Source organism: Kineosporia rhizophila (genome assembly GCF_021277265.1).
Classification (GTDB): domain Bacteria; phylum Actinomycetota; class Actinomycetes; order Actinomycetales; family Kineosporiaceae; genus Kineosporia; species Kineosporia rhizophila.
Window position 1 is genome coordinate 1 of sequence record NZ_JAJSOH010000008.1, and the last position, 113924, is coordinate 113924.

General features: G+C 68.7%; 115 protein-coding genes, 4 tRNA genes and 2 pseudogenes (1 of these 121 running past the window's edge). 101 read left to right on the forward strand and 20 right to left on the reverse strand.

Annotation, left to right across the window (positions count from 1 at the left end; translation table 11 throughout):
- The 4 genes from LWF15_RS13755 to LWF15_RS13770 form a co-directional block, all read right to left on the reverse strand.
- Positions 1–749, reverse strand: a 749-nt coding sequence (locus LWF15_RS13755) for an NADH-quinone oxidoreductase subunit C (RefSeq protein ID WP_232811094.1), incomplete at its 3' end; no start/stop codon positions are given.
- Positions 746–1390 (reverse strand): NADH-quinone oxidoreductase subunit B, encoded by a 645-nt coding sequence (locus LWF15_RS13760; protein WP_285616359.1) that lies wholly within the window; start codon positions 1388–1390, stop codon positions 746–748. The genes LWF15_RS13760 and LWF15_RS13755, both read right to left, overlap by 4 nt.
- Positions 1381–1743: an NADH-quinone oxidoreductase subunit A gene (locus tag LWF15_RS13765; RefSeq protein WP_232811095.1), complete on the reverse strand. Its 363-nt coding sequence runs from the start codon at positions 1741–1743 to the stop codon at positions 1381–1383. Before LWF15_RS13765 ends, LWF15_RS13760 begins: the two co-directional genes overlap by 10 nt.
- A 40-nt stretch (positions 1744–1783) precedes the next feature.
- A complete protein-coding gene (locus LWF15_RS13770; protein ID WP_232811104.1) occupies positions 1784–2104 on the reverse strand; it encodes a GNAT family N-acetyltransferase in 321 nt (106 codons plus the stop codon).
- A gap of 30 nt (positions 2105–2134) precedes the next feature.
- Between LWF15_RS13770 and LWF15_RS13775 the strand changes: the two genes are divergently transcribed.
- The 4 genes from LWF15_RS13775 to LWF15_RS13790 all read left to right on the forward strand — a co-directional run bounded on the left by LWF15_RS13775 (position 2135) and on the right by LWF15_RS13790 (position 5521).
- On the forward strand, positions 2135–2908 hold the full coding sequence (locus tag LWF15_RS13775) for an APH(3') family aminoglycoside O-phosphotransferase (RefSeq protein ID WP_232811106.1): 774 nt from the start codon (positions 2135–2137) through the stop codon (positions 2906–2908).
- A 125-nt stretch (positions 2909–3033) separates the two neighbouring features.
- The gene (locus tag LWF15_RS13780) at positions 3034–3912 is read left to right on the forward strand and encodes an ABC transporter substrate-binding protein (RefSeq protein WP_232811107.1); all 879 of its coding nucleotides are present in this window, start codon (positions 3034–3036) and stop codon (positions 3910–3912) included.
- The gene (locus LWF15_RS13785) at positions 3909–4778 is read left to right on the forward strand and encodes an amino acid ABC transporter permease (protein ID WP_232811109.1); all 870 of its coding nucleotides are present in this window, start codon (positions 3909–3911) and stop codon (positions 4776–4778) included. Before LWF15_RS13780 ends, LWF15_RS13785 begins: the two co-directional genes overlap by 4 nt.
- The gene (locus LWF15_RS13790) at positions 4775–5521 is read left to right on the forward strand and encodes an amino acid ABC transporter ATP-binding protein (RefSeq protein WP_232811111.1); all 747 of its coding nucleotides are present in this window, start codon (positions 4775–4777) and stop codon (positions 5519–5521) included. Before LWF15_RS13785 ends, LWF15_RS13790 begins: the two co-directional genes overlap by 4 nt.
- Before the next feature lie 27 nt (positions 5522–5548).
- Here LWF15_RS13790 and LWF15_RS13795 read toward each other — a convergent pair whose 3' ends face one another.
- Both LWF15_RS13795 and LWF15_RS13800 read right to left on the reverse strand, forming a co-directional pair.
- Positions 5549–6034 (reverse strand): GNAT family N-acetyltransferase, encoded by a 486-nt coding sequence (locus tag LWF15_RS13795; protein WP_232811113.1) that lies wholly within the window; start codon positions 6032–6034, stop codon positions 5549–5551.
- The gene (locus LWF15_RS13800; RefSeq protein ID WP_232811115.1) at positions 6031–6390 is read right to left on the reverse strand and encodes a VOC family protein; all 360 of its coding nucleotides are present in this window, start codon (positions 6388–6390) and stop codon (positions 6031–6033) included. The genes LWF15_RS13795 and LWF15_RS13800 overlap by 4 nt, the downstream gene beginning before the upstream one ends.
- Before the next feature lie 833 nt (positions 6391–7223).
- Between LWF15_RS13800 and LWF15_RS13805 the strand changes: the two genes are divergently transcribed.
- From LWF15_RS13805 to htpX, 8 genes are all read left to right on the forward strand, one after another.
- Positions 7224–7847 carry a TetR/AcrR family transcriptional regulator gene (locus LWF15_RS13805; RefSeq protein WP_232811117.1) on the forward strand — a complete coding sequence of 208 codons (624 nt, stop codon included), beginning with the start codon at positions 7224–7226 and terminating at the stop codon, positions 7845–7847.
- A 58-nt stretch (positions 7848–7905) separates the two neighbouring features.
- Positions 7906–9738, forward strand: a complete 1833-nt coding sequence (locus LWF15_RS13810; protein WP_232811119.1) for a NuoI/complex I 23 kDa subunit family protein — start codon at positions 7906–7908, stop codon at positions 9736–9738.
- On the forward strand, positions 9735–10280 hold the full coding sequence (locus tag LWF15_RS13815) for an NADH-quinone oxidoreductase subunit J family protein (RefSeq protein WP_232811121.1): 546 nt from the start codon (positions 9735–9737) through the stop codon (positions 10278–10280). The genes LWF15_RS13810 and LWF15_RS13815 overlap by 4 nt, the downstream gene beginning before the upstream one ends.
- Positions 10280–10699 (forward strand): NADH-quinone oxidoreductase subunit NuoK, encoded by a 420-nt coding sequence (locus LWF15_RS13820; protein WP_408623286.1) that lies wholly within the window; start codon positions 10280–10282, stop codon positions 10697–10699. Before LWF15_RS13815 ends, LWF15_RS13820 begins: the two co-directional genes overlap by 1 nt.
- Positions 10696–12603, forward strand: a complete 1908-nt coding sequence (locus LWF15_RS13825; protein ID WP_232811125.1) for an NADH-quinone oxidoreductase subunit 5 family protein — start codon at positions 10696–10698, stop codon at positions 12601–12603. The genes LWF15_RS13820 and LWF15_RS13825 overlap by 4 nt, the downstream gene beginning before the upstream one ends.
- Complete coding sequence (locus LWF15_RS13830; protein WP_232811127.1) at positions 12600–14141, forward strand: complex I subunit 4 family protein; 1542 nt, start codon at positions 12600–12602, stop codon at positions 14139–14141. The genes LWF15_RS13825 and LWF15_RS13830 overlap by 4 nt, the downstream gene beginning before the upstream one ends.
- Positions 14141–15712 (forward strand): NADH-quinone oxidoreductase subunit N, encoded by a 1572-nt coding sequence (locus LWF15_RS13835; RefSeq protein ID WP_232811129.1) that lies wholly within the window; start codon positions 14141–14143, stop codon positions 15710–15712. The genes LWF15_RS13830 and LWF15_RS13835 overlap by 1 nt, the downstream gene beginning before the upstream one ends.
- 132 nt (positions 15713–15844) lie before the next feature.
- Positions 15845–16702: a zinc metalloprotease HtpX gene (gene htpX, locus LWF15_RS13840; RefSeq protein ID WP_232811131.1), complete on the forward strand. Its 858-nt coding sequence runs from the start codon at positions 15845–15847 to the stop codon at positions 16700–16702.
- A gap of 140 nt (positions 16703–16842) precedes the next feature.
- Here htpX and LWF15_RS13845 read toward each other — a convergent pair whose 3' ends face one another.
- Both LWF15_RS13845 and LWF15_RS13850 read right to left on the reverse strand, forming a co-directional pair.
- Positions 16843–17262, reverse strand: coding sequence for an ANTAR domain-containing protein (locus LWF15_RS13845; protein WP_232811133.1), 420 nt, complete (start codon positions 17260–17262; stop codon positions 16843–16845).
- 138 nt (positions 17263–17400) lie between these two features.
- Positions 17401–18642, reverse strand: coding sequence for a glycosyl hydrolase (locus tag LWF15_RS13850; RefSeq protein ID WP_232811135.1), 1242 nt, complete (start codon positions 18640–18642; stop codon positions 17401–17403).
- Between the two features lie 293 nt (positions 18643–18935).
- Between LWF15_RS13850 and LWF15_RS13855 the strand changes: the two genes are divergently transcribed.
- On the forward strand, positions 18936–19814 hold the full coding sequence (locus LWF15_RS13855; RefSeq protein ID WP_232811137.1) for a dioxygenase family protein: 879 nt from the start codon (positions 18936–18938) through the stop codon (positions 19812–19814).
- A 53-nt stretch (positions 19815–19867) separates the two neighbouring features.
- Here LWF15_RS13855 and LWF15_RS13860 read toward each other — a convergent pair whose 3' ends face one another.
- Complete coding sequence (locus LWF15_RS13860; RefSeq protein ID WP_232811138.1) at positions 19868–20404, reverse strand: NUDIX domain-containing protein; 537 nt, start codon at positions 20402–20404, stop codon at positions 19868–19870.
- 155 nt (positions 20405–20559) lie between these two features.
- Between LWF15_RS13860 and LWF15_RS38135 the strand changes: the two are divergent.
- Positions 20560–21212, forward strand: a pseudogene (locus tag LWF15_RS38135) (FMN-binding negative transcriptional regulator).
- A 19-nt stretch (positions 21213–21231) separates the two neighbouring features.
- Here LWF15_RS38135 and LWF15_RS13870 read toward each other — a convergent pair.
- On the reverse strand, positions 21232–22971 hold the full coding sequence (locus LWF15_RS13870) for a hypothetical protein (RefSeq protein WP_232811139.1): 1740 nt from the start codon (positions 22969–22971) through the stop codon (positions 21232–21234).
- An 891-nt stretch (positions 22972–23862) separates the two neighbouring features.
- On the opposite strand from LWF15_RS13870, the gene LWF15_RS13875 reads away from it, so the two are divergent.
- The 3 genes from LWF15_RS13875 (at position 23863) to LWF15_RS13885 (ending at position 28404) form a co-directional block, all read left to right on the forward strand.
- Positions 23863–24969, forward strand: coding sequence for a helix-turn-helix domain-containing protein (locus LWF15_RS13875; RefSeq protein WP_269810148.1), 1107 nt, complete (start codon positions 23863–23865; stop codon positions 24967–24969).
- A gap of 69 nt (positions 24970–25038) precedes the next feature.
- A complete protein-coding gene (locus LWF15_RS13880) occupies positions 25039–26067 on the forward strand; it encodes a hypothetical protein (RefSeq protein ID WP_232811143.1) in 1029 nt (342 codons plus the stop codon).
- A gap of 1431 nt (positions 26068–27498) precedes the next feature.
- Positions 27499–28404: a phosphotransferase enzyme family protein gene (locus tag LWF15_RS13885; RefSeq protein ID WP_232811145.1), complete on the forward strand. Its 906-nt coding sequence runs from the start codon at positions 27499–27501 to the stop codon at positions 28402–28404.
- A gap of 3 nt (positions 28405–28407) precedes the next feature.
- Here the strand turns inward: LWF15_RS13885 and LWF15_RS13890 are convergent, their stop codons facing one another.
- Positions 28408–29781, reverse strand: coding sequence for a hypothetical protein (locus LWF15_RS13890; protein ID WP_232811147.1), 1374 nt, complete (start codon positions 29779–29781; stop codon positions 28408–28410).
- A 971-nt stretch (positions 29782–30752) separates the two neighbouring features.
- Here LWF15_RS13890 and LWF15_RS13895 point away from each other — a divergent pair.
- The 11 genes from LWF15_RS13895 to mobF all read left to right on the forward strand — a co-directional run bounded on the left by LWF15_RS13895 (position 30753) and on the right by mobF (position 44937).
- Positions 30753–31172 carry a hypothetical protein gene (locus tag LWF15_RS13895; protein WP_232811149.1) on the forward strand — a complete coding sequence of 140 codons (420 nt, stop codon included), beginning with the start codon at positions 30753–30755 and terminating at the stop codon, positions 31170–31172.
- Entirely contained in the window at positions 31169–31396 is a 228-nt protein-coding gene (locus LWF15_RS13900; protein ID WP_232811151.1) for a hypothetical protein, read from the forward strand. The genes LWF15_RS13895 and LWF15_RS13900 overlap by 4 nt, the downstream gene beginning before the upstream one ends.
- A gap of 110 nt (positions 31397–31506) precedes the next feature.
- On the forward strand, positions 31507–32439 hold the full coding sequence (locus tag LWF15_RS13905) for an RRQRL motif-containing zinc-binding protein (RefSeq protein ID WP_232811153.1): 933 nt from the start codon (positions 31507–31509) through the stop codon (positions 32437–32439).
- Entirely contained in the window at positions 32436–33320 is an 885-nt protein-coding gene (locus LWF15_RS13910) for a hypothetical protein (protein WP_232811155.1), read from the forward strand. Before LWF15_RS13905 ends, LWF15_RS13910 begins: the two co-directional genes overlap by 4 nt.
- Complete coding sequence (locus LWF15_RS13915) at positions 33317–33787, forward strand: hypothetical protein (RefSeq protein ID WP_232811157.1); 471 nt, start codon at positions 33317–33319, stop codon at positions 33785–33787. Before LWF15_RS13910 ends, LWF15_RS13915 begins: the two co-directional genes overlap by 4 nt.
- A gap of 172 nt (positions 33788–33959) precedes the next feature.
- Positions 33960–36020: a type IV secretory system conjugative DNA transfer family protein gene (locus LWF15_RS13920; protein WP_232811158.1), complete on the forward strand. Its 2061-nt coding sequence runs from the start codon at positions 33960–33962 to the stop codon at positions 36018–36020.
- On the forward strand, positions 36017–37006 hold the full coding sequence (locus LWF15_RS13925; RefSeq protein ID WP_232811160.1) for a DUF2493 domain-containing protein: 990 nt from the start codon (positions 36017–36019) through the stop codon (positions 37004–37006). The genes LWF15_RS13920 and LWF15_RS13925 overlap by 4 nt, the downstream gene beginning before the upstream one ends.
- Entirely contained in the window at positions 37003–37629 is a 627-nt protein-coding gene (locus tag LWF15_RS13930) for a hypothetical protein (protein WP_232811161.1), read from the forward strand. Before LWF15_RS13925 ends, LWF15_RS13930 begins: the two co-directional genes overlap by 4 nt.
- 14 nt (positions 37630–37643) lie before the next feature.
- On the forward strand, positions 37644–38366 hold the full coding sequence (locus tag LWF15_RS13935) for a hypothetical protein (protein WP_232811163.1): 723 nt from the start codon (positions 37644–37646) through the stop codon (positions 38364–38366).
- Complete coding sequence (locus LWF15_RS13940; protein WP_232811165.1) at positions 38363–39961, forward strand: hypothetical protein; 1599 nt, start codon at positions 38363–38365, stop codon at positions 39959–39961. The genes LWF15_RS13935 and LWF15_RS13940 overlap by 4 nt, the downstream gene beginning before the upstream one ends.
- A gap of 308 nt (positions 39962–40269) precedes the next feature.
- Positions 40270–44937, forward strand: a complete 4668-nt coding sequence (gene mobF, locus LWF15_RS13945; protein ID WP_232811166.1) for a MobF family relaxase — start codon at positions 40270–40272, stop codon at positions 44935–44937.
- A 40-nt stretch (positions 44938–44977) separates the two neighbouring features.
- Here the strand turns inward: mobF and LWF15_RS13950 are convergent, their stop codons facing one another.
- Positions 44978–45421: a hypothetical protein gene (locus LWF15_RS13950; protein WP_232811168.1), complete on the reverse strand. Its 444-nt coding sequence runs from the start codon at positions 45419–45421 to the stop codon at positions 44978–44980.
- Between the two features lie 561 nt (positions 45422–45982).
- Between LWF15_RS13950 and LWF15_RS13955 the strand changes: the two genes are divergently transcribed.
- The 8 genes from LWF15_RS13955 (at position 45983) to LWF15_RS13990 (ending at position 51991) form a co-directional block, all read left to right on the forward strand.
- The gene (locus LWF15_RS13955; protein WP_232811170.1) at positions 45983–46915 is read left to right on the forward strand and encodes an NUDIX domain-containing protein; all 933 of its coding nucleotides are present in this window, start codon (positions 45983–45985) and stop codon (positions 46913–46915) included.
- Positions 46908–47318, forward strand: a complete 411-nt coding sequence (locus LWF15_RS13960) for a hypothetical protein (RefSeq protein WP_232811172.1) — start codon at positions 46908–46910, stop codon at positions 47316–47318. The genes LWF15_RS13955 and LWF15_RS13960 overlap by 8 nt, the downstream gene beginning before the upstream one ends.
- A complete protein-coding gene (locus LWF15_RS13965) occupies positions 47311–48066 on the forward strand; it encodes a DUF5131 family protein (RefSeq protein ID WP_232811174.1) in 756 nt (251 codons plus the stop codon). The genes LWF15_RS13960 and LWF15_RS13965 overlap by 8 nt, the downstream gene beginning before the upstream one ends.
- Positions 48067–48134: 68 nt before the next feature.
- Entirely contained in the window at positions 48135–49139 is a 1005-nt protein-coding gene (locus LWF15_RS13970) for a DNA cytosine methyltransferase (protein WP_232811175.1), read from the forward strand.
- A complete protein-coding gene (locus tag LWF15_RS13975) occupies positions 49136–49942 on the forward strand; it encodes a hypothetical protein (protein WP_232811176.1) in 807 nt (268 codons plus the stop codon). Before LWF15_RS13970 ends, LWF15_RS13975 begins: the two co-directional genes overlap by 4 nt.
- Positions 49943–49990: 48 nt before the next feature.
- Positions 49991–50353: a single-stranded DNA-binding protein gene (locus LWF15_RS13980; protein WP_232811179.1), complete on the forward strand. Its 363-nt coding sequence runs from the start codon at positions 49991–49993 to the stop codon at positions 50351–50353.
- A gap of 67 nt (positions 50354–50420) precedes the next feature.
- Positions 50421–50612 (forward strand): helix-turn-helix transcriptional regulator, encoded by a 192-nt coding sequence (locus LWF15_RS13985; protein WP_232811180.1) that lies wholly within the window; start codon positions 50421–50423, stop codon positions 50610–50612.
- A gap of 155 nt (positions 50613–50767) precedes the next feature.
- Entirely contained in the window at positions 50768–51991 is a 1224-nt protein-coding gene (locus LWF15_RS13990) for a tyrosine-type recombinase/integrase (protein WP_232811182.1), read from the forward strand.
- A gap of 131 nt (positions 51992–52122) precedes the next feature.
- Here the strand turns inward: LWF15_RS13990 and LWF15_RS13995 are convergent.
- A tRNA-Tyr gene (locus tag LWF15_RS13995) sits at positions 52123–52204 on the reverse strand.
- A 152-nt stretch (positions 52205–52356) separates the two neighbouring features.
- Here LWF15_RS13995 and LWF15_RS14000 point away from each other — a divergent pair.
- On the forward strand, positions 52357–52851 hold the full coding sequence (locus LWF15_RS14000) for a YajQ family cyclic di-GMP-binding protein (protein WP_232811183.1): 495 nt from the start codon (positions 52357–52359) through the stop codon (positions 52849–52851).
- A 78-nt stretch (positions 52852–52929) separates the two neighbouring features.
- Here the strand turns inward: LWF15_RS14000 and LWF15_RS14005 are convergent, their stop codons facing one another.
- The gene (locus LWF15_RS14005; protein ID WP_232811185.1) at positions 52930–54483 is read right to left on the reverse strand and encodes a DHA2 family efflux MFS transporter permease subunit; all 1554 of its coding nucleotides are present in this window, start codon (positions 54481–54483) and stop codon (positions 52930–52932) included.
- Positions 54484–54810: 327 nt separating this feature from the next.
- Here LWF15_RS14005 and LWF15_RS14010 point away from each other — a divergent pair, with 327 nt between their 5' ends.
- The 8 genes from LWF15_RS14010 (at position 54811) to LWF15_RS14045 (ending at position 59183) form a co-directional block, all read left to right on the forward strand.
- Positions 54811–55464, forward strand: a complete 654-nt coding sequence (locus tag LWF15_RS14010) for a TetR/AcrR family transcriptional regulator (RefSeq protein ID WP_232811187.1) — start codon at positions 54811–54813, stop codon at positions 55462–55464.
- A 102-nt stretch (positions 55465–55566) separates the two neighbouring features.
- A tRNA-Thr gene (locus tag LWF15_RS14015) sits at positions 55567–55639 on the forward strand.
- A gap of 33 nt (positions 55640–55672) precedes the next feature.
- Positions 55673–55745: transfer RNA gene (locus LWF15_RS14020), tRNA-Met, on the forward strand.
- A gap of 69 nt (positions 55746–55814) precedes the next feature.
- Complete coding sequence (rpmG, locus tag LWF15_RS14025; RefSeq protein ID WP_285616343.1) at positions 55815–55985, forward strand: 50S ribosomal protein L33; 171 nt, start codon at positions 55815–55817, stop codon at positions 55983–55985.
- Between the two features lie 104 nt (positions 55986–56089).
- Positions 56090–56566 (forward strand): MaoC family dehydratase N-terminal domain-containing protein, encoded by a 477-nt coding sequence (locus LWF15_RS14030; RefSeq protein ID WP_232811188.1) that lies wholly within the window; start codon positions 56090–56092, stop codon positions 56564–56566.
- The gene (locus LWF15_RS14035; protein WP_232811190.1) at positions 56563–56988 is read left to right on the forward strand and encodes a MaoC/PaaZ C-terminal domain-containing protein; all 426 of its coding nucleotides are present in this window, start codon (positions 56563–56565) and stop codon (positions 56986–56988) included. Before LWF15_RS14030 ends, LWF15_RS14035 begins: the two co-directional genes overlap by 4 nt.
- 41 nt (positions 56989–57029) lie before the next feature.
- Positions 57030–58085 (forward strand): UDP-N-acetylmuramate dehydrogenase, encoded by a 1056-nt coding sequence (locus tag LWF15_RS14040; protein ID WP_332879903.1) that lies wholly within the window; start codon positions 57030–57032, stop codon positions 58083–58085.
- 57 nt (positions 58086–58142) lie between these two features.
- On the forward strand, positions 58143–59183 hold the full coding sequence (locus tag LWF15_RS14045) for an adenosine deaminase (RefSeq protein ID WP_232811193.1): 1041 nt from the start codon (positions 58143–58145) through the stop codon (positions 59181–59183).
- A gap of 226 nt (positions 59184–59409) precedes the next feature.
- Here the strand turns inward: LWF15_RS14045 and LWF15_RS14050 are convergent, their stop codons facing one another.
- Entirely contained in the window at positions 59410–59691 is a 282-nt protein-coding gene (locus LWF15_RS14050) for a hypothetical protein (RefSeq protein WP_232811194.1), read from the reverse strand.
- 524 nt (positions 59692–60215) lie between these two features.
- Here LWF15_RS14050 and LWF15_RS14055 point away from each other — a divergent pair.
- From LWF15_RS14055 to LWF15_RS14065, 3 genes are all read left to right on the forward strand, one after another.
- Positions 60216–61409, forward strand: coding sequence for a helix-turn-helix domain-containing protein (locus LWF15_RS14055; RefSeq protein WP_232811196.1), 1194 nt, complete (start codon positions 60216–60218; stop codon positions 61407–61409).
- 133 nt (positions 61410–61542) lie between these two features.
- On the forward strand, positions 61543–62901 hold the full coding sequence (locus LWF15_RS14060) for a hypothetical protein (RefSeq protein ID WP_232811197.1): 1359 nt from the start codon (positions 61543–61545) through the stop codon (positions 62899–62901).
- Positions 62902–63006: 105 nt separating this feature from the next.
- Positions 63007–64266 carry a hypothetical protein gene (locus tag LWF15_RS14065; protein WP_232811199.1) on the forward strand — a complete coding sequence of 420 codons (1260 nt, stop codon included), beginning with the start codon at positions 63007–63009 and terminating at the stop codon, positions 64264–64266.
- A gap of 3 nt (positions 64267–64269) precedes the next feature.
- Here the strand turns inward: LWF15_RS14065 and LWF15_RS14070 are convergent, their stop codons facing one another.
- From LWF15_RS14070 to LWF15_RS14085, 4 genes are read right to left on the reverse strand one after another with little or no spacing between them, the layout of a single operon-like run.
- Positions 64270–64920, reverse strand: a complete 651-nt coding sequence (locus LWF15_RS14070; protein WP_232811201.1) for a response regulator — start codon at positions 64918–64920, stop codon at positions 64270–64272.
- The gene (locus LWF15_RS37505) at positions 64917–66149 is read right to left on the reverse strand and encodes a sensor histidine kinase (RefSeq protein ID WP_232811203.1); all 1233 of its coding nucleotides are present in this window, start codon (positions 66147–66149) and stop codon (positions 64917–64919) included. The genes LWF15_RS14070 and LWF15_RS37505 overlap by 4 nt, the downstream gene beginning before the upstream one ends.
- Entirely contained in the window at positions 66146–66964 is an 819-nt protein-coding gene (locus LWF15_RS14080; protein ID WP_232811205.1) for an ABC transporter permease, read from the reverse strand. The genes LWF15_RS37505 and LWF15_RS14080 overlap by 4 nt, the downstream gene beginning before the upstream one ends.
- Positions 66961–67848: an ABC transporter ATP-binding protein gene (locus LWF15_RS14085; protein ID WP_232811208.1), complete on the reverse strand. Its 888-nt coding sequence runs from the start codon at positions 67846–67848 to the stop codon at positions 66961–66963. The genes LWF15_RS14080 and LWF15_RS14085 overlap by 4 nt, the downstream gene beginning before the upstream one ends.
- Before the next feature lie 247 nt (positions 67849–68095).
- Between LWF15_RS14085 and LWF15_RS14090 the strand changes: the two genes are divergently transcribed.
- The 52 genes and pseudogenes from LWF15_RS14090 (at position 68096) to LWF15_RS14345 (ending at position 111850) form a co-directional block, all read left to right on the forward strand.
- Positions 68096–68168, forward strand: a tRNA-Trp gene (locus tag LWF15_RS14090).
- A gap of 154 nt (positions 68169–68322) precedes the next feature.
- Positions 68323–68544 carry a preprotein translocase subunit SecE gene (secE, locus tag LWF15_RS14095; RefSeq protein ID WP_232811210.1) on the forward strand — a complete coding sequence of 74 codons (222 nt, stop codon included), beginning with the start codon at positions 68323–68325 and terminating at the stop codon, positions 68542–68544.
- A gap of 108 nt (positions 68545–68652) precedes the next feature.
- Positions 68653–69459: a transcription termination/antitermination protein NusG gene (nusG, locus tag LWF15_RS14100; RefSeq protein WP_285616339.1), complete on the forward strand. Its 807-nt coding sequence runs from the start codon at positions 68653–68655 to the stop codon at positions 69457–69459.
- A 32-nt stretch (positions 69460–69491) separates the two neighbouring features.
- On the forward strand, positions 69492–69923 hold the full coding sequence (gene rplK, locus LWF15_RS14105) for a 50S ribosomal protein L11 (RefSeq protein WP_232811212.1): 432 nt from the start codon (positions 69492–69494) through the stop codon (positions 69921–69923).
- 89 nt (positions 69924–70012) lie between these two features.
- On the forward strand, positions 70013–70723 hold the full coding sequence (gene rplA / locus LWF15_RS14110; RefSeq protein WP_232811213.1) for a 50S ribosomal protein L1: 711 nt from the start codon (positions 70013–70015) through the stop codon (positions 70721–70723).
- Positions 70724–70994: 271 nt separating this feature from the next.
- Positions 70995–72191 (forward strand): PP2C family protein-serine/threonine phosphatase, encoded by a 1197-nt coding sequence (locus LWF15_RS14115; RefSeq protein WP_232811215.1) that lies wholly within the window; start codon positions 70995–70997, stop codon positions 72189–72191.
- Positions 72188–73900: an ATP-binding protein gene (locus LWF15_RS14120; protein ID WP_232811217.1), complete on the forward strand. Its 1713-nt coding sequence runs from the start codon at positions 72188–72190 to the stop codon at positions 73898–73900. Before LWF15_RS14115 ends, LWF15_RS14120 begins: the two co-directional genes overlap by 4 nt.
- Entirely contained in the window at positions 73897–74319 is a 423-nt protein-coding gene (locus LWF15_RS14125) for a response regulator (protein ID WP_232811218.1), read from the forward strand. The genes LWF15_RS14120 and LWF15_RS14125 overlap by 4 nt, the downstream gene beginning before the upstream one ends.
- Positions 74320–74577: 258 nt before the next feature.
- Positions 74578–75156, forward strand: a complete 579-nt coding sequence (gene rplJ, locus LWF15_RS14130) for a 50S ribosomal protein L10 (protein WP_232811220.1) — start codon at positions 74578–74580, stop codon at positions 75154–75156.
- Between the two features lie 108 nt (positions 75157–75264).
- Complete coding sequence (gene rplL / locus LWF15_RS14135; protein WP_232811222.1) at positions 75265–75648, forward strand: 50S ribosomal protein L7/L12; 384 nt, start codon at positions 75265–75267, stop codon at positions 75646–75648.
- A 563-nt stretch (positions 75649–76211) separates the two neighbouring features.
- Positions 76212–79688 (forward strand): DNA-directed RNA polymerase subunit beta, encoded by a 3477-nt coding sequence (gene rpoB / locus LWF15_RS14140; RefSeq protein WP_269810150.1) that lies wholly within the window; start codon positions 76212–76214, stop codon positions 79686–79688.
- 115 nt (positions 79689–79803) lie between these two features.
- Complete coding sequence (locus LWF15_RS14145; RefSeq protein ID WP_232811226.1) at positions 79804–83679, forward strand: DNA-directed RNA polymerase subunit beta'; 3876 nt, start codon at positions 79804–79806, stop codon at positions 83677–83679.
- A gap of 451 nt (positions 83680–84130) precedes the next feature.
- Positions 84131–84505 carry a 30S ribosomal protein S12 gene (rpsL, locus tag LWF15_RS14150; RefSeq protein WP_052530777.1) on the forward strand — a complete coding sequence of 125 codons (375 nt, stop codon included), beginning with the start codon at positions 84131–84133 and terminating at the stop codon, positions 84503–84505.
- Positions 84505–84975 (forward strand): 30S ribosomal protein S7, encoded by a 471-nt coding sequence (rpsG, locus tag LWF15_RS14155; protein ID WP_052530778.1) that lies wholly within the window; start codon positions 84505–84507, stop codon positions 84973–84975. Before rpsL ends, rpsG begins: the two co-directional genes overlap by 1 nt.
- A 135-nt stretch (positions 84976–85110) precedes the next feature.
- Complete coding sequence (gene fusA, locus LWF15_RS14160; protein ID WP_232811443.1) at positions 85111–87213, forward strand: elongation factor G; 2103 nt, start codon at positions 85111–85113, stop codon at positions 87211–87213.
- Positions 87214–87275: 62 nt separating this feature from the next.
- A complete protein-coding gene (gene tuf, locus LWF15_RS14165; protein ID WP_232811228.1) occupies positions 87276–88472 on the forward strand; it encodes an elongation factor Tu in 1197 nt (398 codons plus the stop codon).
- 687 nt (positions 88473–89159) lie between these two features.
- Complete coding sequence (rpsJ, locus tag LWF15_RS14170; protein WP_052530780.1) at positions 89160–89468, forward strand: 30S ribosomal protein S10; 309 nt, start codon at positions 89160–89162, stop codon at positions 89466–89468.
- 15 nt (positions 89469–89483) lie between these two features.
- Positions 89484–90155 (forward strand): 50S ribosomal protein L3, encoded by a 672-nt coding sequence (rplC, locus tag LWF15_RS14175; RefSeq protein ID WP_232811229.1) that lies wholly within the window; start codon positions 89484–89486, stop codon positions 90153–90155.
- 4 nt (positions 90156–90159) lie between these two features.
- Positions 90160–90840, forward strand: a complete 681-nt coding sequence (gene rplD, locus LWF15_RS14180; protein WP_232811231.1) for a 50S ribosomal protein L4 — start codon at positions 90160–90162, stop codon at positions 90838–90840.
- A 5-nt stretch (positions 90841–90845) separates the two neighbouring features.
- Positions 90846–91148, forward strand: a complete 303-nt coding sequence (rplW, locus tag LWF15_RS14185) for a 50S ribosomal protein L23 (RefSeq protein ID WP_232811444.1) — start codon at positions 90846–90848, stop codon at positions 91146–91148.
- Between the two features lie 92 nt (positions 91149–91240).
- A complete protein-coding gene (rplB, locus tag LWF15_RS14190) occupies positions 91241–92077 on the forward strand; it encodes a 50S ribosomal protein L2 (protein WP_232811233.1) in 837 nt (278 codons plus the stop codon).
- Between the two features lie 16 nt (positions 92078–92093).
- Positions 92094–92375, forward strand: a complete 282-nt coding sequence (rpsS, locus tag LWF15_RS14195; protein ID WP_231443884.1) for a 30S ribosomal protein S19 — start codon at positions 92094–92096, stop codon at positions 92373–92375.
- Positions 92376–92422: 47 nt separating this feature from the next.
- The gene (rplV, locus tag LWF15_RS14200; protein WP_232811235.1) at positions 92423–92818 is read left to right on the forward strand and encodes a 50S ribosomal protein L22; all 396 of its coding nucleotides are present in this window, start codon (positions 92423–92425) and stop codon (positions 92816–92818) included.
- On the forward strand, positions 92818–93663 hold the full coding sequence (gene rpsC, locus LWF15_RS14205; RefSeq protein WP_232811237.1) for a 30S ribosomal protein S3: 846 nt from the start codon (positions 92818–92820) through the stop codon (positions 93661–93663). The genes rplV and rpsC overlap by 1 nt, the downstream gene beginning before the upstream one ends.
- A 5-nt stretch (positions 93664–93668) precedes the next feature.
- Positions 93669–94088, forward strand: a complete 420-nt coding sequence (rplP, locus tag LWF15_RS14210; RefSeq protein WP_231443879.1) for a 50S ribosomal protein L16 — start codon at positions 93669–93671, stop codon at positions 94086–94088.
- Positions 94088–94306, forward strand: a pseudogene (rpmC, locus tag LWF15_RS14215) (50S ribosomal protein L29); the annotation flags it as partial. The gene rplP and the pseudogene rpmC, both read left to right, overlap by 1 nt.
- Before the next feature lie 16 nt (positions 94307–94322).
- Positions 94323–94604 carry a 30S ribosomal protein S17 gene (gene rpsQ / locus LWF15_RS14220; RefSeq protein ID WP_269810152.1) on the forward strand — a complete coding sequence of 94 codons (282 nt, stop codon included), beginning with the start codon at positions 94323–94325 and terminating at the stop codon, positions 94602–94604.
- Positions 94601–94969 carry a 50S ribosomal protein L14 gene (rplN, locus tag LWF15_RS14225; RefSeq protein WP_214154112.1) on the forward strand — a complete coding sequence of 123 codons (369 nt, stop codon included), beginning with the start codon at positions 94601–94603 and terminating at the stop codon, positions 94967–94969. The genes rpsQ and rplN overlap by 4 nt, the downstream gene beginning before the upstream one ends.
- A gap of 1 nt (position 94970) precedes the next feature.
- Positions 94971–95336 carry a 50S ribosomal protein L24 gene (gene rplX, locus LWF15_RS14230; RefSeq protein ID WP_232811240.1) on the forward strand — a complete coding sequence of 122 codons (366 nt, stop codon included), beginning with the start codon at positions 94971–94973 and terminating at the stop codon, positions 95334–95336.
- A 2-nt stretch (positions 95337–95338) separates the two neighbouring features.
- Complete coding sequence (rplE, locus tag LWF15_RS14235; protein ID WP_232811242.1) at positions 95339–95911, forward strand: 50S ribosomal protein L5; 573 nt, start codon at positions 95339–95341, stop codon at positions 95909–95911.
- Position 95912: 1 nt separating this feature from the next.
- Positions 95913–96098, forward strand: coding sequence for a type Z 30S ribosomal protein S14 (locus LWF15_RS14240; protein WP_231443866.1), 186 nt, complete (start codon positions 95913–95915; stop codon positions 96096–96098).
- 7 nt (positions 96099–96105) lie between these two features.
- Positions 96106–96354 (forward strand): hypothetical protein, encoded by a 249-nt coding sequence (locus LWF15_RS14245; protein ID WP_232811244.1) that lies wholly within the window; start codon positions 96106–96108, stop codon positions 96352–96354.
- Positions 96348–96746, forward strand: a complete 399-nt coding sequence (gene rpsH, locus LWF15_RS14250; protein WP_232811246.1) for a 30S ribosomal protein S8 — start codon at positions 96348–96350, stop codon at positions 96744–96746. The genes LWF15_RS14245 and rpsH overlap by 7 nt, the downstream gene beginning before the upstream one ends.
- A gap of 18 nt (positions 96747–96764) precedes the next feature.
- Positions 96765–97307, forward strand: a complete 543-nt coding sequence (gene rplF / locus LWF15_RS14255; protein WP_232811248.1) for a 50S ribosomal protein L6 — start codon at positions 96765–96767, stop codon at positions 97305–97307.
- Positions 97307–97696, forward strand: coding sequence for a 50S ribosomal protein L18 (gene rplR / locus LWF15_RS14260; RefSeq protein WP_232811250.1), 390 nt, complete (start codon positions 97307–97309; stop codon positions 97694–97696). The genes rplF and rplR overlap by 1 nt, the downstream gene beginning before the upstream one ends.
- 47 nt (positions 97697–97743) lie before the next feature.
- Positions 97744–98403 (forward strand): 30S ribosomal protein S5, encoded by a 660-nt coding sequence (rpsE, locus tag LWF15_RS14265; RefSeq protein WP_332879905.1) that lies wholly within the window; start codon positions 97744–97746, stop codon positions 98401–98403.
- Positions 98403–98585 carry a 50S ribosomal protein L30 gene (gene rpmD, locus LWF15_RS14270; protein WP_232811252.1) on the forward strand — a complete coding sequence of 61 codons (183 nt, stop codon included), beginning with the start codon at positions 98403–98405 and terminating at the stop codon, positions 98583–98585. Before rpsE ends, rpmD begins: the two co-directional genes overlap by 1 nt.
- A 1-nt stretch (position 98586) precedes the next feature.
- The gene (gene rplO, locus LWF15_RS14275) at positions 98587–99051 is read left to right on the forward strand and encodes a 50S ribosomal protein L15 (RefSeq protein WP_352396428.1); all 465 of its coding nucleotides are present in this window, start codon (positions 98587–98589) and stop codon (positions 99049–99051) included.
- A gap of 189 nt (positions 99052–99240) precedes the next feature.
- Positions 99241–100548, forward strand: a complete 1308-nt coding sequence (gene secY / locus LWF15_RS14280; RefSeq protein ID WP_232811254.1) for a preprotein translocase subunit SecY — start codon at positions 99241–99243, stop codon at positions 100546–100548.
- Positions 100549–100561: 13 nt separating this feature from the next.
- Positions 100562–101134, forward strand: a complete 573-nt coding sequence (locus tag LWF15_RS14285) for an adenylate kinase (RefSeq protein WP_232811256.1) — start codon at positions 100562–100564, stop codon at positions 101132–101134.
- A 27-nt stretch (positions 101135–101161) separates the two neighbouring features.
- Positions 101162–102016: a type I methionyl aminopeptidase gene (gene map / locus LWF15_RS14290; protein WP_232811258.1), complete on the forward strand. Its 855-nt coding sequence runs from the start codon at positions 101162–101164 to the stop codon at positions 102014–102016.
- Positions 102017–102246: 230 nt separating this feature from the next.
- Positions 102247–102468: a translation initiation factor IF-1 gene (gene infA / locus LWF15_RS14295; protein WP_166605559.1), complete on the forward strand. Its 222-nt coding sequence runs from the start codon at positions 102247–102249 to the stop codon at positions 102466–102468.
- Between the two features lie 51 nt (positions 102469–102519).
- Positions 102520–102633 carry a 50S ribosomal protein L36 gene (gene rpmJ / locus LWF15_RS14300; protein ID WP_214154137.1) on the forward strand — a complete coding sequence of 38 codons (114 nt, stop codon included), beginning with the start codon at positions 102520–102522 and terminating at the stop codon, positions 102631–102633.
- A gap of 186 nt (positions 102634–102819) precedes the next feature.
- Positions 102820–103200 (forward strand): 30S ribosomal protein S13, encoded by a 381-nt coding sequence (gene rpsM, locus LWF15_RS14305; RefSeq protein ID WP_232811260.1) that lies wholly within the window; start codon positions 102820–102822, stop codon positions 103198–103200.
- Between the two features lie 69 nt (positions 103201–103269).
- On the forward strand, positions 103270–103677 hold the full coding sequence (gene rpsK / locus LWF15_RS14310) for a 30S ribosomal protein S11 (RefSeq protein WP_231443843.1): 408 nt from the start codon (positions 103270–103272) through the stop codon (positions 103675–103677).
- Positions 103678–103771: 94 nt separating this feature from the next.
- A complete protein-coding gene (locus LWF15_RS14315; RefSeq protein WP_232811262.1) occupies positions 103772–104788 on the forward strand; it encodes a DNA-directed RNA polymerase subunit alpha in 1017 nt (338 codons plus the stop codon).
- 60 nt (positions 104789–104848) lie between these two features.
- A complete protein-coding gene (gene rplQ, locus LWF15_RS37510) occupies positions 104849–105493 on the forward strand; it encodes a 50S ribosomal protein L17 (RefSeq protein ID WP_285616310.1) in 645 nt (214 codons plus the stop codon).
- A gap of 81 nt (positions 105494–105574) precedes the next feature.
- Positions 105575–106438 carry a tRNA pseudouridine(38-40) synthase TruA gene (gene truA, locus LWF15_RS14325; RefSeq protein ID WP_232811264.1) on the forward strand — a complete coding sequence of 288 codons (864 nt, stop codon included), beginning with the start codon at positions 105575–105577 and terminating at the stop codon, positions 106436–106438.
- 70 nt (positions 106439–106508) lie between these two features.
- Positions 106509–108437: an ExeM/NucH family extracellular endonuclease gene (locus LWF15_RS14330; RefSeq protein ID WP_232811266.1), complete on the forward strand. Its 1929-nt coding sequence runs from the start codon at positions 106509–106511 to the stop codon at positions 108435–108437.
- A 172-nt stretch (positions 108438–108609) separates the two neighbouring features.
- Entirely contained in the window at positions 108610–109095 is a 486-nt protein-coding gene (locus LWF15_RS14335; RefSeq protein WP_232811268.1) for a DUF5709 domain-containing protein, read from the forward strand.
- 64 nt (positions 109096–109159) lie between these two features.
- Positions 109160–110851: an ABC-F family ATP-binding cassette domain-containing protein gene (locus LWF15_RS14340; protein ID WP_232811270.1), complete on the forward strand. Its 1692-nt coding sequence runs from the start codon at positions 109160–109162 to the stop codon at positions 110849–110851.
- Between the two features lie 54 nt (positions 110852–110905).
- Complete coding sequence (locus tag LWF15_RS14345; protein WP_232811272.1) at positions 110906–111850, forward strand: lipid kinase; 945 nt, start codon at positions 110906–110908, stop codon at positions 111848–111850.
- A gap of 18 nt (positions 111851–111868) precedes the next feature.
- Here LWF15_RS14345 and sthA read toward each other — a convergent pair whose 3' ends face one another.
- Positions 111869–113335 carry a Si-specific NAD(P)(+) transhydrogenase gene (gene sthA, locus LWF15_RS14350; RefSeq protein ID WP_232811274.1) on the reverse strand — a complete coding sequence of 489 codons (1467 nt, stop codon included), beginning with the start codon at positions 113333–113335 and terminating at the stop codon, positions 111869–111871.
- Positions 113336–113633: 298 nt separating this feature from the next.
- Here sthA and rplM point away from each other — a divergent pair, with 298 nt between their 5' ends.
- Positions 113634–113924, forward strand: the 5' portion of a protein-coding gene (rplM, locus tag LWF15_RS14355; RefSeq protein WP_232811276.1) for a 50S ribosomal protein L13. The gene runs 153 nt beyond the window's last position; the window shows 291 of its 444 coding nt (coding positions 1–291); the start codon lies at positions 113634–113636; its stop codon lies off the right edge, out of view.

Consider the following 113924-nt stretch of genomic DNA (forward strand, 5'->3'; position numbering starts at 1 on the left):
GGGCCCCACGAAGGATCGGGGACGCCGGGCGGCCGGGTCTTGCGGCGGGGGGCCTTGCCGGCGGCCGAGTCGCCCGGGTCTTTGGCGCCAGGCCACGCCTTGGCCGCCCGGGCGGCCAGGACGAACGACTTGCGCAGGGGAGTGCCCTCGAACCCGTCGGGCAGCAGGAGCGGTCTGAGGCCTGCGCCGCTGCCGTCTTCGAAGCCGGTGAAGGTGAGCCCGAACATCTCGAAGGTCTCGCGCTCGTGCCAGGCGACCCCCGGCCAGAGCGCGGTGAGACTGGGCAGACTGAGGGTGGTTTCGGGCACCCGGGTGCGCAGCAGGAGGCGGCGGACGACGCGGTCGGGCGAGCCGAACGAGTCGGTGGCGGCGAGGTGGAGGAGCACGTCGAGACCGGCCGGGTCGGCGTCGGGTTCGTCGACGGCCGAGAGCCAGTCGAGGAAGTCGAGCCCCAACTGGTCACGGGCGCAGGTGGCGGCGGCCACCCAGCCGGCGGCGGGTACGTCGACCACCGGGGTGCCCGCGCCGTCGGCGGTGACCGTGACCAGGGCGGAGGACCTGGAGGTGGGCGGGGCTGACTCCGGAGCGTCGGACTGCCCGGGCTCACCGTCTGCAGCGGCCCGGTCGGTGGGCCCGCCCTGGTCGGCCCCCGCAGGTGTGCCGACCCCAGCCTTACTGAGCGCCGCCGTGAACCACGCGGTGAGCTGGTTGGCGTCGGGCGAAATGCGGCTTGGCAGTGCTGAGCTCATGCCGGGCTGCCCTCGACCAGGCCCCGGTTGAGCGAGGCAGCGCCCCGACGGCGGGAGCCGTAGCGCCGGGCCAGGTTCTCGTCGGCGATCTTCTCCTGCAGCTTCACGATGCCCTGCAGCAACGCCTCGGGGCGCGGCGGGCAGCCGGGCACGTAGACGTCGACCGGGATGATCTGGTCGACCCCCTTGGTGACGCAGTACGAGTCCCAGTAGGGGCCGCCCGAGTTGGAGCAGGCGCCGAACGAGATGGCGTATTTCGGCTCGGGCATCTGTTCCCACAGCCGGCGCACGGCCGGGGCCATCTTGTCGGTGACGGTGCCCGACACCACCATCAGGTCGGCCTGCCGGGGGCCGTTGGCGAACGGGATCACGCCGAGGCGGATGAAGTCGTGACGGGCCATGCTGGCGGCGATGAACTCGATGGCACAGCAGGCCAGACCGAAGTTGAACACCCAGAGCGAGTAGCGCCGGCCCCAGTTGAGCACCAGCCGAAGTGGATGCGGCGCAACCGCAGCCAGGGCACCCAGGCCTGCTGACCCGTCTTCAATTTCGTGCTCGTGCGGTTGCCGCAGAACCGGCATCGGCAGCGCGGTCTTCGGCGAGACCGGCCGGCTGCCGCTGCCCGGCCGGGTCAGATCCATCGCAGGACCCCACGGCGCACGGCGTGGATCAGGCCGATCGCGATCACGCCGAGGAACACGCCCATCTCGGCCAGGGTGGCCCAGCCCAGGTCTTTCACCACGGTGACCCAGGGGAACAGGTACACCGCGTCGACCGCGAAGATCAGGTACAGAAAGGCGTAGAGGTAGTAGCGGATCTGGCTCTGCGCCCAGCCGTGGCCGACCGGATCGACGCCGCTCTCGTAGGTGAGGGTCTTCTCGGGCGAGGGCACGCGCGGGCGCAGCGCCCGGGCCGCCCCGATGCCTCCGACGAACAGCAGCGCGCCGGCGGCGATCACGGCGGCGACGACCAGGTAAGTCTCCAGGCCCTCCATGGGAAAGGACTCTACCCAGGGGGCCCGACAGAATCGGGTCTCAAGTGCGGGGGGCGGAGGGGAGACCGAAGACGGCGCGGCGACCGGCGGGGACGAGGTCGAGGTAGTCGGGGTGCTTGTCGATGAAGGCCTTGACGAAGGGGCAGATCGGGAGCACCTGGGAATCGCGCTCGCGCAGGTCGTCCAGGGTCTGGCGGATCAGCTGCGTGGCCAGGCCCTGCCCGCCGAAGCGCTCACCGATCTCGGTGTGCACCAGGCTCACCACCGGCCCCAGGCCGCGGTGCTCGGTGAAGCCGGCCAGCTCGTCGTCCACCCAGATCTCGAAACGGTTCTTTTCCTGGTTCTCTCTCACTTCGGCCATGCGCCCCATCGAATCATCTAGCGTGCCCGGATGAGCACGCCCCTCCCGCCCGCGACCATCGCCGACGAGATCCACGGCTACGAGTGGGTCCGCGACACGGTCGGGCAGTCCGGCAACGCCGTTCACCGGCTGCGCGGTCCGGGACGCGATCTCTTCCTCAAACACGGACGGGGCGAGGCGGCCGAGGAGGTCACCGACGAGATGGTGCGGCTGGCCTGGTTACGCGGGCGGATCCCGGCGCCGGAAGTCGTCCGCTTCGTGCGCAGCCCCGAAGACGCCTGGCTGCTCACCACCGCCCTGCCCGGCCGCAGCGCCCTGCTGGAGATCGAGGCCGACGCCGAGCGGGTGGTCGACGCGCTGGCCGACTTCACCCGCCGGCTGCACGCCCTCGATGCCGACACCTGCCCGTTCGTCGCCGGTCACGCCTTCCGGCTGCGCCACGCCCGGGCCAACATCGACGCCGGCCGGGTCGACGCGGACGACTTCGACGAAGAGCGCCAGGGCTGGACCCCCGAGCAGGTCTGGCAGGAGCTCACCGCCCTGCTGCCGCTGGAAGCCGGCCGGGTGGTGACCCACGGCGACCTCTCCCTGGACAACGTGCTGCTCAGCAACGGCGAGGTCACCGGCCTGCTCGACGTCGGCCGGCTCGGGCTGGCCGACCGCTACCAGGACCTCGGCATCCTCTCGAACGCGCTGGGCGGGTTCGGCGCCGATCTGCGCGCCCGGTTCCTCCAGCGTTACGGCGAGACCGAGCCGGATCTGCGCCGGTTGTCCTTTCATGTACTTCTGGACGAGTTGTTCTGACCTTGCGGAGAAACTTCCGGTCGGGTCGGGGTCATCCGCGACCGAACACGTGAACACCCTCGGAGGGCCGAACCGGGCAGGGCTAGACTCAGCCGCCGAAACCATGCGCTGACCTTGGAGTATTCATGTCCCGCCGACTGCCTGCCGCAGGATCTGCCCTCATCGCCCTGCTGGCCGTCGCCGCCTGTGCCCCGGCCGACTCCGAAGACGAGGCGGGCACCGGCTCCTCGGCGTCGGCCAGCACCTCGGCCTCCTGCGCCCCGGCCGATCTGGACACCCTGGCCGCCGGCACGCTGACCGTCGGCACCGACACCCCGGCTTACACGCCGTGGTTCCAGGACAACGACCCGACCAACGGCAAGGGCTTCGAGTCCGCCGTGGCGTACGCCGTGGCCGAGCAGCTCGGCTACACGAACGACCAGGTCAAGTGGGAGACGGTGGGCTTCAACGCGGCGGTGCAGCCGGGCGCCAAGACCTTCGACTTCGACATCAACCAGTTCTCGATCACCGACGAGCGCAAAGAGGCCGTGGACTTCTCCTCCGGCTACTACGACGTCGCCCAGGCGGTCGTGACGATCAAGGGCAGCAAGGCCGCCGGGGCCACCTCGCTGGCCGACCTCAAGGACGTCAAGCTCGGTGCGCAGGTGGGCACCACCAGCTACAAGGCGATCGAGGAGCAGATCCAGCCGTCCTCGAAGCCGGCCGTGTACGACGACAACGACAAGGCCAAGCTGGCGCTGAACAACGGCCAGATCGACGCCCTGGTGGTGGACCTGCCCACCGCGCTGTACCTGGCCGCCGCCGAGCTGGACAACGGCGTCGTGGTCGGCCAGCTGCCCGCCGCCGGTGACAGCGCGGAGCAGTTCGGTCTGCTCCTGGCCAAGGACAGCCCGCTGACCGACTGCGTCTCCGACGCGGTCGACGCGCTGCGCGCAGACGGCACGCTGGAGAAGCTCGAGACCGAGTGGCTGACCGAGTCGGCCGGCGCGCCCGAACTGAAGTGAGCAGCCCGGACACGCTCGACGACTGGAGCCCTTCACCCCGGCAGCTCGAACGCGACGCCTACCGGCGGCGCCGGAGCCTGCAGTCGCTCCTGATCGCCGTGATCAGCACCGTGGTCGTGGGAGGTGCGCTGATCGCCGGGGTGGTCAGCGCACCCGGCTGGGACCGCACCCGGGAGACGTTCTTCAACTGGGACAAGGCCGTGGAGTCGTTCCCGGCCGTCCTCGAGGGCTTCTGGGTCAACGTCCAGGTCTTCCTGGTCAGCGCGGTCTGCGTGCTGCTGGTGGGCCTGCTCCTGGCCGTGCTGAAGACGCTGCGTGGACCGGTCTTCTGGCCATTGCGCGCCCTGGCCACGGTCTACGTGGACGTCTTCCGCGGCCTGCCTCTGATCCTGGTCCTGCTGCTGGTCGGGTTCGGGGTGCCGGCGCTCAACCTGACCGGGGTGCCCACCGACCCGATCGTGCTGGGCTGCGTGGCCCTGGTGCTGACCTACTCGGCCTACGTGGCCGAGGTGTTCCGGGCCGGCATCGAGTCGGTGCACCCCAGCCAGCGGGCCGCGGCCCGGTCGCTGGGTCTGAGCGGGCCGCAGAGCATGCGTTACGTGGTGCTGCCGCAGGCCGTGCGCCGGGTCGTCCCGCCGCTGCTGAACGACCTGGCCTCGCTGACCAAGGACTCGGGCCTGATCTCGGTGCTCGGGGCGGCCATCGACGCCGTCCGGGCCGCCCAGATCGAGACCGCGACCAGCTTCAACTTCACCCCGTACGTGGTGGCCGGGGTGCTCTTCCTGATCCTGACCATCCCGCTGACCCGGATCACCGACCGGGTGTCGCGGCGGTACGGGGCCGTCCCCGGCGGAGGCCACCTGTGAGCGGGCTGCTCAGCGTCCAGAACCTGCGCAAGACCTACGGGCCCAGCGTGGTGCTGCGCGACCTGAGCCTGGACGTGGCCGAGCACGACGTGGTGGTCCTGATCGGGGCCTCCGGCTCGGGCAAGTCCACTCTGCTGCGCTGTATCGACCTGCTGGAGACGGTCGACGACGGGGTGATCGAGCTGCAGGGGCAGGACATCACCGACCCCCGGGTGAACGCCGACGAGGTGCGCGCGAAGATCGGCATCGTCTTCCAGTCGTTCAACCTCTTCCCCCACCTCAGCGTGCTGGACAACATCACGCTGGCGCCCCGCAAGGTGCACAAGGTGCCCGCCGAGCAGGCCCGCGAGCGCGCTCTGGCGATGCTCGACCGGGTCGGCCTGCGGCACCGGGCCGACGCTCATCCGGACCATCTGTCCGGCGGTCAGCAGCAGCGCGTGGCGATCGCCCGCTCGCTGGTGAACGACCCCGTGCTGATGCTGTTCGACGAGGTCACCTCGGCGCTCGACCCGGAACTGGTCGGGGAGGTGCTGGCCATGCTGCGCGACCTGAAGTCCGAGGGCATGACCATGCTGGTGGCCACCCACGAGATGGGTTTCGCCCGGCAGGTGGCCGACGAGGTGTGCTTCCTCGACGGCGGGCGGGTACTGGAACGGGGGGCGCCCGAACAGGTCCTGGGCGAGCCCACCGAGGAGCGCACCCGCCAGTTCCTGAGGCGGATCATCGAAGCCGGGCGGTTGTAGCAACCGCCCGGCTCTGGGTGGGACAGGTCAGACGAGGTCCTTGGCGAAGTACTGCGAGCCCGCCTCGTCGGCGTAGATGCCGAAGTTCTGGTGCGGCCGGTAGCCCGAGTTCTGGTACAGCGAGACCGCCTCGGGCTGCTGGTCACCGGTCTCCAGCACCAGCCGCCGGTAGCCCAGCACCACGGCCCGCTGCTCGGCTGCGCTGAGCAGCTTGCGGGCCAGCCCACGACGCCGGAAGGCCGGCCGCACGTACATCCGCTTCATCTCCGCGCACTGCTCCCCGCCCGCCGCGTGTTCCCTCACGCCCACGCATCCAGCCAGCTCGCCCCCCACCTCGGCGACCACGAAGAGGCCGGCCGGCGGGGTGAACTCACCCGGCTCGACCGGGGTCTCGTCCTGCCCGCCGTAGCGGGTCACATACTCCTGCTGGAGTTCGGCGATCAGGGTGATCGCCTCGGGGCTGTCGAAAGGGGCGTCGCGGAGGACGAGATCGGTTACGGGAGAGTTGCTCACGGCTCCCATAGTTCCACGGGGTTGCCCTCCGGGTCGTACACCCGGGCGAAGCGCCCGTTGGGGTACACCTCCGGATCGACCTCCACCTCGATGCCGGAGGCCCGCAACTGCCGCACCATGGCGTCCAGGTCACGGACCCGGAAATTCACCATCCATTGCTGGGCCGCGCGCCCGAAGTGCTCGGTCTCTTCGGCGAAGGCGGCGAACACGGTCGGCCCGGACTGTGAATACCAGGGCTCCTCCGCATAGGTGAGGGGCACCGGGGTCACCCCGAGATGCTCCTCGTACCAGGCTGCCAGTCTCTCCGGATCTCTGCTTCGGAAGAACAGACCCCCGATACCCGTCACGCGTTCCACGAATGGGAATACTGCCAGAACGACCGCGATCCGACCGCTCGGAGTGGTTGTCGCATTCCGCCGGAGCCTCGGGCAGGCCCCCGGAAACCGGAAGAATGCGCAGGTCAGGAATGGGATTAAGGCATACGGCAGGCCGGTGAATCGAGGGCTAATCCCGTCGCGGGCTCTCCTCACCGCACTGACGGCGCACTTTCGATGCACTGCCGGTGCGCTTCGCTGGCGGATCGCGGCCATCAGCGTTCCTTGGTTGCTTCAGCACGGCGACCGTGCGGGATTTCCGGTGCAGTTGAAGGGCTGATCAGAGGCCGTGGGAGGCCCATTGTTGTGGCGCCGGGTGCCGAAATTGGGCAAGCGGTCAAACTATGGACGGGTGGCGCGCCTAGGGCGCGAGCGACCGGTTCCGTGGTGGTTACGTTGAGTGACGCGCGCGGTGCCGGCTCAGCGTCGGCTCGTGCGTGCGGCGGGCGGGCGCCGCGCCGGGGATGAGCGGATCGCCACCAAGGCCGGCGCCCGGATACGTCGGGTGTGCGGATCTGGGAGCGATTCCATGACGGGCGGTCGCACGTTGCCGGTGCGATTGGGTCCGGTGGGGAAATCTGGGCAGCTCATACGGGTAATTCCGGTGATCGGACCGATCCTCGGGCCGGGGCCGCTAATATTCTCAATGGTCGCGGGTCGGTCCGGTAAGCCCGATCCGGCGACCGCCGGATTCGGCGTCCAATCCGAAAATATTTATGGTCGCACCAGGTGCGTGTTCTCCCGGCCCTAAAGGGCCAGGAGGTGCCCCCCGTTCCGGCCGGGTCTTTTGTCGGAACGCATGTGAGGTCGGTGAGGTGGCGCGGCAGCAGGCAGAGATCCGGCGCGAGGAGATTCTCCGGTCGGCCGCGACGGTGGTCGCCCGGAAGGGATTCGCGCGTACCCGGGTCGCGGATGTCGCCGCCGAGCTCGGAATCAGTCCCGGCCTGGTCTTTTACCATTTCGATTCCAAAGAACGACTGCTGTCGGAAGCATTTGTGCTGGCCTCCGACCGGGAACTGGCGGCGATGGAGGCGGTGGTCGCCGGGCCGGGCTCGCACACCGAGCGGCTGCGCAACGTGATCGGTCTGTACCAGCAGGTCCCGGTGGAACCGGCCGACCTGGAGGGGTGGTCGCGCAACATCGACGCCTGGGCCGAGGGCCGCTACACCGACGAGATCCGCGAGGTGGTCCGGCGCAACGACACCCGCCGGCGGCACGGCCTGACCCGGCTGGTCACGCAGGGGGTCGAGGCCGGCGAGTTCGAGTGCGCGGACCCCTCGGAGGCGGCGCTGCGGATCTGCGTCATGCTCGACGGCCTGGTCGTGGCCACCCAGGTCAGAGGCACGCTCTCACGCGGCCGGGCCCGGGTCTGGGCCGACGAGTACGCCGCCCACGAGCTCGGTCTGAGCGCGCTGATGCTGCCTCCCGCCCAGCGCTGAGTCGCGGACGCGCCGGATCCACGCCCCTCGGAACCGCAAAACACGGCAGGATGCAGCGGTGACCTCCGAACAGCAGAACGTCGCGGGCGGCTCCGGCAGTCACCGGCACGATCTGGGCGACGTTCCTGGGCACGACCACGAACACAGCCACGGGCCCGGGCACGAACACGGCCACGAATCCGGTCAGCAGCCCGGCCACGGGCTCGGTCGTGGTCTGGGGTTCGGCCGTGGTCTGGTCTCCGGGCTCGCCACCACGGCGAGGTCGCTGGTCCGGCCCACCCACACGGCCGAGTACCCCGACGTGCGACCGGACCTGCCACCGCGCAGCCGGGGCGTGATCGCGCTGCTGGCGGAGAACTGCACGAGCTGCATGCTGTGCGCCCGGGAGTGCCCGGACTGGTGCATCTACATCGAGTCGCACAAGGAAGAGATCCCCGCCGCCGAGCCCGGCGGCCGGGCCCGGCAGAAGAACATGCTGGACCGCTTCGCCATCGACTTCTCGCTCTGCATGTACTGCGGCATCTGCATCGAGGTCTGCCCCTTCGACGCGCTCTTCTGGAGCCCCGAGTTCGAGTACGCGGAGTTCGACATCCGCGACCTGCTCCACGAGAGCGACCGCCTGGAGAGCTGGATGACCAGCGTCCAGCCCCCGCCCCTGCCCGACCCCGGGGCAGTGGAGGCCAAGGAGGTGGGTGTCGCCCGCGCCGCCGCCGAGAAGGCGATCGCGGCCTACGAGGCCGCCCGCCAGGAGGCTGCGGCTCAGGAGGTCGCCGCTCAGGAGGCAGCTGCTCAGGAGGCAGCCGCCCAGGAAGCAGCCCAGGCGGCGGCGGCCCAGGAGGCGGCCCGAGAGGCGGCGGCCCAGGAGGTGGCGGCTCGGGAAGCAGCAGCCCAGGAGGTTGCCGCCCAGGAGGTGGCGGCTCGGGAAGCAGCAGCCCAGGAAGCAACTGCCCAGGAAGCAACTGCCCAGGAAGCAACTGCCCAGGAAGCAACTGCCCAGGAGGCGGCGGCCCAAGAGGCAGCCCAAGAGGCGACGGCCCAGGAAAAAGCGGTTCAGGAGGCGGCGCCCCAGGAGGTTGCCGCTCGGGAGACTGCCGCTCAGGAAGTAGTGGCCCAGGACGCCGCGACCCAGGCAGCCACTGGCCACGAGGGGGTCACTGCCGACGAGATGGCTACCGACCACGAGAAAGTGGGAGGCCCCGAGGCCACCGCCGACGAAGGGACGGCCGACCGCGAAGAAGCGACGCGCCCAGACCCGGCCCTTCGGGAGACGGCCGCTGTCCCTGAGACGACCGCGACCCACAGCAGCCACCCGGACGACGAAAAAACGGCGCTACTGCCTGCGGTCACCGACGAAACCCAGCCTCTGCCACCCGTCACGGACGAGACCCAACCCATGCCACCGGTCCCGGACCTGGCCACGCCGGACCCGGCCACCTCCAACACAGCGCATACTCCTGACCTGGCCCCCTCGGACCCGGCCACGCCCGACCCAGCCATCCCAACCGTCCCAGACCCGGCCACCTCCGACCTGGCCACCCCTGCCCAAGCCGCGCCTGACCTAGCCACCGCGGACTCAGCCTCGCCTGACCGGGGCGCACCTGATCACGCCAAGCCCGACCCGGCCACCGCGGACCCGGCCGCGCTCCACCGAGCCGCGCCTGACCTGGCCACCGCGGACTCAGCCTCGCCTGACCGCGGTGCACCTGATCACGCCAAGCCCGATCCGGCTAGCGCGGACCCGGCCAGCTCGGACCCGGCCGCGCTCCACCGAGCCGCGCCTGACCTGGCCACCGCGGATTCAGCCTCGCCTGACCGGGGCGCACCTGATCACGCCAAGCCCGACCCGGCCACCCCCGACCCCAAAGACCCCCCGCGCCGGAGCCGGCCGTGACTGGTCTCGAGGTCCTCTTCGTCGCTCTGGCCGTTCTCGCCGGAGCCGCTGGGCTGCTCGCCGTGTCCAGTCCCCGCGTCGTCCACTGCGCCCTCTGGCTCGTGGTCTGCCTGGGCGCGCTGGCCGGCGTCTACCTGGTGCTCGGCGCCGAGGTGGTCGCGCTGGTCCAGCTCCTGGTCTACGTGGGCGCGGTGGTGGTCCTGGTGATCTTTGCGCTCATGCTCACCCGCGCGCCGATCGAGCCCAGCGCACGCCTCGACGGATCCCTCGGGCAGCGGCTGGCGGCGGGGGCGGCCGGGGTCGCGGTGACGGGGGTCCTGGCCGGCACGCTCATCTACGCCGTCGGAGACACCAAGGTCGCCGTGCGTACCGAGCAGGGGGCCGCGCGCCCGATCGGCGAGGCCGTGTTCTCCGGTTGGCTGCTTCCCTTCGAGCTGCTCTCGGTACTGCTGCTGGCGGCCCTGGTCGCGGCGATCGCGGTGTCCCGTAAGGAGCCCGGCAAGGAGCCCGGCAAGGTCGAGAGCGGGGAAGAGACGGGATGATCCACCTGCTCGGCCCGGCCGTGCTCGCTGCGGCCCTCGCCGGGATCGGCGTGTACGGGATCCTCGCCCGGCGCAACGCCGTCCTCGTGCTGATCGGCGCCGAACTGCTGCTCAACGCCGCGAACGTGCTCCTGGTCACGGCCTCGGCGCTGCCTGCCGGAGGGCTGGCGGCCCTGCCCGAGGCCGGCGCCGGGGGCCCTGACCTGGTGCAGGACCCGCTGATCCCCGGCCAGGTGATGACCATCTTCGTGATCACGATCGCGGCCGCCGAGATCGGGGTGGCGCTGGCGATCGTGCTGCTGCTGTTCCGGGCCCGTGGCACGGTCGAGCTGACCGAGGTCACGGAGCTGGGGGAGGCCTCACCCAGCCACACCGAGAACCCGGCGGGCTATCCCGAGGCGAAGCAGGCGGGGTCGTGACCGGGGCCGCCGCCATCCTCACCGTGGTCCTGCCCGCCGCGGCTGCGGTCTTCGGTCTGGTCATGAGCTCGTCCCCGGCTGCCCGCAGCTGGGCGTCGGACTGGGCGGTGGCCGGTGCACTGGGCGCGCTGATCGCCGCCGTGGCCGAGCTGGTGCTGGTCAGCACCCAGGAGGGGAGCACCTCCGTCGGGTTCCTCGGAGATGCTCAGCTGGGCAGCGCCACCATCGCCCTCGACCTGCGCTCGGACCAGCTGGCCGCGGGCGTCGCCGTGATGGTCGCCCTGGTCGCCCTCTGCGTGCAGATCTACTCCACCGCCTATCTGCACGGTGATGGAACGCCGGAGGCGCCCACTCGCTACCCCGCCTACGCGGCCACCGTCTCGATGTTCACCGCCGCGATGATGCTCGTGGTCCACGCCGGTGACCTGGTGCTGCTGCTGATCGGCTGGGAAGTGATGGGCCTGGCCTCGTACCTGCTGGTGGGCCATCACAGCGAGCGGGCCGCCGCCCGGGCCGCGGCCACCAAGGCGTTCCTGATCACCCGCACCGGCGACATCGGGGTGGTGCTGGCCGTGGTGGTGCTGATCGCGGGCGCGGGCACCACCTCGATCAGTGAGCTGAACCGCGCGGCGACCGAGAACGAGATCGGCCACGGCACGGTCCTCACCGCGGCCGCACTGCTGCTCGCCGGGGTGGTGGGCAAGTCGGCGCAGTTCCCCCTGCACACCTGGCTCCCGGACGCGATGGAGGGCCCGACCCCGGTCTCCGCCCTGATCCACGCGGCCACGATGGTGGTGGCCGGCGTGTTCCTGGTGGCCCGTCTGCTGCCCCTGTTCCTCACCGCGCCCGGGGTGCTGCAGACCGGTGCGGTGCTGGCCTCGGTCAGCATGGTCGGGGCCGCCCTGGCCGCGCTGGCCCAGACCGACCTGAAGCGGCTGCTGGCCTACTCCACGATCAGTCAGGTCGCGTACATGCTGGCGGCGGTCTGCGTGGCCTCCGACCGGGAGCTGGGTTCCGGCGACCCGGTGGGGTTGGCCGCGCCGGGGGTGGCGCACCTGCTCTCCCACGGAGCCTTCAAGGCGTTGCTGTTCCTGGCGGCGGGGTGCGTGGTGCACATCGTGGGCTCCACCGCGCTCGCCGACATGGGCGGCCTCTGGCGTACCCATCGAAGCCTTGCTGTGCTCTTCGGGATCGGGCTCCTGGGGCTGGCGGGTATCCCGCCCTTCGGCGGCTTCTGGTCCAAGGAGGCCGTTCTCTCGGCGGCGGACGAGGCGGCGCACGCCGGAACCTGGGTGGGCTGGATGGTCCTCGTCGCGGGGGTAAGCACGATCGTGCTGACGGGTCTGTACGCCGGTCGCGCGTGGGCGATGGTTGCGATGGGGCGAACCTCGGAAAACCCAATTGAGGACGGGGAAAACCGCCATCGCGTACCCCTCGCCATGATGCTCCCCCTCTACCTCCTGGCCCTGCCGAGCCTGGCCTTCGGCCTGGTTCTCCTGCAGCCGCCGGATCTGCTGCACGGGCTCCAGATCGAGCCCGGCACCGCGATCACCGGTGCTCTGCTGGCTCTTTCCGGGGTGGGCTGGGCGGTGTCGGCGCCCCGACTGGGCACTGCGGACATCGCCTTCGCCCTGCCTGAGCGGGCCCGGACGGTGCTGCTGAACGCGTTCGGCTTCGACCGGGTGATCCGGGCGCTGGTGGTCCGCCCCGCGCTGGGCCTGACCGTACTGGTCCGGGTGGGCGAGCACGACGTGGTGGACGCGTACGTGCGCGGCGTCGGCCCGGCCACCACGATCGCCGGAAAGCTGTTGCGGCTGGCCCAGACCGGGCTGGCCTCGGCCTACGCGGCCTGGGTGTTCGCCGGGGCGGTCGTGATCGCGGTGGCCGGGGTGGTGCTGGTATGACGCCCGACACCGGCGTCGTGAACTGGCTGCTGCCCACCCTGGTCCTGCTGCCCCTGGCCGGCGCCCTGGTGCTGCTGGCCGTGCCGCAGATCCCCGACCGGACCGCCGCTCGCCTGGGCGCCGGGATCAGCGGGGTGACCCTGCTGATCGGTGCCCTGGCCACTCTCGTGGCCTGGGACCGGGGCCTGGGGCGGATGCAGCTGCAGGTGCGCACCGACTGGATCCCGGCCCTCGGCCTGCAGGCGCATCTCGGCCTCGACGGGGTGAGCGCGCCCCTGGTCCTGCTCACCGCCCTGCTCGCGGTGCTCACCTGCGGGCACCTGATCCGGGTGCACCCCGAGCACGGCCGGGTCCGGCTGCTGGTGGTCTGCGTGCTGACCGTCACCGGTGGGGCGCTGGCCACCTTCACCGCGCTCGACCTGCTGCTGTTCTTCATCGCCTTCGAGACCGTGCTGATCCCGATGTGGTTCGTGATCGGGGTCTGGGGCGACCGGCGGCTCCCGGGGCAGCCGGGCAACGCCGCGGCCCGCTTCGTGCTCTACACCGCCACCGGCTCGGCGGTGATGCTGCTGGGCCTGATCCTGGTGATCACCCGCACCGGTACCGCCGACATCACCGAGCTGATCGAGCGCGGTGGTGCGGGCATGTCCGAGAGCACCCAGACCGTGGCGGCCGTGCTGATCGTGATCGGCCTGGCGGTGAAGACCCCGATGTGGCCGCTGCACACCTGGCTGCCGCCGGCCCACACCATCGCCCCCACCACCGGATCGGTGCTGCTGGCCGGGGTCCTGCTGAAACTCGGCACGTACGGCCTGGTCCGGGTGGTCGTGCCGGTGCTGCCCGCCGGGATGGAGAACGTGGCTCCCTGGCTGGGGGGCTTCGCGGTGGTCGGCATCGTCTGGGCCGGCCTGGCCTGCCTGGCCGAGAACGACCTGAAACGCCTGGTCGCCCTGTCGTCGGTGGCGCACATGGGGTTCGTCCTGCTGGGCGTGGCCTCGATGACGCCGACCGGCCTGCAGGGCGCGCTCTACGCCAACATCGCCCACGGAGTGGTCAGCGCACTGCTGTTCTTCGTGGTCGGGGCGCTGAAGGACCGGCACCACAGCGCCGGTCTGGGCGAGCTCGGCCCCGGTCTGCGCGATCGGCTGCCGAGGCTGGGGTGGCTGCTCACCTTCGGCGCGGTGGCCGGTCTGGGTCTGCCCGGTCTGGCCGTGTTCTGGGGTGAGCTGCTGGCCATTGCCGGGGCCTGGCAGTCGGGAGCGCTCGGTGCCCTCAATCGTCCGTTCGCAGTCGTTGCCGCCGTTGGCACCGTGATCGCCGCGGCCTACTGGCTGCGGGTGCTGCGGGTGCTCTGGCAGGGCCGCACCGACGGGCGCTGGGACGGTCAGGACATCGGCGATGTCACCCGGCACGAGTCGCTGACCACGATGCCGCTGGTCCTGGCCACCGTCGGGCTCGGCCTGGTGCCGGGCCCGCTGCTGGCGGCCACGGCCGGTGTGGTCCGGTTGCTCCTGCCCGGCGGGGGAGTGGTGCCCTGATGCTCGCCGAGACCTTCGCCGAACTCACCGGCGTCCCCAAGATCGACGCCGTGGCCCTGCTGCCGGTGATCGCACCGGTCGTCGCCCTGCTGCTGATCCTGCTGGTGGATGCGATCCGGCCGGGCCTGAGAACGGTCACCGACGCGCTCGGCGTGAGCGGGCTGCTGGTGGCCGCGGGGGCGGTGGCGTACCTGGCCCAGGACGGCCAGGACCGCAGCACCGCCTGCTCCAGCGGGTTCGTGGTGACCAGCGGGCAGACCGGGCCGACCCGGCTGCCGGAGTCGCTGAGCCCGGCCCAGTTCGGCTTCGGCTGCTCCTACGTGGTCTCCGACCTGACCCTGGCGGTCCAGGGCATCGTCCTGCTCGGTGCCCTGGCCTGTCTGCTGCTGGCCCTGGCCGGCCCGGGCGCGAAAGACCGCACGGCGCACCACACTCTGCTGCTGGCTACGGTGGCGGGCGCCGCCGCCCTGGCCGGGGCCCGCGACCTGGCCACCCTGACCGTCGCCCTGGAGACCGCGACCCTGCCGGTGATCGGCCTGATCGCGCTGCGCCGAGACGCCCAGGGGGCCCAGGCCGCCGTCACCATGCTGCTCACCGCGGTCGCCTCGCTCGGCCTGCTGCTGCTCGGCGTCGGTCTGCTCTTCCTGGCCACCGGCTCGCTCTACCTCGCCCGCATCGCCGACGTCCTGGCCGCCGACCCGCAACGGCCGGTCCTGGTGGTGGCCGCCCTGGGGGTGGTGCTGGCGATCGCGGGCATCGGGTTCAAAGTCTCGCTGGTGCCCTTCCACCTGTGGACGCCGGACACCTACGCCGGCGCGCCGCTGCCGGTCGCCGCGTTCCTGTCCACGGTGTCCAAGGCGGCCGGCCTGACCGCGGTGGTGGTGCTGCTCGGCATAGGGGTGCCGACGCTGCACGAGGTCTGGGCGCCGCTGGTCGGGGTGCTGGCCGTGCTCACCATGACGGTGGGCAATCTGGTGGCGCTGCGGCAGACCGTGGCCGTGCGCCTGCTCGCCTGGTCCACCGTCGCGCAGGCCGGCTGGGTGGTGCTGCCCTTCGCCGGGGCGGGCGCCTCCCGGGACAGCGTGCGTGAGGTGGCCGCCGCCTCGATCGGCTACCTGCTGGCCTACGTGGTGGCCGGTCTGGCCGTGTTCGCCGTGGTGGTGCTGGTGGCCCGGCACCACCGGGCCGGGGAGGAGCACACGCTGCAGGCCTACCGGGGGCTGGGCCGCACCGAACCGGTGGCCGCCGCCGTCCTCGCCTTCGCCCTGTTCTGCCTGGCCGGACTCCCGCCCGGGGTGATGGGCCTGATCGCCAAGGTGGTGGTGCTGCGCCCGGTGGTGCACGCCGAGACCTGGCCGATCGCCGTGCTCGCCGCCCTCAACGTCGCCCTGGCCCTGGCCTACTACCTGCGCTGGACCGCCCTGCTGGTCTCGCCCGCGGGCACCGCACCGCCCCGGTGGCGGCTTCGCCCGGCGGAGGGGATCGTGCTGGGAGGAGCTGCCGCCGGGTGCCTCGGCCTCTCGGTGGGGGCCCAGGTGATCGCCGGGCTGCTGCCTGGGATCCTGCACTGATCGAAGTACTGAGGATCATCGGAGCCGGACGGGTGCGACGGTGGACCCGGCGGGAACGTGCGCAGGCCGGACACCGTTGAGTTTCCTGACGGTGCCCGGTGGCACCGGTCGTGAGGAGTCAGGGAGCACCGCATGGGTCATAGTCATTTCAACGGGCTGAAGACCGCCGTCCTGCTGGGTGGCCTCTCGGCGTTCTTGCTGGTGATCGGTCAGCTGATGGCCGGGAGCACCGGTCTGGTGATCGCCTTCGGGGTCTCGCTGGCGATCAGCGGTTACCAGTACTGGAACTCCGGCAAGATGGCGATCAAGGCGATGCGCGCCCGCCCGGTCAGCGAGGCCGAGCAGCCGGTGATGTACCGGATCGTGCGGGAGCTGGCCAACGAGGCCCGCCAGCCGATGCCCGCGCTGTACATCTCACCCACCCAGGCGCCGAACGCGTTCGCCACCGGCCGCAACCCGCGCAACGCCGCGGTCTGCTGCACCGAGGGCATCCTGCAGATCCTCGACGAGCGCGAGCTGCGCGGGGTGCTGGGCCACGAGCTGATGCACGTGTACAACCGGGACATCCTCACCGCCTCCGTCGCCGGGGCCCTGGCCAGCGCGATCACCTTCATCGCGCAGTTCGCCTTCTTCTTCGGCGGCAGCGACGAGGAGCGCCCCAACTTCGTCGCGATGATCGCGATGTCGCTGCTCGGCCCGCTCGCCGCCGGGGTGATCCAGATGGCGGTCAGCCGCACCCGCGAGTACGACGCCGACGAGGACGGCGCCAAGCTCACCGGCGACCCGCTGGCGCTGGCCTCGGCCCTGCGCAAGCTGGAGATGGGCACCCGGCAGCTGCCGCTGCCGCCCGAGCGGGAGCTGGTCAACTCCAGCCACATGATGATCGCCAACCCGTTCCGGGGTGGCGGGGTGGCCAAGCTCTTCGCCACCCACCCGCCGATGGCCGACCGCATCGCCCGCCTGGAGTCGATGGCCGGCTACCGCCGCTGAACCACCCGACCGGGTTCTCCCCGCCGGTCGCCGGCGCGGTGAGAACCTGTCAGCCCCCGGAGCCATCGCTCGGCTCCGGGGGCTGTGTTCGTTCTCAGAGGTGACCACCGACGAAGGGGCCGCCCGACCGCCTCAGCGGCTCAGGGACGTCCCCAGTCGGGATCTTCGAGCAGGGCCTGCACATCGGCCGGCGACAGTTCCGCCGCATCCACGCCGCGCTGGGCCAGCCACTCGGACAGCAGCCGGCGTGCGGTCGGCGGGTCGCAGCCCAGCCGGGCCATGAGCACCCCGGTCGCCAGATCGCTCATCTGCTGGGCCTGGACCCGGGCCACCGCGTCCCGGGCCTGGCCGGCCTGGTCGGTGAGGTCCCGCTCCAGGCTCAGGCAGATGGTCAGCGGATCGACGTAGCGCCTGAGGCGGTCGGTCTCGGCACCCTCGGTGATCTCACCGAGCAGGAGACCGACCATCGAGTTGAGCAGCTCGCGCAGCGGCGTCGAACTCTGAAGACGGTCCGGCGCAGCAGCGGCATCAGGTCGCGGAGAACGGCCTGTGGTCGTCATGCAGTCGTACTTCCCCATCCATCGCGGGGCGGGACGACTTACCGGGTCCCGCCAGGAAATGGATCTTTACGACTGCTTCACAAAGGTCCGGAAGGATCTTAGCCCGCCCGGGGCACTGCTTGGTGCACCTGCGCCGGGTTACGAACCGTCGGCCTTCTGGTAGAGCGGCACGAACAGTTCCTTGAACTTCGCCGCGCTGTTCGGGAACGAGTTCTCGAGGCTGTGCCGGCCGCCCTGGCCGTCGGTGTAGTCGTACTCGAAGTAGGCCGCGTACGCCACGTTGTTGGCCGGGTCGGTGATGAAGTCGTACATCCGCTGGATGTAGTCGGGGTTGTCGTGGCCGCCGATGCCGTCTGGGCGGGCCCAGACCCCCCACTCCGGGATGGACAGCGGCTTGCCGTGGTCCTTGGCGAACTGCGACCAGTACTGCAGACCGCGGTCGCCGCCGTAGATCGACACGTCCCAGGCCTTCTTCTGGGCCTTCACGTAGCAGGCGCTGTCGCAGTCGTCCGGGTACGGGTAGGCCGCGCCGGACACGTCGTAGGCGTCCACCCCGACGTAGTCGACCACGTCGTCACCGGGGTAGTAGTTCGCCGCGTCGTACTTGTTCGGCCCGCCGTTGACGTTCCAGTCGAACTCGAACTTCGCACCGTCCACCGAGCGCATGGTCTCGACGACGTTGCGGTAGAACGCCTTCCAGCTCTCGGCGTCGTCGCTGGCCCACTTCCACGACTCCAGGTTGAACTCCCAGCCGACGCGCAGGACCGCGTCCTCCTGGCCGGCCTTGACCAGGTTGTCGGCGAGGTTGCGGAAGTAGTCGTTGTAGTCGCCCGCGGCCCCGGCCTGGATGCTCACGCCCTCGACGTCGGTGGGCAGCAGGGGTACGCCGTAGACCAGGCGGTACGGGGTGTCGGCCCACTCGTCGAACAGGTACTGCGGGTTGGCGATGTTGTCCCAGGTGCCGCGGGCCGAGAAGTCGACCACGTACTCGACGTCGGCCCCCAGCCACTGCTGGTACGCCTCGACGTTGTCGGCCGAGGTCTGCCGGAACACCCCGAACTTGGTGCCGGTGCCCCCAGTGCTGCCCTCGCCGGCCGAGGCGCTGGGGGTGGGGGAGCTGGTCTCGTCGTCCGAACCCTGGGTGACCGCGAAGATCACGCCGATCAGCGCGAGCAGCGCCACCACCGCCCCGGCGGCCAGCAGTTTCTTGCGCGCGCCACCGGTGGCCGGGGGCTTGCCGCCCGGGCCCGACGGGGGATCGGCCGGCCCGCCCGGGATGGGGCTGGTCGCGGCGGCCGGATCGCTCTCCGGCGCCGCGTGCCGGCCACTCCCGTGGGACAACCCGCTCTGGTGGGCGTCGTCCGATGGCGTGGCGCGCATGGTTCGCAGACCTTTCCGGTACGGGGGTGCGGCGAACTGCTGTCGCCTCTCGCAACTCTAACGCTGCGGAAGAGATGGGACCGCTGTCCGCCGATCGTTGGCAGTCTCGAGAGTGCCTGGTGATCGCGGTGAATCCGCTGAGAATCGCCGCGATTACGCACCGGCGCACGCTCAGCCCGGGAACCCGGATTCACCCGTCTGGCAGCCCGCGGATCGAGTGACCGGTCGTGTGCTCTCTGTGGTCGCTCCGAGAAGTGCTTGAGATTTCAACTAAGTCGTCCTACCTTTGAAACATGACCTCCACGGTGGACCCCACGGCGCCCGGTGCGGCGTTCGATGCCTTCCTTCCCGGAGCACTGGCCACCAGCCGGGCGCAGCGCGACTGGACCCCCGCCGACGGTGCCCTGCCGGCGCTCTACCTCTCCCACGGTGCGCCCCCGCTCTTCGACGACGGCCCCTGGATGGATCAGCTGCACGCCTGGGCGCAGCAGATGCCCAAGCCGAAGAGCATCCTGATCATCAGCGCGCACTGGGAGTCGGCGCCGCTCAGCCTGACCAGCCCGCTGGCCCACACCCCGCTGGTCTACGACTTCGGCGGGTTCGCCCAGCGCTACTTCGAGATGCAGTACCGCACCCCGGACGCAGCCGCTCTGGCCGCGTTGGTCACCTCGGTGATGCCGGACGTGGAGACGGTGCACCAGCACAACAGCCGGGGCCTGGACCACGGCGCCTGGGTGCCGCTGAAGGTGATGTACCCGCTCGGCGACGTGCCGGTGCTGCAGCTGAGCATCCCCACCCATGACCCGGCCAAGCTGATGGAACTGGGCCGGCGCCTGCGCCCACTGCGGGAGCAGGGTGTGCTGATCATCGGCTCCGGCTTCATGACCCACGGCCTGCCGTTCCTGACCCGTGAGGCGTTCGCCGGCAAGATCCCGGGCTGGTCGGCCGACTTCGACTCCTGGGCCCAGGAGACGCTGGCCCGCGGCGACGTGGACACGCTGATGAACTACCTGAAACGTGCTCCCGGTCTGCCCTACTCGCACCCCACGGTGGAGCACTTCGTGCCGGCGTTCATCACGCTGGGCGCCGCCTCGAACCCGGAAGCCCCGGTCACCACGACCATCGAGGGCTACATGTGGGGGCTGTCCAAGCGGTCGTTCCAGGTCGCCTGAGCGGTCTCGGTCGCCTCCCAGCCCGCTCGGCTGGGAGGCAACCTATGGACGTCCTACCGCCCCGAGCGTCCATAGGTTGTGTATTCAGTGGTCCCCTGGGCAAGGGCGGTGAGCGACGCCACCAGCCGCCGGAGCAACGACGGGGCGAGTGGGACGGAAGGCAGATCCTCCGGGGCCACCCAGTGCGCCGCCCGTAACTCGCTCTCCTGCAGCTGAATCGAATCGATCTGGGTAGGGCTCAGCGTCCCGCCGTCGAAGACGAACTGCAGCTGATCGCCCCAGACCCCGTGCCGCGGCACCCAATCGACCACCAGCAGCCGCCCGGGCACGGTCTCCAGCCCCAGCTCCTCGGCCAGCTCGCGGGTACACCCCAGGTGCGGGTCCTCGTTCGCCTCGACCACCCCGCCGGCCATCACCCAGGTGGGCTTGTAGACGGCCTCCAGCAGCAGCACCCGGCCCTGTCCATCACGGATCAGCGCGGCCGCCGCAACGTTCTTGGACGGCAGGCGGGACGCGATGCCCGGGTTGAACTCGGCCTCCGGCACACCCTCGGTGAGCAGGTCGTCGTCGAGCGAGGGAACAGTGGTCACGACGCTCGATCGAACACCTCCCCGCGCGGGAGGTGCAAGCTCCGAGGGGCCACGGTGGCGGAGTTCACCGGATCGACCCACCGCCGTCGACTTCATGGCCGCTGGACACGGATTGGCCGTAGACCCCCTGAGCTCAGCCCGCACACACTCGTGCCGTGTATGTCCCCGCCCACTTCGCTGCTACCCCCGAGCAGATCCACGAGCTCCTGACCCGCCCCGCCGCCGCCGACCTGATCACGCCCACGGCTGACGGCCTGGTCGCCACCTTCCTCCCCCTGCTGTTTGACCCCTCTGCCGGACCGCAGGGAGCTCTCCTGGGACACCTGGCCCGCAACAACCCGCACTGGCAGTCCCCGCCCACCGGCGAGTCGCTGGTCATCCTGCGCGGCCCCGACAGCTACGTCTCGCCCTCCTGGTACGCCAGCAAGGCCGAGCACGGCCGGGTGGTGCCGACCTGGAACTACCTGACCGCCCACGTCTTCCCCCAGCCCTAGAGGGCCGGGAGGTGCCCCCAGGCGACCTGGTGATCCACGACGACGTGGCCTGGCTGGAGACCCTGGTGAACCGGCTCACCGACCAGCACGAGGCCGGCCGCACCCCGGCCTGGGCGGTCGACGACGCCCCGCCGAAGTTCGTCGCGGGCCAGCTGCGCGCGATCGTGGGGGTCGAGCTGCGGATCACCCGGATCGAAGCCAAGGCCAAACTCAGCCAGAACCGGCCCGAGGCCGACCGCGAGGGAGTGGTCGCGGGGCTGCTGGCGGTGGGGGACGAGGCCGGGGCCGATGCGGTGCGGAGCGCCGCGCAGTAGCGCTGCGAGTGCTTTCGGGTCACTCCAGCAGATCGGCCACGTTGGGCGTGCCGGGTTCTCCGAGGAGATCCAGGCGAGCTTGGGCACGGGCGGCCAGAGAGAGTGGTGAGACACCGTCAACCAGTTGAGCGTGTGCCACCCGGTCCAGCGCTGCTCCCACCAGAGGCGCGGTGGTGCGCAGAGTGACTTCCAGCCCTGCCGCAGACGCGGCTCCGCCGTGCAGGACGACATTGCGCATCCGGTAGAGCCGCTGAAAAGCGCTCTCCAGGTGGCTACGGAGCTCGGTCAGCGCTGGGTGCGGATCGGCAAGGAGAGCGAGGACCCGTTCCTGGGCGGCTGCCGCCTCTGGGGTGGAAACGGACAGGCAACCGCCTTGGGCGTAGTGGTCCAGCATCACCCGGCACCTTGCTCGGTTGGTGTCGGCAAGCGCCAGATGCTGTGCGAAGTCCTCGGCCGCCGGAATCCGGTCCGCCCTCTCCTGCGCCCGTGGTCCCGACACTCCCACCGCATTCACTGAAGACGTCTGCCCGGCTTGCCCGTATGAAAGGGCGGTGAGTTCGGCCCGAGGCCATGAACACGCCACCAGAGCGGCTGCACGAAGGCTCACCACGACGCCTCGCCCCTGCTGAGCGTCCTCCGGGTCGCCGGGAGAACAGAGAAGAGACTCCAGGGCCGACCAGCCGCTGGCAATGGCCGGCCCGCGGGAACCGCTGTGATTCAGGGCCGCAGCCAGTTCGAGGGCGTCGTCCAGGACCGTGGGCTCGATGCCGACATCATGAATCTTCTTCTCTCGGACCAGCGATTTCACGAAGACGCTGCGATGCGGGTTGTCCAGACCGAAAAGCTTGACTCCCGACAGGTCGGCTGTGGCGGGGTCGTGTATCCACGCGGCATCGAACGCCTTGATATGTGTGTAGCCGGCCGCATAGCTCGCCCGCGCCAGGAGCCGGTCCCTGATGGCTGCGGTCTGCTCGGCGGCCGCATAGCTGTCCAGGGCGGGTAAGCGGTAATGGAACCCGCCTACATAGCGCGGCACGGCCTGCCCTGCGCGCGTGCCGCCACGTTCTGTCAGCCAGGTCTTGACCTGCGGACCGGTTCGCCAGTTCGGCTGCTGTCGGGCCGTCGTCTCCTTCGGCATGACTTCGAAGGGCAGAAGCACGTCGTAGAGGCGGCGCTCGCAGCAGTCGAGTGCCATCGCGTCCTCAAAAACGTCTTGCAGGCTGCTCCTGGCCTCGATGTGCCGACGCATCCCGGCGTGCAGGTGGGCCATGCTGTAGCCGCGGTCGAGCAGATGCGATGCGACGGCGCGAGCTACTCGCTCAGGTCCCGGGGGCGAGGCCGAGGTCACGGCTTCGGCCCAGCGCTTCAGGTATCCGTCGGCAACGTGGGGAACGAGTTGCTCCAGTGTCCGCCAGTGCCTTGTGTCGTAGTGCGCGCCTGACTTCAATTCATCGGCGACGGACCGTCTGAGCCTTCCCGAAGCAACGCCTCGGTCTTGGCCGACGGCGCGTTGCATCTCGTGACAGAAGTTGAGGAGCGCCGCCTCTCGCAGAACGTTCTGGTTCCGCCATCGAGAGGCCTCCAGCACTTCGTACAGCCCACCCACGGTTCCGGCGTTCCACAGTCTTCGCTGCCACGGTGAACTGGCGAAGTAGAACTCCTTGAGGCGGACGGCGACATGGGTTGCGTACCAGTCCTGACCAATTACTCCTTGCATCAGTGGAACGCCCGAGAGGGCGGCGTCCTGGGGGTTGCTCATTGCCCGAGTGTGCCCGTATCTTGAAAGTCGCTGCCCCGGGCAGCCCAAGTTCTGAAGTAGGGGAGCCGCCTCCTTGGAGGCCGCTCCCCACTTTTCTTTTGCCTGACCTGGCGGTTCGTCCCTTTCGACGCTGCGAGTCGTTACGTGTGGTTCTCGTGGGCTCGGGGTCGAGGTGCAGCCCGGGTGCGTGCTCTCGCGGGCAACGCCGAAACAATGCACTAGTGATGTACGTCACTGCATAGCAGGAGTCCTCGGGTGATGAGGGTGGCGTCCAGATCTGGGGTCGGCAGCAGCAGGCAGGGCGTAACGGGGGCAAGGATCTTGAAAACTTGGACGCGCATGAGACGCGGACACCCGTAGATCCCCGCTCCCACCCGGTGACGCCCGGACAAACGCCGAAACGCCCACCAACCTGCTTGCGCAGATCAGCGGGCGTTTCGCCTGGTGTGGCTGGTGCAGGGTTCGAACCTGCGTAGGCTGAGCCGTCTGATTTACAGACGGACCGCCAAACCGTCTTCAGCTGGGCCGATGCGCCCCTGGCTCAACTCCTCGGCGCCCATTGGGCGAGAAGCTACGTCGGCGGTTTGATGGAAGACGTCTAACGCTAGGCGCCCCCGCCCCGCCCCAGGAGACCCTCGAGACGACTTTTTGAGGGTGGGGCCAGATGGGATGCCGCAGACCTCACGTCAAGTGCGCGACCCGGCCCGTTTCTGCAAGTTCTACTTGATTGTCCGGGCTGTGCGAGGCCGGCCTCGATCCTGCCCGTCCTCACCCCGTGAGTGATCCCGTCCTGGGCCTGCGGCAGCTGCTGAATCAGTTCGGAATATTTTGGGCATGAACTTGAGCATCAGACTTGCATGACTACGGCATGGTCCTGGTATGCTCCTACTCATGAGGGTGGACGCGGACAGGCACGGCCTGGGGGATGCAGTAGCCCAAGTGAGGCAGGTGCTGGGCTTCACTCAGGCGCAGCTTGCTGAGAGAGCGGGCCTCTCGCAGGGGTATGTGTCGCGGATTGAAGGTGGGGTGCTCGAATTAACAGAGCCATATTTGAGTCAGATAGCCGAGGCCATGTGGTGCCCGATCGATCTGCTGACGGATCCTGGAGTGGTCCTCTCTCCCGGCGTCTCCTGTGTTCATCATCGACGAAAAAAGAGTCGGCTCTCCGCTGGCTCGGTGAAGCGGATTGAAGGACTGGCGAACTTGACCAGCCTCACGCTTACCCGTCTCATCGCGCACCTAAATTCGGCCAATGCAGTTAAAGTTCGCCTGCCTCAAGTTGGCACAGGAGCCACCGCAAGCCCAACGGGACTTGCACAAGAGATACGTGAGATGGCAGGAATAGGAGGCAAGCCAGTCGCTAGTGTTGCACAAATTGTCGAGGGCATCGGTGTGCCGATTATGCGACGCCCTCTCACTGCCCCTACGCCGAGGGTCGGATCTGTGGGGCAGGATGGCATTAGCATGAGTGGCGCGGGTCGTCACCCCGTCATTATCGTTAATGAAGGCCTTTCTCCAGATCGTGAGAGATTTACTATCGCGCACGAACTTGGTCATATCGTATTGCATCAAGGAATGGCTGCTTCAGCCGATGACGAAGTCGAGTCCGAAGCTAACGATTTTGCGGCTCGGTTGCTTCTTCCGCGCGAATCGATGGACGACGCACTCGAGGGCATGACAGAGGGAAATCTTCGGAGCCTACTCGAACTGAAGAATGAATGGGGTGTATCTATATCGGCTCTTATTGAGCAAGGTAAGCGCCTCGGTAAGATCGATTCTGAGACGTATCGGAAATTACGCATTCGTCTTGCCAGGATGGGGTGGGACAAGCTGGAACCGGGGGACGTGCAGCGGGAAGAGCTTTTGCTCCTGGGGGACATTCTTGAACGTCTGCGCCAGCAGGGCTTGAGTGAAACGGACCTTGCGCGCATCTCCTTGATGCGGATCGAAGATTTTCGACGAGTGTATATTTCTCAGCTGTCAGATCGAGGAGAATAGGTCCGTATGACGTCGGAAATGCCGCGGGGGTCACTGTTCGCTCAGTGTCTTCCCAGTGAGGTCAGCTCTTTGACTGCCCTGGTCGATAGATACGGCGCAGGCATCATGCTGACCAATACCGGGTACGGCAAGAAATCGGCCTCTTTTGAACAAGCTCTTCAAGTGGCTATCGCCGCCGACGTTGTTGTGTGTGCTGACATGGCCCTGTATGCCGGCAATGACCGCAAACTTGCACACGAAGGTGTGTCACCGGACTGGATCCACTACCAGCGCCAACGCGGTATGAAACCTATCGCAGACTCAGGGTATGTTGACGCGGACGACTTAAACGGAATGCGCACGATTCTCATTCAGTCTGCTCGTCAAGGAGCAATGGCGCTGCTTCCCATTCATGTGAGCTGGGTTGCCGACGACATGAAGAGGGCGCAGCTCCTGACTGAGATCAACCGTGTTGGCGTTCCTGTTGCTCTAGCCCTGGAGCATAAAGTCGATCCTCTAGGTCGAAAAGATTCGGTTGGCGGGCTGATTCGTCTATTGGATGAGGCGAAGGTCCCAGTATGGTTGATTCGCTCCGATGTTTCGGCGCTGGGCGCTGTCGCTTTCGGTGCGGAGGCCGGAGCGATCGGCACGAGCACCAAGCTGAGACACTTTTATCCGCGAGTGGAACGTAAGCCGGGTCAAACTACAGGAGGCCGGCGCGCGTTGACTGCTGCTGTTGTGCAGGAATGTCTGGCCTACGTCAGTGTAGACAAGATTGGTCAGGCGTACATGGCGACTCCTGATGTTTCCGTTTGGGAATGCCAAGGATGGTGCTGTGCTGGGCGTCCCATAATCAGGATTGCAATGGAGACGGACTCCGAGCTGCAGTCGCAGATGGCCTATGAGCACTCACTGAATGCTCTATTTGCCATTCGAGACTCCATGATCGGCGATGGACTTGAGAGTCTTACGCAGCGCCAAAGCTGGTACGCGCGATGCCAGAACGCTCAGTATCGAGCATTGGACATTCAGAGCCAGTACGAAAAATGGCCGGCACCAAACTTCATTGGCGCCTGGCGCTCAATGATCATCGAGCATGCGCCGGAAGCCGTGGTGTGAAGTACTGAGGCGCTACTGACTCGAAAAGGCGCTCTTCCATCCATCGATCTACAATTGTTCTTTTCTTCCGGAGTTGACCGATCGTTGGAGGAGCAACCAGAAGTTTCCATTCGAGATTTTCGACAGCGGCTATTCCTACACCGGCATACGTTAACTCTAGGTTCATGCGAGGCGAAATGCGCGCCATAGGGCATAGCATTATCAACGGAAAATTCTTTGCCCAAGGCTGCAAGGATGCGATAGAGCGCGCATCTAGTTTTTTCCTGTGAATAAAAGCACCTAGTATTGTTACTGGGGGGCCAGGGGAATCCCTGCCCTCTAACTCCCATAGTTGCAATAAGTCAAAGTCCAAAACCGCTTCCGTAACGCCAAGATTCGCGCGATTCGCTATCTCTGTTTCATTCACTGAAAAGGCGACATGTAGACTAGTATTAAACACTTCAAATTCGTAATATATATGGCCGTTCCAGGCTGCTTGCTGGCAGAGTCCCTGCAGGCTGTCGGGAGCGCAGTGCGTCCCTGTTGTCTGGACTACCACGCGAACCTCCGATTGCAGCCGGCGCACCCGACTTGTTGCACTTCGTACCTTGATGCCCGTTATGGGTGGGCGGACCGTCAGGGGTGATCGAACAAGTGTTCGATTGATTCTGTGGTTCCTACCTCTTCGCGTCAAGACGTCAGGTTCTTGTGTCTTGAAGGCCCGACAGCGCTCAAACTCGGTGAGATCGGGCGGGGCACGCACGTTAGCAGCCCCGCCTAGGTCCCGCGGGTCAAGCAGTGCTTCTAGGACTATGTCCAGGCTCGGGTGGGTCTTGGTGCTTAATGTGTGGAATTAGGGCCAAATTTTACTTTTGGATGATGCTGGGCAAGGCAAGTTTCAGATATAGCCGCAGGCGCAACATGAACCGCGTCTCCTGCTGAGTAGCTCTGCGGCTCGAGTCGGCAGTCGGGCAGATGACGTGTCTGCATACCTCCTGCGCCCAATCCAGTCGCCCGAGTGGGGGACTATCGCAGACGTCATACCGTTCCTAGGTGTGCGGACTGCCACAGTCAGCGGCTGCCTACGGATTCGGTCGCACACCTGTCTGGCGCCTCCGAAGGATCATCAACTGGCACGACGGCCGGCCACGTCCAGGTGTAGGGGGGGCGGCGCATGAGCTGACCTTGGAACATTTGTGCCGTTGGGTTGTGGTGCTGCGTGCCAGGCCGGCGCAGGGGTGCGCCGAGCGCTGTTCTCAGGTGGGGACTCGTCCAGGCGGCAGGAGCACCTGCGGGAGGGCCGAGCATGGCTCGGCGGCGCGTACGGCACTTCTGGTTCCCGGTCCAGCTCATGCGGGATTGCATCGGACCAGCCACTGCAGCCTGGCGGTGCTCGGCATGTTCAGCGAGAGTGGCTGCCGTACCGTGTGGATGTCGAGCAGGGGAGGCTAAGTGCCAGACGTGCTGTCCGCCGCATCGTTCTCTGAAGCTGCAGCCAGGGCGGCCGTCGTTGAGGCGGTCCAACGCCCTGAAGTGTCGGCCAAGACAGATCTTGAGCTGATCAGGTTCGGCGAAAACGCCGTTTTTCAGGTTGGTCCTGATCTCATCGCCCGCGTGGCTCGGCCGCACGCCGACCTCGAGTCGCTGCGACGCCCGTTGGCTGTAGCCCGTTGGTTGGAGTCCCACGCTGTGCCAGCGGTGAAAGCCTTACCGATCGAACAGCCAATTCAGACCAGTGCAGGCGCCTGGGTGTCTCTCTGGGAGTCCTTGGGCCGCGATGCTGCTTATGGAGCGGCGGTTGATGTTGGCCAGCTGGTCCGTCGGCTGCATGATCTACCGCTGGGGGAGGTGGACCTTCCCAAGCTCCGCCCGTTCGATCGTGCCGAGCGTCGGATCGAGCACGCGCCGATCGGAGGGGATGACCGCGAATTCCTGTGGCGGCGCCTGGGCGAGGTTCGCCGGGGCTATAGCGACCTCAACTGGCAGCTGGGGTTCGGGCCGGTTCATGGCGACGCCAGCGTTGGCAATGTGCTCTTAGACCAGCAGGGCACGCCAACCCTGATCGACCTGGACGAGTTCGCGATCGGGCCACGCGAGTGGGACCTGATACTGACCGCGATCTATTACGACCGGTTCGGCTGGCACACCGAAGCCGAGTACAGCGAGTTTGTAGATGCCTACGGCGTCGACATCATGGAGTGGGACGGCTACGAGGCGCTGGCCGACGTTCGCGAGTTCCTGATGATGACGTGGATGGCACAGCGAGCCGACGAGGGGCCCAAACTGGCCGGTGAGGTGGCGCTGCGGCTGGAGTCACTGCGGACGGGCGGAAGTCGGCAGGGCTGGAATCCGTTCTGAGTATTACCGGGCTGGTGTCCAGAGCGGGTGATCAGCAGCCTCCTCTGCCAGCTCACGAACCGCCGTCGAGGGGCCAAGCGCTTCCAAGCGGTTGCGGAACTCTGCCACATAAGAGGTACAGCGGGCGGACTTGAGCTGGGCTCCCAGGTCAAGGGCAAGCCGCGCGACGCGGACGGCTTCCTCCGCTTGGCCGGCGGCTGCGTGGGCATCGGCGAGAACCATGGTGGCGAAGAAGTCGCTTCGCACGTATGAGCCATCGCCCTGGGCGACTTCCAGCGACAGGTGCTGTGCGACGCCAGACGGCCTGCCGAGGTCACGCATGCAGTGGCCCATCTCTGCGGCCAGCTCCGCCTCGTTGAAGTAAGAGATCCAGACCGGATCGTCGTCCGGCAGGCTTCGGTCGAAGTGCCGGACCGCGTCGCTCATTGCCAGGTCGCAGGCCCGGTTGGAGCCGAGCCGTGCGAGTGCTCGAGCCTCCATCGCGTGGAACTGGGCGCGCATGGTGGCCGTGCCGACCTGGGCGACGCCGGCGAGTGCTGCCCGGGCGAGATCGGCGGCGTCTTGGTAGTGCCCCAGGAAGGTGGCCTGGTGGCTCATGGCGGACAGGATGGACCCGGCGAGTCGCCGATCGTTGCCTGTCTGGGCGAGCCGGAGAGCCTGGATGAAGTAGCGCTGTGCCAAGCCATGCAGTCCGCTGTCGTAGCACGACCAGGCCGCGAGCAGAGTTGCCTCGGCCACGGCGGCGAAGAGAGCCAGACGCACAGGTTCGGTCAGATTCGCGTGCAGCAGGGGAGCTACGTCGGTATCCAGGTAATGGATGAGGGCCTGCCGACCGTGGCCACCGCCGAAACGGTTGTCCAGTTCGGCGAAGTGTTCGACGGTCAGGCGTATGGCCTCGACCTCTCCCAGCCCGACGCGCCGGTAGGTACCGCCCGATTCCGGTGGTCGACCACGTCCTCCGATCAACCACCTCAGCGACGCTTCGCGCCAGGCCAGAGGTTCAACCGTCGCCGTTCGTAAGTCACCGAGCTGCTCGACGTCAGCCGTCCACAGGGCCGTGATGGTCTTCGTGCTGTCGTCGTCATCGGTGGCAAACGTCAGCGACTCAGCCGGGACGGTGCCGCTTTTCGCCCCCATGCCGATATCAGCGCGCGTAATCGTTCGCCCCAGACGCGCCGACAGCACCCGGGCTATGTATTCGGGAGTCTGACCGCGTGGAACCATGCCATCCAGCCACTTGCCGACCAAGGTGTGGTCTGTTGCGAGGCGGGTGCCATCGGCGGCGGCTACCTCTTTTACGGCTCGGGCAAGAGCTTTTCGTGACAGGCCAGCAGTCTCGACGAGATCCGCCAACCGATCGTTGGGTGATCTGGCCACGGCTCCCCCTCCGGCCCGCAATGTCCCGAATGGAGCGATGGTAATTCGCTACGGCGCGTGTTCGCCATCAACGCAGCGATAAGAACCGTTGTCCGAGCGAGAACGGTTGTGCCTGGCTGTGCCCAAGTTCGCCCCCAAATTCGCCCTCCCGACATGGGGGCCGGCGGGGGATGGTTTTCGGCATGGAGAAGCCAACCGAGATGTGCCGAGGGCCTACTTGCCGGAGCCGCGCCGAGGCCGAGCTTCCTGCCAGTCGCGAACGGCTTGGGGTGTCCAGACCGGCGAGCGTCCGAAGTTTCGGTCAGGTGCCGGCGCCTGCCCCCGGGTCACGTATGACGACCAGGTCTGCCGACTGATCGGGGCGCCAACAGATCGCAGGTAGGCCAGGACGTCATCAGTCGTCCACCAGTCCTGCGGCAGCTCCGGTTCTGTGTTCGTCATCGTGCTCCGAGGGTACGCGACACCGGTCCATGACGGTGAAGTCCGGTAGGCACCGGGCATTGCTGAATACAGCATCAACCTGTATTGTAGTGAATACAGCGTAGTGCTGTATAGAGCGGCCCTGGCGGTGCGCCAACACCAGCCAGGGCCTGTAGCACCGACCGTCCTGTCGAGGGAGAGATCAGTGCCAATCCAGAGTATCTACATGCCCGGATGGGCCGTGCTGAGCGGCGCCGGGGGTTCGAACGACTCGTGGGTTCAGAAGGGTAAGAACACCGATCCGGTGCCGCGTGGGCAGGTCCGTCCGCCGGTAGCCGGTTGGGGTGGCGACGCGAAGGCGAAGCCGCCGAAGAGGTGCAACTGATGGCGGCCGGGATGTGTGTGGCGGTCGTCGGCTGTGCTGGTCGGCACGGGAGTCCGCGGGTGCCGGTGTCGGCGCAGGTGGCGGGGGCAGCCGGTGTGCTGATCCCGTCGGTGCGTCGGTGCCCGGCCTGCGGCGGGATGCACCGGGTCGGTCGGGTGATCGAGCCGTGAAGATCAACATCGGTTCGACGCTGCTGAGCATGTCGGGCAGCCGTCACCGGGCCGAGTGGGTTGCCTACCCGGGCGCGGATGCGTTCGAGGGGGACGAGCCGAGGGAGTGGCGGCTGTCGTGGCTGCCGGATCGGCTGGTCACCCGGAACGAGGCGATCTCGGGTCTGATGCTGGCCGGGGGCCTGGAGGAGGCGGAGTCGACGCGGGAGCGGCTCGCGCCGGCGCTGGGGTCCTGGGCGCGGGAGCTGGGCCTGTCGTTCGGTGAAGCGGCCGAGTTCGTTGCCGCAGCGCCGGGCCTGGATCCGGCCGGCCTGGATCGTGCCGACCGCGAGGTCGAGGGCACCGCTGTCGGCCCGGTTGGTGAGTCGGCCATGGTGCCGGCGCGCGAGCCCGACGCCGACGAGGTGGCCGAATGAGCGTCTCAGTGGTGGGGCCGCCCACCGACCGGAAGATCTCGGCGGAGTGCCGCACGTGCGAGCTGCCGTGGATCGGCGAGACCCCGGACCAGGGTGAGGCTCAGTTCCTGGTCGGTGTCCACAACGACCTGCACCACGCCGGCCGTGACGAGGCCGTCCTGATCGTTGCCGAGTCCCCGGTTGATGCGGTGGACGAGCTGGACGAGGACGCCGACGAGCTGTAGCCGTCAGCGGCCCCTTCGCTCCACCTGTTTCTGATTCCTGTTCGCCGTCAGTGTCTTTGCCGTGCCTGCGTGCGGCTGATGGGTGCTCCCTGAACGCGAAGGAGGTGTGTATGTCTGCCGTTCCTGGGGTGCCTGATCTGCCGTTGCCGGAGGAGTTCCGGACGTATCGGTGGGGTTGGGCGCCCCAGGGGTTGGCCACCACCCGGCAGTTGCGGGCCCAGGGCCTGCGGCCGGCCAAGCGCCGGGAGCCGGTCTCGGAGATCCGGTGGCGCCGCGGTGACCGGGTGGCCTACCTGCACCGGATCGATGAGGCCGTGCCCGTGCAGCCGCCGACGGCCCAGCAGAGCGCGGCACTGGCTGCAGCGATGCGGGCCCGCAAGACCTGCACCGAGTGCGGCACCGAAGCCGACTACGTCCTACCCACTCGATTCACCGGCAGTCCGCAATGCCTGGACTGCCTCGACGCCACCGACAACCGCGCCAACGAAGAGCATTGGAGCGCAGCAATGAACGATCAGACCACCTCGCCCCCGAGCGAGGACTCTTACCGGGAGCAGGGCCGCAAGCACCTTCGCAGCAGCCTGGCCCAGCATCAGGAATGGCGTGACGACCTGGCCACGGCACACCCGACCGCGCAGCGCGGTCTGCACGCCGAGACCGCCGCCCAGGCGCGCATCATGGCCGCAGAGCCGGACCAGCGGTGGCAGGTCGCCGTGGACACCTACCGCGACCAGTACGGGACCAACGCGGCGGCCAGCCTGGAGAAGGCCGCCGCAGGGATCCCTTACGACGAGAACGGTTTCGGCTTCTACACCACCGGTCAGGCCGCCGGGCTGGTGGCCGGCCTGGGGTTCGACGTCGACCGGGTCGAGGCCGCTCTGAGCCCCCGCCTGGACGAGTACGGCCACCTCCCAACCAACGAGATGGTGGCCGCGATCCAGGAACTCATCGCCGACGAGACCGACACCAGCGCCGACAGCGCGGCGGTTCACGTCCCGGCGGCCGTGGCCGTCGACGAGGACGAGGCGGAGGTCTGGGAATGAGCGACATGCAGGCGGGCGGCACAGCCAGGACGAGCGATGCCCGGCAGGTGGCCCTGGCCCAGCTGGAGCAGTGGAAGAGCGAGGCCTACGACAAGGAGGTGATCCAGGCCCGGCGGATCGGTGATGGTGACGAAGGCACCTGGCGGGAGCAGTACGAGCGGGGACAGCGGTACGAGTTCATCCGAGCCGCTGAGCACCCGCTGCAGGCGGCGGACGGCACGATCGAGGAGGCCGGCTGGGAACTGGACGCCGAGGGCGGCCGGGGTGGGCTCAGCGTCAACGAGCCGGGCCTGCCCACGCGGGCCATGGACCGCCTGGTGTGGCTGGGCTGGAGTCCTGAGGCGGTGGGCGAGCAGGTCCAGAAGCGGATCGACGAGGCGGGAAACCTCACGACCCGCGCCATGACCGAGGCCCTGGCCGAGCTGGCCGACCCCCAGGAGACGCGCATTTTCGATGATGACGTCGAGAACCTGCTGGACACCATGCAGGAGCGGTCTCAGGCGCCGTACATGCTGGACGAAGCCCAGATGCAGGCCAGCGTGGAGGACGCCTACCGCGCCGCTCACTACGGCGAGGCCCCGCCGGCGGGTTGGGCACCGCATCACGGCGAGGCCATCGAACAGAACCTGACCGAGTGGTGGGCCGACAATGCGGCTGATGTAAACGGCGAGATGGAGCCGACGCCGTCCCCTTTCGTCCAGGACCCGCTGAACCCGACTGATGCGGAGCTGCGGGCGGCCATCGATCGAGGGATCGAGCGCGGGGACATCCTGCTGTGGGACGACATCAAGGACGAGTTCGCGGCCCGCTACGGCCTCAACCCGGACGACCTGATCGACCAGGACGCCCTCGGCGATGAGGACGCGGAGGTACTGGAATGAGCTTCCTGGCAACCCTCTTCGGACGGTCGTGGACCCGATCGGGTCAGCAGCTGCAGCAGCTGCAGGAGAGCGCCGGCCACGACCAGGAGCTGCCGCCGGAGTGGGCGCCGACCGACGAGGCGCCGGCGCATCTGGCAAGCGGTGGGCTCAGCCCGGAGCAGGTGAACGAGCTGTTCCTGGCCGAGCAGGCCAACCAGGACTCCGAGCTGGAGGCGTACTGGGGCCGCGGTGGGCTCACCGAGGGCGAGGTGGAGCAGGCCGAGCGGGCTCGGGACGAGGCGAACCGGGAGTTCCTGCGGTCCTTCCTGTCGCCGGCGGAGTTCGCCACGTGGGAGACCAGCCAGTACGAGCCGCCCGAACGGTCGTGGTCGCAGGCCCGCTGGGATGCCTGGGAAGCCGGGCAGGACGCCCGGTACGACGGGCCCGGCAGGCACGAGACGGCCGACAGCGACGAGCTGAGCATCTGACCTGTCCGTGCTCATCCGGTCGCGTACCCGTGGCCACGTAAGACCGCTTCACCTGGTGTTTCTCAGGGTGGCTCCCGTCCGGCGGCAACCGGGCGGGAGCCGTGAGGAACACCTCACCGAACATCACTTTCCGGCTCGGCCAGAGCAGATCATGACGAAGGAGTGTGCCCTCATGGGCAACCGTAGCGATGCCCGAGGTGCTGCGTTCAACGCGGTGCGGATGGCGTACAAGTACCCACGCGCTGTGGGCGGTGTCGGCCTCGGGTCGTGTGTCCTGTCGGCCGGCGCCGCGAGCCTGGGCTGGACCGATCCGGCGCTGGTGCTGGGCGTGGGCGGCTACTCGACCTGGGCCGGCGCGACCGGGTGGTGGTGGGCCAAGCACGTCGCGGCCCCGCACTCCTCGGCGCAGGCGATCCAGCGTCGCTCCGAGCTGGACCAGCGTCAGCACGGCGTGGCCTCCCACCTGGACCTGGCCGAGCACTGCTCCCCGGGCGCGCTGCGAGCCCGCGCCGGCGTGCTGCGCCCGAGCATGCGGGAGCTGTCGCGCCGGGAGCGCCGGCGCCTGGACCCCGCGCAGTTGGGGGTGATGCTGGGCAAGCTGGGCTGGAGCCTGCCGGGGGAGACGGTCTGGTGCACGTGCGAGGACTGCACTCTGCGCATCGGTGGCCCCCGCACCGGCAAGACCATGAGCTTGGCGTGCCATGGACTGGACGCCCCGGGCGCCTTGGTGACGACCTCGACCCGTCTGGATCTGGCCGAGATGGTTCACGCCGCCCGCAGCGAGCGCGGGCGGGTGCACTTCTTCAACCCCGCCGGTCTGGGTGGCCTGGCCTCTACGGTGCGGTGGCGGGTGCTGGACGGGTGCGAGGACTTCGCTGCCGCGCAGCGCCGCGCCGGTGACCTGATCCCGGACTCGCCCAGCGCGGAGGCCCAGCGCTGGGACTCCCAGGCCCGCCGCGTCCTGGCCCTGTTCCTGCACGCCGCCGCGCTGACCGACCGGAGCATGCGGGACGTGGTGCGCTGGAGCAGCGACATGGGCCCGCGCAGCCAGAAAGAAGTCCACGAGGCCCTGCTGAGCGAGACTCTGCTGCCGTCGGGGGAGATGGGCATCAGCGAGTCCGCCCGCGACCGCGCCGCCGCCGCGCGCACGTTCTACGAGACGAACGACCGCACCCGTAGCTCGATCACCACGACGATGGCGCCGGCCCTGGCCTGGGTGGCCGACGACCGGGCCCGCCTGCTGGGCGACGTGCCGGCCGATGCCCCCGAGCGCCTGGACATCACCACCCTGATCGAGCGCGGGGAGACCCTGCACCTCATCGGCCACGAGGACCAAGGCTCCCTGGCCCCGCTGATCGCCGCGCTGGTGGCCGAGATCGCTACGAGCGCGCGGCTGTTGGCGTCGTACCGGCCGGGTGGGCGGCTGGACCCGCCGCTGACGATGCTGCTGGACGAGGCCGCGCTGATCTGCCCGGTGCCGCTGCCGCGCTGGACGGCCGACATGGGCGGGCGCAACATCACCCTGCACATCTCGGTGCAGTCCCTGGCCCAGCTGCGCGAGCGGTGGGGCCGCGACGGCGCCGGCACGATCCTGTCGAACGTTGCGGCGTTCCTGGTGTTCGGTGGCGGCATGGTCGCCGACGACCTGCACGACATCTCGGTGCTGACCGGTGAGCACCGGATGCGGGTCATCGGGGAGGACCACGAGGACGACGCCACGGGCGACGGCGAGCGCCGCGGGGAGTACCGCTGGACCGCGGTCATGACCGAGTCCCAGATCCGGGCCCTGACCAAGTTCCACGTCCTGATCCTCATGCGGTCGGTCCCACCGGTCATCGCGAAGGTCCCGCAGATCACCGACCGGCCCGGATGGCGCCCGGTCGCCCTGTTCACCGACCGCGCCCGCCCCGGCCAGGCCGCAGCCTCCACCGTGCCGACCGCCGACGAGCTGGCCGCCATGCTCAACGGCAACGACATCCACGCCCTCGAAGGCGTCCACCGCGTCGGCGACGACCAGAACGACTGGGACGAGCGCGACCAGGTCTCGGCGATGTGGCAGGTGGCGCCGCGCCCGGACGCCGGGCTGATCGCACGGCTGTGGGCCTGGGCCACCGGCCGGGCCAGCATCGCCCCGGAGACCATCACCTACCTCAGCGCCGACCCGTTCAGCACCTTTGAAAGCGAAGACGTTCAGGACGGCACGGACGGTCCGGGGCGCGGTGGTCAGCGATGAGCAGGTCTCAGCAGGGCCAGCGCAAGGCGCCGGCCTGGACGGGTGAGGAACTCATTGCCTGCATGGGTGGTGACCTGAACGGGCAGTGGCTGACCCGCGAGGACTGGGACGAGCGCCGCCGGGCCGCGCAGCGGATGGCCGAGCGCGGCCAGCGCCCGAGCGCGGTCGAGGAGTACGTGCCCAGCGGCCACGCCATCAGCCACCCCCAGTGGCCCCAAGCCCAGGGAGCACTGTGGATCCTCAAAGACGCCGACCCCTACGCCCAACTGTTCGCCGCCCAGGTCCAGGAACACATCCGCCACACCGAACACCAGCAGCTGCAGGATGAATTCGACACCAGCACCGCCGATGAGCCCACCGGCCAGACCAGCGCCGAGCGCGCCGAACCCACCGAGCTGGACGAGTCGACCGATGCCGACGCACCCGGTCAGGTCGACGAACCGGAGCCGCTGGCGCCGCTGCGGGTGCTGGTCACCGGGTCGCGGTCCTGGCGCGATGCCGAGGCGATCGTGGCGGCCCTCACCGACGTCCGGGCACGGTTGGCGCCCGGTCAGGATCTGGTGCTGGTGCACGGCGCGGCGGCCGGGGTGGACTCGATCGCGGATGCCTGGGCGCAGGGACGACGCGCCAGCGGCGACGCGCACGTGCTGTCCGAGGCCCACCCCGCCGACTGGCGCGCCCACGGTCGTTCGGCCGGGCCCCGCCGCAACACGGCCATGGTCTCTGCCGGTGCCGATGTGTGCCTGTCGTTCAACTACAACAACTCCCGAGGCACCGAGCACTGCACCGATCTGGCCGAGCGCGCGGGCATCCCGACCGTCCGCCACGTCCAGGCCGACGAAGCCGAACCCACCGGCGTCCCCGCGGTCGTTGCGCCCGAGCGGGAACCGGCCCTGACCGCGCCCGCACGCGCCGCGGCCACCGCCACCGCCACCGCCACCGCCACCGCCGACGATGCTGTCGAACTGGACGGAGGGCTGTGGTGAGCCTGCGCTACAGCCCCGACCCGGGGGATCTGGGTAAGGCCCTGGCCGCGCGCCTGGACAAGCTGGAGCGCGCCCACGCCGAAACCCACACCGATGTCCAGGCTCTCGGCCGTGGTCTGAACGATCTGGCGTCGGCGGTGCGCTCCGGCAGCGCTACCACTGGCACGACTTCCGGCGCAGCGAGCCAGAACGAAGAGGAGCAGGCGGCGCAGCCGGACTGGTTCGCGCGAGACCTGACGGCCGAGCTGGCCTGCGAGATGGTCACGGTCCTGCGCGCGCAGACCGAGGTCGTCCTGGCCCACTACGGCATCGAGCTGGCCCCGCCGTGCTGGGTGCTGCACCCCACCGTGGTGGCTGACCTGCTGGCTCTGGTCTGCGAACGGCAGACCGCCTACGCCGACGAGCGACCCACCCGTGTCTCGGAGTGGGTCAACCGGTGGCAACCGGCCGCCGCCGAGCGCGTCACCACGGCCCTGAACCCCTGCCGACAGGACCGAGCCCACCACGACCGCGACGGGCGCCTGTGGGACGTCGGCGACCTCGACCCCCTCTCCGCCGCCACCTGGTGGGCCACCGACCGAAACACCCCCGCGCCGGACGCTTTCGCGTTCGCTCCCGCCTGAGAAAGGAACCCACGATGAAGATCCCCAGCTGGCTCCGTAATCTGATGGCACCGCCGGCCGAACGTGATGCCGAGCGTGCTGCTGCGGCGGACGCCGCGACGGTGCAGTGGGCCGTCCGCGTCCTGCCCGACATGCACCCGATCGAGCAGGCCAGCCTCCTGACCAACCTCGACCAGGGCGGCGTGAGCGTGCCCGGCTACGAGGCACCCGACATGGACGACTACCGGTACTGGGCGTGGTGGTGTGCCGGCGGCATCCTCAACGCCGCCTCTTACGAGCGGTTCTGGGCCGAGACCCTGACCGACCCCGACGACCAGCGCGTATGGGACCCCGAGCCAGCCTGGCCCCCGCACTACGGCGGTATGGGCAAGCCCCAGGAGCAGGCCCTCAAGCGAGAACAGTGGAAGGCCGGGGTCGCAGAGAGGCAGGCCCGGGACGAACAAGCCGCCTCCCAGCAGTCGCTTCTGGAGGATCCGCCGGACGCGGCACTGCTGGATGAGCTGGTTGAGCACGATCACGAGGCACCGTTCGTGGACGACCGGCTGGTCAGCGAGGGACTCCCCGTGCAGGGATCCGGGGTGCATCCGGGCTGGCAGGACGGGCTGGATGTCCAAGAAGAGGCCAACGACCACGGAATCTCGCCGATCGAGTACATGACCCCGGACCCGGCCTTCCCCCGGTCTGACCTGGACGTCCTGGGTGGCCCCGAGGCCGCCGCGATGGAGGAGGAGCTGTGATCCTCGAGCAGTTGACCCCGAAGATCGAGACGGCAACGACGTTCGCCGAAGATCACGCCGTGGTGCTGGGAGCTGGGGCGGTCGTTACCGTCCTGCTCCTGGCCCTGGCCGCCCGGTTGGCCGGAGCTGTGCGCCAGCGTCTGGCTGCCGGTGACCGGGCCGACCAGCTGACGTTCGTCGCGGCCGGTGTCGCCCAGGCCGTCGCTGCCACGGGGATGTGGCAGGTCTTCACCGACACCATGCCGCTGGCGCCCGAGCTTCGGTGGCTGGTGTTCGGGTTTGTCGAGCTGGCCGTGGTCACCTCCGCTATCCGGGCCCGCAACTCCGTGCGCGAGCACGGGCACGCCGGTGTCGACGGGGTGGCGGTGTGGGCGCTGACCGGCCTGTCGGCGGTGCTCTCAAGTCTGGACGCGCACTCCTTCGTCGAGGCGCTGGTGCGGCTATCGGCGCCGGTAGTCGCGGCATGGCTGTGGGAGCGAGGCATGCATGTGGAGCGTGCCCGCCGCACCGGAGAGAAGAGCCGGGGCGCGATCCATTGGCGCCTGACTCCCGAGCGGGTGCTCGTCCGGCTCGGTCTGGCCGAGCCCACCGCGCGCGATGCCGGCGCCCTGGCCGCCGAACGCCGTCTGACCACTCTGGCGGTCACCGCTGCTCGTGCCCACCTGCTGGCCCAGACCGGAGCCCGATCCTGGCGCCGGAGCCTGGCCGCGCGGCGGGTGCAGAACGCCATGCGGGCAGCCGTCACCCACACCGACCTGACCCGCGACAGCGCCCAGCAGAACTACGTCGTGGAGCAGTACGCCGCCCTCGTGCACGCCACCGCCCTGACCACCCTCGACCGTCGCCCCGCCTGGCTGGCCGCTCCCCCAGCCATCGAGGCCGACGGAGCCGCCGAGGCCGTCACAGTGACCGTCGAAGCGCTGCCGAGCCCGGTCGTGCCGGCCGCACCGGAGCAGATCGCCCGGCTACGTGATGCCCTACGCGGCGCCCCGGCCGAAACGGCCGATCACACACAGGCACCGGCCGAATCGGCCGCCGCCACGCCGAAGGACCCGGCCGAAACGGCCGAACCGACCGACACCACGAACGGACCGGGGGACGACGCAACCCTGCCGGAGCCGCAGCTGGTCGACACCGACGAGGCGGACCAGGCCCGTCAGGACCTGGACGCGGCCGAAACGGCCGACGCCGCGAGCGGTGCGGCGGAAACGGCCACGCCGAGCCCGTACGACCTACCCGACGACGGCAGCGAGCCCCCGACGCGTGGGCCGTTCACAGACGAGGAGCAGCGAGAGGCCGCCGTGCAGGAGTGGTCCGGCGAGCACGACGCCACCTGGCTCCGAGCGCTTAAGGCCGTCACCGACGCCCAGGCTCAGCCGACCGATGAGGTGCCCGAGCCGATCCGCAAGCTGGCCGAGGCCATCGACGCGGGCGAGCTGCCGCCCACAGCGTCCGCCGAAGCGATCCGCAAGCACCTGGACATCCCCCGGGCAGAAGCCCGTCAGGCCCGTCAGTGGGCCCGGCTCACCCTGCCGCAACAGGCAGCCCAACAGCTGACCGGAGGCCAGCACCCAGAGCCGCTCAACAACCACTGAAAGACCGAGGAGACAGGGACCAGGAAGCGAACGAGACCAGACAAGAGACCAGCCAGAAGTAAGCACCAGACAACGATTCAGAAGATCACCAGGAGAAGGAATCCAGGAATGAAGAGAGAAGGGATTCAAGAAACACACACCTATGCATCACCGATCGAGTAGGCCCGTTCAAGATCAACTGGCCGTCCGGTGGCGGCTGGGCAGAGAGGTAATCGGCCAGCGATAGCGGGCCGCATCAAGGCTCTTTCCAAATCCTTTCCGCATTCCCTTCACAGGTGAATTGCGCCTTCTTCCAGGAGGTATCAGGCGTGGTTGTCTCAGTCGCCAAGGCGACGTCGAGCGAGTACTACACCGGTCAGGCCGGGGTGGCCCGGGGGCCGGAGTCGTACTACCTGGACGCGGTGGCCGAGGGGGAACCGGCGGGCACGTGGTCGGGTGCCGGCGCGGAGCGGATGGGCCTGACCGGACTCGGCGAGGTGACGCCGGAGGCGATGAACGCGGTGTACTCCGAGTTCATCAACCCGGTCACCGGCGAGGCGATCGGGAACCCGCGCCGGGCCTATCGGTCGGTGGAGGAGCGGCTGGCCGAGAAGGTGGCCGCCCATCCGGAGGCGCTGCCGGAGCAGATCGCGGCCTGGCGGGTGGAGCTGGAGCGGTCGTCGCAGCAGACCACTCTGGGCTGGGATGCGACGTTCAGCGTGGCCAAGTCGGTGACGGTGGCGCATACGGCCGCGCACCGGGCCGAACTGGCGGCCGTTTCGGCCGGGGACGCCGAGCGGGCGGCCGAGTTCCACCAGATCCGGGTCGGGATCGAGGAGGCGATCCACACGGCGAACGCCGCCATGCTGGCCGAGGCGTCACGGATTGCAACCGTCCGGACCGGCCGGCACGGCGGCGCCGGCGCGACCGGCCGCTGGGAGGCCGCGCCCGGCCTGACGGTGGCCAGCTTCTTCCAGCACACGAGCCGCAGCATCGACCCGCAGCTGCACACCCACAACGTGATCCTGAACCGGGCCTTCACCGCTGACGCCGATCCGGCCGACGGGGCGAAGCCCGCCCGGGCCCTGGACGGGCAGGATCTGCTGGCCCAGCATCACGCCCTGGGCGCGGTGGCCGACCGGGTACTGGAAGAAGCTCTGACCCGGATGGGCTTCGAGGTGCAGCTGCGCGCCGATCAGGTGGCGCGCGAGTTGACGATCGTGCCGACCGCCACCAGCGACCTGTTCAGCTCAAGGTCGCGGCAGCTGTCGCCCAAGACCCGCGCTCTGGCCGAGCAGGCCAGCGAACGGCTGGGGCGCGAGCTGACCGACCTGGAGCTGTGGCGGCTGCGGCAGGACGCGACGAAGACGACCAGGGCGCGCAAGAGCTCCCACGCGCACGAGACCACCGAGGAGATGCTGTCGCGGTGGGAGGCCGAAACGGTCGCCGAAGTCGGCTCGGGGCTGGATGCTCTGGCCGACCGGATGCGCGAGCACCTGAACGAACGCAAGAGCGCCGGCCTTCACCAGGTCGAGGCCGCGCCGGCGTTCGATGCCGAGCAGGTGATCGCTGAGTCGGTTGCCGCGTTGGCTGAGCAGCGCGCGGCGTGGCGGCCGGCCGACCTGCAGTTGGAGATCGCCCGGCGTCTGCCGTCGCTGGGTGGGCTCAGCGCTGATGAGACGGTGCAGCGGCTGCACGAGCTGACCGAGCAGGCTCTGGCTTCGACGTTGGTGCGGCAGGTGTCGGGCAGGTCGTTGGCCGAACCGGACCGGCTGGCCGAGAGCGTGGCCGCGCCGGTGCTGACCCGCGATGTCGCAGCGGTTCTGGCAGAAGACCCGTACACCGCGCCGTCGTCGCGGCTGTATGCCTCCACGGACACGCTGGCCGCCGAGGAGGCGCTTCGACGCGCGGCGATCGAGCGAGGCGGTCACGCCCTGGAGACCGATCAGGTCCGCGCGTGGCTGGACGAGCACGTCCCCACGATCAGCGCCGATCAGGCGGCGGCCGTGATCGGGTTGGCTACGACCGACGCACGGTTGGCCGTGCTGGTCGGCCCGGCCGGCGCGGGTAAGAGCTTCGGTGTCGGCGCGTTCGCGCAGGCCTGGGCTGATCTGACCGCCGCCCAGGCCCAGGAGGCCAGCACGGCAGCAGCGGCGGACGGTAGCGGCTTGGTTGAGCAGGCCGAGGCGGTGGTGCCGGGCCGGGTGATGGGCCTGGCGGTGGGGGAGCGCGCCACGCGGGTTCTGAAGGATGACGGGCTGGCGACATCAGCGAATATCGCTGCCTGGCTGGGGATCCAGGACCGTCTGGCCGAGGGAAGCGCCCCGGTCTCGGAGCAGTCGTGGAGGCTGCGGCCGACCGACGTGGTGCTGGTCGACGAGGCGTCGATGGTGACCACCGCTGATCTGACCCGCATCCGTGCCCTGGCCGAGCAGGCCGGCGCCCGCGTGGTGCTGACCGGTGACCCCAGGCAGTTGGGGGCGGTCGAGGCCGGCGGGGTCATGGGACTGCTGGACAAGCACGCCGAGACCTACACCCTGAGCGAGGTCCGACGGTTCTCCGAACCGTGGGAAGCCGCAGCGTCACTGCGGCTTCGCGATAGTGACCAGGACGTCCTGGACGTCTACGACCGGCGCGGTCGCCTGCTCAGCCATGACACGCACGAGGAAGCGATCACGGCCGCCGCGACCGCCGCTGTGGCGGATCGGGTCGACGGGCGCAGCGTCGTGGTGGTCGCCGGGTCGAACGCCGAGGCCGCCGAGATCTCGGCGCAGATCCGCGCGCAGCTGATCGACCTGGGGCTGGTCGACGCCCACGACCAGGTGGCCCTGGGCAAGGACGGCGCCACCGCCGGCATCGGGGATCTGATCGTCACCCGCCAGAACGACTACAAGATTGGCGTTTACAACCGCGGCCAATACACCGTCACCGCCGTCGGCGCCGATGGCTCCCTGACCGTCACCGCCACCGACCAGCCCGAGGGCCCAGACGGTCGCCGGGTGCTCCCGGCCGAGTACGTCGATGAGCACGTGCAACTGGGCTACGCCGCGACCGTGCACGCCTCGCAAGGCTTGACCGTGGACTCGGCCCACCTCGTGACCGGCGGTGGCATCGACGCCGCGACCACCTACGTCGGGATGACGCGCGGCCGACTGCGTAACACCGCTCACGTCTCGCTGCGGGGCGCACCGGAAGGCGATACCCGCCCCACCGCGCGTGCCGAGGCTTCGGGCAAGGAGATCCGGCTGCACGACGAGAAGGTAAAGCCGTCGGCGCGGGTCCTGCTGGAGCAGGCCCTGGCGGTGGACGCCACCGCGCGCGCTGCGACGGTGGAGGCCGAGCTGGACGCGGCTCGCCTGTCGTCCATGGATCTGTTGGCCGGTCGGTACGAGGCCGTGGTGCGGGCCGCCTGCCGGGAGCGGCTGGACCGCCACCTGGACCAGCTGGCTGCCGATGGGGTCCTGGACCCGCACGAGCGCGCACGTCTGGCCGGGGACCTGGGCAGCGAACACCTGGCACGGTTGCTGCGAGCAGTGGAGCAGACAGGCCGCGACCCACGCCAGGTACTGGCCGATGCGGTGGCGACTCATTCACTGACCGACGCGAAGTCACCGGCTCAGGTGCTGGCTCACCGGATCAACCCCGGCCATGACCTTCCCCTGCCGGCCGTGGCCGAGGCGCCGCAGGACATCGCTCCCGAAGCGGCCGAGCACCTGGAGCTGCTGCAGCAGCGGATGCAGGCCCGCCAAGAGGAGTTGGCGCAGCAGTTCGCTGACCGGCCGCCGGCGTGGGCGCTGGAAGCGTTCGGCCCAGTGCCCGAAGCGTCCGAGGCCACCGTGACGCAGGCAGAGCAGCAGCCGGAGCAGGAGCCCGAGCAGGCCGCGTCCCAGCAGGAACCGGCGCGGGACGGTCGGGCCGAGTGGCTGAGCCGGGTCGGTGTGGTGGCCGGACACCGTGAGGCCATCGGTTGGGAGGACGAGCACCGCGCCATCGGTGTCATGCCGGGCCTGTCGGCGACCGAACGGCGAGCCTCGCACGCCGAAGCGTGGCAGGCGCTGGGACAGCCACAGGAGCACCTGGACGAGACCGCGATGAGCGAGGGGCGGCTGCGGGTGCGCATCCGTGCTGCGCAGCAGGAATTGGGGTGGGCGCCCGCGCACGCCGATGATGCCCTGCGCGCCGCTGAGACCGAGGCCGAGACGCACCGGCAGGAGGCTGCTCTGGCCCGGGCCCGCGCGGACGCTGCCAAGCAGGTCGACGACCTGGAGGCAGCACAGCAGGCCCTGGAGCAAGCGCTGGAGCACGAGCAGGCAGCGCAGTTCCACGCCGCCGCGATCGAGCCTCTGGCCCGCCTTGTCGACACCCGCGATGAATGGTCGTCCGGCTCCTACGTAACGCGCCACTTCGGGCAGCGGGCCCTGGCCGAGCTGGGCCGGCGCGGAATCGAGTTCGAGCCCCAGGAGCAGGTGCCAGCCGAGGAGTGGCTGCGTTCGGAGCGAGCGGCCCGCGAGGCCGACGACGCGCACCGGCAGATCACCGAGACCGACGTGATCAACCACTACGAGGCCGAACTGAGCGAGTCGGGCATCGGCCTGGACACAGCAGTAGCAACCGAGCCAACCGAGGCCCCAGCAGGCACGGAAACCCCAAGCGCTGCCGAGATGCCCGAACCGACGCAGCCGACCGAGGCCAGTGTCGAGGAGCAGGCCGCGCGGCTGTTCGTCGAGCGCGGATGGGGTCAGACCCCGGCTCAGGCGGTCGTGCCGCAGGGCCTGTCAGTGCAGGAGCTGACCGCGGCCACGGTGGCCGCGCGCACGATCGGCGAAAAGCTGGCCGACCAGGCCGACCAGAACAGCTCCTACGTCAGCGACGCCGACCGGGACGCGGCAAGCACGGAGTCCTACGAGGCAGGCCGCCGCAGGCGAGACACCGCAGAATCGAGCACTTCCCACGGCAGCGCAGCAGCGGCCGGCGCTGACGTCATGGACATGTCATGAGCGCCGCAGCCACTGCAGCCGTGAGGCGGAAGCTGCCGGCTCAGGTGATCGTGCGTCGCCGGGCGGTGGCTTGGGCAGCGAACCGGTCGGGCCACAGCATGTCTTCCCGGCCTCCGGTGATCCACAGCAGCCAGTTCAGCGTGCCGGTGGTGCATTCCCAGCCGTCAAGGCGCGAGGCCACGCACATCTCGGCCCAGGACAGCTCTTTGCGGATGGCGGCCCCGGTGACGGCACGTGGCTTGCTGGTAACCGGCGCGTCCGGGTCGATGCCGAGCGTCCACCGGGCGCTGGCCCACATGCCGGCCACGTACAGCTCCACGCCGTCCAAGTCGCTCCAGTGCCGGCCACCGGCAAGGAACGTTGCGCTGATCTCGTCGACCGCCGTCCACTCTTCCAGCAGCTCTCGTTGGGTGCGGATCCACGGCACTCCGTTGTCCAGGATGCGCACTTCACCGGGCACGGCCTGGATCTCACCAGCAGGCACGGGCAGATCCGGCATCCGATCTGGCCAAGTCCGCGCCATGACAACCCCCCCGACCCATCGACGTTCGCGCGCGTTCACTACGACGGTACGGGCAGGCACCGACAGCCGTCCGGACGTCAAGCCCGCCAGCAGTCCGGCTATCCATCGTGGGTCGGTGCTGTCCGGGCGGGCGTGCCAGGTGACGTCCGGCCCGCGCGGGACGCGGTGGGCGGTTGACCTGGGGCGACGCGCGAGGCCGATCACCTTGGGTGCCGCGGCTCACCTTCCGGTACCTCGCCCGCACTCACTATCAACCCCGCACTTGGGCATGTGGTCGGGGGATGTGCTCACCGCACATGCGCGTGGCTGGGGTCCGTGGGCGGGGCGGGGTTGACAGCGAGCCTCCGCGGACGAGGTCCACGGCGCCCGCGGTGGGGGCAGCCAAAAAGCAGCCACCCCCACCGGGACTCCACGAAGAACAACACCTTTCGACGAATCGGGGAACCAGCGATGTGCGAGAACACCAACGGGTGCCAGGCCAAGAACCGTTACCTGCAGGTCTCTTACGGTACGACCCAGTCAATGGTTGAAAGGGTCGCCGCCGCTCAGGCCGCTATGGGGCAGGTCTTGGCTCTGCCGGAGTGGTCCGAGCCCGACTTCGTGAGCATCCAATGCACGAAGTACGAGGTGCTCCTCCAGGTCAGGGGAGAGAAGTTCGGGGCAGCGATCGCCGCCCTGCTGTTCGACGAGCCGGCCTGCGCTGACAGGTACGTGCGCGGCGACAAGCAATGGACGAGATGGAGCGGAGTTCATGCCGGCCAGGCCTTGGACGTCTCCACCTCCTGGCCGCTCGTTGAGCGGGACCTGGACCCCGAAACCCTCGCCCGAGGCGTTGCGGAGGGATGGGCCGAGGCCGAAACCGACCCCACCCAGATCGACTGGCCGGCGCGGCAGGCCGACGCCCTGATCGACTTCCAGGTTGTGGACGGGCGCCCGGTCTGCCCGGGTCCGCGCACGCCGGTGCAGCGTGGCCGTAACCAGTTGGGGCGCTGGGGTGAGAACCCGATGGCGGACGCGGTCGTCACCGCCGAGCACGCCGGCGGCCGGTGGCTGCTGATGATCGAGCGCGGCGACGGCCAGGGCTGGGCGGTGCCCGGGGGAGCGATCGAGGACGGAGAGCAGCCGATCGCAGCATCGGCCCGGGAGCTGCAGGAGGAGACCGGCCTGGATCTTCCGTTCGGGTGGCGTGCGGCGTTGCCGGTGTACGTGCCGGACCCGCGCGGCTCGGACGAGGCGTGGGCGATCACCGTGCCCAACAGCTACGAGCTGGGCCAGGTCGAGAAGCTGCCCACGGTCACCGGTGCTGACGACGCACGCCGGGCGGCCTGGATCCGCGCGGACAGCTACCAGGCCCTGGCCGACGACCTCGTGGGCCGCTTCCAAGGCCACGTGTTTCCTGCACACGTCCAGATGCTGCAGGGCGTGCTGGCCGGCGAGGAGGCCACCCGTGGTTGATCGCCCCCAGCAGCCGGTACTCGTGCTGGCCGCCGTGATTGAGAATCTGGCTGCGCTGATCAGCCGGGAACTGGACGCTGATGCCGGCGAGGGCACCCCGATTCGGGACCCGCAGTGGGCCGAAGCCCTTGATCGCGTCGTGACCGGCGGCCGGCAGGCCCTGGCCATCTTGGACGACCCGCAGATCCGGCAGGCCCTGACCGGCTCCCCGCGGCAGGCGGAAAGAAAGACGCGCCAGGAGGACAGCGAACGATCGGTGCGGTTCATGGCTCGGTTCGGCTCCCAGTGCCCAGCCTGTGGGGACGGCATCGAGGCCGGTGACGATGTGGCCTGGAGCAGCGGTGAAGTCGTGCACGACACCTGCGCGGAAGAGGCCGGCGTGGAGGTGTACGACCGTGGCTGACACCTCGATTGAGTGGACCGAGCGGGTCCTGAACGCGACCACCGGATGTGACCGGGTCAGCCCCGGCTGTGATCACTGCTACGCGCTGCGGATGGCCGGCCGGTTGAAGGCCATGGGGCAGGCCAAGTACCAGCAGGACGGCAACCCCCGCACCTCGGGACCCGGGTTCGACTTGACGCTGCACCCTGACGTGGTCGATGTGCCCCGCCGCTGGAAGACAGGCCGGCGAATTTTCGTGAACTCGATGAGTGACCTGTTCCACGCACGGGTGCCGTTGGACTTTCAGCAACGGCTGTTCACGATGATGGCGGAAACCCCGCAGCACACATACCAGATCCTCACGAAGCGGTCTCTTCAACTTGTGCGCCGCTATGGGCGGCTGGAGTGGCCGGCGAATGTGTGGATGGGGGTCTCGGTCGAGTCGGCCGCTCACCGGTACCGAATCGATCACCTGAGGCAGGTGCCGGCGCGGGTGCGGTTCGTGTCAGCCGAGCCCTTACTGGGCAGTCTGCTGCCGCTGGACCTGACCGGGATTCACTGGGTGATTACCGGAGGCGAGTCTGGGCCCGGAGCGCGGGCGGTGGACCCGGCGTGGGTGCGAGAGATCCGAGACCAGTGCCTGCTCAATGAGTGCGCGTTCTTCCACAAGCAGTGGGGAGGCACACACCCCAAGCAGAACGGCCGCCACTTGGACGGCCGGACCTGGGACCAGTACCCGGGCAAAGCCCTGCCGGCGGCCCAGCTATGAGCCCGGCATCGTGCAACGCCCAGAAAAAGCAGCGACCGGGCTGGAGCGCGCAGGTCGCACCTGAACTGATGGGCATCCATGACCTGTTCGCCGCCGGCGGTGGCTGGGACCACGCGCTACAGCTCCTCGGCCTGGACCCGCGCTTCCTGCTCGGTTTCGAGTGGAGCCCGGTAGCCAGCACCACGGCCCGCCTGGCCGGCTACGCCCGGTTCGTGGCCGACGTGGCCAAGCTCGACGTAGAAGCGGTGACCGAGGTCGTCCGAGGCGTGATCGGCAGCCCGCCCTGCCAGGGATTCAGCCTGGCCGGCAACGGCAAGGGCCGACGCGATCTCGCGCTGCTGATCTGGGCTATCCGCGAGATCGCCGCCGGGCGTGACCCGCGCGAGGCTGTTGCCCAGACGACCAGGGACGCGCGGTCGGTGCTGGTGCTGGAGCCGTTGCGGTGGGCGTTGCATCTTCGGCCGGCCTGGACGGCGTGGGAGCAGGTCCCCGCGGTGCTGCCGCTGTGGGAGGCCGCCGCCGCGGTGCTGCGCGAGCACGGCTACTCGGCCTGGGCCGGCCTGCTGTACTCCGAGCAGTACGACGTGCCCCAGGCCCGCCCCCGAGCAGTGCTCCTGGCCTCGCGTGAGGTCGAGGTGACCCGGCCGGAACCGGTGCGATCTCGCTACTACGCCCACGACCCCAGCAGGCTCGACGAGGGTCTACAGCCGTGGCTCAGCATCGGCGACGTTCTGCCGCACCGGGTCGGGCAGACGATGCGCAGCAACTACGGCACCGGCGGCGATCCGAAGGCCCGCGGCATCCGCCGCTGGAACCAACCCGCGTTCACCGTCACCAGCAAGATCACCCGCAACCGGTGGTCGGACGGCACCCCCGTTTCCGTCGCCGAAGCATCGTTGCTGCAGACGTTTTCCGCGAACCATCCGTGGTACGGCGTGCGCGCCGATCACGTCACCCAGCAGATCGGCGATGCCGTCCCGCCCCTGCTGGCCGCGCACTGCCTGGCCGCCCTCGGGGTCGGCGACCTGTCCCGGGCTCGTGGCACCTGCGCCGGGCTGGAGCGTGTCGCGTGACGACCACCATCGGTCAAGAGAGCAGGACAGTCCTCGTGCCCGGCGGAGCGCGCCTGGAGAACGCGAGGGCAGACGCAGTCGTGGCGATCGACGAGACCGAACACCAGCGTCGCCAGCAGCAGCGCCTGGGCGCAGTCACGGAGTTGCCCATCCTGCACTCACTGAGCGAATTGCCGCACGGCTTACCGGTTTTCTTTGATGCTCTTGCACGCCGGGATCAGGAGCGTCTGGTGCGCGCGCCGTATTCGATGGTCGATTTCGTGGCGGACGGTGTCGTCCGTGAGGTCCGGCCGGCGGCTGATGTTGTCGGTGTCAGGGTGAGCACCGGGGCCTGGACGTCGCGGTTGCGGCGCGCAGCCGAGTTCGCGCGGTTCGCTCCCACCATGGCGGTGCTGCGACGACCACCAACACCCGAGCAGGAGCTGCAGGCCGATTACTTCGGGGTGGGGTTGGTTCAGCAGGGGCAGCCCGAGCAGGTGTATCTCGAAGCGAAGCCGCCGGCGGTGTCGTTCGCGCCCGTGCAGTGGCTCTTCCGTGAGCACGCTTACCGCGCATGGCTCGGCGAGCGCGGACCCGCAGCCCAACAGCGCCGCGCCCTGGTCGATCTGCTCGATTCCGCCCACGCCGTGCTCACCGACGAACAAGACCTGCATGCCGCCGGAGAGAGCCCAGAAGACGACGTCGCCGTGGCCCAGGCCGCCTACGACGCGGCTTTCGAGGCGCTGGAGGCCTGCGAGGCCATCCACGCCGAACCCGCCATCGACCACGCAACCTGCGTCGATGAGGACACAGACGAACTCTGACCACACCCCAGCCGGCACTCAACAGACTCAAGAAGGAGTCAGCATCTGATGAACGAGCCCACCGTCACCATCACCGGAAACGTCGCCGCACCAGCGAAACTCCGCTACACCCCGGGCGACAAGATCCCGGTCACCGACCTGCGCCTGGCCGTGAACATCCGCCGGCAGCAGGGCGATCAGTGGATCACGACCAGCACGCTCTGGTACGAGGTCACCGTCTGGCGCGCCCTGGCCCAGACCGTCGCCACATCTGTCCGCGTCGGTGACCGCCTCACCGTCATCGGCCGCGCCACGGACGTCCACACCTACGCCGATGGCCACGGCGAGATCCAGGCCACGACCAAGGTCACCGCGGAGAGCGTGACGACTGCCCTGGAGCAGCGCAGCACCGAGAGCGCCACCACCTTCTGACCCGTTCCCGGGTGGGGCCGGCACGAGGCCGGCGCCACCCACCACACCTGAGAGGAGACACCCAGAGATGACGAAGCCCGGGGATGGGGACCAGGACGAGGTCCTCACCGTCAACGAGTTCTGCGAGACGTACAAGATCGCTCGATCGACCTTCTATGACTGGAAGGCCAAGGGTCGCGCCCCCAGGACGAAGAAGCTGCCGAACGGCGATCTTCGGATCACCCGCGCTGACGCTTCCACGTGGTGGGACGGTCTGTGACCGGCGAAACCAGTTACGACGTCCGAATCTGGAAGACAGAGGTCTACAAGGGTGTCCGGGGTACCACCCATCGAGTCCGGTGGACTGTGGCCGGCCAACGGTTCGGTGACAAGTTCGGCACCGCGGCGTTGGCAGACAGCTTCCGCTCAACCCTGATGACGGCGGCCCGCGCAGGAGAGGCCTTCGACGTCCGGACGGGCGAGCCGATCTCGGCCAAGCGACGCCGGATCGAGAGCATTACTTGGTACGACTTCGCCCGTACCTATGTGGACGCGAAGTGGCCCGATGCCTCACCCAAGCACCGTAAGAGCACGGCAGAGTCGCTGATCACCGTCACGATGGCGCTGCTGGACCGGCCGGCCCCTACCGGCGGTGAGGGCGTGGCCACCCGGTCGGCGCTACTGAACTACGGGTTCAACACGGTCCAGCGCGAGCAGGCGCCCGAGGCAGTACGGGCACGGTTGAAGTGGGTGCAGGAGCACTCCCGTCCTTTGGTCGACCTGCGGGAGCCGGAAACGATGCGGGCTGTCCTGGCTGCGATCGGCCGCAAGCTCACCGGAGGTCGCTGTGCTCCTCGCACGGCCGCCCTCAAGCGGTCCATCCTCCACAACGCGCTGCAATTCGCCGTCATCGAGAAGGGATACCTCGCCGAGAACCCTCTGAAGAACACGCCGGCCAAGGCCACGCCACCCACCGGGATGGTGGATCGCCGGGTGGTCCCCAACCCCCGCCAGGCCGAGGCGTTGCTGAAGGCCGTTGCGGTGACGCCGCGGACCGGGCCTCACCTGGCGGCGTTCTTCGGCGCCATCTACTACGCCGGCCTACGGCCCGAGGAAGCCGCCGCGCTGCGGGAGCTGGACCTGGACCTTCCGCCCGTGACGACGCCGGATGCTTTCGGATGGATCTTGCTTGCCCGGGCAGCGCCGGAGAACGGCCGGCAGTGGTCCGACACCGGGCAGCGCCGGCACGAGCGGGAGCTGAAGCATCGTCCCGTCGGTGACGTCCGGCGGGTCCCTTGCCCGCCCGAGCTGGTCACCCTTTTCCGCGATCACCTCAAGCGGTTCCGGACCGATCACGAAGGCCGCCTGTTCCGCAGTGAGATGGGAACCACACTGTCCTCGGGCAGTTACACCAAGCTCTGGGCCAGGGCCCGGAAGGCCGCACTGACCGAGGCCCAGGCGACTTCGCCCCTGGCGCGTCGGCCGTATGACCTACGTCACGCTTGTGTCTCCACCTGGCTCAACGACGGGGTGACGGCGACCCAGGTGGCTGAATGGGCAGGTCACTCCGTGAATGTCCTGCTTCGGGTCTATGCCAAGTGTCTGGATGGGGGAGAGGTCCAGGCTCTGGCCAAGCTCGCCAAGGCCCGGCGGAAGTGATCTTGGAAAAAACTTCGGGGCGTATTGGGGGCGGACACCCGTAGAACCCCGTTCCCAGCCGGTGACGCCCGGACAGAACGAGAAACGCCCACTGACCTGTTTCCGCAGGTCAGCGGGCGTTTTTCCTGGTGTGGCTGGTGCAGGGTTCGAACCTGCGTAGGCTGAGCCGTCTGATTTACAGTCAGATCCCTTTGGCCACTCGGGCAACCAGCCTTGGTGCACCGTCCGAGCCCTTCGGCCCGTTCGGCGAATGGAAGAATAGCAAGGATGACGGGTGCTTCGCGCACCCGCTCCCGTCCGGGCCCCTCCGAGGGGCTCCGGCGGACCGTTCGGACCCCCTCAGGTAAGCAAGAAGGAGCTTCGTCTTGGCCAGCGATTCGTCGTTCGATGTGGTCAGCAAGGTCGACCGGCAGGAGGTCGACAACGCGCTCAACCAGGCGGAGAAGGAGATCGCCCAGCGCTACGACTTCAAGGGTGTCGGCGCCTCGATCGAGTGGAGCGGTGAGAAGACCGTGGTGATCAAGGCCAACAGCGAGGAGCGGGTGGCCGCGGTTCTGGACGTGTTCCAGAGCAAGCTGATCAAACGTGGTGTCTCGCTGAAGGTGCTGGACTCCTCCGAGCCCAAGGCCTCCGGCAAGGAGTACCGGATGGAGTCCGAGATCAAGGAGGGCCTGTCCCAGGAGATCGCCAAGAAGATCGGCAAGATCATCCGGGACGAGGGCCCGAAGGGTGTGAAGACCCAGATCACCGGCGAGGAGATGCGGGTCTCCAGCAAGAGCCGCGACGACCTGCAGGAGGTCATCACGCTGCTCAAGGGCGCCGACCTGGACGTGGCGCTGCAGTTCGTGAACTACCGCTGAACTGAGACGCAGAACACAAACTGAAGACGGCGTCGGGCCCACCTGGGTGGGCACCGGCGCCGCTTTCGTTGTGGGGCCTCAGACCGTCACCAGTGCCGGTGCCTCTTCCCGGTGGCGCGCGGGGAGCAGGAGGGCCACGGCGACGGCCGCGAGCGCCGCGGTGCCCGCGGCGATCAGTGAGCCGGCCTGCACGCCGTCCAGGAATCCCTGGCGCACTGCGTCGGCGGCCGGCCCGGCGACCGATGCGGGCAGTTGCCCGACCATCTGCATGCCGGCCATCACCGACTCCTTCGCGATCGCCGTGGTCTCCCCGTCGACGCCCAGGCCGGACAGCGAGTCCTGGATGCTCGAGGCGTAGAAGGAGCTCGTCACCGAGCCCAGCACCGCGACCCCGAGCGTGCCGCCGACCTCACGGGTGGTGTCGTTGACCGCCGAGCCCACGCCCGCCTTCTCCTTCGGCAGCGCCCCGACGATCGCGTCGGTGGCCGGGCCGGTGCTCAGGGCCAGGCCGGTCGCCATCAGCACCATCGAGCAGATCACCTTGCCCCAGTAGTCCGACTCCAAGGTCACCGTGGAGGCCAGGTAGAAGCCGGCCGACATCGAGGCCAGGCCGGCGGTGACCACCACGGTGGTGCCCCAGCGCTTCATCAGCAGGATCGCGACCGGCGACAGGACCCCGGTGACCAGCGCGAACGGCAGAGTGGCGAGACCGGCCCGGAGGGCGCCCCAGCCCTCTACGGCCTGGAAGTACTGGGTGATCAGGAAGATGAAGCCGAACAGGGCGAAGAACGCCGCGGTGATCGCCCCGCTGGCCGCGCTGAACCGGGGGTTGGTGAAGAGCCGGACGTCGAGCAGCGGGTGCGGGTGCCGGGCCTCCCAGGCGATGAACCCGGCCAGCAGCAGCACCGCCGCCACGAAACCGGTGATCGTGGTGGCCGACGTCCAGCCGTGTCCGGGGGCCTCGATCAGGGTCCAGACCAGGGTGCCCACGACCGCCACCGAGCCCAGCGCGCCGAGCCGGTCGAAGCCACCGGCCTGCTCGTCCCTCGACTCGCCGAGCACGAACCAGCCGGCGGCCAGGGCCAGGGCGGCGAGCGGCAGGTTGACCAGGAACACCGAGTTCCAGGCGAAGTGCTCCAGCAGCACCCCGCCGCTGACCGGGCCGATCGCCACGGCCAGGCCGGAGACGCCGGCCCAGACCCCGATCGCGGTGGCCCGCTCGCGGGCGTCGGTGAAGACGTTGGTCAGGAGCCCCAGGGTGGCCGGGTAGATCATCGCCGCCGCCACCCCCATCGCGGCCCGCCCGGCGACCAGTTCCCCGGTGGTGGAAGCGAGCGAGGCCAGGAACGAGGTCAGGGCGAACAGCGCCAGGCCGAGCTGCAGGGTGCGCAGCCGCCCGAACCGGTCACCGAGGTGACCGCTGAGCAGCAGCAGGCTGGCGAAGACGAGCGTGTAGGCATCGACGATCCACTGCAGGCCGCTGGTCGAGGCACCCAGTTCGCGGCTCAGGGTCGGCAGCGCGACGTTGACGATCGTGTTGTCCACCGTGACCAGCAGCACGCTCAGGCAGAGCACGACCAGCATCCACCAGCGGCGCGGGTCACGGGCAGCGTTCGGGTTCGGTGCGCTCATCGCCAGCTCCTTAGAACAACGTCCTATAGTTGTGGCACTACGTTCTACTAGCGGCCCGGGTTCGTCAACCCCGGGGGCGTGGTGAGGGAGGATGGGCCGATGGAGGACGGGTCGGCACGGGTTTCGTCGGGTGGTCGAGTGGGCGGAACGAAGGACGGCGAAGTCGGCGATGGCGGCAGCGGTCCGTTGGGTGGGGGGTCGGCTCCGTCGACGAACCGTGCGGAACGGACCAAGGCTCCGGCGGCGTCGTCCGCCGGGCCGACAGTTGAGTCGTCGCCCCGAAAGAAGACGCGGAAAACCGTTGCGGCGCAGACGAAGGCCCGCTCCGTGCGCACCCCCAGCGCGGACGTGAAGACCGCGCTGACCGACGCCGCCGAAGCGGTGCTGATGCGCGAGGGCCCGGCGGCGGTCACGGTGCGTGCGGTGGCCGCTGAGGCCGGGGTCGCGCCGATGGGCGTCTACAACCGGTTCGGCAGCAAGGACGGCCTGATCGAGGCGCTGCTGATCCGCGGCTTCCAGGGGCTGACGGCGGCGATCTCGCCTCGGGACGCCGAGGCCGACCCGGTCCTGCGGCTCTGGATGTCGGGGCTGCGCTACCGGGAGTTCGCGCTGTCCCACCGCTCGCACTACGCCCTGATGTTCGGCGACCTGACCGAGAAGGACTGGGAGCCCTCGGACGAGTTCGCCGACCGTGCCGGGGCGGCGTTCCAGGTCCTGGTGGACCACGTCTTCACCCTGATGGCGGCCGGCCGGCTGATCGAGGGTGATGCGGCCACGGTGGCCAGGCAGGTCTGGAGCGCGGTGCACGGCGCGGTCGCACTGGAGATGGGCGGCCTGGTGGCGCCGGACGAGGCCGAGGCCTCGTACCGCCGGGTGCTGGTCATGATCGTTCGTGGGCTCGCGGTGCCCGGAACCCTGGTCTTCCCCGACCCGCAGGGCCCGCCAGGAACCCCCGAAAAGCGTTCTGACCAGGACGAATGATGCTCCGGCGCGGCGCGTGGGGGAATGGATTTCAGTCCTGGGCCCCGGATCCTGTATCGTTCTCGACGTCGCCGGGAAAGCAACAAGCCGCCCGGAGGACAGGCCCCGATAGCTCAGTCGGCAGAGCGTCTCCATGGTAAGGAGAAGGTCTAGGGTTCGATTCCCTATCGGGGCTCTGGTTGGTCTTGTCCAGAGCGAGACCGCACTTGGCGGGGTAGCTCAGTTGGTAGAGCAAACGACTCATAATCGTTGTGTCACGGGTTCAAGTCCCGTCCTCGCTACTCTGAAGTTATCTTTACCGCCGCAGTTCGATCCTCATCGACAGCGAACCCATCGAAAGAGGCCCCGCCGTGGCTAGCAAGGCTGCAGACGTCCGCCCGAAGATCACCATGGCGTGCGTCGAGTGCAAAGAGCGCAACTACATCACCAAGAAGAACCGGCGTAACGACCCGGACCGGATGGAACTGAAGAAGTTCTGCCCGCGCTGCGGCAACCACACCGCGCACCGCGAGACCCGCTGAGTCGTCCTCGCCGGAAGGCCGTCCCGTTCGCGGGGCGGCCATTCGTCATGTTTGCCCCCTGATCTCGGGCCCCGCCAGGTCAGCCAGAACCAAGGAGCCGTCCCGTGGGCGTGAACCCACAGATCGCCGGCAAGACCTACACCGGTGCGCCGGTCTACGAGGTCGGCCGGGAGAAGATCCGCGAGTTCGCCGAGGCGATCGGTTCGACCGATCCGGTGCACACCGACCCGGCGGCCGCCCAGGCGCTCGGTCACCCCGACGTGGTGGCCCCGCCCACCTTCGCCATCGTGATCGCCCAGCGCTGCGAGGGGCAGGTGATGAGCGATCCGGAGGCCGGGATCGACTACACCCGCCTGGTGCACGGCGAGCAGAAGTTCACCCACCACCGGCCGATCGTCGCCGGTGACCGCCTCACCTCGGTGGCGCACGTCGACGACGCCCGGCTGATGGCCGGCAACGGCCGGGTGATCACCCGGGTCGAGATCACCGACGCAGCGGGCGAACCGGTCGTCACCGCCGTGTCGATGGTGGTCATCCGGGCCGAGGAAAAGGCCGAGGAAAAAGCTGAGGAGAAGGCGTGAGCGCGAAGTTCGGCCAGGTCGCGGTGGGCGAGGAGCTGCCCGCGGCGGACATCACCGTCACCCGCGCCGACCTGATCCGCTACGCCGGGGCCAGCGGCGACTTCAACGTGATCCACTGGAACGAGCGGGTGGCCACCTCGGTCGGCCTGCCCGGCGTGATCGCGCACGGGATGTACACGATGGCCCTGGGCGGCCGGTACGTCAGTGAGTGGGCCGGCGACGCCGGTGCGGTGCTGGAGTACGGCGTCCGGTTCACCAACCCGGTGCCGGTACCGGACGACGAGGCCGGGGCCACCATCACGTTCGGCGGCAAGGTCACGGCCGTCGACGAGGAGAACCGCACCGCCACCGTCACCCTGACCGCGCTCAGCAGCGGGCAGAAGGTCCTGGGCAAGGCGATCGCCAAGGTCCGGCTCGCCTGACCTGATCGGGCGGGATCGCGGAGCGGACGGGCACGACAAGCGTGGAGGACGGCGAGATGGTGCGGCTGGCGGAGCTGACGACCCTGCGGGTGGGAGGTCCGGCCCGGCGGCACGTGACCGCCTCCACCGCCGACGAACTGGTGGCCGCCGTCCGCGCGGCCGACCAGGCGGGCGAACCGCTGCTACTGGTCGGTGGCGGCTCGAACCTGGTGGTGGGCGACGCGGGCTTCGACGGCACCGTGGTGCAGATCACCTCGCGCGGGATCACCGTGCACTCGGTCGACTACTGCGGGGGCGCGGAGATCACGGTCGAGGCCGGGCACCCGTGGGACGAGGTGGTCGCCCGCGCGGTCGCCGAAGGCTGGACCGGGGTCGAGGCGCTGTCCGGCATCCCGGGTTCGACCGGGGCCACGCCGGTGCAGAACGTGGGCGCCTACGGTCAGGAGGTGTCCGGCACGATCTCCGCGGTGCGCACCTACGACCGGGTGGAACAGAAGATCCGGACGCTGGCCGCCACCGACTGCCGCTTCGCCTACCGGGACTCGCTGTTCAAGCGGGAACGGCACCTGGGCGGGCCGCGCTACGTCGTCCTTTCGGTGTCGTTCCAGTTCGTCGTGGGCGACTACAGCGAGCCGCTGCGCTACGCCGAACTGGCCCGCTCCCTGAAAGCCGGGATCGACGAACGGGTGCCGCTCGCAAAGGTGCGCGAGAGCGTCCTCAAACTGCGGGCTGGGAAGGGCATGGTGCTCGACCCGGACGACCACGACACCTGGAGCGCCGGTTCGTTCTTCACCAACCCCGTGCTGCCGGCCGAGCAGGCCGCCGCACTGCCCCCGGAGGCGCCGCGTTTCGACGCCGGCGACGGGAGGGTGAAGACGTCCGCGGCCTGGCTGATCGACCACGCCGGGTTCCCCAAGGGGTTCGGCCTGCCCGGTCCGGCGAGCCTTTCCACCAAGCACACGCTGGCCCTGACCAATCGCGGCGGGGCCGGCGCGGCCGACGTGCTGGACGTGGCCCGGCAGGTCCGCGACGGGGTGGCCAAGATCTACGGCGTGCGGCTGGTGCCCGAGCCCGAGCTGATCGGCTGTGAGATCTGACTCGTCCGTCGGACGGAGCTGGACCGGGGAGCACCCGGAACCTGGCAAACTCTCGTCATGCAGCCTGTGATCCGGCCGGTCGCCACCCTCCCCAAGGCCCACCTGCACCTGCACTTCACCGGCTCGATGAGGCCGGCGACGCTGGAGGAGATGGCGGCCAAGCACCGGATCCGCCTGCCGGAGTCGCTGCGGGAGCACCACCTGCTGCGCCTGACCCCGGACGAGCGCGGCTGGTTCCGCTTCCAGCGCCTGTACGACGCGGCCCGGGCCTGTGTGCGCGACGCGGACGACATGCGCCGGCTGGTGATCGAGGCCGCGCAGGACGATGCGGCCGAGGGCTCGCGCTGGCTGGAGATGCAGGTCGATCCCACCTCGTACGCCCCGCACGTGGGCGGGATCACTCCGGCGCTGGAGATCGTGCTCGACGCCGCCCGTGAGGCCTCGCAGACCACCGGCTGCCAGGTGGCGATCGTGGTGGCGGCCAGTCGTATGCGGCATCCGCTCGACGCCCGCATCCTGGCCCGGCTGGCGGCCCGCTACGCCGGTGAGGGCGCGGGCACGGTGGTCGGGTTCGGGCTGAGCAACGACGAGCGCCGGGGCGACACCGAAGAGTTCGCGGCGGCCTTCCGGATCGCCCGCAACGCCGGTCTGGCCAGCGTGCCGCACAGCGGTGAACTGCGGGGGCCCGAGCATGTGCAGACCACCCTCGACGCCCTGGCGCCGGACCGGCTGGGGCACGGTGTGCGCTCGGCCGAGAGTCCCGAGGTGCTGGCCCGGGTGATCGACGCGGGGGTGGCCCTGGAGGTCTGCCCGGCCTCGAACGTGGCCTTGGGGGTGTACCCGACGCTCAGCGAGGTGCCGCTGCGCACCCTGATCGACGCCGGGGCCCGGCTGGCCCTGGGCGCCGACGACCCGCTGCTCTTCGGTCCCCGGCTGGAGGCCCAGTACCAGGCGGCCCGCGACGTGCACGGGCTCTCCGACGACGGGCTGCGGCACCTGGCCGCCTCGTCGATCGAGGCCTCGCGAGCTCCCGACGACGTGAAGAAGACCCTGCTGGCCGAGGTCGAGACCTGGGCGCAGGAGCCGGCCGCGAGCTGAGACGGGTGAGGGCGTGGCTCCGGCGGCGACCCGGAGCCACGCCCTGATGAGCCCGGTCACCGTCCCGCACCCTCAGGCGGGACGGCGACCAGACGCCGCGCATCTGCATGAGCGCGGCTCCGGCTCGGTGAGGCCCGACGGGGGACAGGCCCGGCCGATCCGGAAGCTGGTGGTACTGACGTGCACTGCGTACTGGAGCAGGTCTGTGCGGGTGGCCGGGCGAGCGTCAGCTCGGCGAGCCGGCGGTGGCGATGATGATCGAGACGACGGCGACCGTGACCACCGTGGTGGTGACCCCCAGCATCACGGTCTTCATCAGCAGCCGGAACGGGTTCTGCAGGACCACCACGTAGGGCTGCCGAATGCGGTTGACCAGGTTCATGATGGTGAGAGCCACGGCGAAGAGCAGGACGAAGATCAGCAGCAGCACGCCCTGCCGGCCCCCGTCGCTGCCCCCCGAGGCGACGAGTGTGTTCAGATCGGATGCACTGACCGCGGTGAAGCCCACTTGGTTCCCCTCCCTCGTGCGGCCGAGCAAGGTGCGCGTCGCAGAGCGACCGCTGAGTCCGCGGAGTCGGTGAAGACCTGCGGTCCGTCAGCCCGGTTCGCTGAAGTCGGCGACCGGGCGACTGGTGTTCAGCTGAAAAGCGCCTGATATCAGTGTGGCCATCCTGAAGCCGGACGGCAAGGGATTTCAGGGACAGATCTACCCCGATAAATGAAATTTCAGCGCCATTCAGCCCTGCACGCCTGGCCCCCGCTGATGCCCAGCTGATCTTCACCCGCGGGGGCGAGATTCCGTGCAACGTTGTCAGTTTCGAGCTCACGATGACATTAATCAATGTCATTAAAGAAGCGCAGGTCGCCCGTCATGACGGTATTCGGCGAGGTCGCGCCCGCAATGCCGGAGTGCGCGACACGTTCTGTTTGAATTGCGCTCAGACTCTCCCCGGCTCCAGCCCTTCAGTGGTTAACTTGACGGGTCGGAATCGGCTGTAGTTCCAGCGTCTTCAGTGAAGCGGGGGTGTGACGGTGGCTGATGTGAACAACGCCCGTCTGGGGAGCAGGCTGCGCTCGCTCCGGACCCGTCACTTCTCCCAGGCGATCACCCAGCGGCAGCTCTCCCAGGCCCTCGGGCTCAGCGGTGCGCTGGTCAGCTCGTGGGAGAGCGGGGTGGCGGTGCCGCCGGAGGAACGGCTCGCCTCCTACGCCCTGTTGTTCTGCACGCAGCGCTCGCTCGAGGGCGACCAGGTGCGCCTGGTGCCCGAGCAGACCCTGACCGAAGATGAAGAGGGCGACCGGGAAAGGCTTTTCGACGAACTGCGGGAGTTGCGGGCCCGGATCCAGGAGGCGCCCCCGGCCGAGGACAGGGCGGCCGGGGCCCTGGGCGGGCAGTTCCTGTACTACCCGGACGACCAGCCGGTGACCATCCTCTGTACTCCGCTGAGCAGTCGGCAGCTCGACTACACCGACGAGAAGGCGAACCGGGGCGAGCTCTACCCGGCGGCGCAGTACGCGACGAACCTGACCCACCCCAACTTCGTGCGCAACCTCTACAACGCCGACATCGACGCCCTGCTGGAGCTGGTCGGGCACGTCCGGGCGGAGAACCCACGGGCCGAGGTCAGCTGGCTCACCTACGACCGGGTCAGTTCCGCCGACCAGCTCACCGGGCACCTGATCCTGCTCGGCGGGGTCGACGCGGACCTGTTCGAGGTGCCGATCGGTTCGGTCAACGTGCTCGAGATCCTCCGTGACCGTCTGGAGAACCCGGTCCGGATGGAGTGGGACGAGGACGGCGTCGAGTTCGACGGCGAGGTGCAGGTCATGCTCGACGACGAGGGCCGGCCCACCTCCGACCCGGCCGAGATGGCCAAGGTCGAGTCGCACCGCCCCACCTGGGAGGTGGGCAAGGACGACGAGCGCGAGCGGGCCTGGAAGAAGGGCGCGCCGCAGCTCACCTCCGACGTCGCGCTCATCCAGCGCACCCCCAACCCGTTCAACCCGGGGGTCAGCGCAACCCGTTTCGGTGGCATGTTCAGCCGTGGAACATACGGCGCAGTAAGGGCTTTCACAGACGCTCGGTTCCGCAGCCGGAACGGCGCCTGGGTGGAGAACTACCTCGACCCCGAGGACTTCTGGATGCTGGTCAGAGTGCCGGTCATCGCCGGTACCACGATGACGCCCGACCTGGGCCGATCCAGCAGCCGGATCCGAACGTCCTGACCTTCTGATCGCCTCATCGTGACCGGGCCGTAGGCGCCCGCTCGCCCAAGACGAAAACCGGGCCATGCCATCGATACCCCCTGCGTCCGTCCCGCGGACGCACACCGAGTCGCGCGTGCTCACCGTTCCCACGGTGACCGAGCCCCGCCCCGACTCGGCGGCCGACTACCGGGCCAGCCACTCCGGCCTGCTCACCAGCCTGTACGGTCCGGGCCGCCCGGTCCTGCCGCCGCCGGACAGCGAGCTGAGCGCCTTCGGGCCCCTGCTCGGCGCGCACCGTCCCGACACCGGCCGCCGGGTCGGCGGCATCGTGGTCCCGGCCGGCCGCGACTTCCGGCTCACCGAGGAGGGGCTGCGGTTCGCCGCCGGCATCGCCCTCAGCCACGGCTGCCCCCTGATCGTGGTGCACAGCCGCGACGCCCGGCCGGAGGACTTCCCGGCCGCTGTGCGCGAACTGCTGGGCGACGCCCTGGTCCTGGTCGACCTGGAGCAGGTGCACCCCTCCTGGATGCCCGGCTTCGCCTCGGCCGAGGACGAGCTGAGCAGCCTGCACCGCTCGAACGACGTGGGCTGGAAGCGCAACCTCGGCATCATGCTGGCCGTCCGGTTCGGCTGGGAGTTCGTGCTCTTCCTGGACGACGACATCTCGGCGGCGGCCGAGGGACCCACCCTCACCCCGCAGTACCTGGCCCACGCGCTGCGGGTGCTGAACGAGGACCCGGACCTGATGATCGTCGGCTGGACGCTGCGCGACTTCGACGACAACTCGGTGGTCGGGCACGCCCGCCCGCTGGTCGGCCTTCCGCAGGACATCTTCATCAGCAGCGGCGCCCTGCTGCTGCGGGTGGGCGAGGGCACGGCCTTCTTCCCGCACGGGGTCTACAACGAGGACTGGCTGCTGGTGCTGCAGACGCTGGCCGGGGCCCGCGACTACCAGCGCGCCCTGGCCCACGCCGGGCCGGTGCACCAGAAGGAGTACGAGGCGTTCTGCCCGGTGCGGGCGCGCTCCGAGGAGGCCGGGGAGATCCTCGCCGAGGGGTTGATGAACCGGGTTGAAGACCACGGCCCCGGCTTCCTGTCGCTGCTGAGCGGGCAGTACTGGAAGCGGGTGATGGGCCGGCGCCGCACCCTGCTGCGCACCATCATCCGGGGCCGGGGGGAGGGGCTGGTGCTCTGGGACGAGGACCAGCCGGCGCGCTCGGACGACGCGGTGGTGGTGTGTATGAACGCTGCACTCTGGACGCATCGGCAGCTGAACCACCGCAAGCTCCTGGGTTACACCGCAAAGTGGCTGCGGGACTGGCGGTACTGGCGAACCGTGCTGGTCAGGCTGTCGCAGGAGGCCGCCGGGCCGGAATCGGAGACGGAAATCCCGCAGCTGCTCGCCGCCGCCCGTCAGCCGTGGCCGCAGCAGGCGACCGAAGAGGGTTGTCAGGAGCGCCCCGGGCGACCAGCATCGACTACCGAGAGGCGCAAGGTAGTTACGGTCTGACAGCGGATCCGCCTCCCCGCCGACCGCTGTCACGCACGGGGGAAGGCGGGTGCCTTTGTGCTGCACCAGTATTCGGCAGGTCCGGTCGCACATCGCCCATCGCATGTGCACCTGGTCCGACAGGAATGGCCCGAGGTCTATCCGGACGAGGTCTGCGCGGTGGTGGTGCCGGCCAGCAGACCTAGTCACAACCTCACGGCGGCGGTCGCGCTGGCCGAGGCGCTCGGCTGCCCGTTGGTGGTGGCCTGCAGTGGCCGGGCCAACGTGCAGGACGTCGCCAGGGAGCTGGACGGCTGGCAGGGGGTCGCCTTCGCAGTCCCGGAGGAGCCCCCCACCGCGGTACGCAGGATGCGCACCCGCCGGCTCGCCCTGGAGTCACGGCAATGGGCCAGACCCGTTCCGGCGGTCGCCGGCCACCGTGTCGGTGACCCACAAACGTCCTTAAGTTTCCGAACAATGGACGTCGGTCAGGACGAATCTTCGAGCCTCGCCACTGCGGTGGCGGGGGATCAGGCGCCCTACCTGGACGCCGGGACCAAACGCAACGTCGCCCTCCTGCTCTCGCGGCAGCTGGGCTGGCGGCGGCTGCTCTTCCTGGACGACGACATCCAGCCGCCGTCGGCCGAGGAGATCACCCGGGCGGTCTCCATGCTCGGCCCGGGCGGGGCATCGATGGCCAGCTGGCCGGCCCACGAGTTCCCGGACAACTCGGTGGTCTGCCACGCCCGGCGCACCGTGGGCCTGAAGCAGGACACCTTCCTGGCCGGAGGTTGCCTGCTGGTCGACCTGACCCGGCCCCTGCCGTTCTTCCCGGCGGTCTACAACGAGGACTGGCTGTTCTGCTGGGAAGCCGTCCGCGACCGGCGGATGGCCCTCCCGGGAGCGGTGGATCAGCAGCCGTACAACCCGTTCGACCCTCGGCGGGCCGCTCGCGAAGAGTTCGGCGACGTGCTGGGGGAGGGGCTCTTCGCTCTCCTGCACCAGTCCCCGGCCGACCTGTTGCTCGGGCTGGTCGGACAGGGGCCGGTCGCCGACCGCGCCCGGATCGTCGACCCGGCGTACCAGCCGGGCTACTGGGCGCAGGTGATCGAAGGCCGACAGGCACTGCACGCCGAGGTGATGGCCCGGCTGGCGGCGCTGGCCCGCTTCACGCCGGCCGCCTGGCAGCAGCTGGAGGCGGTCCGGGCCGGACAGGAGCGGCTGGGGCGGATCACGCCGCAGGAGCTGGCCGGGTTCGTCGCGCTCTGGCAGGAGGATCTGGCCACCTGGCGCTACGAGCTGGCCCAGCTGCACCGGCAGGACTCGTACAAGGCCGCGCTGAACCAGCTCGGCATCGACGAGTTCCAGCGGGTCGGGGTGATGTAGCGGTCAGCGGGCCGACGGCGGCGGCAGGATGCCCCGCTCCATCGCCGCCGTCACTGCGCGGGTGCGGTCGTCCACCCCCAGCTTGGCGAAGACCCGCAGCAGATGGGTCTTCACCGTGGCCTCACCGATGAACAGCTCGCGGCCGATCTCGGCGTTGGACAGGCCGCGGGCCACTGCTCGCAGCACCTCGACCTCGCGGGGGGTGAGCGGATTGACCGGGGGCGGCGGTGGTGCCGGGGCGCGCAGGTGCGAGACCAGTTTCGCGGCCACCGGCGGGGCCAGCACGGTCTCGCCCCGGGCGGCCGAGCGCACCGCGTTCACCAGCACCGGACGCGGGGTGTCCTTGAGCAGGTAACCGGTGGCCCCGGCCTCCACCGCGTGCACGATGTCGTCGTCGGTGTCGTAGGTGGTCAGCACCAGCACCCGGGTCTGCGGCAGGGTGGCGGTGATCTTGCGGGTGGCGCCGACCCCGTCCAGGCCGGGCATCCGCAGGTCCATCAGCACGACGTCGGGGCGCAGCGCGGTGGCCCGGGAGACCGCCTCCTCGCCGTCACCGGCCTCGCCCACCACGGTCATGTCCTCCTCCACCTCCAGCAGGCCGGCCAGGCCGGAGCGGACGATGGGGTGGTCGTCGGCGATCAGGACACGGATCACGACGACACCTTCTCACCCTCGTCGGCGGCCGGCGCATGAGGCACGCGCACGGTCACCCGGGTGCCCTTGCCGGGGGAGCTGATCAGGAGGAGCTCACCGCCGCAGGCCTGGGCCCGGTCGCGCATCCCGGTCAGCCCGAACCCCAGTGGCCGGTTCTTTCCCCACACGTCGAAACCCTTCCCGTTGTCGCAGATCTCGATCCTCACGTGGTTCTCGTCGCCCACCAGGCGGACGGTGACCGAGGCGGCACCCGAGTGCCGGCGCACGTTCGCCAGCGCCTCCTGGGCCGAGCGCAGCAGTACCACCTCCAGGTCGCGGGTCAGGCCGGTCAGCTCGCCGTCCACCGTCACCTCCGAGGCGATCTGCGTCTCGGCCCCGAACCGGCTGACCAGCCGCCGCACCGCGTCGGCGAGGGTGGCCCCGTCCAGGCCGACCGGGGCGAAGGCGGCCACCAGAGCCCTTGCCTCGCCCAGGTTCTCGCGGGCCACGTCCTCGATCAGGTTCAGCCGTTCCCGGAGTTTGCCCGGATCGGCGGGCCGCCCGCTGTCGAGGGCGGCCTGGGCCACCTGGGAGAGCATGATGATGCTGGTGTAGCCCTGGGCCAGGGTGTCGTGGATCTCCCGGGCCAGGCGCTCCCGCTCGGCCTGCACCCCCTGGGTGTGGTACGCCGCACCGAGTTCCGCCCGGGCCTTCTCCAGTTCCTGGATCAGCCCGGCCCTTTCGGCCGACTGGTCGATGATCCGGCTGATCCACAGCCCCAGGGCGGAGCTGAACGCGGTGCTCACCAGCATCACCGGCAGGGTGACCCGGGCCGCCTCGTAGGTCCAGCCCTCCGCGGTCATCAGCCCGACGGCCACACTCAGCCCGGTCAGGGCGCTGAACCACAGCCCCACCCGCAGGGTCGGCGAGAAGAGCCAGACCTGGGCGTAGATCACCGACAGCAGCACGGTCAGCGAGGACTCGACCGCCGCGGCGACGCCGGTGGTGACGATCGCGATCAGGAGGTACGTGACCTCGGCGGGCCCGCTGCTGGGCCGCCAGGCGTCCGGGCGCAGCACGCGGAAGGCGACGACGATGACCGTCAGGCAGGCCAGCCCGCTCAGCCGGCGGCCGCCGGAGACCTCGGGACTGGTCAGCAGACCCAGGGCGATCAGGGTCATCAGCAGCCAGAAGCCGAGGGTCCAGCCGCGCTGGGAACGGTTCCAGGCGTGCACCGCCGGGACGCTCACTTCTGGTCGTGCCGCTGCCAGCGAAAGGTCCGCAGCGCCAGCAGCATCCCGATCACCAGCCATCCGGTCAGTATCAGGGCGGTGGGCAGCAGTTGCCAGGAGTTACCGGCCTCCATCGAGGCGAACTCCTCGGGCAGGAACACCGAGCGCATGCCCTGGGCCAGCCAGCGCAGCGGGAACAGCGAGCCGATGGTCTGCATCCAGCTCGGCAGCTCGGTGAAGACGAAGTACACGCCGGAGATGAACTGCAGCACGATCACCACCGGGCTCACCACTGCGGCAGCGCTTTTGGACGACCGGGCGAGCGAGGAGTAGGCGATCCCGACCGCGGTGCCGGAGGCGATGCCGAGCACGAAGATCCAGGTGAAGCGCAACCACGGGGCCACCCCGGTGGGCAGTTCGAGATCCATCAGCAGGACGCCGATCAGCAGCAGGATCGCGGTCTGCACGACGCTGGTGACCAGCACCATGCCGATCTTGCCGAGGAAGTACGCGATCGGCGGCATCGGGGTGCCACGCAGGCGTTTCAGGGTGCCCTCGTCACGCTCCACGGCGATCCCGATGGCCAGGGTCTGGAAGCTGGACAGGACCACGCCCGAGGCGATCATCCCGGCGGTGAAGTACTGGGTGAACGAGACCCCCGGGGCCAGTTCGTCGCTGAACACCGAGCCGAAGACGAACAGCAGGATCACCGGGAAGGCGAAGGTGAAGACCACCGTCTCGCGCATCCGGAAGAACTCCTTCAGCTCGATCCCGGTCCGGGCCAGGCCCAGCTGCAGGGCCCCGGGCAGGCGCTCGGTCGTCACGGTGCTCACGACTTCTCTCCGATCATGTCCAGGTAGATGTCCTCGAGGGTGGGGCGCAGGACCTGCAGGGCCGGCACCTCGCCGCCGGGGTACCGGGTGGCCAGCTCGGCCACCAGCCGGGTCGGGGTGTCGGTGGACTCCTCGCCGTCGCGCCACACCACCCGCGCCTGCCGGCTCTGACGCCCGCCCAGGTCGGCCGGGGTGTTCACGGCGACCAGCCGGCCTCCGGCGATCACCCCGACCCGGTCGGCCAGCTGCTCGGCCTCGTCCAGGTAGTGCGTGGTCAGCAGGATCGTCGTGCCCTCGGTGCGCAGCCGGCGGATCAGCTCCCAGAACGAGCGCCGGGCCTGCGGGTCGAAGCCGGTGGTCGGCTCGTCGAGGAACAGCAGCTCGGGCGAGCCGACGATGCCCAGCCCCACGTCCAGCCGCCGGCGCTGGCCCCCGGACAGGGCCCGGACCCGGTCCCGGCGCTTGGCCTCCAGGCCGACCGCCTCGATCACCTCGTCCGGGTCGCGCGGGTGGGGGTAGTACCGGGCGAAGTGCCGGATCAGCTCCTCCACGCTCAGTTCGGCGTAGTCGTTGGTGGTCTGCAGCACGATCCCGATCCGCGAGCGCCAGGCCCGTCCGGCACGCTGCGGGTCCTGTCCGAGCACCGCCACCTCACCGGCGTCACGCTCGCGGAACCCTTCGAGGATCTCGGTGGTGGTGGTCTTGCCCGCGCCGTTCGGCCCCAGCAGGGCGAACACCTCTCCGGCGGCGACGTCCAGCTCGAGATCGTTCACGGCGAGCCTGTCGCCGTAGCGTTTGGCCAGGCCCCGGACCCGGATCTGGGCCGGCCCCGAGGTGGCGGCCGGCCCGGCCGCCGCGGTGGGTGATGTGGTTGGTCCCGACATGACAACCATGCTGTTCGGCGGGCCCCCGGCCGGGGACTACCGGCAGGCTGAACCGGCGTCCACCGGTCGGTGGACCAGGGACCGTCACCTTGTCCGTCGAGCGTCCGTCGAGAGGCCGTCATCCCCGCGCCGACGTGCCGGTTCGACCCAGGAGCACTTGGATGCGTAGACTCACTCCGGGTGGTTGTGAACCGCCATGCTGACGCACGCCGCAGGTGTGCAGGGCTGGCGCCGAACATCCGCTTGTAGGGCAGTGGCTCAATTGGCAGAGCTCCGGTCTCCAAAACCGGCGGTTGGGGGTTCGAGTCCCTCCTGCCCTGCGGGATGTGCTCGCGGCAACAGGATGTGCCGTGAGGCTGACAAGGGCCCGGCACCGGCGTCTGGCCGGTGCGGGCCGCGATCACGGGCCGACCTCGGATCCTCGCTCCGGCGCGGATCGAGGGCGGTCCGAGCCTAGACAACCAGGTGAGGACCGTGAGCAGCACGTCGTCGACGAAGAAGCGCAGGGGCGGGCCGCTGCTCTTCCTGCGGCAGGTCGTGGCCGAGCTGCGCAAGGTGGTCCGGCCCACCCGGACCGAGCTGATCACCTACACCTCGGTGGTGCTGATCTTCGTCCTCGTCGTGATGCTGTACGTGTCGGCACTCGACTTCGGCTTCGGCAAGCTCGTGCTCTGGGCCTTCGGCGGCGGCGAGTAGATCGCCCGGTTCCGCCGGCCGGCCGAGGGATCGCCGCGTAGATCGCCATGAGCGGGCCTGACCAGAACGAGACCAGGCCGGACGGTACGAAGGGAAGCAGGACAAAGCGTGTCCGAGAAGACCTCGCAGTTCACCGAGGAGGAGACCGACCTCGCCCCGCAGGAGGCTGAGGTCGCTCCCGACGGCGCCATCACCGACGAGGCGGACGACGCCCCCGAGGCGGACGACACGCCTGAGGCGGACGAAGCGGACGAAGCCACCGAGTCGGACGACGAGGCCGCGTTCGTGCCCACCGCGGGTGCGGACGACGAGGCCCCGGTCGACCCGGTCGAGGAGTTCAAGGCCGGTCTGCGCCGGGCGCCCGGTGACTGGTACGTGATCCACTCGTACGCCGGTTACGAGAACCGGGTCAAGGCCAACCTCGAGAACCGCACCACCAGCCTCAACATGGAGGACTACATCTTCCAGGTCGAGGTGCCGATGGAAGACGTCACCGAGATCAAGAACGGCCAGCGCAAGCAGGTCCGTCGGGTCCGGATCCCCGGCTACGTGCTGGTCCGGATGGACCTCACCGACGAGTCGTGGGGCGCTGTCCGGCACACTCCGGGCGTCACCGGCTTCGTCGGTCACACCCACCAGCCGGTCCCGCTGAGCCTGGACGAGGTCTTCTCGATGCTCGCCCCGGCCCTGGCGCCGGCCGAGCCCAGCAAGGCAGCCAGCTCGAGCAAGGCCGAGGTGAAGGTCGTCGACTTCGAGGTCGGCGAGACCGTCACCGTGATGGAAGGCCCCTTCGAGACCCTGCCGGCCACCATCTCCGAGATCAACGCCGACGCCCAGAAGCTCAAGGTGCTGGTCTCGATCTTCGGTCGGGAGACCCCCGTCGAACTGTCGTTCGCCGACGTCTCCAAGATCTGATCGCCCAAACACCCGGAAAAAGGAACAGCGTCATGCCCCCCAAGAAGAAGGTCTCAGCTCTGATCAAGCTGCAGATCAACGCCGGCCAGGCCACTCCCGCCCCGCCGATCGGCCCCGCGCTCGGTCAGCACGGCGTCAACATCATGGAGTTCTGCAAGGCCTACAACGCCAAGACCGAAGGTCAGCGCGGCAGTGTGGTCCCGGTGGAGATCACGGTCTACGAAGACCGTTCCTTCACCTTCATCACCAAGACCCCGCCGGCCGCCGAGCTGATCAAGAAGGCTGCGGGCGTGCCCAAGGGCTCCGGTGAGCCGCACGTCAAGAAGGTCGGCAACCTCACCGCCGCCCAGGTCCGGGAGATCGCCCAGACCAAGCTCGAGGACCTGAACGCGAACGACCTGGACCAGGCGTCCAAGATCATCGCCGGTACGGCTCGCTCGATGGGCATCACCGTCGAGGGCTGAGCGCCCCCGACACTGCGAACTTTTCGTCCCAGCACCACGTGGCAGGGCCTGCGCGGCCCGTCGACCACACCTTCTCCAGGAGGAGAACCATGAAGCGCAGCAAGGCGTACCGCGCAGCGGCGGAGAAGATCGACAGCGACGAGCTGTACTCCCCGCTCGAGGCGGTCAAGCTGGCCAAGGAGACGTCGGCCACCAAGTACGACGCGACCGTCGAGGTCGCGTTCCGTCTCGGTGTCGACCCCCGTAAGGCCGACCAGATGGTGCGTGGCACCGTGAACCTGCCGAACGGCACCGGTAAGACCGCCCGGGTGCTGGTCTTCGCCACCGGTGACCGTGCCGCCGCGGCCGAGGCCGCCGGCGCCGACATCGTCGGCTCCGACGAGCTGATCACGAAGATCCAGGGCGGCTTCCTGGACTTCGACGCCGTCGTGGCGACCCCCGACCTGATGGGCAAGGTCGGGCGCCTCGGTAAGGTCCTCGGTCCGCGTGGTCTGATGCCGAACCCGAAGACCGGCACGGTGACCATGGACGTCGCCAAGGCGGTCGAGGAGATCAAGGGCGGCAAGATCGAGTTCCGCGTCGACAAGCACTCGAACCTGCACTTCATCATCGGTAAGACCTCGTTCAGCGAGACCCAGCTGGTCCAGAACTACGCGGCGGCGATCGAAGAGGTCATGCGCCTCAAGCCGTCGGCCGCGAAGGGCCGCTACCTGAAGAAGGCGACCATCACCACCACCATGGGCCCGGGCATCCCGGTCGACCCGAACCAGGTGAAGGCGCTCGAGGCGACCCAGGACTGACCTGGCCGCCGTCTCGGGAACCGGTGCTCGGCACCGGTCTCCGGACATCGCACCACCCGGCCCCGTCCGCCTTCGCGGACGGGGCCGTTCTCTTGATCACGATGCTTCCCCACGTCCGCGACCGGCCCGTCCGGGCAAGGTCAATTTCGCCTGATCCGCAAGGTAGGGTTAACGGGCGCGGCGTCCGCGGGAGTGGTTTGCCGCGACGCGGGTCCAGCAGCCGGGCCCCAGCGCTGTTCGCTGTGCGCGGAATGTGTGGGGCGGAGGCCTGGTGTACGAAACGGAACGTCTGGAGGAGCCCGCGGCCCGCTCGGAGAGCAGGCTGCTGCTCGTCGAGGACGACGACGGCGACGCGCTGATCGTCGAAGACCTGCTGGACCTGGCCGGCAGCGGCTTCGAGATCGTTCGCGCGCGCACTCTCAAGCAGGCCCGCGAGCTGCTTCGCCGCACCCGGTTCGGGTGCGTGCTGCTCGACCTCGGCCTGCCCGACGGGCAGGGCCTGGACGTGGTCCACAGCCTGCTCGACGAGGCCTCCGAAGTGGCCGTGATCTGCTTCACCGGCCTGGACGACGAACGCTCGGGGGCCGCCGCGGTCGCCGCGGGCGCCCAGGACTACCTGGTCAAGGGCCAGGTCGACGGTGAGCTGCTGAGCCGCTCGATCCGCTACGCGGTGGAGCGCCGGCGCGCCGAGGAACAGTCCCGCCAGCTCTACGCCAGCGAGGTCCGCACCCAGGAGTACGCCCGGCTGGAGCGCGGCCTGCTGCCGCTCACCCAGACCCGCGACCCCGCGCTCGGGGTCACCGCGCGCTACCGCCCGCAGGCCGGTGACCTGCTCGGCGCCGACTTCTACGACGTGGTCGAGGCGCCCGACGGCCGGGTGTTCGTCCTGATCGGCGGGGTGGCCGGGCACGGCCCGGAAGAGGCCGCGCTCGGAGTCAGCCTGCGGGTCGCCTGGCGTGCGCTGGTGATCGCCGGGGTCGACCCGAACCGGCTCCTGCCGGTGCTGGAGGACGTGCTGATCCGGGAGCGCCGGTCCGAGGAGATCTTCGTCCAGGCCACGCTCTGCGTGATCGACGCCGACCGGCTCACCGCGCACCTGTGGCTGGCCGCCCACCTGCCGCCGATGCTGCTCGACCCGGTGCCCACCCAGCTGCCGGGCGACCCGGCCAGCCTGGCGCTGGGCCTGCTGCCGCCCGGGGCCTGGCGGGGCCGCAAGATCACCCTGCCCACCCGCTGGCGGCTGATGTTCTACACCGACGGCCTGGTCGAGGGCTCACGCGGCCGGGGGCTGCAGCACGAGCTCGGCGTGCCCGGCCTGCTGGAGCTGGCCCAGTCCAGCCGCACCGTCAGCGACGACGGGGCCGAGGTGGTCGACGACCTGCTCGACCGGGTGCAGAGCGCGCACGGCGGCGAACTGCCCGACGACGTGGCGGTCATCGCCGTCCAGTGGCCGAGGGACTTCACGTGAGCACACCGTTCGTCCGACCGGAACGACCGGCCCGCCCGGTCGGCTGGGCCCGCCTGCGGAAGCCGCAGGCCTGGGGGGTGCACGGCCGGATCGCCGCCGCCCTGGCGGTGGTGGTGGCGCTGCTCACCGGCGTGGTCACCGCGGCCACGGTCACGCTGCTGGAGACCCGCGACGTCCAGAAGAACGTGGTCGAGGACTTCTACGAGGGCCTGCGCAGCTCGCAGAACTTCTTCATCGCGATGCTCGACTCCGAGACCGCGATCCGCGGCTACGCCCTCACCGGTGACCGCGCCGCCCTGGAGCCCCTGAACGAGTCCGGGCAGCCCTGGGACAACCCGGTCTCCGGTCACCTGGCGGCCGTTCTGCCGGGGACCGGGGCGATCGGGCCGATGCGCGAGGCAGAGGCCGCGGCGAAGGTCTGGTACACCGACTTCGCCGCGCCCACGATCGAGCGCATCGACGCCGGTGAGACCCTCACCCCGCCCGACTTCGCCGAGGGCCGGGCGCTGTTCGACGCCTTCCGGGCGGAGTACAACGAGGCGATCGGGATCCTGCGGCCGGAACGTCAGGCCGAGGCCGACCACCTGGGCGAGGTCACCAATCTGGGCTTCGCCTTCGGTGTGCTCAGCGCAATCATCTGCCTGGTTGCCGGTCTGGTGCTGTGGAGCCTGATGCGGCGCTGGGTCAGCAACCCGGCCACCCGCCTGGCGGGTGAGGCGCGGATCGTCGCCAACGGTGAGCTCGACCATGTCGTCGTGGGTCAGGGCCCGCCCGAGTTCGTGCAGCTGGGTGACGACGTCGAGCTGATGCGCCAGCGTCTGGTCTCGGAGATCGACCAGGCCGACGAGGCCCGGCGCGAGATGAACCGCTCCCGGGCCGCCCTGGAGGAGCAGACCCTGGAGCTGCAGCGCTCCAACCGCGAGCTCGAGCAGTTCGCCTACGTCGCCTCGCACGACCTGCAGGAACCGCTGCGCAAGGTGGCCAGCTTCTGCCAGATGCTGCAGCGGCGCTACGGCGGCCAGCTGGACGAGCGGGCCGACCAGTACATCCACTTCGCGGTGGACGGCGCCAAGCGCATGCAGCAGCTGATCAACGACCTGCTGGAGTTCTCCCGGGTGGGCCGGATCAGCACGCCCTCGGCCGACGTGAACCTCGCCGACTGCCTGAAGAACGCGATGTACGCGCTGGAGGCGGCCCGGGAGGAGTCCGGGGCCGAGATCGAGGCCGACGAGCTGCCGGTGGTGCACGGCGAGGCGCCGTTGCTCACCCAGCTGCTGCAGAACCTGATCGGCAACGCGATCAAGTTCCGGGCCGCGGCACCCCCGCGGATCCGGCTGACGGTCCGGCAGTCGGGGGAGTTCTGGGAGTTCGCCTGCTCCGACAACGGCATCGGGATCGAGCCGGAGTACGCCGAGCGGGTCTTCCTGATCTTCCAGCGGCTGCACGCCAAGGAGGTCTACGGCGGCACCGGCATCGGCCTGGCCATGTGCAAGAAGATCGTCGAGTACCACGGCGGGCGGATCTGGGTGGAGGAGTCGGCCGCGGCCGGCACCCCCGTCCGGCCGGCCACCGAGGACGCGGACGCACCGGCCGCCGACGGTCCCGGCACGACGATCCGCTGGACCCTGCCGGTGACCACCAGCGCACTGCAGCTCCCCGACGCGCCGGCCGCCGACGAGGTGGCGGAGGGCGAGAAGGTGGCCAAGTGATCGCGGTGCTGCTGGTCGAGGACGACCCGGGCGACGTGCTGATGACCAAGGAGGCGCTGGAGGACACCGGGGTCACCAGCCGGCTGAACGTGGTCGGCGACGGTGCCGAGGCGCTGGACTTCCTCTACCGCCGCGGTGAGTACACCGACGCGCTGCTGCCCGACCTGATCCTGCTCGACCTCAACCTGCCCCGGATGCACGGCCGGGAGGTCCTGCAGGTGATCAAGGAGGACCCGGAGCTGCGGCAGATCCCGGTGGTGGTGCTGACCACCTCGGAGGCCGAGGAGGACGTGCTGCGCAGCTACGACCTGCACGCCAACGCCTACGTGACCAAGCCGGTCGACTTCGAGCGGTTCATCACCACGGTCCGGCACATCGACGACTTCTTCGTCAGCGTGGTGCGGCTGCCGCGCCGTTGACGGCCGCTGATTTTGGAATCGGGGGCGCGTCCCCGTACTCTTGACACAGCCAAAGACCGCCGGTCGCCGTCTCGTCAGAGTTCGGCCCAAGGTCCCGCAGTCAGCGGGCGGCCAGCGCAGGTGACATGTCAGGCTTTCGATCTTCTTCTGCCCCGGCCCGCCGGAACGCAGCGAAAATCCAACGCCCCGTGCGCCTGCGCGGGGCGTTTCGTATTTCTGGGGCCGTGAGTGCACCGGCAACAGAAGTGAAGGAGAGCCATGGCGAGGGCAGACAAGACTGCGACGGTCGCAGAGCTCACCGAGAAGTTCCGCGGTGCCAACGCCGCGGTCCTGACCGAGTACCGCGGGCTGACCGTCGCCCAGCTCACCCAGCTGCGCAAGAACATCCAGGACCACGCGACCTACACGGTCACCAAGAACACGCTGACGAAGCTGGCCGCGCAGAACGCCGGCATCACGGCGTTCGACGGCGAGCTGGCCGGTCCGAGCGCGGTCGCGTTCATCACCGGCGACGCGGTCGAGGTGGCCAAGAGCCTGCGTGACTTCTCGAAGGCCAACCCGGCGCTGGTCGTCAAGGGCGGGTTCCTCGAGGGCAAGCCGCTGACCGCCGACGAGGTGCGCAAGCTGGCCGACCTGGAGTCGCGCGAGGTGCTGCTGGCCAAGATGGCCGGAGCGATGAAGGCGTCCCTCACCAAGGCCGCCGTCCTGTTCCAGGCGCCGCTGTCCAAGACGGTCCGTACCGTCGAGGCGCTGCGCGCCAAGCAGGCCGAGGGTGCGCCCGCGGCCGAGGGCGACACCACCGAGGCCACGCCGGCCGCGGAGACCGTGGACGCCTGATCCACCCCTGAACCAACGGATCCTGCGGGGCAGGTTCGCAGGATCCACACCTCCTCAACGCCGTTGCGCAGCCCGGCTCGCAACGCAGTACCGAAAGGGAATGCCACCATGGCGAAGCTCAGCACCGAAGAACTGCTCGACGCCTTCAAGGAACTGACCCTGATCGAGCTCTCCGAGTTCGTGAAGGCGTTCGAGGAGACCTTCGACGTCACCGCGGCCGCCCCGGTCGCCGTCGCCGCTGCCGGTGGCGGCGCCGCTGCCGCCGAGGTCGTCGAGGAGAAGGACGAGTTCGACGTCATCCTCGAGGCCGCCGGTGACAAGAAGATCCAGGTCATCAAGGAGGTCCGTGGCCTCACGAGCCTGGGCCTGAAGGAGGCCAAGGACCTCGTGGACGGCGCCCCGAAGCCGGTCCTGGAGAAGGTTGCCAAGGACGCTGCGGAGAAGGCCAAGGCGGCCCTCGAGGGCGCCGGCGCCACCGTCACCCTCAAGTGATCCCCGCCCGGCTCGCCGGGCAGCTCTGAGTGACTCCGGTTCCCCCGTACCGCTGGTACGGGGGAACCGCTGTTTTGGGACATTTCACACTCGGTGGGCCGTCGTGCGGTCGGTGCCCACCGACGTCATAAATTGGCACTGAAACATGTCGACATCGGCCGAACGGCCAGGTACCAGGCTCGTTACTCCACCCGATGCCCGGTCGGACCCCCGCGAGCGGGTGAACGAGGCCGGAAGTCGGCGCAAAGTCGGCGCACCGGTCACCGGAATGTCGCGGCGCGTGGGGTTGACGCTGGTCTGAGCGCTTGTCATGCTCTTTCTGCAAGCACCGCCGTCGAGCGTGAAGATGCAGGTGAACGGGCTGTGTCCGACTCCCTGTTGCACACTCGTGACCGGCGACGTGCCGAGGTTGCCAGCACCGGCTGAGATTGCCGGGTAGACAGTCCTGGCCTTTTACGAGTAGGGTGAGCCTTTGCGCTGACCTCTGCCCTCCCCTGCGACCCATTCGCGGGAGATTCAGAGCGCGCGCACGTTACGCCCGCAGGCCCGTGGAAGGACCCCTCTTGGCTGCCTCGCGCACCGCGTTCAGTGGCTCGACTACCCCGTCAGGCCGTATCTCTTTCGCCAAGATCCATGAACCGCTTGAGGTTCCGAACCTCCTGGCATTGCAGACCGAGGCCTTCGACTGGCTCCTCGGCAACGACAAGTGGCAGGGCCGTGTCCAGGCGGCCATCGACGGTGGCAACCAGGCCGTCCCGACCACCTCCGGCCTCGAGGAGATCTTCGAGGAGATCTCGCCGATCGAGGACTTCTCCGGATCGATGAGCCTGTCGTTCCGCGATCACCGCTTCGAACCGCCCAAGTACTCGATCGACGAGTGCAAGGAGCGGGACATGACGTACTCGGCCCCGCTCTTCGTGACGGCCGAGTTCATGAACACCACCACGGGCGAGATCAAGAGCCAGACCGTCTTCATGGGCGACTTCCCGCTCATGACCGAGCGCGGCACGTTCGTGATCAACGGTACCGAGCGCGTGGTCGTCTCCCAGCTGGTCCGTTCGCCGGGCGTGTACTTCGAGCGCTCGATCGACAAGACGTCCGACAAGGACATCTACACGGCCAAGGTGATCCCGTCGCGCGGTGCGTGGCTGGAGTTCGAGATCGACAAGCGCGACATGGTCGGTGTCCGCATCGACCGCAAGCGCAAGCAGTCGGTCACCGTGCTGCTGAAGGCCCTCGGCTGGTCCGAGGCGCAGATCCTGGAGGAGTTCGGCGAGGTCGACTCGATCCGCCAGACCCTCGAGAAGGACCACACCGCCAGCACCGACGAGGCGTTGCTGGACATCTACCGGAAGCTGCGCCCGGGCGAACCGCCGACGCGGGAGGCCGCGCAGACGCTTCTGGAGAACCTGTACTTCAACCCGAAGCGCTACGACCTGGCCAAGGTCGGCCGGTACAAGATCAACAAGAAGCTGGGCCTGAGCCAGCCGCTGTCCGACAGCGTGCTCACGGTGGACGACATCATCGCGGCCATCCGGTTCCTGGTCACGCTGCACGCCGGCGGCAACCAGATGCCCGGCACCAAGAACGGTGAGCCGATCGACCTGGTGGTCGAGGTCGACGACATCGACCACTTCGGCAACCGTCGTCTGCGCACCGTGGGCGAGCTGATCCAGAACCAGGTCCGCACCGGCCTGTCCCGGATGGAGCGCGTCGTCCGCGAGCGGATGACCACCCAGGACGTCGAGGCGATCACCCCGCAGACCCTGATCAACATCCGCCCCGTGGTGGCGTCGATCAAGGAGTTCTTCGGCACCTCGCAGCTGTCGCAGTTCATGGACCAGAACAACCCGCTGGCCGGCCTGACCCACAAGCGCCGCCTCTCGGCGCTGGGCCCGGGTGGTCTGTCCCGTGAGCGGGCCGGGTTCGAGGTCCGTGACGTGCACACCTCGCACTACGGCCGGATGTGCCCGATCGAGACCCCGGAAGGCCCGAACATCGGCCTGATCGGCTCGCTCGCCACCTACGCGCGGATCAACCCGTTCGGTTTCGTCGAGACCCCGTACCGCAAGGCCGAGAACGGCCAGGTCCTCGACGAGATCCAGTACCTGACCGCCGACGAGGAAGACCACGTCGTGGTCGCCCAGGCGAACGCGCTGCTGACCGAGGACAACCGGTTCGCCGAGGAAGGCGTCCTGTCCCGCTCCAAGGACGGCGAGGCCGAACTGGTCCCGGCCAACGAGGTCGACTACATGGACGTCTCGGCCCGGCAGATGGTCTCCGTGGCCACCGCGCTGATCCCGTTCCTCGAGCACGACGACGCCAACCGCGCCCTGATGGGCTCGAACATGCAGCGTCAGGCCGTGCCACTGGTGAAGTCCGAGGCTCCGCTGGTGGGTACCGGCATGGAGTTCCGGGCCGCGGTGGACGCCGGTGACGTGGTCGTCGCGCACACCGCCGGTGTGGTCACCGAGGTGTCGGCCGAGGCCGTCACCACGATGAACGACGACGGTTCGCACACCACGTACAAGATCGCCAAGTTCCGCCGGTCCAACCAGGGCACCTCCTACAACCAGCGCGTGCTGGTCGACGAGGGTGCGCGCCTGGAGGTCGGCTCGGTCATCGCCGACGGCCCGGCCACCGACCTGGGCGAGATGGCCCTGGGCAAGAACCTGCTGGTCGCGTTCATGTCCTGGGAAGGGCACAACTACGAGGACGCGATCATCCTCTCCCAGCGTCTGGTGCAGGACGACGTCCTCTCCTCGATCCACATCGAGGAGCACGAGGTCGACGCCCGCGACACCAAGCTGGGCCCGGAGGAGATCACCCGGGACATCCCGAACGTCGCCGAGGAGGTCCTGGCCGACCTCGACGAGCGGGGCATCATCCGGATCGGTGCCGAGGTCGTGCCCGGCGACATCCTGGTCGGCAAGGTCACGCCCAAGGGCGAGACCGAGCTGACCCCGGAGGAACGCCTGCTGCGCGCCATCTTCGGTGAGAAGGCCCGGGAGGTCCGGGACACCTCGCTGAAGGTGCCGCACGGTGAGAGCGGCACGGTCATCGGCGTCAAGGTCTTCGACCGCGAGGACGGCGACGAGCTGCCCCCCGGTGTCAACCAGCTGGTGCGCGTGTACGTGGCGCAGAAGCGGAAGATCACCGACGGCGACAAGCTGGCCGGCCGGCACGGCAACAAGGGCGTCATCTCCAAGATCCTCCCCGTCGAGGACATGCCGTTCCTCGAGGACGGCACCCCGGTCGACATCGTGCTCAACCCGCTCGGTGTGCCGAGCCGGATGAACGTGGGCCAGGTCCTGGAGACGCACCTGGGCTGGGTCGCCTCGCGCGGCTGGGAGATCGAGGGCGACCCCGACTGGGCGAAGCTGATCACCCCGGACCGCCGCCAGGCCGAGCCGAACACCCGGGTCGCCTCGCCGGTCTTCGACGGTGTGCGGGAAGAGGAGATCATCGGTCTGCTCGACTCCACCCGCAAGACCCGTGACGGCGTGCGCCTGATCGACGGTTCCGGCAAGGCGACGATCTTCGACGGCCGCACCGGCGAGAAGCTGCCGATGCCGGTCTCGGTGGGCTACATGTACATCCTGAAGCTCCACCACCTGGTCGACGACAAGATCCACGCCCGTTCCACCGGCCCCTACTCGATGATCACGCAGCAGCCGCTGGGTGGTAAGGCGCAGTTCGGTGGCCAGCGCTTCGGTGAGATGGAGGTGTGGGCCCTGGAGGCCTACGGCGCCTCCTACGCCCTGCAGGAACTGCTGACGATCAAGTCGGACGACGTGGTCGGCCGGGTGAAGGTCTACGAGGCCATCGTCAAGGGCGAGAACATCCCCGAGCCGGGCATCCCGGAGTCGTTCAAGGTTCTGATCAAGGAAATGCAGTCGCTCTGCCTCAACGTGGAGGTGCTGTCCAGCGACGGCACGTCCATCGAGATGCGCGACTCGGACGAGGACGTGTTCCGGGCCGCCGAGGAGCTGGGCATCGACCTGTCCCGCCGCGAGCCGAGCAGCGTCGAGGAAGTCTGATCCGCTGAGGCCGGCCGCGCGTCCTGCGGGACGCGCGGCCTGGCCCACGGCTCACCTGAGCTACGAGCACGGTCAGTAGAAAACAAGAACTACCCAGGAGAAAGCAGGCAACGTCTTGCTGGACGTTAACTTCTTCGACGAACTGCGTATCGGCCTGGCCACCGCCGAGAACATCCGGCAGTGGTCGCACGGCGAGGTGAAGAAGCCGGAGACCATCAACTACCGCACCCTGAAGCCGGAGAAGGACGGGCTCTTCTGCGAGAAGATCTTCGGCCCCACCCGGGACTGGGAGTGCTACTGCGGTAAGTACAAGCGGGTTCGCTTCAAGGGCATCATCTGCGAGCGCTGTGGCGTCGAGGTCACGCGCGCCAAGGTGCGCCGCGAGCGGATGGGCCACATCGAGCTGGCCGCCCCGGTCACCCACATCTGGTACTTCAAGGGTGTCCCGAGCCGGCTCGGCTACCTGCTCGACCTGGCGCCGAAGGACCTCGAGAAGGTCATCTACTTCGCCGCCTACATGATCACCTGGGTCGACGACGAGAACCGTCACCGGGATCTGCCCTCGATGGAAGCCAACATCGAGGTGGAGAAGAAGGAGATCGAGAACCGGCGCGACGCCGACGTCGAGGCCCGGGCCAAGCGCCTGGAGAGCGACCTGGCCGAGCTCGAGGCCGAGGGCGCCAAGGGTGACGTGCGCCGCAAGGTCAAGGAGTCGGCCGAGCGCGAGATGTCGCAGCTGCGCAAGCGCGCCGACGCCGAGATCGACCGCATCCAGCAGGTCTGGGACCGCTTCAAGAACCTGAAGGTCCAGGACCTCGAGGGTGACGAGATCCTGTACCGCGAGATGCGGGACCGGTTCGGCATGTACTTCGAGGGCGGGATGGGCGCCGCCGCGATCCAGAAGCGGCTGGAGTCGTTCGACCTGGACGCCGAGGCCGACAACCTGCGCGAGACCATCGCGACCGGCAAGGGCCAGCGCAAGACCCGTGCCCTGAAGCGGCTCAAGGTCGTCTCCGCGTTCCTCACCACGAACAACTCGCCGCTGGGCATGGTGCTCGACTGCGTCCCGGTGATCCCGCCGGACCTGCGCCCGATGGTGCAGCTGGACGGTGGCCGGTTCGCCACCTCCGACCTGAACGACCTGTACCGCCGCGTGATCAACCGGAACAACCGGCTCAAGCGCCTGCTCGACCTGGGCGCGCCGGAGATCATCGTCAACAACGAGAAGCGGATGCTGCAGGAGGCCGTCGACGCGCTGTTCGACAACGGCCGCCGCGGCCGGCCGGTGACCGGCCCGGGCAACCGTCCGCTGAAGTCGCTGTCCGACATGCTCAAGGGCAAGCAGGGTCGTTTCCGGCAGAACCTGCTCGGTAAGCGCGTCGACTACTCCGGCCGTTCGGTCATCGTGGTCGGCCCGCAGCTGAAGCTGCACCAGTGCGGTCTGCCCAAGCAGATGGCCCTGGAGCTGTTCAAGCCGTTCGTGATGAAGCGCCTGGTCGACCTGAACCACGCGCAGAACATCAAGTCGGCCAAGCGGATGGTCGAGCGCGCCCGCCCGGTGGTGTGGGACGTGCTGGAAGAGGTCATCTCCGAGCACCCGGTCCTGCTGAACCGCGCGCCCACCCTGCACCGTCTGGGTATCCAGGCGTTCGAGCCGCAGCTGGTCGAGGGCAAGGCCATCCAGATCCACCCGCTGGTCTGCTCGGCCTTCAACGCCGACTTCGACGGCGACCAGATGGCGGTGCACCTGCCGCTGTCGGCCGAGGCCCAGGCCGAGGCCCGGATCCTGATGCTTTCGAGCAACAACATCCTGAAGCCGGCCGACGGCCGGCCGGTGACCATGCCCACCCAGGACATGATCATCGGTCTGTACCACCTGACTCTCGACAACGACGAGAGCCCGGTCGGCGAGGGCCGTTCGTTCAGCTCGGTGTCCGAGGCCCAGATGGCCTTCGACAGCGGTCACCTGCACCTGCAGGCGAAGATCAAGCTGCGCTTCGACGACATCGTGCCGCCGCGCGACTGGGTCGCTCCCGAGGAGTGGGTCCAGGGCGACCCGATCATCCTCGAGACCAGCCTGGGCCGGGCGCTGTTCAACCAGACCCTGCCGCCGGACTACGCGTTCGTCGACCAGGTGGTGGGCAAGAAGGAACTCTCGGCGATCGTCAACGACCTCGCCGAGCGTTACCCGAAGGTCGCCGTGGCCGCGACGCTGGACGCCCTCAAGGCGGCCGGTTTCCACTGGGCCACCCGCTCGGGCGTCACGGTCTCGATCTCCGACGTGGTCACCCCGCCGGCCAAGGCGGGCATCCTCGACGAGCACGAGACCCGCGCCGCCAAGGTGCAGTCGCAGTACCTGCGCGGTCTGATCACCGACGAGGAGCGCCGTCAGGAGCTCATCGGGATCTGGACCGAGGCGACCAACCGGGTCGCCAAGGCGATGGAGGACAACCTCCCGCGGACCAACTCCATCTTCAAGATGGTGTCCTCGGGTGCCCGTGGTAACTGGATGCAGATGCGCCAGATCGCGGGTATGCGAGGCCTGGTGGCCAACCCCAAGGGCGAGATCATCCCGCGCCCGATCAAGGCCAACTTCCGCGAGGGCCTGTCGGTGGTCGAGTTCTTCATCTCGACCCACGGTGCCCGTAAGGGTCTGGCCGACACCGCCCTGCGTACCGCCGACTCGGGTTACCTGACCCGTCGTCTGGTGGACGTCTCGCAGGACGTGATCATCCGCGAGGAGGACTGCGGCACCGAGCGCGGTCTGATGATGCCGATCGCCACCACCGGTGCCGACGGCACGATCCGGGCCCACGACTCGGTCGAGAACAGCGTCTACGCGCGGTCTCTCGCCCAGGACGTGGTGGTCGGCGGCGAGGTCGTCCTGGCCGCCAACACCGACCTGGGTGACCCGAGCATCGAGCTGCTGCTGGGCAAGGGCGTCTCCGAGGTCAAGGTGCGCTCCGTGCTCACCTGCGAGTCCAAGGTCGGCACCTGCGCCCGCTGCTACGGCCGGTCGCTGGCGGCCGGTCACCTCGTGGACATCGGCGAGGCCGTCGGCATCATCGCGGCCCAGTCGATCGGTGAGCCGGGTACCCAGCTGACCATGCGTACCTTCCACACCGGTGGTGTCGCGGGTGAGGACATCACCCACGGTCTGCCGCGTGTGCAGGAGCTCTTCGAGGCGCGTACCCCCAAGGGCGTGGCCCCGATCTCCGAGGCCGCCGGCCGGGTGCGGATCGACGACACCGACCGTTCGCGCAAGCTGGTCGTGGTGCCGGACGACGGCTCCGAAGAGGTCGCCTACCCGGTGTCGAAGCGTTCCCGCCTGCTGGTGGAGGACGGTCAGCAGGTCGAGGTCGGCCAGAAGCTGATCCAGGGCGCGATCGACCCCAAGCAGGTGCTGCGCATCCTCGGGCCGCGTGCGGTCCAGGTGCACCTGGTCGACGAGGTGCAGAACGTGTACCGCAGCCAGGGTGTGGGTATCCACGACAAGCACATCGAGGTGATCGTCCGCCAGATGCTGAAGCGGGTCACCATCATCGAGTCCGGCGACGCCGAGCTGCTGCCCGGTGAGCTGGTCGAGCGGGCCCGGTTCGAGACCGAGAACCGGCGCGTGGTGGCCGAGGGCCTCCAGCCCGCCTCGGCCCGTCCGGACCTGATGGGGATCACGAAGGCGTCGCTGGCGACCGACTCGTGGCTGTCGGCGGCCTCCTTCCAGGAGACCACCCGGGTGCTCACGAACGCCGCGATGGAGGGCCGCAGCGACCCGCTGCTGGGCCTCAAGGAGAACGTCATCCTCGGTAAGCTCATCCCGGCCGGTACGGGTCTGCCCCGCTACCGCAACGTGCGGGTCGAGCCGACCGAAGAGGCGAAGGCCGCCATGTACGCGATGCCCGGCTACGAAGAGGTCGACTACGGCCACTTCGGGGTGGGCACCGGTCAGGCGGTCCCGCTGGAGGAGTTCGACCTCGGCCGTTACGACCGCTGAGGCTCGGGACCACTGATGTGCCCCAGGCGGCTCCGCGTTCCGGAGGAACAAAACCGGCACGCGGGGCCGTTTGGGATCGAGGTAGCAGTGGTGGGGCCGGCGTCCGGCCGGCCCCGCTCTGTCAGCAGGACGAGGCGAAGAGACAAGCGCCTCACCCGTGTGCGGGCCGTTTTGACGCTCGCCGCGGGCAACGGGTAGCCTCACACTTCGTGCCCGAGTTCTCTCGGGCTGCCGCGCGTGCCCTCCTGACGGTCCGGAAGCTGTCAGCGTGCGATACGCAGCGGAGCTCCCACCCCGCGGGACGTCGCCGGGCCAGGTCGCGAGGTAAGCGACACGCCCGAGCGCGGGGTGCGGCCCCAGAGGCTGTGCGCGACGATCCGGACAACCGCAAGGCCAGTAAGACAGCAAGTCAGGTAGAGCAGCACAAGCGAGCAGAGAGTTCGGAGAACCGGTGCCCACGATCCAGCAGCTGGTCCGAAAGGGCCGGCAGGACAAGGTCAGCAAGACCAAGACCCCTGCTCTGAAGGGCAGCCCCCAGCGCCGCGGCGTGTGCACGCGTGTGTACACGACCACGCCGAAGAAGCCGAACTCCGCTCTGCGCAAGGTCGCTCGTGTGAAGCTGACCTCCCAGATCGAGGTCACGGCGTACATCCCGGGTGTCGGTCACAACCTGCAGGAGCACTCGATCGTGCTCGTCCGCGGCGGCCGTGTGAAGGACCTCCCCGGCGTGCGGTACAAGATCATCCGCGGTTCCCTCGACACCCAGGGTGTGAAGAACCGTAAGCAGGCTCGCAGCCGTTACGGCGCGAAGAAGGAGAAGAGCTAATGCCCCGCAAGGGCCCGGCCCCGAAGCGGCCGCTCGTCATCGACCCCGTGTACGGCTCGCCGCTGGTCACCCAGCTGGTGAACAAGATCCTCCTCGACGGTAAGAAGTCCACCGCCGAGAAGATCGTCTACGAAGCGCTCGAGGGCTGCCGCGACAAGACCGGTAACGACCCGGTCATCACGCTGAAGCGCGCGCTCGACAACGTGAAGCCGACCCTCGAGGTCCGCAGCCGCCGCGTCGGTGGCGCGACCTACCAGGTCCCGGTCGAGGTCAAGGCCGGCCGCTCCACCACGCTGGCCCTGCGCTGGCTGGTGGGCTACTCCCGGGCCCGTCGGGAAAAGACGATGACGGACCGTCTGATGAACGAGATCCTGGACGCGTCCAACGGTCTCGGCGCGGCGGTCAAGCGTCGCGAGGACACCCACAAGATGGCCGAGTCGAACCGCGCGTTCGCTCACTACCGCTGGTAATTAAGCCGGTAGTCATCTACCCACCGCTGCGGCCGCCGGGATCCGGCGGCCACAGTGGCGCCGGGGAAGCCCGGCAGTCACGCACTGCGGGTCTTTCCCCCCTGAAACACAAACCTCATGAGAGAGGCGATCGACGTGGCACAAGACGTGCTGACGGACCTCAACAAGGTCCGCAACATCGGCATCATGGCTCACATCGACGCCGGCAAGACCACCACCACTGAGCGGATCCTGTTCTACACCGGGATCAACTACAAGATCGGTGAGGTCCACGACGGCGCGGCCACGATGGACTGGATGGAGCAGGAGCAGGAGCGGGGTATCACCATCACCTCCGCCGCCACCACCTGCTTCTGGGAAGGCAACCAGATCAACCTGATCGACACCCCCGGGCACGTCGACTTCACCGTCGAGGTCGAGCGCAACCTGCGCGTCCTCGACGGCGCGGTCGCGGTGTTCGACGGCAAGGAGGGTGTCGAGCCGCAGTCGGAGACGGTGTGGCGGCAGGCCGACAAGTACGACGTCCCGCGGATCTGCTTCGTCAACAAGATGGACAAGCTCGGCGCGGACTTCTACTTCACGGTCCAGACGATCATCGACCGTCTGGGTGCGAAGCCGCTGGTCGTCCAGCTGCCGATCGGTGCCGAGTCCGACTTCCTCGGTGTCATCGACCTGATCTACATGCGGGCGCTGACCTGGCGGGGCGACACCGGCAAGGGTGAGGCCTACGAGATCGAGGAGATCCCGGCCGACCTCAAGGAGAAGGCCGAGGAGTGGCGTCAGAAGCTGCTCGAGACCGTGGCCGAGTCCGACGAGGCCCTGCTCGAGAAGTTCTTCGGCGGCGAGGAGCTCACGCCCGAGGAGATCAAGGGCGCGATCCGCAAGATGACGATCGCCTCCGAGGTCAACCCGGTGCTGTGCGGTTCGGCGTTCAAGAACAAGGGCGTGCAGCCCATGCTCGACGCCGTGATCGACTACCTGCCGACCCCGCTGGACGTCCCGGACGTCGAGGGCACCGACCCGAAGGACGAGGAGAAGACCCTCACCCGGGCCGCGAACAACGACGCCCCGTTCTCCGCCCTGGCCTTCAAGATCGCGGCGCACCCGTTCTTCGGGAAGCTGACCTACATCCGGGTGTACTCCGGCAAGGTGGCCAGCGGCGCCCAGGTCGTGAACTCGACCAAGGGCAAGAAGGAGCGCATCGGGAAGATCTTCCAGATGCACTCCAACAAGGAGAACCCGGTCGAGGAGGCCGCAGCCGGCCACATCTACGCGGTCATCGGGCTGAAGGACACCACGACCGGTGAGACGCTCTCCGACCCGACGAACCCCATCGTCCTGGAGTCGATGACGTTCCCGGAGCCGGTCATCTCGGTGGCGATCGAGCCGAAGACCAAGGGCGACCAGGAGAAGCTGGGCACCGCGATCCAGAAGCTCGCCGAGGAGGACCCGACGTTCCAGGTCCGCCAGGACGAGGAGACGGGTCAGACGATCATCGCCGGCATGGGCGAGCTCCACCTGGACATCCTGGTGGACCGCATGCGCCGCGAGTTCAAGGTCGAGGCGAACGTCGGCAAGCCGCAGGTCGCCTACCGCGAGACCATCCGCAAGGCGGTCGTCAAGCTCGACTACACCCACAAGAAGCAGACCGGTGGGTCGGGCCAGTACGCCAAGGTGCAGGTGACCATCGAGCCGATGGACACGTCGGAAGGCGTGTTCTACGAGTTCGAGAACAAGGTCACCGGTGGTCGCGTCCCGCGCGAGTACATCCCGAGCGTGGACGCCGGTATCCAGGACGCCATGCAGTTCGGCATCCTGGCGGGCTACCCGCTGGTCGGCATCAAGGCCATCCTGCTCGACGGTGCGGCGCACGACGTCGACTCGTCCGAGATGGCGTTCAAGATCGCCGGCTCGATGGTGCTGAAGGAGGCTGCCCGCAAGGCCAGCCCCGTGCTCCTGGAGCCGATGATGGCCGTCGAGGTGCGCACGCCGATGGAGTACATGGGCGACGTGATCGGCGACCTGAACTCCCGCCGTGGCCAGATCCAGGCCATGGAGGACATCAGTGGCGCCAAGGTCGTCAAGGCCCTGGTTCCGCTGTCGGAGATGTTCGGTTACGTCGGAGACCTGCGCAGCAAGACGCAGGGGCGCGCCGTCTACACCATGCAGTTCGACTCCTACGCAGAGGTTCCCCGGAACGTTGCGGAAGAGATCATCAAGAAGGTTCGCGGCGAGTAATCGCGCCACCAGCATCCCGTCGAACCAAGAACAGAAATCAACCCGTCCGACAGGAGGACCCCGTGGCGAAGGCGAAGTTCGAGCGGACTAAGCCGCACGTCAACATCGGTACCATTGGTCACATCGACCACGGTAAGACGACGCTGACGGCTGCGATCAGCAAGACCCTGCACACCAAGTGGCCGGACCTCAACCCGGACACGCAGGCGTTCGACCAGATCGACAAGGCGCCGGAAGAGCGCCAGCGTGGTATCACGATCTCGATCGCTCACATCGAGTACCAGACCGAGACGCGTCACTACGCGCACGTCGACTGCCCCGGTCACGCCGACTACATCAAGAACATGATCACCGGTGCGGCCCAGATGGACGGCGCCATCCTCGTGGTGGCGGCGACCGACGGCCCGATGCCGCAGACCCGTGAGCACGTGCTGCTCGCGCGTCAGGTCGGCGTCCCCTACATCGTCGTGGCCCTGAACAAGTCCGACATGGTGGACGACGAAGAGATCATGGAGCTCGTCGAGCTCGAGGTCCGTGAGCTCCTGTCCTCCTACGAGTTCCCGGGCGACGACCTGCCGATCGTGCGGGTCTCCGCGCTGAAGGCTCTCGAGGGCGACGCCGAGTGGCAGGAGAAGGTCCTCGAGCTGCTGGCCGCGGTCGACGAGCACATCCCCGAGCCGCAGCGGGACACGGACAAGCCGTTCCTGATGCCGATCGAGGACGTCTTCACGATCACCGGTCGTGGCACCGTCGTGACCGGCAAGGTCGAGCGCGGCATCCTGAAGACCAACGAGACCGTCGAGATCGTCGGGATCAAGGACAAGTCGACGACCACCACGGTCACGGCGATCGAGATGTTCCGCAAGACCCTCGACGAGGCCATGGCCGGCGAGAACTGCGGTCTGCTCCTGCGTGGTATCAAGCGCGAGGACGTGGAGCGCGGCCAGGTCGTGGTCAAGCCGGGCTCGATCACCCCGCACACGAACTTCGAGGCGAACGTCTACATCCTCTCGAAGGACGAGGGTGGCCGTCACACGCCGTTCTACGACTCCTACCGTCCGCAGTTCTACTTCCGGACCACGGACGTCACCGGCGTTGTGAAGCTCCCCGAGGGCACCGAGATGGTCATGCCGGGCGACAACACCGAGATGTCGGTCGAGCTGATCCAGCCGATCGCCATGGAGGACGGCCTGCTGTTCGCCATCCGTGAGGGTGGCCGGACCGTCGGTTCGGGTCGCGTCACCAAGATCATCAAGTAGTACTCTCCAGCGGCGGCAGCCTTCGGGCTGTCGCCGCTGGCGTGCGTTCAGGGTCCTTCCGGCCCGGCGCCGCTGTGCCGGCCACCTCCTGGCCGTGGACCTCCGGATCGTTCCGGTCGGTGCGCAGCTCCCAACCAACCGAACTCGCGGAATGCGAAAGCGGGGGAGCGCTCTCCGGTCCGGGCGAGGGTGGCCCACGCAGGGGATGACGGGTCTGGCGGCGCGGTCCGGAAGTCCTGGAACCCCGGTGGTAGCACCTGGTCTCCGGGGGGAGGTGTTCACCGTCAGGACCGCGATTGGTCAACGGTGGGCTGCGTCTGGCACACTGGACAGGTTGCTCGCGCACAGCCGTGTCCGTCGCGCCCTTTGCGGGGCCCGGATTGGCCGCGCGCAGTGACCACCAACAGCACCAACCGGTTCAGACCCCTGGTCTCGTCGGGAACGACGGGCAAGTCTGATCGACGAACGCGACACGCCCGACCTCGGGGGTCGGTGTTCGACAGCCTGACCCAGAACGGGGTGTCAGCGTCGCAGAAGACGTGGAACACCAGCACGACCAGCTAGACAGCAGTTGCGAAGGCCCGAGCCGCGCTCCACGGCCCGGGTGGACCACAGACAGTGCCGACCGGTCGCTACTCCAGGCCGGTCAACGCCTGTCGACCAAGCGAAAGAGAGCGCAACGACGCCATGGCGGGACAAAAGATCCGCATCCGGCTGAAGGCCTACGACCACGAGGTCATCGACAGCTCGGCCCGCAAGATCGTCGACACGGTCGTTCGCACGGGCGCGACGGTCGCAGGGCCGGTGCCGCTGCCGACGGAGAAGAACGTTTTCTGCGTCATCCGTTCGCCGCACAAGTACAAGGACAGCCGCGAGCACTTCGAGATGCGCACCCACAAGCGGTTGATCGACATCATCAACCCGACGCCGAAGACGGTGGACTCGCTGATGCGGCTTGACCTGCCCGCCGGCGTGGACATCGAGATCAAGCTCTAGAAGGACCTCCTGAAGATGACTCTCAAGACGATCAGCAAGCCGACGGTGCGAGCCGTCAAGGGCTTGCTCGGCGAAAAGCTCGGGATGACCCAGGTCTGGGACGCCAACAACCGGCTCGTCCCGGTCACCGTCATCCAGGTGGGTCCGTGCGTCGTCACTCAGGTGCGCAGCGCTGAGGGCGAGGGCTACCCGGGCGTCCAGATCGCGTACGGCGCGATCGACCCCCGCAAGGTGACCAAGCCGCTGGCCGGGCACTTCGAGAAGGCCGGCGTGACGCCGCGGCGCCACATCGTGGAGCTGCGCACGGCCGACGCGACCGAGTACAGCCTGGGCCAGGAGCTCACGGTGGAGACCTTCGAGGCCGGCCAGGTGGTCGACGTCTCGGGTACCACCAAGGGCAAGGGCTGGGCCGGTGGCATGAAGCGCCACGGCTTCAAGGGCCTCGGCGCCTCGCACGGTACGCAGCGCAAGCACCGTTCCCCGGGCTCCATCGGCGGTTGCGCCACCCCCGGTCGTGTCTTCAAGGGCACGCGGATGGCCGGCCGCATGGGTGGCGAGCGGCAGACCACGCAGAACCTCAGCGTGTACGCCGTCGACGCCGAGCGCGGTCTGCTCCTGATCAAGGGTGCCGTTCCCGGACCGCGCGGCGGCATCGTCCTGGTCCGCACCGCGGCGAAGAAGGGCTGAGGCAATGGCCACCGAAACCACCACCAAGCTGAGCCTGGACGTCGTGGACGGCGTGGGTGAGAAGGTCGGCTCCGTCGATCTGCCCGCGGCGATCTTCGACGCCCAGACCAACGTGCCGCTGATCCACCAGGTCGTCGTGGCCCAGCTGGCCGCGGCCCGCCAGGGCACGCACGACACGAAGACCCGTGGCGAGGTCCGGGGCGGCGGCAAGAAGCCGTACCGCCAGAAGGGCACCGGCCGCGCCCGTCAGGGCTCTACCCGCGCGCCGCAGTTCGCCGGCGGTGGCGTCGTGCACGGCCCCACGCCGCGCAACTACGCCCAGCGCACCCCGAAGAAGATGATCGCCGCCGCGCTGCGGGGATCGCTCTCGGACCGCAACCGTCACGGTCGCGTCCACGTGCTCTCCGAGCTGGTCAAGGGCGACGCCCCGTCGACCAAGTCGGTCGCGAAGGCCCTGGCCGGCATCACCGAGCGGCAGAACGTGCTGGTCGTCGTGACCCGGACCGACGAGGTCGGCAAGCGCAGCCTGTCCAACCTGGACAGCGTGCACGTGCTGCCCTTCGACCAGCTGAACGCCTACGACGTGCTGTGCGCCGACGACGTGGTGTTCACCAAGGCCGCGCTGGACTCGTTCCTCGAGAGCCCGGTCGTCACCAAGGTCACCGCGAAGGAGGCTGCCAAGTGAGCACCATCGGAGGCGTCCACAAGGACCCGCGCGACATCCTGCTGGCGCCGGTCGTCTCGGAGAAGAGCTACACGCTCCTGGACGAGGGCAAGTACACCTTCCTGGTGAACCCGGCCGCCAACAAGACCGAGATCAAGATCGCCGTCGAGACGGTGTTCGGGGTCAAGGTCGCCGCCGTGAACACCGCGAACCGGCAGGGCAAGACCCGCCGCACGCGGACCGGCACGGGCAAGCGCAAGGACACCAAGCGCGCGATCATCACGCTGAGCGAAGGCACCATCGACATCTTCGGCGGGCCGGTCTCCTGAGGCCCCAGCGTTCCGATCCGGACGGCTTCCACCGACCGGATTGAGGGCGTCAGAAGACCGACATCCGAGAAACAGCAAGAGGACTGACTCACATGGGAATCCGCAAGTACAAGCCGACGACGCCGGGCCGCCGTGGTTCGTCCGTCGCCGACTTCGTGGAGATCACCCGGTCGGAGCCGGAGAAGTCCCTGGTGCGGCCGCTGACCAAGAGCGGCGGCCGGAACAACACCGGCCGGATCACCACCCGGCACAAGGGCGGCGGTCACAAGCGCGCCTACCGGGTGATCGACTTCCGCCGTCACGACAAGGACGGCATTCCGGCCACGGTCGCTCACATCGAGTACGACCCCAACCGCACCGCGCGTATCGCCCTTCTGCACTACGCGGACGGCGAGAAGCGCTACATCGTCGCCCCGACCAAGCTCAAGCAGGGCGACCGCATCGAGAACGGCCCCACGGCCGACATCAAGCCGGGTAACAGCCTCGAGCTGCGCAACATCCCGGTCGGTACGGTCGTCCACGCGATCGAGCTGCGGCCCGGTGGCGGCGCCAAGATCGCCCGCTCGGCCGGCGCCTCGGTGCAGCTGGTCGCCCGTGAGGGCCGCTTCGCGCAGCTGCGCATGCCCTCCGGCGAGATCCGCAACGTCGACGTGCGCTGCCGCGCCACCGTCGGCGAGGTCGGCAACGCCGAGCAGTCGAACATCAACTGGGGCAAGGCCGGCCGCATGCGCTGGAAGGGCAAGCGCCCGACCGTCCGCGGTGTGGCGATGAACCCGATCGACCACCCGCACGGTGGTGGTGAGGGTAAGACCTCCGGTGGTCGCCACCCGGTCAGCCCCTGGGGCCAGGCCGAGGGTCGTACCCGTCGCCCCAACAAGGAGAGCGACAAGATGATCGTTCGCCGCCGCCGTACCGGCAAGAAGCGCTGATAGGAGCCTTTCGAGAATGCCTCGCAGTCTGAAGAAGGGTCCCTTCGTCGACGACCACCTGCAGAAGAAGGTGGACGTACAGAACGAGAAGGGGACCAAGAACGTCATCCGGACCTGGTCCCGGCGCTCGATGATCGTGCCCGACATGCTCGGTCACACGATCGCCGTGCATGACGGCCGCAAGCACGTCCCGGTGTTCGTCACCGAGTCGATGATCGGTCACAAGCTGGGCGAGTTCGCCCCCACCCGCACGTTCCGCGGACACGAGAAGGACGACCGCAAGGGCCGTCGGCGCTGATCGCGCCCGCCCCAGCAGTCAGTAGCGACAGAAGGTAGGAAGCAGCGATGGAAGCCAAGGCGCAGGCGCGGTACGTCCGTGTCACGCCCATGAAGGCCCGCCGCGTCGTCGACCTCATCCGCGGGAAGCAGGCACCGCAGGCGATCGCCACGCTGGAGTTCGCTCCGCAGGCCGCCAGCGAGCCGGTGCTCAAGGTCGTGCAGAGCGCGATCGCGAACGCCCGGGTGAAGGCCGCCGCCGCGTCCGAGGCGTTCGACGAGCGCACCCTGGTCATCCAGGAGGCGTACGTGGACGAGGGCCCGACGCTCAAGCGGTTCCGGCCGCGGGCGCAGGGCCGGGCGTACCGGATCCGCAAGCGGACCAGCCACATCACCGTTGTGGTCGGTCCGGCCGAGACGAAGGGCGGCCCCCAGGCCGCCACCGCGAATGGGAGGACCCGCTAGTGGGACAGAAGGTCAACCCGCACGGGTTCCGCCTGGGCATCACCACCGAGCACAAGAGCCGGTGGTTCGCCGACAGCACCAAGGGTGGCCAGCGGTACCGCGACTACGTGAAGGAAGACGTCGCGATCCGCAAGCTCATGTCCAAGGGCATGGAGCGGGCCGGCATCAGCCGTGTCGAGATCGAGCGCACCCGTGACCGGGTCCGCGTCGACATCCACACCGCGCGTCCGGGCATCGTCATCGGCCGCCGCGGCGCCGAGGCCGACCGGATCCGGGGCGAGCTGGAGAAGCTCACCGGCAAGCAGGTCCAGCTGAACATCCTCGAGGTGAAGAACCCCGAGGTCGACGCTCAGCTGGTGGCCCAGGGCATCGCCGAGCAGCTGGCCAGCCGGGTCTCCTTCCGCCGCGCGATGCGCAAGGGCATGCAGTCCTCGCTGCGCGCCGGCGCCAAGGGCATCCGGGTGCAGTGCTCGGGTCGTCTGGGCGGGGCCGAGATGAGCCGGTCGGAGTTCTACCGCGAGGGCCGGGTGCCGCTGCACACGCTCCGCGCGAACATCGACTACGGCCTGTACGAGGCCCGCACCACCTTCGGCCGGATCGGCGTGAAGGTGTGGATCTACAAGGGCGACATCACCAGCCGTGAGCTGGCTCGCGAGCAGGCTGCGGCTCCGCCGCGGGGCCCGCGTCGCGAGGGCCCGGGTGGCGGCGGTCGCGCGCAGCGCCCGCAGCGTCGTCGTCCGCAGCAGTCCGAGGGCACGCCGGCCGCGTCGGCCGCCCCCGCCGAGAACGCAGCCGCGTCGGCCGCTGCCGACAAGGCTTCGTCCGGCACCGGATCGGAGGCCTGAGCACCATGCTGATCCCCCGTCGGGTCAAGTACCGCAAGCAGCACCACCCCAGCCGTTCCGGCATGTCGAAGGGCGGCAACGCCGTGACCTTCGGTGAGTGGGGCATCCAGGCGCTGGAGCCGGCGTACGTGACCAACCGGCAGATCGAGTCCGCTCGTATCGCCATCACGCGTCACATCCGCCGTGGCGGCAAGGTCTGGATCAACATCTACCCGGACCGCCCGCTGACCAAGAAGCCGGCCGAGACCCGCATGGGTTCCGGTAAGGGTTCCCCGGAGTGGTGGGTCGCGAACGTCAAGCCCGGTCGCGTGATGTTCGAACTCTCGTTCCCGACTGAAAAGGTGGCGAAGGAAGCCCTGACCCGGGCGATCCACAAGCTGCCGATGAAGTGCCGGATCGTCCGGCGCGAAGGCGGTGAAAGCTGATGGCCATCGGTTCCAAGGACCTGAACCCGGCGAACCTGCGGGGCTTCGAATCCGAGCGCCTGGCCGAAGAGCTGAAGAAGGCCAAGGAAGAGCTGTTCAACCTGCGCTTCCAGTCGGCCACCGGTCAGCTCGAGAACAACATGCGGCTGCGCGCGGTGAAGCGCGACATCGCTCGTATCTACACGATCATGCGCGAGCGCGAGCTCGGCATCACTGCCACCCCGGAGGCCTGAGATGAGTGAGAACGCCCAGGCTGACGCCCCGGTGCGTGGCTACCGCAAGGCGCGCCGCGGTTACGTCGTCAGCGACAAGATGGACAAGACCGTTGTGGTCGAGGTCGAGGACCGGGTCAAGCACCCGCTCTACGGCAAGGTCATCCGCCGTACGACCAAGGTGAAGGTGCACGACGAGGCCAACACCGCGGGCATCGGCGACCTGGTGTCGATCTCGGAGACCCGTCCGCTGTCGGCGACCAAGCGCTGGCGCCTGGTCGAGATTCTGGAGAAGGCCAAGTGATTCAGCAGGAGTCCCGGCTGCGGGTCGCCGACAACACCGGTGCCAAGGAGATCCTCTGCATCCGCGTGCTCGGCGGTTCCGGCCGTCGTTACGCCGGCATCGGTGACGTCATCGTCGCGACCGTCAAGGACGCGATCCCCGGTGGCAACGTCAAGAAGGGTGACGTCGTCAAGGCGGTCATCGTGCGCACCGTCAAGGAGCGCCGGCGTCCGGACGGCTCGTACATCCGCTTCGACGAGAACGCCGCGGTGATCCTCCGCAACGACGGCGACCCGCGCGGCACCCGCATCTTCGGCCCGGTGGGGCGTGAGCTGCGGGACAAGAAGTTCATGAAGATCATTTCGCTGGCTCCGGAGGTGCTCTGAGATGGCGAAGCTGAAGATCAAGAAGGGCGACACCGTCCAGCTGATCACCGGCCGTTCGCAGAAGAACGGTGGCGACCGGAACAAGACCGGCAAGGTCATCGCTGTCTACCCGGAGACCCAGCGGGTCCTGGTCGAGGGCATCAACCGGGTCAAGCGCCACGTCAAGGAAGGTGCGACCGGCCGGGGCTCGAAGACCGGCGGGATCATCACCCAGGAGGCTCCGGTCCACATCAGCAACGTGATGCTGGTGGACCCGGAGTCGAACAAGGCCACCCGCGTCGGTATCCGGGTCGAGACCGTCGAGCGTGACGGCAAGACCAAGAACGTGCGGGTTCGCTTCGCGAAGCGATCCGGTAAGGACCTGTGACCATGACAGTGACTGAAGAGGGCACCAAGGTGCAGCCGCGGCTGCGCGCCCGCTACGACGCCGAGATCGCGCCGGCCCTGCGCGAGCAGTTCAGCTACGCGAACGTGATGCAGACCCCGCGTCTGGTCAAGGTCGTCGTGAACATGGGTGTGGGCGAGGCCGCCCGCGACTCCAAGCTGATCGACGGTGCGATCCGCGACCTGAGCGCCATCACCGGCCAGAAGCCGCAGGTCACCAAGGCCCGCAAGTCCATCGCGCAGTTCAAGCTGCGCGAGGGCATGCCGATCGGCGCGCACGTCACGCTGCGCGGCGACCGGATGTGGGAGTTCACCGACCGCCTGGTGAGCATCGCCCTGCCGCGTATCCGCGACTTCCGCGGGCTCAGCGGCAAGCAGTTCGACGGGCGTGGCAACTACACGTTCGGCCTGAACGAGCAGTCCATGTTCCACGAGATCGACCAGGACCGGATCGACCGCGTGCGGGGTATGGACATCACCGTCGTCACGACGGCGACCAACGACGACGAGGGGCGCGCGTTCCTGAAGCTCCTCGGTTTCCCGTTCAAGGAGAACTGACGTGGCGAAGACCGCTCTGATCAACAAGGCGGCGGGCAAGCAGAAGTTCGCGGTGCGGGCCTACACGCGCTGCCAGCGCTGCGGCCGCCCGCACTCGGTCTACCGCAAGTTCGGCCTGTGCCGGATCTGCCTGCGTGAGATGGCGCACCGGGGCGAACTGCCCGGCGTGACCAAGAGCAGCTGGTAGGCCGGCCGTGTCACAGCTGACGATCCCGAACCCCGGCGCCACCCAGGTGGCCCTGGGGGCCGGCCGCCGTCGGACGGTGCGCAACAATCGCATGGTTTCGCTGCGCTCCAGCCTTCCCACCGGCCTGGTGACGCTGCGGCACGACGTACCGGAATACCTCCCCGAGTTCCTCGAAGAAACAACTACGCCGCAGGTCGACGCCTCCGAGAAGGTTGCCGAAACCGCGGTGGGAAAGGGCGGAACTGCCCAATGGTGATGACCGATCCGATCGCGGACATGCTGACCCGCGTACGGAACGCGAACTCCGCGTACCACGACCAGACCCAGATGCCCTACAGCAAGCTCAAGCAGAAGGTTGCCGAGCTGCTGCAGACCGAGGGTTACATCTCCAGCTGGGAGGTCGCGGACGCCGAGGTCGGCAAGACGCTGACCATCAAGCTGAAGTTCGGCCCCAACCGGGAGCGCTCGATCGCCGGCCTGCGCCGGATCAGCAAGCCCGGTCTGCGGGTCTACGCGAAGTCGACGAACCTGCCCCGCGTCCTCGGCGGACTCGGCGTGGCGATCCTCTCGACCTCGTCCGGTCTGATGACCGACAAGCAGGCCAAGCAGAAGGGCGTGGGTGGGGAAGTCCTCGCCTACGTCTGGTAACGGGAAGGGAGAGAGAGCATGTCCCGAATCGGAAGACTGCCGATCACCGTTCCCGCCGGCGTCGACGTGACCCTCGACGGCGCGCAGGTGATCGTGAAGGGCCCGAAGGGCACCCTCACGCACACCGTCGCGGCCCCGATCACCGTCGCCCGCGAGGACGACGGAACGATGAAGGTCACGCGCCCGGACGACGAGCGTTCGTCGCGTGCCCTGCACGGCCTGACCCGCACCCTGATCGCCAACATGGTCGAGGGTGTGACCAAGGGCTACGAGAAGAAGCTCGAGATCGTCGGGACCGGTTACCGCGTCGCGGCGAAGGGCTCCAACCTGGAGTTCGCCCTCGGCTACAGCCACCCGATCGTCGTCGAGCCGCCCGCCGGCATCACCTTCGCGACCGACGGCCCCGTGCGGTTCTCGGTCTCGGGGATCGACAAGCAGGCCGTCGGCGAGGTTGCGGCGAACCTGCGCAAGCTGCGTAAGCCCGACCCGTACAAGGGCAAGGGCGTCCGCTACGCCGGCGAAGTGATCAAGCGCAAGGTCGGAAAGGCGGGCAAGAAGTAATGGCGATCGGTTTGAAGCGCAGCGGTGGTGGCGCGGCCAAGAGCAAGTCGGCCTCCCGCACCCGCCGCCACCTGCGAGTGCGCAAGCAGCTGCGGGGCTCGACCGAGCGCCCGCGCCTGGTCGTGAACCGTTCCTCCCGGCACGTCTTCGTGCAGGTCGTGGACGACACGGTCGGCAAGACCCTGGCTTCCGCCTCCACCATGGAGGCCGACCTGCGAGGCCTGGACGGCGACAAGACCGCCAAGGCCAAGAAGGTCGGCGAGCTGGTCGCCGAGCGCGCCAAGGCCGCCGGTGTCTCCGCCGTGGTCTTCGACCGCGGTGGGAACCGTTACCACGGCCGCGTCGCCGCAATTGCGGACGGCGCCCGTGAGGCCGGGCTGGTTCTCTAGCCGATGCGCACGCTGACCATTTCGAAGACAGAGAGAAGGAACGTCTGATGGCTGGACCTCAGCGTCGCGGGCCCGGGGGTAACACCAACTCCGGCGGGCCGAACAGCGGCGGCGAGAACAGCGGCGGCGGCGGTCGCCGGGGCGGCCGTGACCGCGACAACCGTGGCGGTCGTGACGGCGGCCAGGACAAGAACCAGTTCGTCGAGCGCGTCGTGGCGATCAACCGGGTCGCCAAGGTCGTGAAGGGTGGTCGTCGCTTCAGCTTCACCGCCCTGGTCGTCGTCGGTGACGGCGACGGCACGGTCGGCGTCGGCTACGGCAAGGCCAAGGAAGTGCCCGCGGCGATCGCGAAGGGCGTTGAAGAGGCGAAGAAGGCCTTCTTCAAGGTTCCCCGCATCCAGGGCACGATCCCTCACCGGATCCAGGGTGAAGAGGCCGCCGGTGTCGTGCTGCTCATGCCGGCGTCCCCGGGTACCGGCGTCATCGCCGGTGGTCCGGTGCGCGCCGTGCTGGAGTGCGCCGGTATCCACGACGTGCTGAGCAAGTCGCTCGGCTCGGACAACGCGATCAACGTCGTCCACGCGACGGTTTCCGCGCTGCGTGGGCTCGAGCGTCCCGAAGAGGTCGCGGCCCGTCGTGGCCTGCCGATCGAGGACGTCGCTCCGGTCGCCATGCTGCGCGCCCGGGCCGCGGGGGTGGCCGGCTGATGGCTCAGCTCAAGGTCACCCAGGTCAAGTCGAAGATCGGCGGCAAGCAGAACCAGCGCGACTCGCTGCGTTCGCTCGGCCTCAAGCGGATCGGGCACTCCGTGATCAAGGAGGACCGTCCCGAGATCCGCGGGATGGTCAACACGGTGCGGCATCTCGTCACCGTCGAGGAGGTGGACTGAGATGGCAGAAGGCCAGCGCGAGCACGCGCTGAAGGTGCACCACCTGCGTCCGGCGCCCGGGGCCAAGTCGGCCAAGATCCGGGTCGGTCGTGGTGAGGGCGGCAAGCGCGGTAAGACCGCGGGTCGCGGTACCAAGGGTACGAAGGCCCGTTACCAGGTCCCGGCCCGGTTCGAGGGTGGGCAGGTTCCGCTGCACATGCGGCTGCCCAAGCTCCGTGGGTTCAAGAACCCGTTCCGGACCGAGTACCAGGTGGTCAACCTGGACAAGCTCAGCAGCCTGTTCCCCGACGGCGGCAACGTCTCCGTCGAGGACCTGGTGGCCAAGGGTGCGGTCCGTGAGGGCCACCTGGTCAAGGTGCTGGGCGACGGCGAGATCTCGGTCGCGCTGAACGTGAGCGCGAACAAGTTCTCGGCCAGCGCCAAGGAGAAGCTGGCTGCGGCCGGCGGTAGCGCCACCGAGCTGTAAACACCGCTCAACAGGCACGATTCCTTCACATCCGGCGGCTCCCCTGATAGGGGGGCCGCCGGATGTTAGGGTCACACGACCGGCGTCTTGTGGACCGGCCTGACGGCCGTTCCGAAGCGCACCCCACTCGGCCGCTCCCGGCCCGTAACGACGAGCTGCCCGGCCAGGGCAGCACGCTGGAGGTTTTGCGTGCTCACCGCGTTCTTCCGGGCGTTTCGCACCCCCGATCTGCGGCGCAAGATCTTCTTCACCGTAGCGATCATGGCGCTGTTCCGCCTGGGGTCGTTCATCCCCACTCCCGGCGTCGACTTCTCGGCCGTGCGGCGTTGCGTCGATCTCGCCAGCACCCAGGACTCGCAGGGCCTCTACGCCCTGGTCAACCTGTTCAGCGGCGGTGCGCTGCTGCAGTTGTCGGTCTTCGCGCTCGGGATCATGCCGTACATCACGGCGTCGATCATCATCCAGCTGCTCACCGTGGTCATCCCGCGGTTCGAAGCGCTGAAAGAAGAAGGCCAGTCCGGCACCGCGAAACTCACGCAGTACACGCGGTACCTGACCATCGGCCTGGCGGTGCTGCAGTCGACCACCTTCGTGGCGATCTCGCGCCAGCAGGGCGGGCTCTTCCAGAACTGCACCGAGACCCTGATCCCGAACGACGACCTGTTCACCCTCGGCATCATGGTGCTGACCATGACCGCCGGTACCGGCTTCATCATGTGGCTGGGTGAGCTGGTCACCGAGAAGGGGATCGGCAACGGCATGTCGCTGCTGATCTTCACCTCGATCGCGGCGGCGTTCCCGTCCTCGCTCTGGGCGATCAAGCAGACCCAGGGCTTCAACACCTTCTTCCTGGTGATCGGCATCGGGCTGCTGATCATGGCCGCGGTCATCTTCGTCGAGCAGAGCCAGCGCCGGATCCCGGTGCAGTACGCCAAGCGTCAGGTCGGCCGGCGGGCCTACGGCGGCACCACGACGTACATCCCGATCAAGGTCAACATGGCCGGCGTGATCCCGGTGATCTTCGCGTCGTCGCTGCTCTACCTGCCCGCCCTGATCGCCCAGTTCCAGCAGAACAGCACGGCCGGATGGGTGAGGTGGATCAACGACCACCTGGTCCAGGGCGACCACCCGTACTACATCACGGCCTACTTCCTGCTGATCGTGTTCTTCACCTACTTCTACGTGGCGATCACCTTCAACCCCGACGAGGTCGCCGAGAACATGAAGAAGTACGGCGGCTTCATTCCCGGAATCCGCGCCGGGCGCCCCACCGCCGACTACCTCGAATATGTTCTGAGTCGCATTACTCTTGCTGGTGCTCTGTATCTGGGCATGGTGGCATTGATCCCTCTGATCGCGCTGATTCTGGTCGACGCGAATCAGAACTTCCCCTTCGGCGGCACATCGATCCTGATCGTGGTCGGAGTGGGGTTGGAGACGGTCAAGCAGATCGAATCCCAGTTGCAGCAGCGTCACTACGAAGGGTTCCTGCGATGAGAGCGGTGCGTCCATGAGGCTTGTGATCCTCGGTCCTCCCGGAGCCGGTAAGGGCACGCAGGCCAAGAAGGTGGCCGCGCACTTCGGCATCCCGGCGATCTCCACCGGCGACATCTTCCGGCAGAACGTCGCGGACGGCACGGAGCTGGGTAAACAGGTCGAGGAGATCATGTCCTCCGGCAAGTACGTGCCGGACGAGCTGACCAACGAGCTGGTGCGCAACCGCCTGCTCGAGGACGACGCCGCGGTCGGGTTCCTGCTCGACGGCTACCCGCGGACCGCTGCTCAGGTGGACGAGCTCGACGCCATGCTGTCCGCCTCCAGCACCCGGCTGGACGCCGTGCTCGAGCTGACCGTCGACATGGACGAGGTGGTCAGCCGGCTGCTCAAGCGCGCCGAGATCGAGGGCCGGCCGGACGACACCGAGGACGTCATCCGCCACCGCCTCGAGGTCTACGCCGAGCAGACCGCGCCGCTGGTGCACCTGTACTCGGACCGGAACCTGCTGCAGCGGGTCGACGGCATGGGCGACATCGGCGACGTCACCGGCCGGCTGCTGGCCGCCTGCGACGACTTCGCCGTCTGAACCACCCGTAACCAGAGAGAGTCGGCAATGCTCGGTCGCGACCGGATCCAGTACAAGACGCCCGACCAGGTGCAGCTGATGCGCCTGGCCGGGCTGATCGTGGCCGACGCGCTGGACGCGGTGCGGGCCGCGCTGGCGCCCGGCCTGACCACCGCCGATCTGGACCGGATCGCGAACGAGCTGATCGTCGGTCGCGGTGCCACCCCGTCGTTCCTGAACTACGGGCACCCGCCCTACCCGGCGACGCTCTGCGTCTCGGTCAACGAAGAGGTCGTGCACGGCATCCCGGGCCGGCGTGTGCTGCGCGCCGGTGACGTGGTGAGCGTCGACTGCGGGGCCATCCTCGACGGCTGGCACGGCGACTCGGCGTTCACCGCGATCGTCCCGGGCACCGCCGAGCAGCCCGACGAGCGCAGCCCCGACCAGGTGAAGTCCGACCAGGACCTGATCGACACCACCGAGGAGTCGATGTGGCGCGGGATCGCCGCGATCGCCGCGGGGGAGCGGCTGAACGCGGTCGGCATCGCCGTGGAGGACTTCGTCGGTGACCGGTTCGGCCTGGTGGAGGACTACGGAGGCCACGGCATCGGCACCGAGATGCACCAGGAACCGCACGTGCTGAACTACCGCACCCGCGATCGCGGCCCGAAGCTCAAGCCCGGGATCTGCCTGGCCATCGAGCCGATGCTGACCTTCGGCAACCCCGACACCAAGGTACTTGCGGACGACTGGACGGTCGCCACCGTGGACGGCGGCAACGCCGCGCACTGGGAGCACTCGGTCGCCCTGCTCGACGACGGCCTGTGGGTGCTGACCGCCCGTGACGGCGGCGTGGCCAAGCTCCGTGAACTCGGCGCGAAGGTCTCCCGGCTGGCCGGCTGACGGCCTCGATTTCGTCCTCCGGCGTGGTATCACGTAGACTTCTGCGTCGGCTCATGTGCTGAATTGCTTCGTCGCCCTCGAGGGTGGTGACGGCCCGAGACAGCAGCAGACCGTGTCCGCACGAGTCTGAGCCGTCCGGTGCAACGCCTGATCGTTTCCGGCCCTGATCCGAAGGGGCCGGTCTGCGGCCGGGCGCCGCAAACGAACGATCAACAGGAAAAGCGGAGGACATGCCGAAGAAAGACGGCGTCATCGAGATCGAGGGCACCGTGGTGGAGGCGCTGCCGAACGCCATGTTCCGCGTGGAGCTGTCCAACGGGCACAAGGTACTCGCGCACATCTCCGGCAAGATGCGCCAGCACTACATCCGGATCCTTCCGGAAGACCGGGTCGTGGTCGAACTCAGCCCGTACGACCTTTCCCGTGGGCGCATCGTCTACCGCTACAAGTGACAGACGTACCACTGCCCCATCCAGCCACATGACCCACTAGCGGAAGCCACGATGAAGGTCAAGCCGAGCGTCAAGAAGATCTGTGACAAGTGCCGAGTGATCCGCCGTAACGGCCGGGTCATGGTGATCTGCGACAACGTGCGCCACAAGCAGCGCCAGGGCTGATCAGCCCCGCGTAGCACCACTGCACCGATCTGAGAGAAACAGCAGGGCCCGCTTCCGGGGGCCGGGCGACACGCCCGACCTCGTGGGGCGACACCCCCGGGCTACCGGGCCGGGGACCAGCTCCTGGGTGAGCTGGGTCAGGTCCTGCTCCACACCTGGTACGAAGCAGAGAAGAGAACATCTGCAATGGCACGTCTCGTCGGAGTCGACCTGCCCCGCGAAAAGCGGCTCGAGGTCGCCCTCACCTACATCTTCGGCGTCGGGAAGACCCGCGCGAAGGAGACCCTCGCGGCCACCGGCCTGAGCGCCGACCTGCGCGTGCGTGAGCTGAGCGAGGAAGACCTCGTCCGCCTGCGCGACTACCTCGACGGCAACTTCAAGCTCGAGGGTGACCTGCGCCGTGAGGTCGCCGCCGACATCCGCCGCAAGGTCGAGATCGGCTGCTACGAGGGTCTGCGTCACCGCCGCGGTCTGCCCGTCCGTGGGCAGCGCACGAAGACCAACGCGCGTACCCGTAAGGGCCCCAAGCGCACCGTGGCCGGCAAGAAGAAGGCCGGCAAGAAGTAGTCCTGCTCCAAACCCTAAACATCACAGGGTCCGGAGTACGGACCGACGACCTCCCAGGAAGAGCTTTCAATGCCTCCCAAGTCACGTCAGGCCGCTGCGTCGCGTAAGCCGCGGCGCAAGGAGAAGAAGAACGTCGCGCACGGCCACGCGCACATCAAGAGCACGTTCAACAACACGATCGTGTCGATCACCGACCCGGTCGGCAACGTGATCTCGTGGGCGTCCGCCGGTCAGGTCGGCTTCAAGGGCTCGCGTAAGTCCACGCCGTTCGCCGCGCAGATGGCGGCCGAGGCCGCTGCCCGCCGCGCCCAGGAGCACGGCATGCGCAAGGTCGACGTCTTCGTCAAGGGCCCGGGCTCGGGCCGTGAGACCGCGATCCGCTCGCTCCAGGCCACCGGCCTGGAGGTCGGCTCGATCCAGGACGTCACGCCCACCCCGCACAACGGCTGCCGCCCGCCCAAGCGTCGCCGCGTCTAATCGTGAAACAGCCCGCCGGCCGGACAGAGGGCCGGCGGGCTCACCCCCAGCAGGCGTCATATAGCGGTCGCCTGTAGCGAAAGGGAATACACCCGTGCTGATTGCACAGCGCCCCATCCTCGCCGAGGAGGCGGTCTCCGAGCACCGCTCCCGGTTCGTCATCGAGCCGCTGGAGCCGGGTTTCGGCTACACCCTCGGTAACTCGCTCCGCCGCACCCTGCTCTCGAGCATCCCGGGCGCGTCGGTCACCAGCATCCGCATCGACGGCGTGCTGCACGAGTTCACCACGGTGCCCGGTGTCAAGGAAGACGTCACCGAGCTGATCCTGAACATCAAGCGGCTGGTCGTCTCCTCGGAGCACGACGAGCCGATCGTGATGTACCTGCGCAAGCAGGGCCCGGGCACGGTCACCGCGGCGGACATCGCCCCGCCGGCCGGCGTCGAGGTGCACAACCCCGACCTGCACATCGCCACCCTGAACGCGAAGGGCAAGCTCGAGCTCGAGCTGACCGTCGAGCGCGGTCGTGGCTACGTGTCGGCCAACCAGAACAAGACCGGTGAGCAGGAGATCGGCCGGATCCCGATCGACTCGATCTACTCCCCGGTGCTGAAGGTCACGTACAAGGTCGAGGCGACCCGCGTCGAGCAGCGCACCGACTTCGACCGGCTGATCGTCGACGTCGAGACCAAGCCGTCGATGCAGCCGCGCGACGCCATGGCGAGCGCCGGCAAGACGCTGGTCGAGCTGTTCGGCCTGGCCCGTGAGCTCAACCTCGAGGCCGAGGGCATCGACATGGGCCCGTCCCCCTCGGACGCCGCCCTGGCCGCCGACCTCGCGCTCCCGATCGAGGAGCTCGACCTGACGGTCCGGTCGTACAACTGCCTCAAGCGCGAGGGCATCCACACCGTGGGTGAGCTCGTCGGGCGCAGCGAGGCCGACCTGCTCGACATCCGGAACTTCGGCGCCAAGTCGATCGACGAGGTGAAGGCCAAGCTCCACGGCATGAACCTGGCGCTCAAGGACAGCCCGCCCGGATTCGACCCCACCCTCGTCGTCGACAGCTTCGGGGCGGACGACGACATGTCGTTCGCCGAGGACGAGCAGCTCTGACAACCCCCTGACCCGGCCCGGGTGGCTCGTGGCCGGGCGCATCACTAGGAGTTCACCGACATGCCCACGCCCACCAAGGGTCCCCGGCTCGGGGGTGGTCCCGCGCACGAGCGGCTGCTGCTCGCCAACCTCGCGACCCAGCTGTTCACGCACAAGTCCATCACCACCACGCAGACCCGTGCGAAGCGCATGCAGCCGCTGGCTGAGCGCATGATCACGTTCGCGAAGCGCGGCGACCTGTCCGCGCGTCGCCGGGTGCTGCAGACGATCACGGACAAGGGCGTCGTGCACACGCTCTTCACCGAGATCGCCCCCGTGGTGTCCGAGCGCAAGGGTGGCTACACCCGCATCACGAAGATCGGCAACCGCAAGGGCGACAACGCCGCCATGGTTGTCATCGAGCTGGTGCTCGAGCCGCTGACCGCCGGTCAGGCCACGGTCCGTGAGGCCGAGGCCGCCACGGCCCGCGCCTCGCGCGGCAACAAGGCCGTCGCGGCCGAGCAGGCCGCCGAGGACACCGCGACCGAGGCAGAGAACGCCAAGGTCGAGGGTGACGCCGAAGGCGCGGTCGACGCTGCCGCCGAGACCGAGACGGCGGCCGCGGTGGCCGACGACGCGGCCCCGGGCAGCGACGAGGCCAAGGACGCGAAGGCTGCTTCCGACCTGGCCGAAGAGGCTGCGGACGACGCGGTCGACAAGAAGTAAGTACTCCCCGCCGAGCCCGTCACCCCTTCCCGGGGGTGGCGGGCTCGCGGCATTTCCACCATCGATGCAGAGGAACCGGCGTTGGCAGACTCACCCCTGGTGCGGATCCGTCTCGACCTCGGGTACGACGGCACCCACTTCAGCGGCTGGGCCGCGCAGCCGGGCCGGCGCACGGTGGAAGAAGTGCTGTCCAACGCACTGGGCACGATCCTGCGCACTGAACCGCCCAAGCTCACCGTGGCGGGCCGTACCGACGCCGGAGTGCACGCCAGCGGCCAGGTGGCGCACTTCGAAACCCCCCAGGGGGCATGGGAAAGCATCCCCGGGCGCAGCGACCGTCCCCCTGCCACTGCACTGCTGACCAGGCTGGCCGGTGTCCTCCCCGCAGACGTCCGGGTGCATGCGGCTCAGATCGCTTCTGAGGGCTTCGACGCCCGGTTCTCCGCCATCCATCGCCGCTACGCCTACCGGATCAGCGACCATCCCGCCGGGGCACCCCCGCTGCGCCGACACGACGTCCTCCACCACCGACGTCCTCTGGACCCGGAGGCCATGACAGCGGCGGCCGCCACGCTGACCGGACTCAACGACTTCGCCGCGTTCTGCAAGCACCGTGAGGGCGCCACCACCATCCGCACCCTGCTCACCTACTCCTGGCAGCGCCAGGAAGACGGCCTCCTGGTCGCTACCGTGCTGGCGGACGCGTTCTGCCACTCGATGGTGCGGGCTCTGGTCGGAGCAGTGCTGCCGGTGGGGGAGGGGCGCAAACCGGTGGACTGGCCCGCCCTGGTGCTTACGTCGCGCACCCGGGACCCGCACGTCGCGGTTGTGCCCCCACACGGCCTGGTGCTGGAAGAGGTGGGATACCCGCCGGACCAGGCGCTGGCGGCACGCGCCCGGGAAGCACGGGCCGTCCGTACGCTGCCGGAGCCTGGAGACCGCTGAACGGATTGCTGCCCCCGCGTCATGTTCTGTTCATGCCAAAGGGGACCGAACGCCCCTAGGATCCTCCAGCGTGACGACCAACCGGCGTAACGCCGACACCCAGAGTGATCATCGCGGACGCCGGAGCGTCCGGGCCGGCGCCGCCGCGCTCGCCGCCGCCACCTCACTGACCGCCCTCACTGGGCTCAGCCTCCTGACCGCCGGCAGCGCCCAGGCCGCCGCCTGCACGGGCGAGGCGACCAAGATCGGGGCGATCCAGGGCAGCGGCGCGACCGCGGCCATCACCGGCGCGGTCACCGTGCGCGGCGTCGTGGTGGGCGACAACGAGGGCGCTGCGCCCACCCTGCGCGGCTTCTTCGTCCAGGACGGCGGGGACAAGGACAAGGCCACCTCGGACGGCATCTTCGTCTTCGCGTCCAGCGGCGCCGACCAGGTCGAGGCCGGTGACGAGGTCCAGGTCACCGGTACCGCGGCGGAGTACCAGGGGCAGACCCAGATCACCGCCGGCACTGTCGATGTGTGCGCCAGTGGTCAGAAGGTCAAGGCGACCGACGTGAAGCTGCCTCTTAAGGCCGCCGACGACCTCGAGCGTTACGAGGGCATGCTGGTCAGCCTGCCGCAGCGGCTCACCGTCACCGAGCACTACCTGCTCGGGCGCTTCGGCCAGGTCACCGTCTCCTCCGGCGGGCGGCTGCAGCAGCCGACCAACGTCTACCCGGCCGCCGACCCGCGCAGTGCCCAGCTCCAGGCCCGCAACGACCTGAACCAGCTGATCATCGACGACGCCACCAACGCCCAGAACCCGGACCCGATCGTCTTCGGCCGCGGCGGCAAGCCGCTGAGCGCCGAGAACACGCTGCGCACCGGGGACACCGTGAAGAACGCCACTGGCGTGCTCACCTACACGTGGGGCGGCAACTCGGCCAGCCCCAACGCCTGGCGCCTACGTCCGGTGGGTGCGCTGAACGGTGAGGCCAAGTTCCGCGCCGACAACGACCGTCCCCGCAACAACAAGGTGTCCGGGGACCTGACCGTGGCGAGCAGCAACGTCCTCAATTACTTCAACACGTTCACCGGCTGCACGTACGGCGTGGGCGGAGCGACGACCGACTGCCGCGGCGCCGAGAACGCAACGGAGCTGCAGCGGCAGACCGCCAAGGAGGTCGCCGCGCTGAAGTCGCTCGATGCCGACGTGGTCGGGCTGATGGAGGTCGAGAACGACGGCTACGCGGCGGGCAGCGCGATCGCTGACCTCACCGAAGCGCTGAACGCGGCGACCAAGCCCGGTACCTACGCCTACGTGGACGTCGACGCGGCCACCGGCGTCACCAACGCGGCCGGCGACGACGCGATCAAGGTGGGTCTGCTGTACAAGCCGGCCGCTGTTACCCCGGTGAAAACGCTTGTACAGCAGGACGAGACGTTCGAGCGGCACCCGGTCTCGGTGACCTTTGCGCAGAAGAAGGGCGGCGCCCGGGTCAGCGTGGTGGTCAACCACTTCAAGTCCAAGGGCTGCGACGGCGCGACCGGCGCCAACACCGACCAGAACGACGGGCAGAGCTGCTTCAACGCCCGCCGCACCGAGCAGGCCAAGGCTCTGGCCGGCTGGATCGACGGCACTGTCGTCCCGGCCGCAGGGGACCAGGACGTGCTGATCATCGGGGACCTGAACTCCTACGCCCAGGAGGACCCGATCCTGCTCCTGACCAGCAAGGCCAACGGCTACACGGACATGGTCCGGGCCAAGTCCGGCAAGGACGCCTACTCGTACGTGTTCGACGGCCAGTCCGGCTCGCTGGACACCGCGCTGGCCAGCTCCTCGCTGCGCTCGCAGGTGAAGGACGTCGAGGACGTGCACATCAACGCGGACGAGCCGTCGGTGCTGGACTACAACACCAACTTCAAGTCGGCCGGCCAGATCGCCTCGCTCTACGCGCCCGACCGCTTCCGCACCTCCGACCACGACCCGGTGCTGATCGGGCTGAAGCTCCGTAAGTAGAAGAGCTTCCAACAGGGGACGTCCGCGAGCCTCGCAAAGAGGCCCGCGGACTGGGGGCACCTCCCGGCCCTCCAGGGCTGGGGGACCTTTGTTGTCGGGTTCGGGAACGATGGGCCGAACTCACCCGGGTCACGAATGGCGATCGCGGCCCGGAAGTGCCAGGGTCACCTCCATGAGTGACTCGACGAACGAGCCCGAGGTCTCGGACGAGGTGTACCAACCGGGGCAGGACGGCTCCGACGATGCGTACGACCTGGACCAGGCCTTCGGCGACGACAACGTGGACGAGCAGGTCTTCGACGCCAGTTACTCCCCGCCGGAGAAGCCCCAGGGGATGACCCGGTTCGGCACCACGGCCGAGGAGGAGCTGCAGGGCGAGAGCCTCGACCAGCGCCTGGCCCAGGAGGTCCCGGACCCGAACCTGGCCTCCGACCTGGAGGCCTCGCCCACCGACGAGAACATCGACTCGGTGGACAACAACCGGATCGAGGACGAGGACCTGTCCTACGCCGAGGTCGGCGGCGATCGCGCCGGCCGGCTGGTCGACCCGGACGAGGGGCTCGGCTCGGACGAGGAGAAGGACCTGGTCGGCTCGGACGTGGGCATCGACTACGGCGCGGCCAGCGCCGAAGAGGCCGCGATCCACATCATCGACTGATCAGGATCCGCTCCCGCGGATATTGGCGGGCGTACCGTCCCGGGGACAGGGCACACTGACTGACGTGTCCGGTATCGATGTCAACCAGGTCTCCTTCACTCTCCCGGACGGGCGCCCGCTGCTCGACGAGGTCACCTTCAAGGTGCCCGAGGGCGCCGTGGCCGCCCTGATCGGCCCCAACGGCACCGGTAAGACCACGCTGCTGCGGATCATCGCCGGTGATCTGGCCGCCCAGTCCGGCGCTGCCGTGCTGACCGGCTCGCTCGGCGTGATGCGCCAGTTCATCGGCAGTGTGCGCGACCAGACCAGCGTGCGGGACCTGCTGGTCTCGGTCGCCCCGGCCCCGATCCGCAAGGCCGGCCAGGCCCTGGACAAGGCCGAGCTGGCGATGATGGAGCGCGAGGACGAGCCCACCCAGATGGCCTACGCCCAGGCCCTGTCCGACTGGGCCGACGTGGGCGGCTACGAGGCCGAGACCGGCTGGGACGTGGTCACCATGGCTGCGCTCGGGATGCCGTTCGAGAAGGCCCAGTTCCGCAGCGCCAACACGCTCTCCGGCGGGGAGCAGAAACGTCTCGTGCTGGAGGCCCTGCTCCGGGGCCCCGACGACATGCTGCTGCTCGACGAGCCGGACAACTACCTCGACGTGCCGGGCAAGCGCTGGCTCGAGGCCCAGCTGGCCGAGACGAAGAAGACGGTGCTGCTGGTCAGCCACGACCGGGAGCTCCTGAGTCACGCCGCCACCCGGATCGTCACCCTGGAACCGCACGCGGCCGGGGCGAACGCCTGGGTGCACGGCGCCGGGTTCGGCACCTACGCGCAGGCCCGCACCGACCGGAACTCGCGGCTCGAGGAGCTGCGCCGGCGCTGGGACGAGGAGCACGCCAAGCTCAAGGCCCTGGTGCTGATGCTGAAGAACAAGGCCGCCTACATGGACACCCTGGCCGCGCAGTACCACGCCGCGCAGACCCGGCTGGCCAAGTTCGAGGAGGCCGGGCCGCCGGAACTGGTGGCCAACGACCAGAACGTGCACATGCGGCTCAAGGGCGGCCGCACCGGCAAGCGCGCGGTGGTGGCCACCGACCTGGAGCTGACCGGGCTGATGAAGCCGTTCAGCACCGAGCTGTGGTTCGGCGACCGGGTCGCGGTGCTGGGCTCCAACGGTTCCGGCAAGTCGCACTTCCTGCGGCTGCTGGCGATCGGCGGCAGCGACCCGGACCTGGAGCACCAGCCGGTGGACGACTCCCCGACCGCCCGCCCGGGCGCGGTGGCACACACCGGCAACGTCAAGCTCGGCGCCCGGGTCCGGCCCGGCTGGTTCGCCCAGACCCACCAGCATCCCGAGCTGGCCGGGCGCACCCTGCTGGAGATCCTGCACCGCGGCGACGGCCACCGCTCCGGGCTGCCGCGGGAGGCGGCCAGCCGGGTGCTGGACCGCTACGGCCTCAGCGTGCAGGCCGAGCAGAAGTTCGAGTCGCTCTCCGGCGGGCAGCAGGCCCGGTTCCAGATCCTGCTGCTGGAGCTGTCCGGGGCCACCCTGCTGCTGCTCGACGAGCCCACCGACAACCTGGACCTGCACTCGGCCGAGGCGCTGGAGAAGGGCCTGGCGGCGTTCGAGGGCACGGTGGTGGCGGTGACCCACGACCGCTGGTTCGCCCGGGAGTTCGACCGCTTCCTGGTGTTCGGCTCGGACGGGCGGGTCTACGAGTCGGACGAGCCGGTCTGGGACGAAACGAGAGTGCAGCGAGCGCGCTGACCCACTCAGGGGGCTCTCACGCAACGTTCAGAATCGGGGCTTAGCCTGTGGTGCGTGATCGAGTCGCCGGCCGTCCTCATCGTCAACTCGGCCTCGCGCCGCGGACAGGAGGACTTCGAGCGCGCTCGGGAGAGCCTCTCCGGGCTGGGGGTCGAGCTGCAGGCGGCCCATGCGGTCGACGATCCCAGCACGCTGCCCTCGGTGGTCTCGCAGGCGATCGCCGAGGGCGCCCGCACGATCATCCTGGGCGGCGGTGACGGCACGGTCAGCTCGGTGGCACCGCAGTTGTGCGAGACCGGCGTGGTGCTCGGCCTGCTGCCCACCGGCACCGCGAACGACCTGGCCCGCACCCTCGGTCTGCCCACCGACCTGATCCGGGCCTGCGAGAACGTGGCGGCCGGCAAGGTGGTCGACGTCGACCTGGGGGTGGTCGGCGACGACCGCTTCCTCAACGTCAGCTCGATCGGCCTCGCCGTGGGGGTGACCCGGCAGCTCAACCCCAAGCTGAAGAAGCGGCTCGGGGCGCTCGCCTACCCGGTCGCCACGGTCAAGGCCTACCGCCGCTTCAAGACCTTCTCGGCCCGGCTGGAGTTCCCCGACGGCGACCACCCCGACGTCGAGCTGGACGACCTGCTGCAGCTGGCCGTGGCCAACGGCCGGTTCTACGGCGGGGGAGCGGTGGTCGCGCCGGGGGCGGGCATCGACGACCACCTGCTCGACGTGTACGCCATCCCCCGGGGCACCCCCCTGCAGCGCTGGCAGGTGGCCCGGCACTTCGTCAGTGGTCACTTCACCGAGAGCGACCACGTGTACCACGTCACCACCCGGCGGGTGCGCGTCAGCACCACCCCCGACCACACGATCAACGTCGACGGGGAGCTGTCGGCGCGCACGCCGGAGGTGTTCGGGATCATCCAGGGTGGGCTGCGGGTGATCGTGCCGGAGGATGCGACGGTCGGGGTGGCCGACGTGCGGGCGCGGCAGAAAGCCCGTTCCTAGAACCTTTTCAGGACGTCTCTACGCCTCTTGCGTCGAGACGTCCGGCTTGGTCTCGGACTTGTTTGCGGGCGCGAAGAACCGCTCGACCGCCCGGATCTTGTTGACGGCGTCGAGTGCGGCCACCTTGTACGCCTCGGACAGCGTGGGGTAGTTGAACACCGTGTCGACCAGGTGGTCGACCGTGCCCTCGCAGGTCATGATGGCCTGTCCCAGGTGCACCAGCTCGGTGGCCTGGGAGCCGAACACGTGCACCCCCAGCAGTTTTCGGGTGCCGGTGCTGACCAGCAGCTTGAGCATGCCGTAGGAGTCGCCGGCGATCTGCCCGCGGGCCAGCTCGCGGTAGCGCGAGATGCCCACCTCGTAGGGCACCGAGGAGGAGGTCAGGTCGTCCTCGGTCCAGCCGCAGTAGCTGATCTCGGGGATCGTGTAGATGCCGATCGGCTGCATCCCGATCAGGCTGTTCACCGGCTCGCCGAAGGCGTGGCAGGCGGCCAGCCGGCCCTGCTCCATCGAGGTCGCGGCCAGCGCCGGGAAGCCGATCACGTCGCCCACCGCGTAGATGTGTTCCACGCTGGTGCGGTACTTGTCGTCGACGTTGATCCGGCCTCGGGGGTCGGCCTCCAGCCCGGCGGCGGCCAGGTCCAGCTTCTCGGTGGCGCCCTGCCGCCCGGCCGAGTACATCACCGCGTCCGCCGGGATCTTCTTGCCCGAGGCCAGATGGGTGACTGTGCCCATGGCGTTGTGCTCGACCGACGACACCTTCTCGCCGAAGCGGAAGGTGACCGAGAGGTCGCGCAGGTGGAACTTCAGCGACTCGACGATCTCCTGGTCGCAGAACCCGAGCATCCGGTCGTTCTGCTCCACCACGGTGACCTTGCAGCCGACCGCGGCGAACATCGACGCGTACTCGATCCCGATCACCCCGGCCCCGACCACCACCAGTGAGCGCGGCAGTTGGTCCAGGTGCAGGATCCCGTCCGAGTCGATCACCTTCTTGCCGTCGAACTCCACGGTCGAGGGCCGGGCCGGGGTGGTGCCGGTGGCGATCACCACGTACTCGGCCGAGGCGGTGCGGGTGCCGCCCGGGCCGCCCTCGATCAGCACCGTGTGCGGGTCGGTGAAGCGGCCGGTGCCCTGGATCAGGTCCACCCCGTTGCGGTTCAGCTGGCTGCGGATCACCTCGATCTCGCGGCCGATCACGTGCTGGGTCCGGGCCAGCAGGTCGTCCAGCGTGATGTCCTGCTTGACCCGGTAGTTCTGGCCGTACATGTCCCGCTGGTAGGTGCCGGTGAGATAGAGCACGGCCTCACGCAGCGTCTTGGAGGGGATGGTGCCGGTGTTGATGCACACCCCGCCGACCATGTCCCCACGCTCCACCACGGCGGCCCGCCGGCCCAGCTTGGCCGCGGCGATCGCGGCTTTCTGGCCGCCCGGGCCGGATCCGATGACCAGAAGGTCGTAGTCGTACTCTCGCTGCTCGGCCATGAGTGTTCCCCCGGATCCGCGTGCCACGCTGGCTTTGTCAGTGTTCCCGGGCTTCATCGGCCTGGCCAGAGGGAGGGTTGATGGTCAGCTCGCCGACGCCGCGTTTTGACCCTCCGGAAGCGGGCCGGTAATCTGGCTCATCGTTGTGTGACCCGTACGCCATGTCGAGCCTTTCTGGCACGTGGCACGTCGGGGCGCGGAGCAACAGTCCTCTCCCAAGGCATTCAGGGTCGGGCTGCTGTCCGTGGCACATGTAAATGTCGACCCGAATGCTCTGATCAGAACGAGGCTGCGACCAGTGCGTACGTTTACCCCCAAGCCCGGTGACATCGACCGTCGCTGGCATGTCATCGACGCGAACGACGTCGTTCTCGGTCGTCTGGCTTCGCAGGCGGCCGTGCTGCTGCGTGGCAAGCACAAGCCGACCTTCGCTCCGCACGTCGACACCGGTGACTTCGTCATCATCATCAACGCCGACAAGGTCGCCCTGACCGGCAACAAGCGTGAGCAGAAGAAGGCGTACCGGCACTCCGGCTACCCGGGTGGTCTGCGCTCGGTCACCTACACCGAACTGCTGGACAAGAACCCC

Bases quoted from the DNA above. Each gene is read 5' to 3' on its own strand.
- LWF15_RS13760 (WP_285616359.1), bottom strand. From the start codon at position 1,390: ATGGATCTGACCCGGCCGGGCAGCGGCAGCCGGCCGGTCTCGCCGAAG.
- LWF15_RS13765 (WP_232811095.1), bottom strand. From the start codon at position 1,743: ATGGAGGGCCTGGAGACTTACCTGGTCGTCGCCGCCGTGATCGCCGCC.
- LWF15_RS13770 (WP_232811104.1), bottom strand. From the start codon at position 2,104: ATGGCCGAAGTGAGAGAGAACCAGGAAAAGAACCGTTTCGAGATCTGG.
- LWF15_RS13775 (WP_232811106.1), top strand. From the start codon at position 2,135: ATGAGCACGCCCCTCCCGCCCGCGACCATCGCCGACGAGATCCACGGC.
- LWF15_RS13780 (WP_232811107.1), top strand. From the start codon at position 3,034: ATGTCCCGCCGACTGCCTGCCGCAGGATCTGCCCTCATCGCCCTGCTG.
- LWF15_RS13830 (WP_232811127.1), top strand. From the start codon at position 12,600: ATGACGCCCGACACCGGCGTCGTGAACTGGCTGCTGCCCACCCTGGTC.
- LWF15_RS13835 (WP_232811129.1), top strand. From the start codon at position 14,141: ATGCTCGCCGAGACCTTCGCCGAACTCACCGGCGTCCCCAAGATCGAC.
- htpX (WP_232811131.1), top strand. From the start codon at position 15,845: ATGGGTCATAGTCATTTCAACGGGCTGAAGACCGCCGTCCTGCTGGGT.
- LWF15_RS13845 (WP_232811133.1), bottom strand. From the start codon at position 17,262: ATGACGACCACAGGCCGTTCTCCGCGACCTGATGCCGCTGCTGCGCCG.
- LWF15_RS13850 (WP_232811135.1), bottom strand. From the start codon at position 18,642: ATGCGCGCCACGCCATCGGACGACGCCCACCAGAGCGGGTTGTCCCAC.
- LWF15_RS13855 (WP_232811137.1), top strand. From the start codon at position 18,936: ATGACCTCCACGGTGGACCCCACGGCGCCCGGTGCGGCGTTCGATGCC.
- LWF15_RS13870 (WP_232811139.1), bottom strand. From the start codon at position 22,971: ATGAGCAACCCCCAGGACGCCGCCCTCTCGGGCGTTCCACTGATGCAA.
- LWF15_RS13875 (WP_269810148.1), top strand. From the start codon at position 23,863: ATGAGGGTGGACGCGGACAGGCACGGCCTGGGGGATGCAGTAGCCCAA.
- LWF15_RS13900 (WP_232811151.1), top strand. From the start codon at position 31,169: ATGAGCGTCTCAGTGGTGGGGCCGCCCACCGACCGGAAGATCTCGGCG.
- LWF15_RS13905 (WP_232811153.1), top strand. From the start codon at position 31,507: ATGTCTGCCGTTCCTGGGGTGCCTGATCTGCCGTTGCCGGAGGAGTTC.
- LWF15_RS13910 (WP_232811155.1), top strand. From the start codon at position 32,436: ATGAGCGACATGCAGGCGGGCGGCACAGCCAGGACGAGCGATGCCCGG.
- LWF15_RS13915 (WP_232811157.1), top strand. From the start codon at position 33,317: ATGAGCTTCCTGGCAACCCTCTTCGGACGGTCGTGGACCCGATCGGGT.
- LWF15_RS13920 (WP_232811158.1), top strand. From the start codon at position 33,960: ATGGGCAACCGTAGCGATGCCCGAGGTGCTGCGTTCAACGCGGTGCGG.
- LWF15_RS13925 (WP_232811160.1), top strand. From the start codon at position 36,017: ATGAGCAGGTCTCAGCAGGGCCAGCGCAAGGCGCCGGCCTGGACGGGT.
- LWF15_RS13935 (WP_232811163.1), top strand. From the start codon at position 37,644: ATGAAGATCCCCAGCTGGCTCCGTAATCTGATGGCACCGCCGGCCGAA.
- LWF15_RS13955 (WP_232811170.1), top strand. From the start codon at position 45,983: ATGGTTGAAAGGGTCGCCGCCGCTCAGGCCGCTATGGGGCAGGTCTTG.
- LWF15_RS13970 (WP_232811175.1), top strand. From the start codon at position 48,135: ATGGGCATCCATGACCTGTTCGCCGCCGGCGGTGGCTGGGACCACGCG.
- LWF15_RS13980 (WP_232811179.1), top strand. From the start codon at position 49,991: ATGAACGAGCCCACCGTCACCATCACCGGAAACGTCGCCGCACCAGCG.
- LWF15_RS13985 (WP_232811180.1), top strand. From the start codon at position 50,421: ATGACGAAGCCCGGGGATGGGGACCAGGACGAGGTCCTCACCGTCAAC.
- LWF15_RS13990 (WP_232811182.1), top strand. From the start codon at position 50,768: ATGACGGCGGCCCGCGCAGGAGAGGCCTTCGACGTCCGGACGGGCGAG.
- LWF15_RS14005 (WP_232811185.1), bottom strand. From the start codon at position 54,483: ATGAGCGCACCGAACCCGAACGCTGCCCGTGACCCGCGCCGCTGGTGG.
- LWF15_RS14045 (WP_232811193.1), top strand. From the start codon at position 58,143: ATGCAGCCTGTGATCCGGCCGGTCGCCACCCTCCCCAAGGCCCACCTG.
- LWF15_RS14085 (WP_232811208.1), bottom strand. From the start codon at position 67,848: ATGTCGGGACCAACCACATCACCCACCGCGGCGGCCGGGCCGGCCGCC.
- rplK (WP_232811212.1), top strand. From the start codon at position 69,492: ATGCCCCCCAAGAAGAAGGTCTCAGCTCTGATCAAGCTGCAGATCAAC.
- rplA (WP_232811213.1), top strand. From the start codon at position 70,013: ATGAAGCGCAGCAAGGCGTACCGCGCAGCGGCGGAGAAGATCGACAGC.
- rplJ (WP_232811220.1), top strand. From the start codon at position 74,578: ATGGCGAGGGCAGACAAGACTGCGACGGTCGCAGAGCTCACCGAGAAG.
- rplL (WP_232811222.1), top strand. From the start codon at position 75,265: ATGGCGAAGCTCAGCACCGAAGAACTGCTCGACGCCTTCAAGGAACTG.
- rpsG (WP_052530778.1), top strand. From the start codon at position 84,505: ATGCCCCGCAAGGGCCCGGCCCCGAAGCGGCCGCTCGTCATCGACCCC.
- rpsJ (WP_052530780.1), top strand. From the start codon at position 89,160: ATGGCGGGACAAAAGATCCGCATCCGGCTGAAGGCCTACGACCACGAG.
- rplC (WP_232811229.1), top strand. From the start codon at position 89,484: ATGACTCTCAAGACGATCAGCAAGCCGACGGTGCGAGCCGTCAAGGGC.
- rplD (WP_232811231.1), top strand. From the start codon at position 90,160: ATGGCCACCGAAACCACCACCAAGCTGAGCCTGGACGTCGTGGACGGC.
- rplB (WP_232811233.1), top strand. From the start codon at position 91,241: ATGGGAATCCGCAAGTACAAGCCGACGACGCCGGGCCGCCGTGGTTCG.
- rpsS (WP_231443884.1), top strand. From the start codon at position 92,094: ATGCCTCGCAGTCTGAAGAAGGGTCCCTTCGTCGACGACCACCTGCAG.
- rplV (WP_232811235.1), top strand. From the start codon at position 92,423: ATGGAAGCCAAGGCGCAGGCGCGGTACGTCCGTGTCACGCCCATGAAG.
- rplP (WP_231443879.1), top strand. From the start codon at position 93,669: ATGCTGATCCCCCGTCGGGTCAAGTACCGCAAGCAGCACCACCCCAGC.
- rpsQ (WP_269810152.1), top strand. From the start codon at position 94,323: ATGAGTGAGAACGCCCAGGCTGACGCCCCGGTGCGTGGCTACCGCAAG.
- rplX (WP_232811240.1), top strand. From the start codon at position 94,971: ATGGCGAAGCTGAAGATCAAGAAGGGCGACACCGTCCAGCTGATCACC.
- rplE (WP_232811242.1), top strand. From the start codon at position 95,339: ATGACAGTGACTGAAGAGGGCACCAAGGTGCAGCCGCGGCTGCGCGCC.
- rpsH (WP_232811246.1), top strand. From the start codon at position 96,348: ATGGTGATGACCGATCCGATCGCGGACATGCTGACCCGCGTACGGAAC.
- rplF (WP_232811248.1), top strand. From the start codon at position 96,765: ATGTCCCGAATCGGAAGACTGCCGATCACCGTTCCCGCCGGCGTCGAC.
- rplR (WP_232811250.1), top strand. From the start codon at position 97,307: ATGGCGATCGGTTTGAAGCGCAGCGGTGGTGGCGCGGCCAAGAGCAAG.
- rpsE (WP_332879905.1), top strand. From the start codon at position 97,744: ATGGCTGGACCTCAGCGTCGCGGGCCCGGGGGTAACACCAACTCCGGC.
- rpmD (WP_232811252.1), top strand. From the start codon at position 98,403: ATGGCTCAGCTCAAGGTCACCCAGGTCAAGTCGAAGATCGGCGGCAAG.
- rplO (WP_352396428.1), top strand. From the start codon at position 98,587: ATGGCAGAAGGCCAGCGCGAGCACGCGCTGAAGGTGCACCACCTGCGT.
- LWF15_RS14285 (WP_232811256.1), top strand. From the start codon at position 100,562: ATGAGGCTTGTGATCCTCGGTCCTCCCGGAGCCGGTAAGGGCACGCAG.
- map (WP_232811258.1), top strand. From the start codon at position 101,162: ATGCTCGGTCGCGACCGGATCCAGTACAAGACGCCCGACCAGGTGCAG.
- infA (WP_166605559.1), top strand. From the start codon at position 102,247: ATGCCGAAGAAAGACGGCGTCATCGAGATCGAGGGCACCGTGGTGGAG.
- rpmJ (WP_214154137.1), top strand. From the start codon at position 102,520: ATGAAGGTCAAGCCGAGCGTCAAGAAGATCTGTGACAAGTGCCGAGTG.
- rpsM (WP_232811260.1), top strand. From the start codon at position 102,820: ATGGCACGTCTCGTCGGAGTCGACCTGCCCCGCGAAAAGCGGCTCGAG.
- rpsK (WP_231443843.1), top strand. From the start codon at position 103,270: ATGCCTCCCAAGTCACGTCAGGCCGCTGCGTCGCGTAAGCCGCGGCGC.
- rplQ (WP_285616310.1), top strand. From the start codon at position 104,849: ATGCCCACGCCCACCAAGGGTCCCCGGCTCGGGGGTGGTCCCGCGCAC.
- LWF15_RS14335 (WP_232811268.1), top strand. From the start codon at position 108,610: ATGAGTGACTCGACGAACGAGCCCGAGGTCTCGGACGAGGTGTACCAA.
- sthA (WP_232811274.1), bottom strand. From the start codon at position 113,335: ATGGCCGAGCAGCGAGAGTACGACTACGACCTTCTGGTCATCGGATCC.